This is a genomic window from Salmonella sp. 32031103-2018-00083-FB-01-SM-01 (genome assembly GCF_017571995.1).
In the GTDB taxonomy this organism is placed as follows: domain Bacteria; phylum Pseudomonadota; class Gammaproteobacteria; order Enterobacterales; family Enterobacteriaceae; genus Salmonella; species Salmonella enterica.
Genome location: NZ_JAGEQL010000005.1, coordinates 230,687 through 346,029, shown reverse-complemented (window position 1 = coordinate 346,029; position 115,343 = coordinate 230,687). Strand labels below are relative to the sequence as shown.

At 51.7% G+C, this 115,343-nt stretch carries 103 protein-coding genes, 1 tRNA gene and 2 pseudogenes (2 of these 106 running past the window's edge); 54 read left to right on the top strand and 52 right to left on the bottom strand.

What is annotated here, in order from left to right; translation table 11 throughout:
• From dagR to J4614_RS16535, 8 genes are all read left to right on the top strand, one after another.
• On the top strand, window positions 1-2,122 hold the 3' portion of the coding sequence (dagR, locus tag J4614_RS16570) for a transcriptional regulator DagR (protein WP_208293248.1). It extends 677 nt beyond the left edge of the window; 2,122 of the gene's 2,799 nt are visible here — the last part of the coding sequence; its start codon lies off the left edge, out of view; its stop codon occupies window positions 2,120-2,122.
• 218 nt (window positions 2,123-2,340) lie between these two features.
• On the top strand, window positions 2,341-2,766 hold the full coding sequence (locus J4614_RS16565) for a PTS sugar transporter subunit IIA (protein ID WP_000214106.1): 426 nt from the start codon (window positions 2,341-2,343) through the stop codon (window positions 2,764-2,766).
• A 10-nt stretch (window positions 2,767-2,776) separates the two neighbouring features.
• Entirely contained in the window at window positions 2,777-3,262 is a 486-nt protein-coding gene (locus J4614_RS16560; protein ID WP_001284295.1) for a PTS system mannose/fructose/N-acetylgalactosamine-transporter subunit IIB, read from the top strand.
• Window positions 3,263-3,407: 145 nt separating this feature from the next.
• Entirely contained in the window at window positions 3,408-4,157 is a 750-nt protein-coding gene (locus J4614_RS16555; RefSeq protein WP_000380259.1) for a PTS sugar transporter subunit IIC, read from the top strand.
• Entirely contained in the window at window positions 4,154-5,014 is an 861-nt protein-coding gene (locus J4614_RS16550) for a PTS system mannose/fructose/sorbose family transporter subunit IID (protein WP_001526325.1), read from the top strand. The genes J4614_RS16555 and J4614_RS16550 overlap by 4 nt, the downstream gene beginning before the upstream one ends.
• A 3-nt stretch (window positions 5,015-5,017) precedes the next feature.
• Complete coding sequence (gene dgaE / locus J4614_RS16545) at window positions 5,018-6,127, top strand: D-glucosaminate-6-phosphate ammonia lyase (RefSeq protein WP_208293247.1); 1,110 nt, start codon at window positions 5,018-5,020, stop codon at window positions 6,125-6,127.
• Window positions 6,114-6,857, top strand: coding sequence for a 2-dehydro-3-deoxy-phosphogluconate aldolase (locus J4614_RS16540; protein WP_001186150.1), 744 nt, complete (start codon window positions 6,114-6,116; stop codon window positions 6,855-6,857). The genes dgaE and J4614_RS16540 overlap by 14 nt, the downstream gene beginning before the upstream one ends.
• Before the next feature lie 235 nt (window positions 6,858-7,092).
• The gene (locus J4614_RS16535; protein WP_000749540.1) at window positions 7,093-8,034 is read left to right on the top strand and encodes an Rpn family recombination-promoting nuclease/putative transposase; all 942 of its coding nucleotides are present in this window, start codon (window positions 7,093-7,095) and stop codon (window positions 8,032-8,034) included.
• Window positions 8,035-8,076: 42 nt separating this feature from the next.
• Here J4614_RS16535 and J4614_RS16530 read toward each other — a convergent pair whose 3' ends face one another.
• Window positions 8,077-8,979, bottom strand: a complete 903-nt coding sequence (locus J4614_RS16530) for an EamA family transporter (RefSeq protein ID WP_000535970.1) — start codon at window positions 8,977-8,979, stop codon at window positions 8,077-8,079.
• A 505-nt stretch (window positions 8,980-9,484) separates the two neighbouring features.
• Here J4614_RS16530 and J4614_RS16525 point away from each other — a divergent pair.
• From J4614_RS16525 to cigR, 5 genes are all read left to right on the top strand, one after another.
• Window positions 9,485-10,180 (top strand): MgtC family protein, encoded by a 696-nt coding sequence (locus tag J4614_RS16525; protein ID WP_000392700.1) that lies wholly within the window; start codon window positions 9,485-9,487, stop codon window positions 10,178-10,180.
• A 218-nt stretch (window positions 10,181-10,398) separates the two neighbouring features.
• Window positions 10,399-13,125, top strand: a complete 2,727-nt coding sequence (mgtA, locus tag J4614_RS16520) for a magnesium-translocating P-type ATPase (protein ID WP_000131296.1) — start codon at window positions 10,399-10,401, stop codon at window positions 13,123-13,125.
• A gap of 21 nt (window positions 13,126-13,146) precedes the next feature.
• On the top strand, window positions 13,147-13,239 hold the full coding sequence (gene mgtR, locus J4614_RS16515) for a protein MgtR (RefSeq protein ID WP_001082118.1): 93 nt from the start codon (window positions 13,147-13,149) through the stop codon (window positions 13,237-13,239).
• A gap of 12 nt (window positions 13,240-13,251) precedes the next feature.
• The gene (mgtU, locus tag J4614_RS22270) at window positions 13,252-13,338 is read left to right on the top strand and encodes a magnesium transporter protection protein MgtU (RefSeq protein WP_252515021.1); all 87 of its coding nucleotides are present in this window, start codon (window positions 13,252-13,254) and stop codon (window positions 13,336-13,338) included.
• Window positions 13,339-13,439: 101 nt separating this feature from the next.
• Complete coding sequence (cigR, locus tag J4614_RS16510; RefSeq protein ID WP_001065324.1) at window positions 13,440-13,919, top strand: anti-virulence regulatory inner membrane protein CigR; 480 nt, start codon at window positions 13,440-13,442, stop codon at window positions 13,917-13,919.
• 228 nt (window positions 13,920-14,147) lie between these two features.
• Here cigR and J4614_RS16505 read toward each other — a convergent pair whose 3' ends face one another.
• Entirely contained in the window at window positions 14,148-14,828 is a 681-nt protein-coding gene (locus tag J4614_RS16505; RefSeq protein WP_000106461.1) for an isochorismatase family protein, read from the bottom strand.
• A gap of 785 nt (window positions 14,829-15,613) precedes the next feature.
• Between J4614_RS16505 and J4614_RS16495 the strand changes: the two genes are divergently transcribed.
• Window positions 15,614-16,471: a transcriptional regulator gene (locus tag J4614_RS16495; RefSeq protein ID WP_023136629.1), complete on the top strand. Its 858-nt coding sequence runs from the start codon at window positions 15,614-15,616 to the stop codon at window positions 16,469-16,471.
• A gap of 10 nt (window positions 16,472-16,481) precedes the next feature.
• The gene (locus tag J4614_RS16490; protein WP_001521985.1) at window positions 16,482-16,946 is read left to right on the top strand and encodes a hypothetical protein; all 465 of its coding nucleotides are present in this window, start codon (window positions 16,482-16,484) and stop codon (window positions 16,944-16,946) included.
• Between the two features lie 94 nt (window positions 16,947-17,040).
• Here J4614_RS16490 and misL read toward each other — a convergent pair whose 3' ends face one another.
• The 3 genes and pseudogenes from misL to J4614_RS22175 all read right to left on the bottom strand — a co-directional run.
• Entirely contained in the window at window positions 17,041-19,908 is a 2,868-nt protein-coding gene (gene misL, locus J4614_RS16485; protein WP_023262790.1) for an intestinal colonization autotransporter adhesin MisL, read from the bottom strand.
• Window positions 19,909-19,982: 74 nt separating this feature from the next.
• The gene (locus J4614_RS16480; protein ID WP_000984812.1) at window positions 19,983-20,600 is read right to left on the bottom strand and encodes a helix-turn-helix transcriptional regulator; all 618 of its coding nucleotides are present in this window, start codon (window positions 20,598-20,600) and stop codon (window positions 19,983-19,985) included.
• Between the two features lie 756 nt (window positions 20,601-21,356).
• Window positions 21,357-21,467, bottom strand: a pseudogene (locus J4614_RS22175) (transposase); the annotation flags it as partial.
• A 409-nt stretch (window positions 21,468-21,876) separates the two neighbouring features.
• On the opposite strand from J4614_RS22175, the pseudogene J4614_RS16475 reads away from it, so the two are divergent.
• Window positions 21,877-22,217: pseudogene (locus tag J4614_RS16475) on the top strand (transposase); the annotation flags it as partial.
• A 35-nt stretch (window positions 22,218-22,252) separates the two neighbouring features.
• Here J4614_RS16475 and J4614_RS16470 read toward each other — a convergent pair.
• A tRNA-Sec gene (locus J4614_RS16470) sits at window positions 22,253-22,347 on the bottom strand.
• Between the two features lie 287 nt (window positions 22,348-22,634).
• On the opposite strand from J4614_RS16470, the gene J4614_RS16465 reads away from it, so the two are divergent.
• Window positions 22,635-24,017 (top strand): glycoside-pentoside-hexuronide family transporter, encoded by a 1,383-nt coding sequence (locus J4614_RS16465; RefSeq protein ID WP_000834258.1) that lies wholly within the window; start codon window positions 22,635-22,637, stop codon window positions 24,015-24,017.
• 11 nt (window positions 24,018-24,028) lie between these two features.
• Window positions 24,029-26,347: an alpha-xylosidase gene (yicI, locus tag J4614_RS16460; protein ID WP_000703011.1), complete on the top strand. Its 2,319-nt coding sequence runs from the start codon at window positions 24,029-24,031 to the stop codon at window positions 26,345-26,347.
• A 102-nt stretch (window positions 26,348-26,449) separates the two neighbouring features.
• Here yicI and J4614_RS16455 read toward each other — a convergent pair whose 3' ends face one another.
• Window positions 26,450-28,159: an AsmA family protein gene (locus J4614_RS16455; protein WP_000766647.1), complete on the bottom strand. Its 1,710-nt coding sequence runs from the start codon at window positions 28,157-28,159 to the stop codon at window positions 26,450-26,452.
• Window positions 28,160-28,279: 120 nt separating this feature from the next.
• The gene (gene xanP / locus J4614_RS16450) at window positions 28,280-29,671 is read right to left on the bottom strand and encodes a xanthine/proton symporter XanP (protein ID WP_000115428.1); all 1,392 of its coding nucleotides are present in this window, start codon (window positions 29,669-29,671) and stop codon (window positions 28,280-28,282) included.
• Window positions 29,672-29,898: 227 nt separating this feature from the next.
• Here xanP and gltS point away from each other — a divergent pair, with 227 nt between their 5' ends.
• Complete coding sequence (gene gltS, locus J4614_RS16445; protein ID WP_000462249.1) at window positions 29,899-31,104, top strand: sodium/glutamate symporter; 1,206 nt, start codon at window positions 29,899-29,901, stop codon at window positions 31,102-31,104.
• 35 nt (window positions 31,105-31,139) lie between these two features.
• Here the strand turns inward: gltS and recG are convergent, their stop codons facing one another.
• Genes recG through gmk form a run of 5 tightly spaced genes read right to left on the bottom strand, consistent with a single transcriptional unit; the run spans window position 31,140 to window position 37,004 of the window.
• The gene (gene recG, locus J4614_RS16440) at window positions 31,140-33,221 is read right to left on the bottom strand and encodes an ATP-dependent DNA helicase RecG (RefSeq protein WP_001646750.1); all 2,082 of its coding nucleotides are present in this window, start codon (window positions 33,219-33,221) and stop codon (window positions 31,140-31,142) included.
• 5 nt (window positions 33,222-33,226) lie between these two features.
• Window positions 33,227-33,916, bottom strand: a complete 690-nt coding sequence (gene trmH, locus J4614_RS16435) for a tRNA (guanosine(18)-2'-O)-methyltransferase TrmH (RefSeq protein ID WP_001068433.1) — start codon at window positions 33,914-33,916, stop codon at window positions 33,227-33,229.
• A 4-nt stretch (window positions 33,917-33,920) separates the two neighbouring features.
• Window positions 33,921-36,032, bottom strand: a complete 2,112-nt coding sequence (spoT, locus tag J4614_RS16430) for a bifunctional GTP diphosphokinase/guanosine-3',5'-bis pyrophosphate 3'-pyrophosphohydrolase (protein WP_000280467.1) — start codon at window positions 36,030-36,032, stop codon at window positions 33,921-33,923.
• An 18-nt stretch (window positions 36,033-36,050) separates the two neighbouring features.
• Window positions 36,051-36,326 carry a DNA-directed RNA polymerase subunit omega gene (gene rpoZ, locus J4614_RS16425; RefSeq protein ID WP_000135058.1) on the bottom strand — a complete coding sequence of 92 codons (276 nt, stop codon included), beginning with the start codon at window positions 36,324-36,326 and terminating at the stop codon, window positions 36,051-36,053.
• Window positions 36,327-36,380: 54 nt separating this feature from the next.
• Window positions 36,381-37,004 (bottom strand): guanylate kinase, encoded by a 624-nt coding sequence (gene gmk / locus J4614_RS16420; protein ID WP_000046966.1) that lies wholly within the window; start codon window positions 37,002-37,004, stop codon window positions 36,381-36,383.
• Between the two features lie 256 nt (window positions 37,005-37,260).
• Here gmk and ligB point away from each other — a divergent pair, with 256 nt between their 5' ends.
• Complete coding sequence (gene ligB / locus J4614_RS16415; RefSeq protein WP_208293246.1) at window positions 37,261-38,946, top strand: NAD-dependent DNA ligase LigB; 1,686 nt, start codon at window positions 37,261-37,263, stop codon at window positions 38,944-38,946.
• Here the strand turns inward: ligB and J4614_RS16410 are convergent.
• Window positions 38,943-39,560 (bottom strand): trimeric intracellular cation channel family protein, encoded by a 618-nt coding sequence (locus tag J4614_RS16410; protein ID WP_000924334.1) that lies wholly within the window; start codon window positions 39,558-39,560, stop codon window positions 38,943-38,945. The two genes, ligB and J4614_RS16410, sit on opposite strands and share 4 nt — an antisense overlap.
• 250 nt (window positions 39,561-39,810) lie before the next feature.
• A complete protein-coding gene (locus J4614_RS16405; RefSeq protein ID WP_001631316.1) occupies window positions 39,811-40,692 on the bottom strand; it encodes an HARLDQ motif MBL-fold protein in 882 nt (293 codons plus the stop codon).
• A 73-nt stretch (window positions 40,693-40,765) separates the two neighbouring features.
• On the opposite strand from J4614_RS16405, the gene J4614_RS16400 reads away from it, so the two are divergent.
• Window positions 40,766-41,668 carry a LysR family transcriptional regulator gene (locus tag J4614_RS16400; RefSeq protein ID WP_023213958.1) on the top strand — a complete coding sequence of 301 codons (903 nt, stop codon included), beginning with the start codon at window positions 40,766-40,768 and terminating at the stop codon, window positions 41,666-41,668.
• 49 nt (window positions 41,669-41,717) lie between these two features.
• Here the strand turns inward: J4614_RS16400 and J4614_RS16395 are convergent, their stop codons facing one another.
• The gene (locus J4614_RS16395; protein WP_000621347.1) at window positions 41,718-42,581 is read right to left on the bottom strand and encodes a YicC/YloC family endoribonuclease; all 864 of its coding nucleotides are present in this window, start codon (window positions 42,579-42,581) and stop codon (window positions 41,718-41,720) included.
• A gap of 125 nt (window positions 42,582-42,706) precedes the next feature.
• Here J4614_RS16395 and rph point away from each other — a divergent pair, with 125 nt between their 5' ends.
• Window positions 42,707-43,423 carry a ribonuclease PH gene (gene rph / locus J4614_RS16390; RefSeq protein ID WP_001247078.1) on the top strand — a complete coding sequence of 239 codons (717 nt, stop codon included), beginning with the start codon at window positions 42,707-42,709 and terminating at the stop codon, window positions 43,421-43,423.
• Between the two features lie 78 nt (window positions 43,424-43,501).
• Window positions 43,502-44,143, top strand: a complete 642-nt coding sequence (gene pyrE, locus J4614_RS16385) for an orotate phosphoribosyltransferase (RefSeq protein ID WP_000806167.1) — start codon at window positions 43,502-43,504, stop codon at window positions 44,141-44,143.
• A 77-nt stretch (window positions 44,144-44,220) separates the two neighbouring features.
• Here pyrE and slmA read toward each other — a convergent pair whose 3' ends face one another.
• From slmA to coaBC, 3 genes are all read right to left on the bottom strand, one after another.
• Window positions 44,221-44,817 carry a nucleoid occlusion factor SlmA gene (gene slmA / locus J4614_RS16380; protein WP_000818607.1) on the bottom strand — a complete coding sequence of 199 codons (597 nt, stop codon included), beginning with the start codon at window positions 44,815-44,817 and terminating at the stop codon, window positions 44,221-44,223.
• Window positions 44,818-44,924: 107 nt separating this feature from the next.
• On the bottom strand, window positions 44,925-45,383 hold the full coding sequence (gene dut, locus J4614_RS16375) for a dUTP diphosphatase (protein WP_000976078.1): 459 nt from the start codon (window positions 45,381-45,383) through the stop codon (window positions 44,925-44,927).
• On the bottom strand, window positions 45,361-46,581 hold the full coding sequence (gene coaBC / locus J4614_RS16370) for a bifunctional phosphopantothenoylcysteine decarboxylase/phosphopantothenate--cysteine ligase CoaBC (protein ID WP_023207694.1): 1,221 nt from the start codon (window positions 46,579-46,581) through the stop codon (window positions 45,361-45,363). The genes dut and coaBC overlap by 23 nt, the downstream gene beginning before the upstream one ends.
• Window positions 46,582-46,756: 175 nt before the next feature.
• Here coaBC and radC point away from each other — a divergent pair, with 175 nt between their 5' ends.
• The 4 genes from radC to mutM all read left to right on the top strand — a co-directional run bounded on the left by radC (window position 46,757) and on the right by mutM (window position 48,971).
• Complete coding sequence (gene radC / locus J4614_RS16365) at window positions 46,757-47,422, top strand: DNA repair protein RadC (RefSeq protein ID WP_000380129.1); 666 nt, start codon at window positions 46,757-46,759, stop codon at window positions 47,420-47,422.
• 217 nt (window positions 47,423-47,639) lie between these two features.
• A complete protein-coding gene (rpmB, locus tag J4614_RS16360; protein ID WP_001519051.1) occupies window positions 47,640-47,876 on the top strand; it encodes a 50S ribosomal protein L28 in 237 nt (78 codons plus the stop codon).
• Window positions 47,877-47,896: 20 nt separating this feature from the next.
• Complete coding sequence (gene rpmG / locus J4614_RS16355; protein ID WP_001051798.1) at window positions 47,897-48,064, top strand: 50S ribosomal protein L33; 168 nt, start codon at window positions 47,897-47,899, stop codon at window positions 48,062-48,064.
• Window positions 48,065-48,161: 97 nt separating this feature from the next.
• Window positions 48,162-48,971, top strand: a complete 810-nt coding sequence (mutM, locus tag J4614_RS16350; RefSeq protein ID WP_001114515.1) for a bifunctional DNA-formamidopyrimidine glycosylase/DNA-(apurinic or apyrimidinic site) lyase — start codon at window positions 48,162-48,164, stop codon at window positions 48,969-48,971.
• A gap of 27 nt (window positions 48,972-48,998) precedes the next feature.
• On the opposite strand, the gene coaD is transcribed toward mutM, so the two are convergent.
• Both coaD and waaA read right to left on the bottom strand, forming a co-directional pair.
• Window positions 48,999-49,478, bottom strand: coding sequence for a pantetheine-phosphate adenylyltransferase (gene coaD, locus J4614_RS16345; protein WP_001171884.1), 480 nt, complete (start codon window positions 49,476-49,478; stop codon window positions 48,999-49,001).
• 8 nt (window positions 49,479-49,486) lie between these two features.
• Complete coding sequence (gene waaA, locus J4614_RS16340) at window positions 49,487-50,764, bottom strand: lipid IV(A) 3-deoxy-D-manno-octulosonic acid transferase (protein ID WP_000891580.1); 1,278 nt, start codon at window positions 50,762-50,764, stop codon at window positions 49,487-49,489.
• A 408-nt stretch (window positions 50,765-51,172) separates the two neighbouring features.
• Here waaA and rfaQ point away from each other — a divergent pair, with 408 nt between their 5' ends.
• The 10 genes from rfaQ to J4614_RS16290 all read left to right on the top strand — a co-directional run bounded on the left by rfaQ (window position 51,173) and on the right by J4614_RS16290 (window position 61,258).
• On the top strand, window positions 51,173-52,243 hold the full coding sequence (gene rfaQ / locus J4614_RS16335) for a lipopolysaccharide core heptosyltransferase RfaQ (RefSeq protein ID WP_001526672.1): 1,071 nt from the start codon (window positions 51,173-51,175) through the stop codon (window positions 52,241-52,243).
• A complete protein-coding gene (locus tag J4614_RS16330; protein WP_001261579.1) occupies window positions 52,240-53,364 on the top strand; it encodes a glycosyltransferase family 4 protein in 1,125 nt (374 codons plus the stop codon). The genes rfaQ and J4614_RS16330 overlap by 4 nt, the downstream gene beginning before the upstream one ends.
• Window positions 53,357-54,154 carry a lipopolysaccharide core heptose(I) kinase RfaP gene (gene rfaP, locus J4614_RS16325; RefSeq protein ID WP_000229825.1) on the top strand — a complete coding sequence of 266 codons (798 nt, stop codon included), beginning with the start codon at window positions 53,357-53,359 and terminating at the stop codon, window positions 54,152-54,154. The genes J4614_RS16330 and rfaP overlap by 8 nt, the downstream gene beginning before the upstream one ends.
• A 55-nt stretch (window positions 54,155-54,209) precedes the next feature.
• Window positions 54,210-55,190 carry a glycosyltransferase family 8 protein gene (locus tag J4614_RS16320; RefSeq protein WP_208293245.1) on the top strand — a complete coding sequence of 327 codons (981 nt, stop codon included), beginning with the start codon at window positions 54,210-54,212 and terminating at the stop codon, window positions 55,188-55,190.
• 13 nt (window positions 55,191-55,203) lie between these two features.
• Entirely contained in the window at window positions 55,204-56,283 is a 1,080-nt protein-coding gene (gene waaB / locus J4614_RS16315) for a lipopolysaccharide 1,6-galactosyltransferase (protein WP_000683988.1), read from the top strand.
• 5 nt (window positions 56,284-56,288) lie between these two features.
• Window positions 56,289-57,302, top strand: a complete 1,014-nt coding sequence (gene waaO, locus J4614_RS16310) for a lipopolysaccharide 3-alpha-galactosyltransferase (protein WP_208293244.1) — start codon at window positions 56,289-56,291, stop codon at window positions 57,300-57,302.
• 17 nt (window positions 57,303-57,319) lie between these two features.
• A complete protein-coding gene (gene rfaJ, locus J4614_RS16305; RefSeq protein ID WP_061377048.1) occupies window positions 57,320-58,333 on the top strand; it encodes a lipopolysaccharide 1,2-glucosyltransferase RfaJ in 1,014 nt (337 codons plus the stop codon).
• Window positions 58,334-58,355: 22 nt separating this feature from the next.
• Window positions 58,356-59,054 (top strand): lipopolysaccharide core heptose(II) kinase RfaY, encoded by a 699-nt coding sequence (gene rfaY, locus J4614_RS16300; RefSeq protein WP_000582809.1) that lies wholly within the window; start codon window positions 58,356-58,358, stop codon window positions 59,052-59,054.
• A 149-nt stretch (window positions 59,055-59,203) separates the two neighbouring features.
• Window positions 59,204-60,013, top strand: coding sequence for a 3-deoxy-D-manno-oct-2-ulosonate III transferase WaaZ (waaZ, locus tag J4614_RS16295; RefSeq protein ID WP_000536020.1), 810 nt, complete (start codon window positions 59,204-59,206; stop codon window positions 60,011-60,013).
• Window positions 60,014-60,112: 99 nt separating this feature from the next.
• Window positions 60,113-61,258: a lipopolysaccharide N-acetylglucosaminyltransferase gene (locus J4614_RS16290; protein WP_000591827.1), complete on the top strand. Its 1,146-nt coding sequence runs from the start codon at window positions 60,113-60,115 to the stop codon at window positions 61,256-61,258.
• Window positions 61,259-61,314: 56 nt separating this feature from the next.
• On the opposite strand, the gene rfaL is transcribed toward J4614_RS16290, so the two are convergent.
• The 4 genes from rfaL to rfaD are packed head-to-tail and all read right to left on the bottom strand — an operon-like array spanning window position 61,315 to window position 65,503.
• Window positions 61,315-62,529 carry an O-antigen ligase RfaL gene (rfaL, locus tag J4614_RS16285; protein ID WP_000958472.1) on the bottom strand — a complete coding sequence of 405 codons (1,215 nt, stop codon included), beginning with the start codon at window positions 62,527-62,529 and terminating at the stop codon, window positions 61,315-61,317.
• 39 nt (window positions 62,530-62,568) lie between these two features.
• On the bottom strand, window positions 62,569-63,522 hold the full coding sequence (rfaC, locus tag J4614_RS16280) for a lipopolysaccharide heptosyltransferase RfaC (RefSeq protein WP_001264622.1): 954 nt from the start codon (window positions 63,520-63,522) through the stop codon (window positions 62,569-62,571).
• Entirely contained in the window at window positions 63,522-64,568 is a 1,047-nt protein-coding gene (gene rfaF, locus J4614_RS16275; protein ID WP_000699196.1) for an ADP-heptose--LPS heptosyltransferase RfaF, read from the bottom strand. Before rfaF ends, rfaC begins: the two co-directional genes overlap by 1 nt.
• Window positions 64,569-64,570: 2 nt before the next feature.
• Window positions 64,571-65,503: an ADP-glyceromanno-heptose 6-epimerase gene (gene rfaD, locus J4614_RS16270; RefSeq protein WP_000587771.1), complete on the bottom strand. Its 933-nt coding sequence runs from the start codon at window positions 65,501-65,503 to the stop codon at window positions 64,571-64,573.
• A gap of 202 nt (window positions 65,504-65,705) precedes the next feature.
• Between rfaD and kbl the strand changes: the two genes are divergently transcribed.
• The 3 genes from kbl to J4614_RS16255 all read left to right on the top strand — a co-directional run bounded on the left by kbl (window position 65,706) and on the right by J4614_RS16255 (window position 69,264).
• Window positions 65,706-66,902 carry a glycine C-acetyltransferase gene (gene kbl / locus J4614_RS16265; protein WP_001213790.1) on the top strand — a complete coding sequence of 399 codons (1,197 nt, stop codon included), beginning with the start codon at window positions 65,706-65,708 and terminating at the stop codon, window positions 66,900-66,902.
• Window positions 66,903-66,911: 9 nt separating this feature from the next.
• Complete coding sequence (gene tdh, locus J4614_RS16260) at window positions 66,912-67,937, top strand: L-threonine 3-dehydrogenase (protein ID WP_000645990.1); 1,026 nt, start codon at window positions 66,912-66,914, stop codon at window positions 67,935-67,937.
• A gap of 292 nt (window positions 67,938-68,229) precedes the next feature.
• Window positions 68,230-69,264 carry a glycosyltransferase gene (locus J4614_RS16255; protein WP_000798199.1) on the top strand — a complete coding sequence of 345 codons (1,035 nt, stop codon included), beginning with the start codon at window positions 68,230-68,232 and terminating at the stop codon, window positions 69,262-69,264.
• Here the strand turns inward: J4614_RS16255 and J4614_RS16250 are convergent.
• From J4614_RS16250 to gpmM, 3 genes are read right to left on the bottom strand one after another with little or no spacing between them, the layout of a single operon-like run.
• On the bottom strand, window positions 69,251-70,213 hold the full coding sequence (locus J4614_RS16250; protein ID WP_058214774.1) for a divergent polysaccharide deacetylase family protein: 963 nt from the start codon (window positions 70,211-70,213) through the stop codon (window positions 69,251-69,253). The genes J4614_RS16255 and J4614_RS16250 overlap by 14 nt on opposite strands.
• A 3-nt stretch (window positions 70,214-70,216) precedes the next feature.
• Window positions 70,217-71,476, bottom strand: a complete 1,260-nt coding sequence (gene envC / locus J4614_RS16245) for a murein hydrolase activator EnvC (RefSeq protein WP_058814511.1) — start codon at window positions 71,474-71,476, stop codon at window positions 70,217-70,219.
• A 33-nt stretch (window positions 71,477-71,509) separates the two neighbouring features.
• A complete protein-coding gene (gene gpmM / locus J4614_RS16240; protein WP_000116587.1) occupies window positions 71,510-73,054 on the bottom strand; it encodes a 2,3-bisphosphoglycerate-independent phosphoglycerate mutase in 1,545 nt (514 codons plus the stop codon).
• A 247-nt stretch (window positions 73,055-73,301) separates the two neighbouring features.
• On the opposite strand from gpmM, the gene J4614_RS16235 reads away from it, so the two are divergent.
• The 5 genes from J4614_RS16235 to cysE all read left to right on the top strand — a co-directional run bounded on the left by J4614_RS16235 (window position 73,302) and on the right by cysE (window position 76,499).
• A complete protein-coding gene (locus J4614_RS16235; protein ID WP_001156179.1) occupies window positions 73,302-73,733 on the top strand; it encodes a rhodanese-like domain-containing protein in 432 nt (143 codons plus the stop codon).
• An 85-nt stretch (window positions 73,734-73,818) separates the two neighbouring features.
• The gene (gene grxC / locus J4614_RS16230) at window positions 73,819-74,070 is read left to right on the top strand and encodes a glutaredoxin 3 (RefSeq protein WP_001273795.1); all 252 of its coding nucleotides are present in this window, start codon (window positions 73,819-73,821) and stop codon (window positions 74,068-74,070) included.
• Window positions 74,071-74,113: 43 nt separating this feature from the next.
• Window positions 74,114-74,581, top strand: coding sequence for a protein-export chaperone SecB (gene secB, locus J4614_RS16225; protein WP_000003370.1), 468 nt, complete (start codon window positions 74,114-74,116; stop codon window positions 74,579-74,581).
• Window positions 74,581-75,600 carry an NAD(P)H-dependent glycerol-3-phosphate dehydrogenase gene (gene gpsA, locus J4614_RS16220; protein ID WP_001076597.1) on the top strand — a complete coding sequence of 340 codons (1,020 nt, stop codon included), beginning with the start codon at window positions 74,581-74,583 and terminating at the stop codon, window positions 75,598-75,600. The genes secB and gpsA overlap by 1 nt, the downstream gene beginning before the upstream one ends.
• A gap of 77 nt (window positions 75,601-75,677) precedes the next feature.
• Window positions 75,678-76,499 (top strand): serine O-acetyltransferase, encoded by an 822-nt coding sequence (gene cysE, locus J4614_RS16215; protein ID WP_001112114.1) that lies wholly within the window; start codon window positions 75,678-75,680, stop codon window positions 76,497-76,499.
• Between the two features lie 182 nt (window positions 76,500-76,681).
• Here cysE and trmL read toward each other — a convergent pair whose 3' ends face one another.
• The 7 genes from trmL to J4614_RS16180 all read right to left on the bottom strand — a co-directional run bounded on the left by trmL (window position 76,682) and on the right by J4614_RS16180 (window position 87,051).
• Complete coding sequence (gene trmL / locus J4614_RS16210) at window positions 76,682-77,155, bottom strand: tRNA (uridine(34)/cytosine(34)/5-carboxymethylaminomethyluridine(34)-2'-O)-methyltransferase TrmL (RefSeq protein ID WP_000932335.1); 474 nt, start codon at window positions 77,153-77,155, stop codon at window positions 76,682-76,684.
• Between the two features lie 64 nt (window positions 77,156-77,219).
• Window positions 77,220-78,410: an FMN-dependent L-lactate dehydrogenase LldD gene (gene lldD, locus J4614_RS16205; RefSeq protein WP_000586996.1), complete on the bottom strand. Its 1,191-nt coding sequence runs from the start codon at window positions 78,408-78,410 to the stop codon at window positions 77,220-77,222.
• A complete protein-coding gene (gene lldR / locus J4614_RS16200) occupies window positions 78,407-79,183 on the bottom strand; it encodes a transcriptional regulator LldR (protein WP_000636700.1) in 777 nt (258 codons plus the stop codon). Before lldR ends, lldD begins: the two co-directional genes overlap by 4 nt.
• Window positions 79,180-80,835: an L-lactate permease gene (lldP, locus tag J4614_RS16195; RefSeq protein ID WP_001055308.1), complete on the bottom strand. Its 1,656-nt coding sequence runs from the start codon at window positions 80,833-80,835 to the stop codon at window positions 79,180-79,182. The genes lldR and lldP overlap by 4 nt, the downstream gene beginning before the upstream one ends.
• Window positions 80,836-81,133: 298 nt before the next feature.
• Window positions 81,134-85,474, bottom strand: a complete 4,341-nt coding sequence (sadA, locus tag J4614_RS16190) for a trimeric autotransporter adhesin SadA (protein ID WP_208293243.1) — start codon at window positions 85,472-85,474, stop codon at window positions 81,134-81,136.
• A gap of 43 nt (window positions 85,475-85,517) precedes the next feature.
• A complete protein-coding gene (locus J4614_RS16185) occupies window positions 85,518-86,201 on the bottom strand; it encodes a DUF3251 domain-containing protein (protein ID WP_000549447.1) in 684 nt (227 codons plus the stop codon).
• Between the two features lie 487 nt (window positions 86,202-86,688).
• Window positions 86,689-87,051, bottom strand: a complete 363-nt coding sequence (locus J4614_RS16180) for a YibL family ribosome-associated protein (protein ID WP_000665687.1) — start codon at window positions 87,049-87,051, stop codon at window positions 86,689-86,691.
• A gap of 290 nt (window positions 87,052-87,341) precedes the next feature.
• Here J4614_RS16180 and J4614_RS16175 point away from each other — a divergent pair, with 290 nt between their 5' ends.
• Window positions 87,342-87,551, top strand: a complete 210-nt coding sequence (locus tag J4614_RS16175; RefSeq protein WP_001062558.1) for a hypothetical protein — start codon at window positions 87,342-87,344, stop codon at window positions 87,549-87,551.
• A 9-nt stretch (window positions 87,552-87,560) separates the two neighbouring features.
• On the opposite strand, the gene mtlR is transcribed toward J4614_RS16175, so the two are convergent.
• From mtlR to mtlA, 3 genes are all read right to left on the bottom strand, one after another.
• On the bottom strand, window positions 87,561-88,151 hold the full coding sequence (mtlR, locus tag J4614_RS16170; RefSeq protein ID WP_000193201.1) for a mannitol operon repressor MtlR: 591 nt from the start codon (window positions 88,149-88,151) through the stop codon (window positions 87,561-87,563).
• Window positions 88,148-89,296: a mannitol-1-phosphate 5-dehydrogenase gene (gene mtlD, locus J4614_RS16165; protein WP_023215199.1), complete on the bottom strand. Its 1,149-nt coding sequence runs from the start codon at window positions 89,294-89,296 to the stop codon at window positions 88,148-88,150. The genes mtlR and mtlD overlap by 4 nt, the downstream gene beginning before the upstream one ends.
• 138 nt (window positions 89,297-89,434) lie before the next feature.
• A complete protein-coding gene (mtlA, locus tag J4614_RS16160; protein ID WP_000093291.1) occupies window positions 89,435-91,348 on the bottom strand; it encodes a PTS mannitol transporter subunit IICBA in 1,914 nt (637 codons plus the stop codon).
• A 475-nt stretch (window positions 91,349-91,823) separates the two neighbouring features.
• Between mtlA and J4614_RS16155 the strand changes: the two genes are divergently transcribed.
• The 4 genes from J4614_RS16155 to yiaY all read left to right on the top strand — a co-directional run bounded on the left by J4614_RS16155 (window position 91,824) and on the right by yiaY (window position 97,106).
• Window positions 91,824-92,432, top strand: coding sequence for a glutathione S-transferase (locus J4614_RS16155; protein ID WP_000766675.1), 609 nt, complete (start codon window positions 91,824-91,826; stop codon window positions 92,430-92,432).
• A 98-nt stretch (window positions 92,433-92,530) separates the two neighbouring features.
• Window positions 92,531-93,922 (top strand): L-seryl-tRNA(Sec) selenium transferase, encoded by a 1,392-nt coding sequence (gene selA / locus J4614_RS16150; protein WP_000200188.1) that lies wholly within the window; start codon window positions 92,531-92,533, stop codon window positions 93,920-93,922.
• Window positions 93,919-95,769, top strand: a complete 1,851-nt coding sequence (selB, locus tag J4614_RS16145; protein ID WP_208293242.1) for a selenocysteine-specific translation elongation factor — start codon at window positions 93,919-93,921, stop codon at window positions 95,767-95,769. The genes selA and selB overlap by 4 nt, the downstream gene beginning before the upstream one ends.
• Window positions 95,770-95,954: 185 nt before the next feature.
• A complete protein-coding gene (yiaY, locus tag J4614_RS16140; protein WP_000741491.1) occupies window positions 95,955-97,106 on the top strand; it encodes an L-threonine dehydrogenase in 1,152 nt (383 codons plus the stop codon).
• Window positions 97,107-97,177: 71 nt separating this feature from the next.
• Here yiaY and J4614_RS16135 read toward each other — a convergent pair whose 3' ends face one another.
• Window positions 97,178-98,059 carry an ROK family protein gene (locus J4614_RS16135; protein WP_001188272.1) on the bottom strand — a complete coding sequence of 294 codons (882 nt, stop codon included), beginning with the start codon at window positions 98,057-98,059 and terminating at the stop codon, window positions 97,178-97,180.
• 168 nt (window positions 98,060-98,227) lie between these two features.
• Here J4614_RS16135 and aldB point away from each other — a divergent pair, with 168 nt between their 5' ends.
• Window positions 98,228-99,766, top strand: a complete 1,539-nt coding sequence (gene aldB / locus J4614_RS16130; protein WP_000183988.1) for an aldehyde dehydrogenase AldB — start codon at window positions 98,228-98,230, stop codon at window positions 99,764-99,766.
• Window positions 99,767-99,883: 117 nt separating this feature from the next.
• On the opposite strand, the gene J4614_RS16125 is transcribed toward aldB, so the two are convergent.
• Window positions 99,884-101,839 carry a glycoside hydrolase family 127 protein gene (locus J4614_RS16125; protein ID WP_001101498.1) on the bottom strand — a complete coding sequence of 652 codons (1,956 nt, stop codon included), beginning with the start codon at window positions 101,837-101,839 and terminating at the stop codon, window positions 99,884-99,886.
• Window positions 101,840-102,102: 263 nt separating this feature from the next.
• Here J4614_RS16125 and J4614_RS16120 point away from each other — a divergent pair, with 263 nt between their 5' ends.
• Complete coding sequence (locus J4614_RS16120; protein WP_000891808.1) at window positions 102,103-102,918, top strand: helix-turn-helix domain-containing protein; 816 nt, start codon at window positions 102,103-102,105, stop codon at window positions 102,916-102,918.
• A 148-nt stretch (window positions 102,919-103,066) separates the two neighbouring features.
• On the opposite strand, the gene araD is transcribed toward J4614_RS16120, so the two are convergent.
• The 10 genes from araD to yiaK form a co-directional block, all read right to left on the bottom strand.
• A complete protein-coding gene (gene araD / locus J4614_RS16115) occupies window positions 103,067-103,762 on the bottom strand; it encodes an L-ribulose-5-phosphate 4-epimerase (RefSeq protein WP_000893175.1) in 696 nt (231 codons plus the stop codon).
• Complete coding sequence (locus tag J4614_RS16110; RefSeq protein WP_208293241.1) at window positions 103,756-104,616, bottom strand: L-ribulose-5-phosphate 3-epimerase; 861 nt, start codon at window positions 104,614-104,616, stop codon at window positions 103,756-103,758. The genes araD and J4614_RS16110 overlap by 7 nt, the downstream gene beginning before the upstream one ends.
• Entirely contained in the window at window positions 104,609-105,271 is a 663-nt protein-coding gene (gene ulaD / locus J4614_RS16105; protein ID WP_079846395.1) for a 3-keto-L-gulonate-6-phosphate decarboxylase UlaD, read from the bottom strand. Before ulaD ends, J4614_RS16110 begins: the two co-directional genes overlap by 8 nt.
• Window positions 105,268-106,764: an FGGY-family carbohydrate kinase gene (locus J4614_RS16100; RefSeq protein WP_079846394.1), complete on the bottom strand. Its 1,497-nt coding sequence runs from the start codon at window positions 106,762-106,764 to the stop codon at window positions 105,268-105,270. The genes ulaD and J4614_RS16100 overlap by 4 nt, the downstream gene beginning before the upstream one ends.
• A 3-nt stretch (window positions 106,765-106,767) precedes the next feature.
• Window positions 106,768-107,754 (bottom strand): 2,3-diketo-L-gulonate TRAP transporter substrate-binding protein YiaO, encoded by a 987-nt coding sequence (yiaO, locus tag J4614_RS16095; protein WP_000766337.1) that lies wholly within the window; start codon window positions 107,752-107,754, stop codon window positions 106,768-106,770.
• An 11-nt stretch (window positions 107,755-107,765) separates the two neighbouring features.
• Window positions 107,766-109,043: a 2,3-diketo-L-gulonate TRAP transporter large permease YiaN gene (gene yiaN, locus J4614_RS16090; RefSeq protein ID WP_000301822.1), complete on the bottom strand. Its 1,278-nt coding sequence runs from the start codon at window positions 109,041-109,043 to the stop codon at window positions 107,766-107,768.
• 2 nt (window positions 109,044-109,045) lie between these two features.
• Window positions 109,046-109,519, bottom strand: coding sequence for a 2,3-diketo-L-gulonate TRAP transporter small permease YiaM (gene yiaM, locus J4614_RS16085; RefSeq protein ID WP_000832313.1), 474 nt, complete (start codon window positions 109,517-109,519; stop codon window positions 109,046-109,048).
• Between the two features lie 138 nt (window positions 109,520-109,657).
• On the bottom strand, window positions 109,658-110,590 hold the full coding sequence (locus J4614_RS16080; protein ID WP_058214783.1) for a DUF4862 family protein: 933 nt from the start codon (window positions 110,588-110,590) through the stop codon (window positions 109,658-109,660).
• Between the two features lie 23 nt (window positions 110,591-110,613).
• Window positions 110,614-111,078, bottom strand: a complete 465-nt coding sequence (locus J4614_RS16075) for a YhcH/YjgK/YiaL family protein (protein ID WP_000576104.1) — start codon at window positions 111,076-111,078, stop codon at window positions 110,614-110,616.
• A gap of 11 nt (window positions 111,079-111,089) precedes the next feature.
• Complete coding sequence (gene yiaK, locus J4614_RS16070; protein WP_000869008.1) at window positions 111,090-112,088, bottom strand: 3-dehydro-L-gulonate 2-dehydrogenase; 999 nt, start codon at window positions 112,086-112,088, stop codon at window positions 111,090-111,092.
• A gap of 229 nt (window positions 112,089-112,317) precedes the next feature.
• On the opposite strand from yiaK, the gene yiaJ reads away from it, so the two are divergent.
• Both yiaJ and J4614_RS16060 read left to right on the top strand, forming a co-directional pair.
• Window positions 112,318-113,118 (top strand): IclR family transcriptional regulator YiaJ, encoded by an 801-nt coding sequence (yiaJ, locus tag J4614_RS16065; RefSeq protein ID WP_115395764.1) that lies wholly within the window; start codon window positions 112,318-112,320, stop codon window positions 113,116-113,118.
• A gap of 116 nt (window positions 113,119-113,234) precedes the next feature.
• Window positions 113,235-113,708 (top strand): 4Fe-4S dicluster domain-containing protein, encoded by a 474-nt coding sequence (locus J4614_RS16060; RefSeq protein WP_208293240.1) that lies wholly within the window; start codon window positions 113,235-113,237, stop codon window positions 113,706-113,708.
• Window positions 113,709-113,744: 36 nt separating this feature from the next.
• Here the strand turns inward: J4614_RS16060 and avtA are convergent, their stop codons facing one another.
• Both avtA and J4614_RS16050 read right to left on the bottom strand, forming a co-directional pair.
• Window positions 113,745-114,995 (bottom strand): valine--pyruvate transaminase, encoded by a 1,251-nt coding sequence (gene avtA, locus J4614_RS16055; protein ID WP_000144381.1) that lies wholly within the window; start codon window positions 114,993-114,995, stop codon window positions 113,745-113,747.
• 173 nt (window positions 114,996-115,168) lie between these two features.
• Window positions 115,169-115,343, bottom strand: partial view of an alpha-amylase gene (locus tag J4614_RS16050; RefSeq protein WP_061377058.1) — the end only. The gene runs 1,853 nt beyond the window's last position; the window shows 175 of its 2,028 coding nt (coding positions 1,854-2,028); its start codon lies beyond the right edge, outside the window; its stop codon occupies window positions 115,169-115,171.

The window sequence follows — 115,343 nt, the reverse complement described above, 5'->3', positions numbered from 1 at the left end:
AGGGCAGGAAAAGCTGTTCTCTATTCTGGATAAAGGCGAGTACCGTCCGCTTGGCGTGAGCAGCCAGCCGCGATCAATTTCGGTACGCCTGATTTGCGCCACTACCGAGCCGGTCGGGTCGGCGCTGTTACGTACTTTCCAGCGGCGTATTCAGGTATGCATTGATTTGCCGGGTATTCGCCAGCGCTCCGTTGAAGAACAGATCGAACTGATCGTGGGGTTCTTACAACGGGAAAGCCGCAAAATAGAACGCACGGTCAGCATTGATAAACCGTTGTTGCTCTGGTTGCTGAATAAACCCCTTGAAGGCAATATCGGTCAGCTAAAAAGCGATATTCAGTTTCTCTGCGCTCAGGCGTGGGCATCGGGAATGACCGAGCATAACGACACGCTACAGCTGGATAAGCGGCTGGCGGAGATGTCGATTAACCCGACGCCGGAACAGCGTCTATTGGTGGATACTCTGTTTGAGGGTAAAGCGCGGCTAAACATAGACGCGCGCACGCTGCCCGCATTGAAGACGTCGCTGGCGACCGGGGCGGAAATTGAAGAGAGCGACCTCTTTTACAGCTTCCTGACGCGCGAGTATGTTAATTTGCGCAACAGTAACGTCCCCCCGGCGGAGACGCTGGCGATCCTGAAAAATAAACTCAGCTCGATTTTTGAATACGGTCTCTACAGCCGCGACAGCGTGGCGCATCCGCCGCGCTATGGCGACCAGATTGAAGAGCGCGTGACGCTGCTGATAGGCTGCGTAGAGCAGGTGTTGGGTTTTTCGCTGCCGGAAAATCTGGTTAACCCACTGCGTAAACACTTCCTGGCGCTGATAGGCTACGTGCAGCGCGGCCTGATCCCGCAGCTTTACTCTTCCAGTTTGATCCTGGATCGCTGCAAAGACGAATATGACAACGCCACGCTGCTGTGTCGGAAAATCAACGAACTGCTGCATATTCAGTGTCCGGCGACGGAAGTGGTCTGGCTATGCCTGTTCCTGAAAGAGTGCCGCCATTATCGTCAGCGTATCGATGCCAGCCCCGACTGCGGGGTCATTTTGATCGCCCACGGCGCGACCACCGCCACCAGTCAGGCGCAATATGTCAACCGCGTGCTGGAGCGCGAGTTGTTCAGCGCCATCGACATGCCGTTTGAACAGTCGGTGCATGACACGCTGGAAACGCTGACCCAAATGATTCAAACCCGCCAATATCGGCGGCTTATCCTGTTGGTGGACATCGGTTCATTGATCCATTTCGGCAGCACCATCAGTAAATTATTCCAGATAGATGTTTTGCTCATGCCGAACATCACGCTGACCAGTCTACTGGAAGTCGGGCTGGATTTAAGCTATGAAACCAGCGACTTACCACAGTTGACGGCGCTCCTGCAGAGTAAAAATATCCCCTGCCAGCTTTGTACGCCGCAGCAGGAGAACGGCGGCAAAGTGCTGGTCATCTCCTGTATTACCGGCATGGGAACGGCGGAAAAAATCAAAAAGGTGCTGGAGGAGAGCTTTGGCGAACTGATGTCGCAAGATACCAGGATGGTGATCCTTGATTATAACGAGGTACGAAGTCTGGAGCGCGTTCAGCAGGCATTGAATGCCAGCGAGCGGCTGGCGGGGATTGTCGGCACTTTCCAGCCGGGGCTGCCGGATATTCCGTTTATTTCGCTGGAAGAGCTTTTCTCCGAACAAGGGCCGGAACTGGTGTTGAGCCTGTTAACGCCCGATCTGTCCAACGCTGAACGCCGTCTGGAGATGGAGCGCTGCGCCATGCGCTTTATCAGCGCGCTAACGATGGAGAGCATCATCAATCATATTTCCGTGCTTAACCCGCAGCGTATTCTGAAAGAGATGGAGGGCGTTTTTAACCATCTGACGTCTTCGCTTTCCCTGAAACCAAGCCGCCAGGTGACACTACGCTTCCTGATCCACTGCTGCTGTATGGTAGAGCGTATTGTGATTAACCGAAAACCGTTACAGATGGCGCTGGAAAGTCAGCCGAATCTGGACGCGCGCGCGTTTAGTGTCATCAAATCCGCTTTTCTGCCGATCGAAGATGCCTACGCCATCCGTTTATCAGATGCGGAATATTTTTATATCTACGAACTGCTCTATAGCTAATCCTTTTACTGGCGGGGCTTCGCGCCTCGCCAGACCTTTCTTCTTCCTCGCGTGACACAAATTCTGGCACAACCTTTGCTCTTCTGATGATGCGTTATGCCGGATAGCGGCGTAAACGCCTTATCCGGCCTACCGGGAGTGTCCTGTAGGCCCGGTAAGCGCAGTGCCACCGGGCAATATATGCCGGTGTCCTCATGTAATTGCGCCAGGAGGCCATTTTGACTACCACACAACCGTTGCCCCACATCCTGCTGCTGACGCATGGCGGCTGGGGACAACCGCTTTGCAACAGCCTGCGTATGGTCACGGGCGAAATTAAAGGCGTGACGGAAATCGCGCTAATGCCTGTCGATACGCTGGGCGAGTTTTATCAACGCGTCGAGGCCGTGGTGAAAACGCTGCCGGAAGGCTCGCTGATCCTGACGGATTTTGTCGGCGGCACGACGTCCAACGTCGCGGCGCGACTAAGCGCCGATTATCCGGTGGCGGTGATTGCCGGATTGAATGCGTCGCTACTGCTGGAGGCGCTGGACAGGCGCGAACAAGGGATGCTAACCGCCTGCGTGGATGAGTTAGTTGAGGCCGGGCGCAGTAGCTGCCTGGATGTGGTCGCCCATGTACGTCAGCTACAACAATCACTCTAAGGAAAACATCATGGCCAATATCGTTTTATGCCGCATCGACAGCCGTCTCATTCATGGGCAGGTTGTCACGAAGTGGGTCGGACAATCTCAGGCGAACCGGATAGCCGTTGTGAGTGATGAACTGGATGCCGATCCGTTTATGAAAAATATCTACCTGATGGCCGCGCCGCCAAATATCAAAGTGGATTGCTTCGGCAACCAGAGTTTTGCCGCCGCATGGAAAGAAAATCAGCTTGGCGACGGTAACGTGCTGGTGCTTTTTCCCTCACTGGCGGCGGTGCAGGACGCCATACAACTGGGCTTTGACGTTACCCGCATTCAGGTTGGCGGTCTCGGCGGCGGGCCAAACCGCAAGGCGGTTTTTCAGAATATTACGCTGGATGAAAAAGACGTCGGCATTCTTAACGACCTGAAAAACCGTGGCGTTCAGGTATTTTTCCAGACCATTCCGGAAGATAAGCCGCAGCCGCTCGACGATATCCTGAAAAAATTCTAACCCTTTAATAGACACAAAATCATTCTGGATGCATCGAGGCGGCAACTGAGTGAATCCCCTGGAGCTTACTAAAGTAAGTGACTGGGGTGAGCGAAGGCAGCCAACAAAGAGGCAGCCTGAAGGATGAAGTGTATAGGATAACACTATGGATACCTTACTCTTTGCAAGCCTGATGGGGTTGTATTACTGGTTTGCCCGTTTACGCCTCGGCTACACCTTCTCCGCGATGCTGTTACAACCGGTGGTGATCGCGGTATTTGTCGGGCTTTTGCTTGGCAATATGCAGACTGCGATGATTATCGGCGCAGGGATGCAGCTCGTTTATTTGGGCGTGACCTCAACGCCGGGCGGCAACGTGCCGTCGGACCCGGCGCTGGCGGCCTGTATCTCCATTCCTATCGCGGTGAAGGCCGGTATGGACCCAAACCTGGCGATCGCGCTGGCAATCCCGTTTGGCGTGATTGGCGTGTTTCTCGATCAGCTTAGGCGCACGCTGAACGCCGCCTGGGTGCATATGGCGGATAAACACGCGGAAACGGCAAACATGGCGGGCATCATGCGTTGCGCCTTTCTTTACCCGGCATTGCTGGGGTTGGTACTGCGCTTCCCGGTGGTCTTTGCCGCTAACTACTTTGGCCAGGATGTGGTGGAAAGTTTCCTTAAACTGATGCCGCACTGGTTAACCCACTCCTTTGAAATCATGGGCGGCATTCTGCCGGCGCTGGGCTTTGCCATCACCATTATGGTGATCGGTAAAAAGAGCCTGTTGCCGTGGTTTATCGGCGGGTTCTTCGCGGTGTTGTACCTCAAGGTCGACATCATGGCGATGGCCATCTTCGGCACCTGTGTCGCCTTCCTGATTAAAGGCCTGGCGAAAAATGAAGGAGCAGCATGATGAGCAGTGACGTAATGCAACATGAACTGGTTGAGCGCGCGCGGGAAAGCGGGGCGCTGACCAAAGCAGATATCACCAAAGCCTGGTTTATCTACTGGCTGGGCGCCGAGGTTTCCAGCTCCTATGAGCGCTTACAAAGCCTGATTTTCTGCGCCTCGATGACGCCGATCATCAAAAAACTCTACCCGCAAAAAGAGGAGCAGGTAGAAGCGCTAAAACGCCACCTTAACTTCTTTAACTCCGAGCAGACCTTCGGCGCGGTGATTCAGGGCATCTCTATTGCCATGGAAGAACAAAAAACGCGCGGCGAGCCGATTAACGACTCGTCTATCACCGGCATTAAAACTGGCCTGATGGGGCCGCTTGCCGGGATGGGCGACTCGATTATCTGGGCGGCGGTGATGCCGCTGTTGATAGCGATCTTTATTCCGTTCGCGGCAAATGGCAGCGCGATGGGCGGTATTATCCCGCTGATTCTCTACCCGGCGATCACCCTGGCGATCAGCTACGGCATGGTCCACAAGGGGTATACGCTGGGGCGTGATTCGATTATCGGCCTGCTGCAAGGGGGGCGAATCAAAGAACTGATCTACGGGGCCAACGTGCTGGGTTTGATCATGATGGGCGCGCTTTCCGCCAGCTACGTCAAAATCACCACGCCGTTAAAAATTAGCGCCTTGAAAGGATCTGAAGTGGTGGTTCAGCAGATCCTCGACTCTATCGCGCCGGGCTTACTGCCACTGGCGGCGGTATTCGCCATCTACTTCTATCTGGTAAAAAAAGGGCCGCGCTACACCACCATTTTACTGTCGATTGTCGCACTGAGCATAGTCTGTTCGTTGTTGGGAGTGCTGTAAATCATGACGCCGAATATCTATCAACAACTGGGGTTGAAAAAGGTCATTAACGCCTGCGGCAAAATGACCATTCTGGGCGTCTCAAGCGTCGCGCCGGAGGTCATGCAGGCCACCGCGCGCGCGGCTTCCGCTTTCGTCGAGATTGACGCGCTGGTGGAAAAAACCGGCGAACTGGTATCACGCTATACGGGTGCTGAAGATAGCTATATCACCTCGTGCGCCTCGGCGGGTATTGCCATTGCCGTCGCTGCCGCTATCACCCACGGCGATCGGGCGCGCGTCGCCCTGATGCCGGACAGTAGCGGTATGGCCAATGAGGTAGTGATGCTGCGCGGGCATAATGTGGACTATGGCGCGCCAGTCACCAGCGCCATTCGTCTTGGCGGCGGGCGCATAGTGGAAGTGGGGTCGAGCAATCTGACGGCCCGCTGGCAACTGGAAAGCGCCATTAACGAAAAGACCGCCGCGCTACTGTATGTGAAATCACACCATTGCGTACAGAAAGGCATGTTGAGCATTGACGATTTTGTACAGGTGGCGCAGGCCAACCACCTGCCGTTGATTGTCGATGCCGCGGCGGAAGAGGATTTGCGCGGCTGGGTGGCGAGCGGCGCGGATATGGTTATCTATAGCGGCGCGAAAGCCTTTAATGCGCCAACCTCTGGCTTTATCACTGGTAGGAAAACGTGGATTGCCGCCTGCAAAGCGCAGCACCAGGGGATTGCCAGGGCGATGAAAATTGGCAAGGAAAACATGGTTGGGCTGGTGTATGCGCTGGAGAATTACCACCAGGGCCAGACGACCGTGACCGCAGCACAGTTACAGCCGGTCGCGGAAGCGATTTCCGCCATCCATGGTCTTTATGCCGATATCGAACAGGATGAAGCCGGGCGTGCAATCTGGCGTATTCGTGTGCGGGTGAACGCATCTGAATTGGGGCTGAATGCGCAGGACGTCGAAGCGCAGTTGCGCGGCGGTGAGATAGCGATTTACGCCCGCAAATATCAGCTTCATCAGGGGGTTTTTAGCCTCGATCCACGCACGGTAGCCGAAGGGGAAATGGCATTGATTGTGGCGCGACTCAGGGAGATTGCAGAACATGCAGCAGATTAATTTTTATCGTCAGCGGGTAGCGATTAACGTGCTGGCAAAGGATATCGCCAACGCGAAGGCTATCTATGAAGCCGCCGAAGGCCATGCGGTCATTGGCGTACTTTCCGCGCAGTTCGCTACGGTAGAAGAGGGCGTGCCGGAGGTGAAACGCTGGATGGCGGAGGTGCCGTCAATCTCAGTGGGTCTGGGCGCAGGCGACCCGGCGCAGTACTACAAAGCGGCGATGATTGCCGCCCATACTCACCCGGCCCACGTCAACCAGACTTTTACCGGCAGCGGCTTCGCAGCGGGCGCACTGGCGGCGACAGGCGGCGAGCAAACACATATTAACGCCCTGGTCAGCCCGACGGGAACGCCTGGCGAGGTGGTGATTTCTACCGGCGTCAGCAGCAGCCAGGGAACGCCAGCCCGCGTTTCCTGTGAAGCGGCGGTACGCATGATGCAGGATATGGGCGCACATGCGGCGAAGTTTTTCCCGATGGGCGGCGAGAAGTCGTTACCGGAACTCTATGCGCTGGCGACAACCGCCGCCCGCCAAGGCATGACGCTCATCGAGCCGACCGGCGGTATCTCACTGGATAATTTCGGTATTATCCTGCAAACCTGCCTGGAGGCAGGCGTGCCGCGCGTCATGCCGCATGTTTACAGCTCGATTATCGATCCGCAAACCGGCAATACGCGCCCCGAAGACGTCATTCGGTTGATGGAGATAGTTAAAGCGCTGGTGTGAGATTTATCGCCGAAGAGCGCTGCGTTTACCTGGCCTACAGATGACGTGTATTTGTAGGCCCGGTTAGCGTTACGCTACCGGGCGATAATGCGTAGCAGGCCGGGCAAAAATGTACGTATTGCAGCCGTCAGTGATTCCCTTTCGGGCCTCCTCGCAGGGTTAAATTTTCCTGAATGCTGCCTGTATTTTTGGCGAGTACAGTGGCGTCATCTTATTCCTCAGGTGACGGATCGCCATGAAAAAAAGCCCCACGTCCACGCCCCATGATGCGGTATTCAAAACGTTTTTACGCCATCCGGATACCGCGCGGGATTTTCTCAATATTCATCTTCCCCATTCGCTAAGAATACGTTGCGATCTGACGACGTTGAAACTGGCGCCGGACAGTTTTATCGAGAAAAATTTACGCGCGTTTTATTCCGATGTCCTTTGGTCGCTAAAAACGTGTGAAGGCGACGGTTATATCTATGTCGTTATAGAGCATCAGAGTACGCCGGACGCGCATATGGCGTTCCGGTTAATGCGTTACGCGACTGCCGCGATGCAGCGCCATCTGGATGCTGGCCATAAAACGTTACCGCTGGTGATTCCCATGCTGTTTTACCATGGCGCGAAAAGCCCGTATCCCTTTTCGCTGTGCTGGCTGGATGAGTTTGACGATCCTGCACTGGCGCGTCAGCTTTATGCGACGGCATTTCCACTGGTAGACATTACGGTGGTGCCGGATAACGAGATTATGCAGCATCGACGTATCGCGATGCTGGAGCTGGTACAAAAGCATATACGTCAGCGCGACCTGATGGGATTGGTCGAGCGCTTAGCGGTACTTCTGATTACGGGAAACGCTAATGACAGTCAGCTAAAAGCGCTGTTTAATTATTTGCTAATACAGCATGGCAGCACGCCTCGTTTTGGCAAGTTTATCCGCGAGGTGGCGCGTCGTGTTCCCCAACACAAGGAGAGATTAATGACGATCGTAGACAGAATACGTGAATCGGGGCGCAGAAAAGGTAAGCGTGAAGGCGTGCAACAAGGCATACAGCAAGGTATACATCAAGGTAAGCAGGAGGAAGCCTTGCGTATTGCGCATACGATGCTGGAACAGGGGATCGAGCGAGAGATGGTGCTGATGATTACCGGGCTTTCTGACGAAGAGATTAAGGCAAAGCGCCATTAAACTTTTCCCTCTTCCGCCCGGTCATCGTGATTATCAACGGCGTTAAGCGGCCCGCGCGCGTCGACGGGAATCGAGGGAGATCAGAATCACTGACGAGAGAATGAGCAGCGTGCCCAGCCAGTCCGGCAAGGTAAAACTAATCCCCAACAGCAGCAGCGACAGCAGGGCGCTGCTTAACGGTTCCGCGCAGCTTAAAATGCTGGCCTTGGGGCCACCAATCAGTTGCGCGCCTTTCAAATACAGGCTGAACGTCAGCGACGTACCGATCACCACAAGGTAGAAAAAGGCCAGAATCAGACTGCCGCTCACCGCAAAGTGCGTTCCTTCTTTAGCGTAGAAGGGCAGCAGAATAAGGCCGCCAAAGGACATACTCCAGCCGACCACTGGCAGTGTGCCGTATTGGGCGATTAGCCTGGAAGGCCAGGTCGTATAAAAGGCGGCGGCAAATGCGGAGGCGATACCCCAGAACAGCGCGCCTGAAGAGATCGACAGCGATGTTGGATTGCCGTGAGTGACCAGTAAAAAGGTGCCGATAAGCGATGTAAGAATGGCGGTTAAGACCAGAATGCCTGGTCGTGTTCTTCGCGCTAATGCAAACCACGCTACAATAATGGTCGGCGATAAAAATTGCAGCACTGTCGCGGTGGCAGCATTGGATTTTTCAATCGTGAGCAGGAAGGTTAGCTGAACGGTGAGCGCGCCCACCACGGAGAAAATCAGCAGACTCAGTGCATCTTTGCGGTTTTTAAGAATTGAAAATATCTTATCGCCGTGCATAAAGGAGAAGGTCACCAGTATCAGCCCGGCGAATAACAAACGTATCATCGTCAGGAACTGTGACGACATACGGCTTTGCTCCATGATGTACTGCGCGCAAACGCCTGAACTCCCCCACAATACGGCGGCAATCAGGACGTTTAGCATCCCTTTTCTGGTGGAACCCATTTTTTCCTCGTCATGTTGTTTTATTTTTTTACGTGCAGGCATCATAACAGAGCTATCGCCGGCATTAAGCAGGAATTTATTGTTTAATGATTTCAGACGAGCCTGTTATTGACATAATATTGTCATTTTTTTGTCATAGAAAATATCAAACAAACTTAAACAAATCGTCACTATCCCCGCCTTTGCACTTTACAGAACATATTGACTGACTATAATAAGCGCAAATTCATGCAGGAGTAATATGTTGGACAGTCACTTTTACGTAAATCATCTGGCAAGTTAACGCACGCTATTCCTGCGCTGCTTGCCGAACCGGTGGGCAGCAATCTCCCCTTGTGACGATTGTCATCCCAATAATGTTACAACACGCGCATTGTCGCGAGGTAATCGTCATGTTCATGTTTAAACACGCTTTATTTCCTCCGCCGTTAACACGACGCTAATTGCCTCAGGGCAGAGATTTGTCGTGTGCTAAATATAGCACGTACTTATTCTTCCAGAAAAAATGGAGGAACGTATGTTAATGTTTCCTTATATTTTGAATTTACTGGCCGCTATGCTGTTGGGCGCGCTGATTGGCGCGGAAAGACAATGGCGTCAACGTATGGCGGGATTACGCACTAATGCGCTGGTGGCGACAGGCGCCGCCGTTTTTATTCTGAGCTCCATGACGACATCGCCAGACAGCCCCGGGAGAATTGCGGCGCAGATTGTCTCTGGTATTGGCTTTCTGGGGGCGGGCGTCATCATGCGCGAAGGGATGAATGTGCGCGGGCTGAACACTGCGGCAACGCTATGGTGTTCGGCGGGCATCGGCGTGTTATGCGGCTTAGGGCAGTTCAAAAATGCGCTGGCGGCGACGATCATTATTCTTTGTGCCAATATTTTACTGCGTGAAGCGGCGCAGCGTATAAATCAACTCCCGGTATCCGCCGAGGGAGAAAAACGTTATATCCTGAAAGTAACCTGTAATAAAGAAGATGAGAGCGAGGTTCGTCAGTGGTTACTGAATATCGTAAAAGAGGCCGCGATCTGTTTACAAGGGTTAGGTTCGGTCCCCGCTCAGGAACAGGGCTATAAAGAAATCCGTGCCGAGCTCGTGGGTCATGCTGATTATCGTAAAACGCGAGAACTGATTATATCCAGAATAGGTGATAACGATAATATCACCGCAATTCACTGGAGCATTGATAGTCAATAATAGTTTTTATTCAATTGCAACATTACGCCAGGCGTATAAGGAGGGAATGATGGATATTCCCGAGTCGATAAAATAAAACCCACTCAAAATAGTGAGTAAGCAATAACCTTTTTTATGCATAGATAATTCTCCCGGGGCATTCACCTTCAAATCGTGAGTTTGCTATTCCCTGGGCGTGATATGCAGGAAACACTACACCTTAATTTTGGGGATTCATCATGACTGACATGAACATTGAAAACCGGAAACTCAATCGCCCGGCGTCAGAAAATGATAAGCAGCATAAAAAAGTATTTCCGATCGAAGCGGAAGCTTTTCATAGCCCGGAGGAGACACTGGCGCGGCTGAACAGCCATCGTCAGGGCCTCACGATAGAAGAGGCCAGCGAACGGTTGAAAGTGTATGGGCGCAATGAAGTGGCGCATGAGCAAGTTCCTCCGGTGCTGGTTCAGCTTCTGCAGGCATTCAATAACCCGTTTATTTACGTTCTGATCGCACTGGCAGGGGTCAGTTTTATCACGGATTACTGGCTCCCGTTACGCCGTGGCGAAGAGACCGATCTCACCGGCGTGCTGATTATTCTGACGATGGTCAGTTTGAGCGGGTTATTGCGTTTCTGGCAGGAGTTTCGCACTAACAGAGCAGCACAGGCGCTGAAAAAGATGGTTCGCACCACCGCCACGGTGTTGCGTCGTGGGCCGGGCAATATAGGCGCGGTGCAGGAAGAGATTCCCATTGAAGAACTGGTGCCGGGCGATGTGGTTTTTCTGGCCGCAGGCGATCTGGTGCCCGCCGACGTCCGGCTGCTGGCGTCGCGCGATCTCTTTATCAGCCAGTCAATTCTTAGTGGTGAATCATTACCCGTAGAAAAATACGATGTTATGGCTGATGTGGCAGGTAAAGACAGCGAGCAATTGCCTGACAAAGATAAAAGCCTGTTAGATTTGGGCAATATCTGTCTGATGGGAACCAATGTAACCAGCGGCAGAGCGCAAGCGGTCGTGGTTGCGACGGGAAGCCGTACCTGGTTCGGCTCGCTGGCGAAATCCATTGTGGGTACGCGTACCCAGACGGCTTTCGATCGTGGAGTCAACAGCGTGAGCTGGCTGTTGATACGCTTTATGCTGATCATGGTGCCGGTTGTCCTGCTGATCAATGGGTTCAGTAAGGGAGACTGGGTAGAGGCTTCGCTGTTCGCGCTGGCGGTTGCGGTGGGGTTGACGCCGGAAATGTTGCCCATGATTGTCAGTTCCAACCTGGCAAAAGGCGCGATTGCGATGTCGCGGCGCAAAGTGATCGTCAAGCGCCTGAACGCTATTCAAAACTTCGGCGCGATGGATGTGTTGTGTACAGATAAAACCGGCACCTTAACCCAGGACAATATTTTTCTGGAGCATCATCTGGATGTGAGCGGTGTAAAAAGCAGCCGGGTATTGATGCTGGCCTGGCTGAATAGTAGCAGCCAGAGCGGCGCCCGGAATGTGATGGATCGCGCCATACTGCGTTTTGGCGAGGGTCGCATCGCGCCATCGACAAAAGCGCGCTTCGTTAAACGCGATGAACTGCCATTCGACTTTGTACGTCGCCGGGTATCGGTCCTGGTGGAGGATACGCAGCATGGAGACAGATGCCTGATCTGCAAAGGCGCTGTTGAAGAGATGATGATGGTAGCCACCCATCTTCGCGAAGGCGATCGTGTGGTGGCGCTGACGGAAACACGCCGCGAGCTGCTGCTGGCGAAAACCGAAGATTACAATGCGCAGGGATTCCGTGTATTGCTGATAGCGACACGTAAGCTGGATGGTTCCGGGAACAATCCGACATTAAGTGTGGAGGATGAGACCGAACTTACCATCGAAGGGATGCTCACTTTTCTCGATCCGCCGAAAGAGAGCGCCGGAAAAGCGATTGCCGCGTTGCGGGATAACGGCGTGGCGGTCAAAGTCCTCACCGGCGATAATCCGGTCGTGACGGCGCGTATCTGTCTGGAAGTGGGTATTGATACGCACGATATCCTGACCGGAACCCAGGTTGAGGCGATGTCAGATGCCGAACTGGCGTCTGAAGTGGAGAAACGCGCAGTATTCGCCCGGCTGACGCCGTTACAAAAAACGCGTATTTTGCAAGCGCTACAGAAAAATGGTCATACCGTTGGTTTTCTTGGGGATGGGATCAACGACGCGCCCGCGCTTCGTGATGCGGATGTGGGGATTTCCGTCGATAGCGCCGCCGATATTGCTAAAGAGTCATCAGATATTATTCTGCTGGAAAAAGATCTCATGGTGCTTGAGGAAGGCGTCATCAAAGGGCGGGAAACCTTTGGCAATATCATTAAATACCTGAATATGACCGCCAGCTCTAATTTCGGCAATGTTTTTTCGGTACTGGTAGCCAGCGCGTTTATTCCGTTTCTGCCGATGCTGGCGATTCATCTGTTGATCCAGAATTTGATGTACGATATTTCGCAGTTGTCGTTGCCGTGGGACAAAATGGATAAAGAGTTCCTGCGTAAGCCGCGGAAATGGGACGCGAAAAATATTGGTCGTTTTATGCTATGGATTGGCCCAACGTCTTCTATTTTCGATATCACAACCTTTGCGTTGATGTGGTACGTCTTTGCGGCTAATAACGTAGAGGCGCAGGCGCTCTTTCAGTCCGGCTGGTTTATTGAGGGTCTGCTCTCGCAGACACTGGTCGTGCATATGCTAAGGACGCAGAAAATACCGTTTATCCAAAGTCGGGCGACGTTGCCGGTATTATTGACGACCGGCTTGATTATGGCGATAGGCATTTATATTCCATTCTCACCTTTGGGTGCGATGGTTGGACTGGAGCCGCTGCCGCTGAGCTACTTCCCGTGGTTGGTGGCGACATTATTGAGCTACTGTCTGGTGGCGCAAGGCATGAAGCGCTTTTATATCAAACGCTTTGGCCAGTGGTTTTAATGATGTTTGAGGATCGCCCAGATGAATCGCTCACCCGATAAAATCATCGCGCTGATATTTTTACTGATTAGCCTGTTGGTGTTGTGTTTAGCCCTCTGGCAAATCGTTTTATAACGAGGTGACGCCATGCAAAAAAGAGGGTTGGACAAAATTTTTTATCAGGTTGTCCTGATAGCAATCATCCTGATTTTACTGACTATCTGGATACGATAAGCTGCTGTTGGCGAGCCCCGCTTAAAATAAGAATCGATGTAGTTGTTCTTTTTATGGCGGGGCGCTATTTTCATGGTATCCCACATCAGAAGGGCAATATCATGAATAATCGTCGTGGTTTAACCGCCGTCCTGGCGACGTTGATTACGTTTTCCCTGAGCGCTACGCCTGTGCTGGCGAATCCGGGAAATGGCAATGGCGGCGGACATGGTAATAACGCGGCTAATCAGGGTAATAACGGTAACGGACATAAAGGAAATGCCGGGCAAAAAACGGAACACCGTAAAAATGGCGGTAAACCGGATCACGTCGAGTCGGACATTAGCTATGCTGTCGCCAGGCAACTGGCAGTGAATTTAGGGCTGACGGGTTATCAGTCTTTACCTCCGGGGATTGCGAAAAATCTGGCGAGAGGAAAACCGCTGCCGCCGGGAATCGCTAAAAAAACGGTGCCGGCGTCTATGCTAGGACAATTACCTTATTATCCGGGCTATGAGTGGAAAATCGTTGGGGATAATCTGGTGCTGATCGCGCTCAGTACCGCGGTGGTCACGGCGATTATTAATGGCGTATTTGATTAAGAGCCTATCCCACCAGGCGTTATTGGCGCAGCCAGTTTGGACACGGACAGCGCGCAAAAACCGGAGCGTACACGTAGTACGTGAGGTTTGACTCGCTACGCTCGCCCTTCGGGCCGCCGCAAGCGGCGTTCAAAACGCTAACGCGTTTTGGCGAGCACTGCCCAGGACCAAAATGGCAAGTAAAATAGCCCCATTAAATGGGGCTATTTAGCCGCTTCAGGGCGTTATTTATGCGCGCTGAGAATCCAGCAGTTCATTATTTTTTACTACTTCCTGCGCTTTGGTATAACTTTCAATCAGTAGCTGATAGGCCGGGAATATTTTGGTATATACATCCGCCCATTCTGCGGCATCTTCCCTATTCCAGGTACGTTGCAGCTCAGAGGCTACCGCCGCGGTATCCATTGGTACTACGCCCGCCTGCACCACGCGGGCCATCGTAATTTCCTGCGCCATTTTACTGTACGTACCGGAGGCATCAATTACCGCAAATACCTTGTAACCTTCCGCGACGGCGCTGATGGCTGGAAAAGCCATGCAGACACTGGTAATAGTACCGGCGATGATCAGCGTTTTACGGCCTGTCGCTTTTACCGCTTGTACAAAATCGGCATTATCCCAGGCATTAATTTCCCCTTTACGCGCGACATATTGCGCGTGTGGCGCATTGGCATGGATTTCCGGAATCAGCGGACCATTCGGTCCCTGTGGTACGGATGCGGTAGTAATGACCGGCATATTGCATAAGGTAGCGATCTTAGCCAGCGCCGCGGCGCGCGCGCGTAATTCCGGCATCGGCATGTCGCCGACGGTCTGAAACAGGCCACTTTGGTGGTCAATCAGCAGCATTACTGCGTCGTTAGCATCAATGGCAGGGCGTTGACCGTTAAAATTCGCGGGTGTAGACATAATTCATTCCTTGTTGTTGCCTTTCACTGATAATCACTATCAGTGTTAAAGTCATTAATCGCCGGGGCGATTTCCGTTTTTAAGCTGATGACAGTAATCCGTTGCCGATTTTGGATTACCCTGTTGAGTTCTTTCTGAAGGAATATTCATCGGCATCACCTTCAGTCGATTTACTTTCACGCGAATCTGTTATCACAACAATATTCATATTATGAATAAATGTTTCTATTTTACATGTCAGAGAGGATTATTGATTGAAAAAACAGGCAATATCCCTACAAATTGTTTCTGATAGATAGTTTTAAACTTATTTAGTATAAATTTGAAATAGTTCAATTTAAGGATTAACTTATTTATATTTAAATAATATAAAGCGTAGCTTAAATATTAAGTGGGAAGCGTGCTGACATTAAGTATGGCTACTGTAACTCTTAATAACTTGAAAACTATCCCTACATGACGAGTGCTGCTTTTTTGGATATTACAAGCCATTATAGAGAACACGTTCAATAAAACCCTGTCTTTCATATGATATAGATTGTCAGGATATATTTTTTCATGATTTATATATGAGATATTAAAGCGTAGCGGCACAGTAAATTTGGCCACCTGATTAAAGGTGATATTCTCACCTCAATACAAAACAGGTGACTTAACGAACAAGAAAACCAAACGTACTTTCACCCCTGAGTCTGCTATAATGAGAAAAGCGGTGTCTACGCTTACCTGTTAATGTCTTATGCCTCTCGCTCTTCTATATGATCGGTATGTGCAGGGGACAATCCATGTCCTGCTACGCAGCCACAGCATCAGACTATACTCAGTGGTGTCTATTAACCCTCTCCAACTACGTTATGTTTTGGCATGGTAACAATGCGATGTTATGGATAATTAACGATAATATTGAATTTAATCCAGAAATGAATCGCCTGGCGTCATTATCGAGGCCAGATCTCAACATTATTCTGACAACGCCCGCCAGCCGCTGCTTGCGCCTTCTGCTGGAAAACGCCCCCTCCGTCGTCTCACAACAAACATTCTTTCAAAAAGTGTGGGAAGAAGACGGCATGGTGGTGTCGGCAAATACGCTTTATCAGAATATCTCCATTATTCGCCGCGGATTACGTACCGTTGGCGAAAATGAAGATACGCTGATAATCACGGTTCCGCGTAGAGGCTTTCAGATTGAGCCTGGTGTGAGCATCATGACCATCCGCAAAGACTTCGCTCAGACAATAGAAAAAAAGGGTGAGACGCCGCCGCGTATGTCAGAGCGTTGGTTTAAACATTATGTACCTGTACTTTGGATGACCGGGACATTTGCTGTCGGTATTTTGCTTGGCACTATCAGCTGGCAAACCGTTCCTGATAAGGATTTTTATGATCGCTACACGCTGGTTGAAACAACCCAGGGTTGTCATTTTTTCTCGCGGAATGAAGATATCGAAAGCGGTAGCCGCTTTGCAAGCTATAAGTCAATGATTCTAAAAACCGGTATGGATTGTCAGAAATACCCATGGGTCTATTTCCCTTCCAGCAGTCGCACCCCAGCGGTTACGGCATTGATTTGTCAGCAACCTTATAAAACGCGCGGTGATACAGGCTGCGTGACGCTTTTTTTCCGCGGGGTGGCTCATGGGTAAAAAGGCACTGATGTTAGCCTGCCTGACGCTACTGTTTCTGGGAGTAGGGCTTGGGCATCTTTTTCATTTATATACGGAAAAGAACCGGGATCCAGAGAAATGTACGGCGCCTGTGATTGTGTTTTATAACAACACTCAGGCTAACCTGACGCTGGACTTTATGTATTCGCTGAAAAAACGCACTGGGGTGGTTTCCATCAGCGGAACGTATTACGTCGATAATAAAATGAGCGGCGTGATCCGCCGTGATGTTTCCTATGTATGGAGTGAAAATAAAGACAGCACCCATTTTATATCGACGGATATCAACAAAGTCACGCGTGACGAAACACTGTCCGATGCGGTTATCGAGACGGTTTTACCCGATTTTTATGTCTATCCAGGGAAAAGTATCAGTTACACCATCCTGACTCAGGGCCATCGTGGCTTTATGTTCACCATCGGGAAACGCCCGATATTTTTCTGTACACATTAAGCGGTTTTGGGAGCCGTTCATGGAACGTATCAGCCAAATGAAAGCGCTTCCGGGTAAAAGCCGCTGAAGATCAGCGGCTCTGTTGTTACCTGAATCAGAAACTGTATTTAACCCCCAGTAGGCCTTGGGTATTACTATAGCCCTGGTCACCTACCTGTTGCGCCACGTTACCCCATACGTTCAGGCGCGGGGTAATTTGTCCTTCAATACCCACTTTCAGTTCACCAATATTTTTTGTACCACGCATATCGCTGCTGACATCGTCCATTTTCACGCTGGCAGGCTGCGTATTATGGATCCAGTTCGCCTCCACGAACGGCTGGAACTCTCGAGATTTATCGTCATCAATAGCGTTGTGGCCGTTAATATAGGCTTTTACGCCCATGCGGGTTAGCAGATTACCGGCGGTATCATCCTTCACGAGAGTACCGTTGGCTTCGCGATGGTCGTCAGCCTGCACGCCCATCCATACCACCTGCGCTTTGGGCTGCAACCAGTAGCTTTGATGCGCGCTTTCACCTAACCTGAAGCTGTAACCGGCTTCAACCGAGGCGGTAATTCCTTTGGATTTATATTTCTCAGCGGCCTGATCCTGACCCATGACCTTGTTATCAAACCAGTTGTACAGCATCCAGGTATCCACATAAGCCCCAGACCGATCGATATTGTTAGCATACCAGGTGCCGTAAAGGCCGACGCTGTAACCGGTGACTTGACCACGGGAATGATAGTCACTCACGGACGACTGCGTGCGGTTCTGGCTGTTGGCATAACCTGCCATTGCACCAATATGCCAACGGTCAAGACCGTCAGTGCTCCACTGTGCCAGATCGCCTCCCACTTGTAACACATAGCTGTTGATGCGGGTTTTTAGCTGCCCGCTGCCATCGTTGAAGCGAGTATGGGCGCCGACGTTACGCATCCACAGGCTGGTGACCTTCTTCTCACCCGTCAGCATGTCGGTGTACTGGGTTTCACCCAGACGGTCATGGAGACGCGTCATGAACAGCGTATTTGCCGCATAGTTGTTGGCAAGATAGCTGCCCACTTCCGGACGGAACTGATGTTCTGTTATCGGCGGTGTGTCAGATTGCCCTATGTCAGGAATGACCGGATCAGGGATGACCGGGTCTACTGGCTCAGGGTCTACAGGATCAGGGTCCACCGGATCGGGAATAACAGGGTCAGGGATGACCGGGTCTACTGGATCAGGGTCCACCGGATCGGGAATGACAGGGTCAGGGATAACAGGGTCTACTGGATCAGGAATAATCGGTTCGTCCGGCTCAATGTAGCTGGTCAGATACCAGTTTTTACCTTTCTGCACCACGTTGTAGTCATAGGCTCCGGCAACAATACGGCTTGCTTTTTCGAAAGTACCGTTGGAATTGCCAGCAACGTTAACAATTTCAATACCTTCAATGGTTTGCGCCCCGGCTCCTCCAATATTATTTACTGCAACAAATGTGTTACCTGAAGTATTGCCGAGAACCTGCAGCCTGTCCGTTTCGGAATCATCATCGTTGAGCACAGTATTAAAGACCAGCTTACCGCCGTTGCCTACATAATCTTCATTGATGGTGAGCGTTTGCCATGGCTCGCCATCTTCATGGCTGAAGTTAATGATTGCGCCACTATTCAGCGTCAGGTCAGTGAGCGTTGAGCTGCTGGTCATATTCCAGGTCGCATCGCTCATTTGTACAGAGATAACGCCTGTGCCCGCCGTAGCGCTGGTGATGTACGACGCCCCGTCCCACCGCGAGTTGTCCGTCATATTGAGCTTAATCGTACTGTTCTGCTGCGGTAGCGTACCGCTGGCAGCGGTGGCGCCAGCAGCACGAATATCACCGTCGATGACGAAACGTCCTCCTGAAGAACCGTCAACAATGCCGCCAGTCTCCGTGCTGATGGCGTAACTTTCGCTACTGTTATCGCCCGCCATAGTAATAGCCGCACCGCCTGCCAGATTAATGGCGCCTCGGGAGAGGGCGTATAAACCGGCAGGGGCTTTACTATAGGATGCAGCCTTACTGGCGCTGTTGACGCTAATAGTGGCATTATCTCCCAAATTAACGGTAGCGTTAGTTGCATATACCGCGTGTGCGCTGGCACCGTTCACCGTAATAGTAGCGTTGTTGCCAAGCTCGGTTCTGGAGGAGGATGCTGCGTAAATCCCCGTTGAGGATGCGCCGGAGGTTTCGATGGTTGCATCGTCACCCAGACGAATCAACGAACCGCTTTGTCCGGTACGTAGCCCCTCCGAACTGTCGCCGGTAGTAACAATATGTGCACGATTGCCGACGACAATCGTATTTTTGGCACGTGACGCATCCCGCATGGCGTTAGCTGTAATTCCACGTCCCTGGCTACCTGTTGTTTTGATATACAGATCGTCGCCGACGTAAATATTGGCCGATCCGGTCCAACCCTGGCCCAGTGAGTTATATCCGGCGTTAATACCGTCACCATCCTGACCATCCACGTAGATGCGGGTACGGTCACCGGTAATAATAAATACCGGGTTATCCGGAGTATTCGCGCCGTGAGTACGGATGCCATCGACGTCTCTACCATTATTCGCGGCATTCGCCGACTGCGTCCGAATGGTCAGGTCGTTGCCAAAAATCACGCCCGGACTTCCCGTCCCGCTGTTTTGAATAACCGTGACTGTGTGTTCAAACGCCTCCGCGCCCGGCCCATTAAGCGTGAGTCCATTGCCATAAACCGGGATGGTGCCGGTGTTCCACTGATAAACGTAGTTGGGCATGGTACCGACTTTGGTGAAACCGGTACTGGCCTGAGCGGGAATAATAGCCTGTAATTCCGGCGGCAACTGGCTGACCAGCCCACTGGATGGCAGACTATCAACGTCGACCCAGGCCGCCTGGGAGGGAAATACCATAGAGGCTAATGCTGCTGATACCGCTATGGCGATGAATGAGTAATTTTGGGGAGTTGGCATTCTGCCTCCTGCATTATGGCGTAAAGCGTCTTCCACATCGCAATAATATGGAAATAATAAAAATGGAAACGGATCTATAAAATATTTGATATTATTTTATGAATGCTATGCCCTAGCTTATTTTCAAGCCGCAGCTTATGCACATAAAGTTTCTTAATATCAATATTGTCAATATTTACAATCTGCTGAATACTTATTCCTGATACAAAGCGCTTCAGTAATATAAATTCCGTATAGTTAAGCGTTCGTCCACGTTTACTGTTGGCGAGCCGACCGGTAAACAAGCGGTGCATCTTTTGCTGTTGCACAATATCATCGTCATCGGAATAAATAATTCCTTGTATTTTATTGCTTTTCAAAATCCAGTAATTGGCCAGCGGAGTTAAACTTCTGTCAGAAATCAGGACAATATGCATACCACTGTTTGCCAGACTGTCAGCCCATTGTAAATCGGTAAATCGTCGAAGATTCGGGAAAGAAAAATCAACAAAGATAAAACCGCTGGATAAATGGTTGTGTCTATCAAGCAATAACTTTTCAATAAACCCTTTTTTCAGGAAAGCATTACCATCTGGCCAGATGGAAAATGCCGCATTATGACAGTATTGCACCCGTACTGCGCTGTCAGGGAATAATTGACAGGATAAATCGCAACTAATGCAATGGACAATTTGTGAAGGCTTTCTCATCATCCTGAACGACTCCCGTCGATGTTTCTATTAATATTTCATTGGTAAATAAATGTGTCAATCCAGATAATATACAGTGCTACGGCTGTCAAAAGTCGCGAATTATTGTCAGTGTCATAAACTCCTGGAAAGACCTAAAGTACAGCTTTAAGGAACCATGACAGATCCGACAGTCGTAATACATCATTTCGGATTCGTATTTCACCCATTGGGATTTTTATACAGTATCTCCAATATCAGAAAAAATCTTAAAACAGCACTATTTGCTAAATCATGAGAGTGATAAATAACGGTTCTCAATACCATCTGTCTGCTGCCTTCGTCACTATCGGGGTGATGTGATGAAATATAAAAGTAATTCCTGTAAACCTGTAATGAATTCTTATTATTAAAACCTAATTTAAGATTTTTTCTTTTATTGCATTGTTATTCAATGACTTAATGGTGACATTTGTGCTCTCATCAACTTCTTATATACAAATTTAAGACTATTTTATAGAGACGCATGTAAACTTTAAGGGGGTGTAATGCTAATGCCATGAGAAAATCTTGTAACTTAATGCCGGGGGTTATACCTTGCCAATAAGTTGATCTGACTTAATTCTGATCGTGACAGTCTGAGCAACCGACAGACTTATCGGTCGAAGCAACTTCAGCTTCTGGCTTCTCTTTTCAATTGCTCATTTGATGAAAACTCTTTCCCGGAGCACATTAGTGAGAAACAGAATGTGGTCAAACCTAATGTCCATAGATGTCGTCAGTCACTTCACAAATATCCGCCTCCTGGCAGATATCTTTAACCGCTCGTCCAGCTTCGACCAACTTAATTACGGCGATGTTCTGATGCTCAGTGAGACGGGCTTTATGCATAGAGATTCCTTCGTCAGCAGTTCGATGACGTGATCTCTAAATGTGAATAGCACGATTATGTGGGATACGTACAAAAAATTAAACTAACTGCCAGTAATATGAGTACCTGGTATAAGAATGTATACGGATATTTTACTACTGAAATATAATAATGGGGGGGGGTAAGAATAAACAGGACGTATGGGAGAACAAGGGTATAAAGATGAAATGCTTGCAGTATCTAATAGATAATAATGAAAAATCAGGTAACTGAGAAACTATTCAGTGTTTAGGTTGATGTGTTATTAAGTCGTTCAGCCGCTACAGCACATTATCAGGATAATTTTGTCTGGATAAAACGGAGGAGTGAATCGCCACAGGTTTAACAGACACCGCTGAGTCATTTAAGATGACTTAAAGAGAAGAGCCCATGAGCGGTAAATGTTATCCCGAAGCGTTTAAAATTAAAGCGGTAAAACAGATTATTGAGCGCGGCCATTCTGTTTCCAGCGTCGCAACACGTCTTGATATTACTACCCATAGTCTTTACGCCTGGATAAAGCCGCCACATTCACGACGGCATCATGTTGACCTGAATCTGACGGGGTATATCAGGCAGTTCTGGCTGGAATCGGGCTGTGTTTATGGCTATCGCAAGATCTGTATCGATCTGCGGGATATCGGGAACAATGTGGTGTAAACAAAGCCTGGTGGTTGATGCAACGTGTGGGGATAAAGGCTCAGGTCGGATACCGAAGTCCACGGGCGCGTGGCGATTCATTTTATTGAGGTCAGAAGAGGTTAATTGGCGGAAGATCACAGGAGTCGAACCTGCCCGGGACCGCTGGCGGCCCCAACTGGATTTGAAGTCCAGCCGCCTCACCGGAGACGACGATCTTCCGCGCCTCGATTGCTACATGGAGGCGCGCGCATTATAGCTACTTCCTGGCGTTTCCACATCCCCTCCCGTGCTTTTTTAACTTCCCTTTCCTTCTGCCATGATCGGTTTCATGTAAATCCCCATAAAATCCATTAGTTACATTTCATCACACTTTTTGACGCTACCCTGATCACAGAAAACAAGAATCGTAATTTGATAACTAAATAACGGAATATTCACGCTCGCAGGGAAGGTTTACAAAAACTGTAACCGGTATCAGTGGGCGTTGTGAGCGTTAAGGATGCGTAATGAAAAGTGAGATTCTCTCCGTTAAGGAGAAGATTGGCTATGGTATGGGCGATGCCGCCAGCCACATCATCTTTGATAACGTCATGTTATATATGATGTTCTTCTATACCGATATTTTCGGCATTCCTGCTGGTTTTGTCGGCACCATGTTTTTACTGGCGCGTGCGCTTGATGCCATCTCCGACCCTTGCATGGGCCTGCTGGCCGACCGCACCCGCTCTCGCTGGGGCAAATTCCGACCCTGGGTGCTGTTTGGCGCGTTGCCGTTTGGTATCGTTTGTGTGCTGGCTTATAGCACGCCGGATCTCAGTCTGAACGGCAAAATGATTTATGCCGCCATCACCTACACGTTGCTCACCCTTCTGTACACTGTGGTCAACATCCCTTACTGCGCGTTGGGGGGTGTAATAACCAATGACCCAACGCAGCGTATCTCCCTGCAATCCTGGCGCTTTGTGCTGGCAACGGCGGGCGGAATGCTCTCTACCGTACTGATGATGCCTCTGGTGAAACTGATTGGCGGCGAGAATAAGGCGCTGGGCTTCCAGGGGGGTATCGCGGCGCTCTCGGTGGTGGCGTTCCTGATGCTGGCGTTCTGCTTCTTTACCACCAAAGAGCGCGTTGAAGCGCCTGCCACCCATACCTCCATGCGTGAAGACCTGCGTGATATCTGGCACAACGACCAGTGGCGCATAGTCGGCCTGCTCACCATCCTGAATATTCTGGCGGTATGCGTGCGCGGCGGGGCGATGATGTATTACGTCACCTGGATATTGGGCAAGCCGGGCGTGTTTGTCGCCTTCCTCACTACCTATTGCGTCGGCAACCTGATTGGCTCGGCGCTGGCAAAACCGTTGACCGACTGGAAATGCAAAGTGAGCGTTTTCTGGTGGACCAACGCTTTACTCGCAGTAATCAGCGTGGCGATGTTCTTCGTACCGATGCACGCCACGATCGCTATGTTCGTCTTTATCTTCGTGATTGGCGTGTTGCACCAGTTAGTCACGCCTATCCAGTGGGTGATGATGTCTGACACCGTCGACTATGGCGAATGGTGTAACGGCAAACGCCTGACGGGGATCAGTTTTGCCGGCACGTTGTTCGTGCTGAAACTGGGTCTTGCCCTCGGCGGGGCGCTGATTGGCTGGATGTTGGCAGGCGGCGGTTACGACGCGGCGGCGAAAACGCAAAACAGCGCCACGATCAGCATCATTATCGCTCTGTTCACTATCGTCCCGGCCATCTGTTATCTGCTGAGCGCCGCGATCGCTAAACGCTACTACACCCTGAAAAGCCCGTTCCTGAAAACCATTCTGGAACAACTGGCGCAGGGCGCACACCGCAACGAACAAGAATTTCCCCATAAAGAATTGCAGAACTAAAGGAACAGACTATGAAAATTAGCGACGGAAACTGGCTGATCCAGCCTGGCCTTAATTTGATTCACCCGGTTCAGGTGTTCGACGTTGAACAGCAGGGGAATGAGATGGTGGTCTATGCCGCGCCGCGCGATGTCCGCGAACGAACCTGGCAACTGGATACCCCGTTGTTTACCTTGCGCTTTTTCTCGCCGCAGGAAGGAGTGATAGGTGTACGGATGGAACACTTCCAGGGCGCTTTGGATAACGGCCCACATTATCCACTCAATGTCTTGCAAGATATCAACGTAGAGATGCAGAACAACGCCGAATTTGCCGAACTCAAGAGCGGCAGCCTGAGCGTGCGCGTCACCAAAGGCGAGCTCTGGTCTCTGGATTTTCTGCGCAACGGTGTACGTATCACCGGTAGTCAGTTGAAAAATAACGGCTATGTGCAGGACACCAATAGCGGGCGCAACTACATGTTCGAGCGCCTGGATCTCGGCGTGGGCGAAACCGTCTACGGGCTGGGCGAGCGCTTTACCGCGCTGGTGCGTAACGGTCAGACGGTGGAGACCTGGAACCGCGACGGCGGTACCAGCACCGAGCAGTCTTACAAGAACATCCCGCTCTATATCACCAACCGTGGCTACGGTGTGCTGGTAAACCATCCGCAGTGCGTGTCGTTTGAAATTGGCTCCGAGAAAGTCTCCAAAGTCCAGTTCAGCGTTGAGAGCGAGTATCTGGAATACTTCGTCATCGACGGCCCGACCCCGAAAGACGTGCTGAACCGCTATACCCAATTTACGGGTCGTCCGGCGCTGCCGCCCGCCTGGTCGTTTGGCCTGTGGCTGACCACCTCATTTACCACCAACTACGACGAAGCGACCGTTAACAGCTTTATCGACGGTATGGCCGAGCGCAATCTACCGCTGCATGTCTTCCACTTCGACTGTTTCTGGATGAAGGCCTTCCAGTGGTGCGATTTTGAATGGGACCCGGTGACTTTCCCCGATCCGAAAGGGATGATTCGCCGCCTGAAAGCGAAAGGGCTGAAAGTCTGCGTGTGGATTAACCCCTACATCGGCCAGAAATCCCCGGTCTTCCAGGAGCTGAAAGAGAAAGGATATTTGCTAAAACGCCCGGACGGCTCCTTGTGGCAGTGGGATAAATGGCAGCCGGGACTGGCGATTTACGACTTCACCAACCCGCAAGCCTGCGAATGGTATGCCGACAAGCTGAAGGGCCTGGTGGAGATGGGAGTGGACTGCTTCAAAACTGACTTCGGCGAACGCATTCCAACGGATGTGCAGTGGTTTGATGGTTCAGATCCACAGAAAATGCACAACCATTATGCCTACATCTACAACGAACTGGTGTGGAACGTGCTGAAAGAGACCGTCGGCGTTGAAGAGGCGGTGCTGTTCGCCCGTTCCGCCTCGGTGGGCGCGCAACAGTTCCCGGTGCACTGGGGCGGCGACTGTTACGCCAACTACGAATCGATGGCGGAAAGCCTGCGCGGCGGGCTTTCCATTGGCCTGTCAGGATTTGGCTTCTGGAGCCATGATATTGGCGGATTCGAGAATACCGCGCCGGCGCATGTCTACAAGCGTTGGTGCGCATTCGGCTTGCTCTCCAGCCACAGTCGCCTGCACGGTAGCAAATCCTACCGGGTTCCGTGGGCCTATGACGACGAGTCCTGTGACGTGGTGCGCTTCTTCACCGAACAGAAGTGCCGGATGATGCCGTATCTGTATCGGGAAGCGGCGCGCGCCAACGAAGCCGGTACGCCAATGATGCGGGCGATGATGCTGGAGTTCCCGGACGATCCGGCGTGTGATTATCTTGATCGCCAGTACATGCTGGGAGATGCGGTCATGGTAGCGCCGGTATTTAGTGAAGCGGGCGACGTGGAGTTCTACCTGCCAGAAGGCCGCTGGACGCACCTGTGGCGCAACGATGAAGTGCAGGGCAGCCGCTGGCATAAACAGCAGCATGACTTCCTGAGCCTGCCAGTGTACGTGCGTGACAATACACTACTGGCGCTGGGCAACAATAGCCAGAAGCCCGATTACGCCTGGCATGAGGGTACGGCCTTCCAGTTATTCCATCTGGATGACGGCTGCGAAGCGGTCTGCGAAGTCCCTGCTACGGATGGTTCGACTATCTTTACGCTGCAGGCGAAACGCACTGGCAATACCATTACGGTGAGCGGCGAAGGCGAGGCGCGCAACTGGACGCTGTGTCTGCGTAATATTACGCAGATTAGCGGTACTAAATGCGGCTCATATGCGGGAAGTGAACTGGGCGTAGTGGTCACCCCGCAGGGAAATGAAGTGGTGATTACGCTTTAAATCTGAATCGCCGGATGGCGCTGTGAGCTGCGCTTATCCGGCCTAAAAATGAGCAAGAACCGTAAGCCCGGTAAGCGCCACCGCCACCGGGCAAGCCCTCAATTACAGCGCTGGCTCCGTTGACGTAACTTCCCCGCCGGACACCACGCCCGCTTGCATCGTCTGCGTTATCTGCTGCTTTTGTGCGTTGACCGCGTGTAATTGCCCATTTACCGTCGGTTTCAACGGCGCATCGGCCTGAATATTGCCGCTGGCCGTGAGCTGAATATTGCCATCGCCAGCAATCGGTAATGTCGGCCAGCCCCACTGCTGTAGCACATCCATTGGTACGCCGCGTCCGTTCAGGCTGATTTGCGTCTGACGCTGCGGCAGTTGCGATACGCTGGCAGTGGCTTCCAGTATCCCTTTTCCAGTAAACGCGCTCAGATCGCTGATGTTGACTGTGCTGGCATTAGCCGTCAACGACAGCGACGGGCGGCGCACATCCACACGGTTAAAGGTTGCCGCTGCGGCGTTGAGGGTCGCATTGCCGCTCCAGACGCCCCATTGATGATGTTGTACCAGCTCCAGGTTTGCGCCGTAGCCGTCCAGAGCGGTGATTTGCCACGGGAAGGCTGGGTCGATATCAATCACCAGGTTGCGGCTGGCGCTGAATTTTTTCAGCGTCAGGCTGTTCAACCAGTCGGGCAACGGCTTCATCCATAACTGCTTCCAGTTTTCCGGCAGCGTGTACTCCAGCCCGGCGATAGCGGTATCGTCCAGAATAAGCGCTTTGCCTTCGCGTAACCAGGCGCCGGAAGTTCTGACCATACCGCCTTCCCAGCGGGTGGTGAACTGGCGTAGCGCAACGCCCTGTGGTGAAAATTCGGCGTTCAGGATTGGATCGAGCAAGTGCAGCGAGCCGTAAATAAACTCGCTGGCGTTCATCGATAATTTACCTTCCTGACTTTGCCAGTCTTCTTTGCGCAGAGTCAGATTGCGCAAACTCAGGTCAAGATCGGTGACTGCCCAGTCTGGTCCTTGCAGGCTGGAGTCCGTCACTTCAAGACGACCAATCTGCAAAGATGGAACCGTAGTAAGCGGCGCGAAAAACTCGCTCAGGGATTTATCGCTTTGTAACCGAATATCATTCAGCCGCAGATTTTCAACGACCCAACTACCGTCAGCGTTACGCCGGGCGACGCCGGTTAACGCTCCGCGCGCCATATCGGCGCCGACGGTGTTTAACATCACCTGATTATGGTCGATACTGCCTTCAATAAGCACATTCGTGGCGGGAACGTCGTTTAACGTCAGCGAACCAGCGCTCAGTTGGATCTGGGCTTTATTGCCCAATACCCGACCGGCTTCGGGGCGCCAGGGCATAACGCCGCCGTTAACGCGCTGGGCGCTCAACCGCCATTCGCTGCCGGGACTATTGAGCGCCATATTGCGAAGTTGCAGGCGGTCGGCCTCAAACGGGAAAGGGGCGGTTTGCACTGAAATATTCAGCGTGCCGTCCTGTAACAGAATCGTGTCGACATGCAGCGGCGCGGTTAACTGGCGAATGCTCAGACCGATATCTACGGTTTTCGCGACCAGGGTAGCAGGCTGACCATCACGACCAAAGGTCACATTCTCCAGTAAAAGATGGGATGGGGCGGAAAAACGATGATCCATCACGTCGAATGTGAGGTGATAACCGCTGTTCTCTGATACCCAGTTGCTGATGTGATCTGCGCCCCAGCGCGTTTGCAGCAGAAAATAAAAGCCGAAAATCACCACTAAACAGGCGATCAGCACATAGAGAAGCAACCTCCCAATCAATTTCATGGTCTTCCATCCCGTGAAATGCACATAGGGGATTTATGCACGATTTGCGTGCAATCCTCAAGACAGGAATGGTGAAAGAGCGTTACAGCAGCGGCGAATCGCGTCGCCGCCGCAGGGTTTTTACGGTTTTTCCGGCGGGAGAATCAGGTTCAACACGATAGCCGTGATGCCGCCAGCGGCAATTCCGGATGAGAGCAGATTTTTCACCCATTCCGGCGCGAACTGCAGGATCTGCGGCTGTTGCGAGACGCCAAGACCCACGGCCAGCGACAGGGCGATAATCAGAATCGCGCGGCGGTTCAGCGGCTCACGCGAGACAATACGCACCCCGGAGGCGGCAATGGTGCCGAACATCACTAACGTGGCGCCGCCGAGCACCGGTTCCGGGATATGCTGCACAAAACCGCTTACCGCCGGGAACAGGCCGAGCACAATCAGCATCAGCGCGACGACAAATCCCACATAGCGACTGGCGACGCCGGTCAACTGAATTACGCCGTTGTTCTGACCGAAACAGGAATTCGGGAACGTATTAAATACCGCTGAAACAAATGAGTTCAGGCCGTTAGCCAGTACGCCGCCCTTTAGCCGTTTCATGTACAAGGGGCCGGATACCGGCTGCTCGGAGACATCAGAGGTGGCGGTGATGTCGCCGATGGTCTCCAGCGACGTAATCATAAAGACCAGCATCAACGGCAGTAACAGGTTCCAGTCAATGCCCAGACCATAATACAGCGGGGTCGGCACCATCAGGATGTCCTGTGAGACCGGCGCGTTATTCTCAGGTAACATGCCCATAAACCAGGCCAAAAGATAGCCAGCCGCCATAGCAATAACCAAAGAAGCCACGCGCAGGTAGGGATTACGCTGCCGATTCAGCAGGATAATAATGGCCAGGACGACGCCGGCCAGCAGCAGGTTTTTCGGTGCGCCAAAGGTGTTGTCGCTCATGGCGGCATAGCCGCCGCCGATGGAGGTTAGCCCCACCTGAATCAGCGACAGGCCAATAATCATCACCACGACGCCGGAGACTAACGGCGTGATAATCCGGCGCGCCAGATGTAGAATGCGAGAAAGCACCATCTCGGTGCAGCTTGCCAGCATCAGCGTGCCGAACAGCGCCGCCATCATCGTCGGGACGTCCGCGCCGCCGGTTTTCAGCGCGGTACCGCCCATAATCAGTGGAGCGACAAAGTTAAAACTGGTTCCCTGGATGGATAACAGCCCCGATCCTACCGGCCCCCACGCTTTAATTTGAATAATAGAGGCTACGCCGGAGGCGAACAGCGACATGCTGATAATGTGCTGCGTATCCTGCGCCGGTAAACCCAACGCCTGGCAGATTAATAGCGCTGGCGTGATTACCGCGACAAACATGGCCAGCAGATGCTGACAAGCGGCAAAAAGGGTTTGAGGGAGCGGCGGGCGATCTTCAAGGCGGTAAATTAATTCGCTGTTTTGCGTCTGCGCAACCGGTTGCGCATCTGCCGGCTCGATGGCGTTAACGGACATCAGGGACATTCTCGTGGTGGAAAAGCGGTGATTTTATCTGACCAGGTGGTAAAAGCAAACGATTGCGAGCGAATATTCTTAATATTTAAAAAAGATAAATGCACCTTTTTATATAACTTTTTGCCTTTTTCTGCTTAAAATCCATGCCGAAGACTCGCAAAGAGCTAAAAAACTGACTCAGGAAATGATTTGTGCGCACATGTCACAGCGCACTACAGGAGCTTTAAATGTTTGAACTCGATACCTTATCGACCCTTGTCGCCGCCACGCTGGTGCTGCTACTGGGTCGCAAGCTGGTCCAGTCTGTCTCCTTACTGAAGAAATATACGATTCCGGAACCGGTGGCGGGGGGGTTACTGGTCGCGGTTGCGCTGCTGGTGCTGAAAAAAAGCGTCGGTTGGGAGGTCAACTTTGATATGACCCTGCGCGATCCGTTGATGCTGGCGTTTTTCGCGACGATCGGCCTTAACGCTAACCTTGCCAGCCTGCGCAAGGGGGGACGCGTTGTTGGCGTCTTCCTGGTAGTCGTGGTCGGATTACTGCTGATGCAGAATGCCATCGGTATCGGCATGGCGAGTCTGTTGGGGCTGGACCCGTTAATGGGGCTGATTGCCGGGTCAATTACGCTGTCCGGCGGACACGGTACCGGCGCGGCGTGGAGTAAACTGTTTGTCGAACGTTATGGTTTTGCCAATGCCACCGAAGTTGCGATGGCATGTGCAACCTTTGGCCTGGTGCTGGGCGGGTTGATTGGCGGCCCGGTAGCGCGTTATCTGGTGAAACACTCCACCACGCCGGATGGAATGCCTGATGATCAGGCCGTGCCGACAGCCTTTGAAAAGCCGGATGTGGGCCGTATGATCACCTCTCTGGTGCTAATCGAAACTATCGCCCTGATTGCTATCTGTCTGACCGTGGGCAAGATCGTAGCGCAGCTACTGGCGGGAACGGTGCTTGAACTGCCGGTCTTCGTTTGTGTGCTATTTGTTGGGGTGATCCTCAGCAATGGCCTGGCGCTGGTGGGTTTTTATCGCGTATTTGAGCGTGCTGTTTCGGTGCTGGGGAACGTGAGTTTGTCACTGTTCCTGGCAATGGCGCTGATGAGCCTGAAGCTGTGGGAACTGGCGTCGCTGGCGCTGCCGATGCTGGCGATTCTGGTGGTACAGACCATCTTCATGGCGCTGTACGCGATCTTCGTCACCTGGCGCATGATGGGGAAAAACTACGATGCAGCGGTGTTGGCGGCGGGTCACTGCGGTTTTGGCCTGGGCGCAACGCCGACCGCCATTGCTAATATGCAGGCGATTACCGACCGTTTTGGCCCCTCGCATATGGCGTTCCTGGTGGTGCCGATGGTCGGCGCGTTCTTTATCGATATCGTCAATGCGTTGGTAATCAAGCTGTACCTGCTGTTACCGATTTTCGCGCAATAATAGTTTGTACGGCGGCATTAAAGCCGCCGTGCTCACTAGGCGTTGGAATAACGTTCGGTTTCCGGCATCCAGCGCTCAATCAGCGCTTGTGCCTGCTGCGGATAACGTTCGTGAATATGACGGGCAATACGCTGAACTTCGGGGATCATGCCTTGATCGCGCAGCAAATCAGCTACTTTAAATTCGGCGTTACCCGTCTGGCGCGTGCCCAGTAATTCCCCCGGGCCGCGAATCTCTAAATCTTTTTGCGCAATCACAAAGCCGTCATTGCTGTCGCGCAATACCTGTAAACGCTTCTGCGCCGTTTTCGACAACGGCGATTTATAGAGCAGCACGCAGTGCGATGCGACCGCGCCACGGCCAACGCGCCCTCTGAGCTGGTGCAGCTGCGCCAGGCCCAGTCGCTCCGGGTTTTCAATAATCATCAGGCTGGCGTTAGGAACATCGACCCCCACCTCAATCACCGTAGTGGCGACCAGCAAATGCAGTTCACCCTGCTTAAAGGCCTGCATCACCGCCTGTTTTTCGGCGGGCTTCATGCGGCCGTGTACCAGGCCGATATTCAACTCCGGTAACGCCAGCTTGAGTTCCTCCCAGGTGGCTTCCGCCGCCTGCGCTTCCAGCAGGTCGGACTCTTCAATCAGCGTACAGACCCAGTAGGCCTGACGGCCTTCGGTTGTGCAGGCATTGCGCACACGATCAATGATTTCATGGCGACGGGTATCCGGAATCGCAACGGTAGTGACAGGGGTACGGCCCGGCGGTAGCTCGTCAATCACCGAGGTATCGAGATCGGCGTAGGCAGTCATCGCCAGGGTGCGCGGAATAGGCGTTGCGGTCATAATCAACTGATGCGGATGAAAGCCCTGCTGCTGGCCTTTTTCCCACAATGCCAGACGCTGGTGGACGCCAAAGCGGTGCTGCTCATCGATAATGACCAGCGCCAGCCCGTTGAACTGCACCTGTTCCTGAAAGATAGCGTGGGTGCCGACAATCATCTGCACCTGACCGCTGGCAATAGCCTCTTGCTGCGCCTGACGCGCTTTACCTTTTTGCTTACCCGCCAGCCAACCCACTTCAACGCCCAACGGTTCGAACCAGTTGCGGAAATTATTTGCGTGCTGTTCGGCGAGCAGTTCGGTCGGCGCCATCAACGCGACCTGCTTACCGTGGGCAATAGCGCGCAAGGCGGCAAGCGCTGCAACCAACGTTTTCCCTGAGCCGACGTCGCCCTGAACCAGACGCATCATCGGCACATCGAGCGCCATATCGTGTTCGATCTCTGCCACCACCCGCGCCTGCGCGCTGGTGGGTTTAAACGGCAACGACGCCAGCAGATTGTCTTTCAATATGTTGTTGGTACTTAGTGGCTGAGCGTGATAGCGCTGCGCGCCTGCGCGAAGCGCCAGCATACTGAGATTATGCGCCAGTAGCTCTTCAAGAATAAGCCGCCGCTGCGCCGGGTGTTTGCCGGTTTCTAAATCGGCGAGCTGGAGCGTCGGCGGCGGGCGATGCAAGGTACGTAGCGCCTCCGGCAGGCTCATCATACCCTGCGCCAGTTCCGGCGGCAGTAGTTCGGCAATGGCGCAGGTGTCGAGCAACTCCAGCGCCTGATCGGTAAGCTTGCGCAGTGTCGCTTGCTTCACGCCCTCGGTGGTCGGATAGACGGGGGTGAGCGTTTCCTGAAGTTCCGGCGTGCTGAGATCGCCCTGCAGGCGATATTCCGGATGGATCATCTCTGCGCCATACTTGCCGCGCTTCGCTTCCCCGTAGGCCAGCACACGTCGCCCCGTCGCCAGGCTGTTTTTCATCGCCGCGTTAAAATTGAAAAAGCGCATGGTAAGAATGCCGGAACCGTCGCTAATCTGGCAGGTCATCATCCGACGACCGCCGAAAGTGATATTGCAGTTCAGCACTTCACCTTCAACGGTGGCGTAGATGCCAGGCAGCAGTTCGCCAATGGGGTAGAGATGGGTACGGTCTTCGTAACGCAGAGGAAGATGTAATAGCAAATCCTGGACGGTATGCAGGCCAATTTTCGCCAGTTTACTGCTTTGCGCTGCGCCGACACCTGTCAGGGAATTGAGCGGAACAGCGTCTAACAAGCGGCCTGACATGGTGATTACCCTGCCGCCTGCATCGTCGCCCACCAGTCAGCATCGGCGTCGATTTCGCCCTGCTGATTGACGCGAGGATAAGGCAGACCTTTACGTTTAGCGACTTTCGCCAGCACCGGATAACCGCCCTCAAACAGCAGGCGCTGCTGTTCATCTTCCGGCAACATGCTATTTTCACGCAGATACATGCCCGCGTTCTGACGCTGACGCTGGGCTTCATAAAGAATGAGCGCGGAGGCGACGGAAACGTTCAGCGACTGTACCATGCCGATCATCGGAATGATGATATCCCGATCCGCCAGGGCTAATGCTTCCTGAGTAATACCGGTTTTCTCCTGACCCATCAGAATACAGGTCGGGCGCGTGTAATCAATCTCGCGAAAGTCTACGGCCTTATCAGAAAGATGGGTTGCCAGAATCTGCATTCCCCGTCCTTTCAAATGGGCTACCGCATCGCCAATGGTACGGTGAGTTTTCACCTGTACCCAACTGTTGCTGCCCGCCGCCGCGGAAGCCATGGTGCGCATCCGGCTACCAGGCCAGATGGCATGGACTTCATGGACACCAACGGCATCTGCGGTACGAATGATTGCAGAAACGTTATGAGGTTTGTGGACTTGCTCCATGCAGACCGTGAGATCAGGCTGACGCCTGGCGAGCATTTCGCATATACGCGCATAACGTTTTGGATTCATAGCGCTAGTTTCGGTTACGGGTGACTTTAATAACGTCTGGCATCACGCGGATTTTGCGCATGATATTCGCCAGATGTACGCGATCGCGTGCGGTAAGGCGAATAAAGGTACTATAGACGCGACCATCTTTCTCTTCAGTATTCAGGCTTTGAATATTGGAGGTGGTGGTATTAATCGCCGCCGTCAGGTTAGCCAGCGCGCCCTGATGGTTAAACATTTCCACCTTGATTTCGGTAATGAATTCCTGCTCCGTCTCTTTGTCCCATTCGACCGCCATAAATTTCTCTGGCTCTTTCTGGTATCCACGGATATTACGGCAGGATTCATGGTGGATCACCAGTCCTTTACCTGGGCTGACGTGAGCGATGATCGGGTCGCCTGGGATCGGACGACAACACTTCGCAAAGGTGATAAGCACGCCATCCGCGCCTTTAATCGGCAGGTGGCCGTGATTCGATTGCGCAACGGTCGGCACCACGGCTTCGCCTTGCTGCAGATTTTTCGCGACCACTACGCTCATCGCGTTGCCGAGACCGATCTCCGCCAGCAGATCGTCAAGCGTTGCCAGCTTCATACGATCCAGTTCGCGCTGAATATTTTCCTGCGGAATTTCCGCCAGCTTACGGCTACCGCCTAAAGCATGGTTAAGCAGACGACGGCCCAGGCTTACGGAGTCATCACGTTTGAGGTTTTTCAGCAACTGACGAATTTTAGCGCGCGCTTTAGAGCTGACGACAAAGTTCAGCCAGGCGGCGTTAGGACGTGCGCCCGGCGCGGTAATAATTTCGACGGTCTGACCGCTGCTAAGCGGCTGCGACAGCGGATAAGGCTGGCGGTCGACACGCGCGCCGACGCAGGCGTGGCCGATGTCGGTATGCACTGCATAGGCAAAATCCACCGGCGTAGCGCCAGCGGGCAGTTCGACAATGCGTCCTTCCGGGGTGAAAACGTAAATCTCATCCGGGAAGAGATCGGATTTTACGCTTTCGATAAATTCAAACGAACTACCGGCGCTCTGTTGTAGCTCCAGCAGGCTCTGCATCCAGCGCTGGGCGCGGATCTGCGCCGTGGTGCTGGTCTCACCGTGTTCTTTATACGCCCAGTGCGCCGCGACCCCCATTTCCGCCATCTGATCCATATCTTCGGTACGGATCTGGACTTCAACAGGAACGCCGTGCGGGCCGATCATCGAGGTGTGCAAAGACTGATAGCCGTTCGCTTTGGGAATGGCAATATAGTCTTTTACCCGTCCCGGACGCGGCTTATAGAGACTGTGCATCTGGCCGAGTACGCGATAGCAGGTATCGGAGTCATGAACGATCACGCGGAAAGCGTAAATATCCATGATCGAGTGAAAACGCTGCTCTTTGAGCACCATTTTGCAGTAGATCGAGTAAAGATGTTTTTCGCGACCGCTAACGCGACACGGAATTCCCGCCTCTTGCAAACGTCCTTCGATTTCAGAGAGGATTTTTTGGATCATCTCTTTACGGTTGCCGCGCGCCGCTTTTACCACTTCTTTAATGACGCGATAACGGTTGGGATACAGCGCTTCAAAACCCAGCTCTTCAAGCTCGGTCTTGATGTGATGGATACCTAAACGGTGTGCCAGCGGGCTGTAAATTTCGAGGGTTTCACGGGCGATGCGGCGACGTTTGTCCGGGCGTAACGAGCCCAGCGTGCGCATGTTATGGGTACGGTCAGCAAGCTTAATGAGGATGACGCGGATATCCTGCACCATCGCCATAATCATTTTGCGAAAGTTTTCGGCCTGCGCCTCTTTCTTATCGCGGAACTTGAGCTTATCAAGTTTCGACACCCCCTCTACCAGCTCGGCAACGCTTTTACCGAAAAGCTGTTCCATGTCCTGATAGGTGGCGGGGGTATCTTCAATCACGTCATGCAGCAGAGCGGCCATCAGCGTTTCGTAGTCGAGTTTCATCTCGGCCAGAATACAGGCCACCGCTACCGGGTGCGTGATATAGGGTTCACCGCTTGAACGTGTCTGGCCCTCGTGAGCGTCACGTGCAACGAGATACGCCTGCCGAAGACGCTTAATCTGGTCTTCCGGCAGGTAGTTTTGAATCAGTTGATTCAGGCTTTCAAACAGATACAAGGGCGACCCGCTTTGTGATTAACGACGACCTTCAGCAATAGCGGTAACGGCTTGTAATTCAGCGGCTTCCTGCTCTTGCTGTTCCTGGCGCTCGCGGACGTCGAGGATCTGGTTGTTAATCAGACCTTCTTCGATTTCGCGCAGCGCGATAACGGTAGTTTTATCGTTTTCTTCCGGTACCAGCGGATCCTTTCCGCCTACCTGCATCTGACGAGCGCGACGCGCGGCGACCAGTACCAGGTCAAAACGGTTACCAATTTTCTCTACAGCGTCCTGAACAGTTACGCGTGCCATACTTAAAATGCTCCACAGGTGAAGAAATGACTGGGCATGATACTGAAAGTGGGTTCAGTCTGCCAACAATTTGCTGATTAAAGCGTCATGACGCTGCTTTTGGCGGCTCATACGCAGACGTTCAGCGCGAATGATGGTTTTCAAGTCGCTTAACGCGGTATCAAAGTCGTCATTCACAATAAGATAATCATATTCGGCGTAATGGCTCATTTCTGCAACCGCTTGCGCCATTCGTTTGGCAATGACTTCTTCGCTATCTTGCCCGCGACCGCGTAAACGGCGATCCAATTCGATCTTTGACGGAGGCAAAATAAAAATGCTGCGTGCTTGCGGCATCTTTTCGCGAATTTGCTGGGCGCCCTGCCAGTCGATATCCAGAAAAACATCAACGCCGGTTGCCAGCACTTGCTCAATGGTTTCGCGCGAAGTGCCGTAGTAATTGCCAAACACTTCCGCGTGCTCCAGAAACGCCTCCCTGCCAATCATGGTTTTAAACTCATCATGATTTACAAAGAAATAGTGCTCACCGTGCACTTCACCCGGACGCGGCGCGCGCGTGGTATGTGAAACGGAAACCTGAGTGTCATACAACGGTTGGGTTTTTAATAAAGCCTGAATCAGGCTGGATTTACCCGCGCCACTGGGGGCAGAAACAATATAAAGCGTACCTTGAGCCATGAGTATCTTACGTCTGTGATTATCGAAATAGAGCCTTGATACGGGCTTATTATACACATCGCCGTTATGCGACGTAGTCTTTGTCACACTTTTTGCGCCAGATTATTGCATTTTGCGTCCCTTTTTCCGCTTTTATCGCGTCGTTGCAGCAACCCACCAAAAAATCTGGAAAGCGGCTCGGATGATGCATTTTTACCTGTCGGTTTTTATTCACTAAAGCGCTATACCTGCCGGGCAATGTGCGCAGGAGGTCGTGATGAGATTATGGAAAAGTATGGCGTGGGGAATTTTATTGTGGCATTCGCAGAGTGGGGCGCTTTGCCCGGCCTGGCCGCCAGCAAGGGCCGCTGAAGAAATCGCCCGTTTACAGCAACAGCTCGCTGACTGGAATGACATTTACTGGAAACAAGGCGTTAGCGCGGTTGACGATAGTGTGTACGACCAACTCAGCGCAAGGCTGGTTCAGTGGCAACGCTGTGTTGGTCAGGATGTTTCATCTACTCCGGTTTCACCGCCGTTAAACGGTACAACAATGCATCCTGTTGCGCATACGGGCGTACGTAAACTCGCGGACCGGCAGGCGGTAGAACAGTGGATGCGCGGGCGCAGCGAGCTTTGGGTACAACCAAAAGTGGATGGCGTAGCGGTAACGCTGGTTTATCAAAACGGTAAACTGGCCAGGGCTATCAGCCGAGGTAACGGACTACAAGGCGAGGACTGGACGCCAAAAATTCGCCTGATCCCCTCTATACCGCAGACAATACAAGGCGCGCTTGCTAACGCGGTGTTGCAGGGCGAAATCTTTCTACAGCGCGAGGGGCATATCCAGCAACGGATGGGCGGGATGAATGCGCGCTCGAAAGTCGCAGGAATGTTAATGCGCCAGGATAACGCCTCCGCGCTAAATTCGTTGGGTATTTTTATTTGGGCGTGGCCGGACGGTCCGGCAAATATGCCCGAAAGATTAAGCCAACTTGCTAAGGCTGGATTCAGTCTGACGAAGAAATATACCCTGGCGGTAAAAGATGCCAGCGAGGTCGAGCGGGCGCGCCAGTCATGGCTGACGTCAGCGTTGCCCTTTGTGACGGATGGCGTAGTGATACGCATGGCTAAAGAGCCCGCGGCACAATACTGGCGACCCGGGCAGGGCGACTGGCTGGCAGCATGGAAATATCCGCCAGTAGCGCAGGTCGCGCAAGTGAGCGCTATTCAGTTCTCGGTGGGGAAAAGCGGCAAAATTACCGTAGTAGCGTCGCTTGTCCCCGTTATATTGGATGATAAGCGGGTTCAGCGGGTCAATATCGGTTCTGTGAAACGTTGGGAAACGTGGGATATCGCGCCGGGCGATCAGATCCTGGTGAGTTTGGCTGGGCAAGGCATTCCCCGGCTTGATGAGGTCGTCTGGCGGAGTCGTGAGCGGAGTAAGCCTGTACCGCCTGATAGCCATTTCAACTCGCTGACTTGCTTTTACGCGTCGGCAACGTGTCAGGAACAGTTTATCTCCAGACTGGTATGGTTGGGGTCACGGTCGGCGTTGGGTCTGGACGGAATGGGCGAAGCCAGCTGGCGGGCCTTGCATCAGACGCATCGCTTTGAGCATATCTTCTCCTGGCTTGCCCTGACGTCAGCGCAAATAGCCAACACGCCAGGCTTTGCTAAAGGAAAAAGCGAGCAGATATGGCGGCAATTTAACCTGGCGCGCCGGCAGTCGTTTACCCGCTGGATCATGGCGATGGATATCCCCTTAACGCAGGCCGCATTACAGGCCAGCGGCGATCGTTCATGGGAGCAGTTATTAATGCGAACAGAGCAACACTGGCGGCAGTTGCCAGCGACGGGCGAGCGCCGTGCCGGGAGAGTTATCGACTGGCGGGATAATCCGCAGATCAAAGCGCTGAGCAGATGGCTGTCTGCTCAGCATATTCCCGGATTTGGGTCTTAGTGTCCTTCATGGCGGTAATAAAATACCGGCAGGCCAAGTTTAAGACGTAGCGCTAATAACCTTGCTGTAAAGCCAAACAGTAACGTAGAGATAACGACGACATCCGGATTCATGACGTAATGTTGTAGCGCAATATAGAGCACCGCCGAGGCGAACGAAATGCCGGCATATAGCTCTTTTTGAAACACCAGTGGAATGCGTTTGCAGAACATATCGCGGAGCACGCCGCCAAAGACGCCGGTAGTGACGGCGGCTACCACGGCGATAATTGGCCCTTCGCCCATATCAAGGGCTATCTGAGCGCCAATAATAGAGAAAACCACCAACCCCAGCGCGTCAAGTACCAGGAAAAGCTTGCGTAAATAGGGCATGACGGGGGCAACAATGGTGGTCAATACAGCGGCAGTCGCCACAATAATGACATATTCGGGATGCTTCACCCAACCCAGCGGATAGTGACCGAGCAGAATGTCGCGAACCGAGCCTCCACCAATGGCGGTGGCGGTAGCAATAATAATTACACCGAATGTATCCATGCGACGACGACCCGCAGCGAGTGCGCCCGTCATGGCCTCGGCAGTAATGCCAATTAAATAAAGAACGTGCAACAGCATGATTTCCCCCTAATTTACTGGGGGCGAAGATTAACGATTTGTGCGCTGTATCACGATTGAGATTTTCTAAGGCATTACACGATTAATAAATTTTAGTAATGATTTTAAATTTATGATTAATAATTATTTATTATAAATATCAATAAATTGAACGTCATTTTTGTGGTTTATTGTATGCGAGGTTTTTCTGTTTTGACTTAGATAAATTACCTGAACGGCGCCCTGGACGCGCCGCCGGTGAGTCATTTCATTATGGCTGCTGTGCGGTAAGTTGTGTGATGAAGCGCTGACGTGAGCGTTCCACATACTGTTGCAAGCCATTGGAATCAAAGAATGCCTGTGTATCGCCGTTGCGAAGTTGCTGTCGTTTCTCCAGTAGCCCGAAGCGGTCACCTTTGTTGGCAATAAAGATATCAACATGCTGGGCGGCCAGTGTCTTAAAGCTACTCTGAATATCAGTAACCAGGTCAGGGTAGTTTTTGTTGTTAATCAGCAGATAGTCGGGCGTGGCGAGACTATCTGCGTAAATTAGCGTCTTGCCGTTGCGGAGCGTTACGCGCCAGGAGGTTGAGCCGGGCAGATGTCCGGGCGTGAATAGTGCTGTCACGGTTATCCCTCCGAGGCTGATGCTTTCCTGGTTGTGGATAATTTTATCAGTGGTGACGGGCGGGAAGGGGAGCGCATCGCCAAGCGCAAAATCCTCTCGTCCACCCCTCGCCATCTGATCGGCGTTGGGTTGGCTGGCGACCAATTGTGCGCCGCTCCACGCTTTCAAACGTGCCATGCCCCCCGCTTGATCCAGCCGCGCATGGCTGTTCAATAGATAGCGTATGTCTGTGAGGCGGAATCCTGCCGCTTCAATATTCGCTTTAATTTGCGGTGCGCTTTCATCCAACCCCGCATCAATAAGAATATGCCCTGCCGGAGTGGTCAGCAGAATAGAAGAGAGATTTTCCGTGCCGACATACCACACGCCTTCTGTGATTTGAAACGGCTTTATAGGCTTAGCCCACGCTTTAAACAGTGATAACGGAGGCGCGGGTGATAACGGTTGTGAAGGATCTAATGCCGCCATGGCAGGAAGTGCTGATGTTGAAAATATACATACAAAGAATAATGCATAGCGATTCATAATGTTCTCCTGATTGAAGCGCCCGCAGTATACCTGGCAGTAATTTAGCCAGGTTCAATAAGAGAGACGTTTAATGAACTTGCTGCAAATGGATATGAACCTGTTAAAAGTACTGTATGTGCTGCTGGAGACGAGCTCTACGGGGAAAACGGCGCAAAAGCTGGCTTTGTCGCCTTCTGCGGTAAGTCATGCGTTAATGAGATTGCGCGATGTGCTAAACGACCCGTTGTTTCGACGGGAAGGGAACCGCCAGATTCCTACGCCTTATGCGCAGGCGCTGCGTGACAAATTGGCGCCTGTGTTTGTTTCGCTTAATGAGGAGCTGTTTGGCGATAAAGAGAACGGCTCCCGTTGTTTCCGGGTGGTACTTCCTCCCGCATTGAACGCGCTGCTTACGCCCGTTCTCGCAGAGAAAGGTCATCTTCATCAGGCGGTGATCGAGTGCCTTCCTTTTGCCCGCCGACCCTGGCGTGATGAACTGTTGGATAGCTCGGTTGATTTGGTGCTGGCAATTGGCGACCATCAAAAGCAGGTCAGCGCTCTGCATTACGAGCGGGTGGGGACTACGCGTTTGATTGCGGTTTATGGCGCGCCATTGCGTTCACGTCTGGAGAATGCCGCAGAGTTGAATTTTGCTGATCTACAGCATTATCAGCACATTTACTGTTTGCCGTGGACAAAAGAGAACAACGAACTGGACAGGCAGCAGGCTCGTGCCGGGTTTGAACGTCCGCTGGCGTTTGTTTGTCATGATTACAGTCAACTTGCGCCTGCTGTCCAGTCGGCGCCGCTAATGGCGATTGTACCGCGCCCCTGGTATGAAAATTTATCCGATAAGCGCGGTCTTTTTGTCCTGCCGCTTGCCGGGGAGCAGGCGGAAGGCGCTATTTTTATGCAGTATCGGGCTTCAACGGTAGAGTGGAAGCGGCGCCTTATCGACGCTATTCGCCGGAAATTAAAAACGTACTACCGATAAACGCGAGAGCCCGCATAAGGCGGGCTCTGTGACATATTGAGCGCCAGAATTATTCAATATTCTGGATTTGCTCGCGCATTTGCTCGATCAACACTTTTAATTCAATAGCGGAGTTAGTTACATCAGCGTTGATGGATTTGGAGGCCAGGGTGTTCGACTCACGGTTAAATTCTTGCATCATGAAGTCCAGACGGCGACCTACCGCCTCTTTTTTCTTCAGAATGTTGTAAGTCTCTTTGACGTGCGCTTCCAGACGATCCAGCTCTTCCGCCACATCAATGCGCTGCGCCATCATCACCAGCTCTTGCTCCAGACGGTTGTTTTCCAACTGAACCTGAGCATCTTCCAGCTTCGCGACCAGACGTTCACGCTGCCATTGCAGGATTTCCGGCATATGCGCGCGGACTTTCGCTACTTCGGCGCTGACGCCCTCCAGCCGTTGTTCAATCAGCGCTTTCAGCGCCTGGCCTTCCGTTTCGCGCGCGATGATAAAGTCATCCAGCGTACCGTCCAGCGCGGCTAGAATTTCTGCGGCAATCGCGTCCAGATCCTGCTCTTGCGCTGCCATGACACCTGGCCAGCGCAAAATATCAACCGGATTGATTTCCCCTTCGTCGCTCTGCATTTTGACCCAGTTTGCGGCGCTAACTAATTGTTTCGCGAGCTTTTCATTCAGAATAAGCTCGCCTTGCGCGCTGGCATCGGGTTCAAAACGCAGCATACATTCGACTTTGCCACGCGTCAGGCGTGTACGAATGCGTTCGCGCACGACGGGTTCAAGACTACGGAACTGTTCCGGCAGACGAAAGTAAGTTTCCAGATAACGCTGGTTTACCGAGCGCATTTCCCAGGTCGCGCTACCCCATTCACCCTTGATTTCACGCCGGGCGTAGGCGGTCATACTGCGGATCATAGATGTTCCCGTTTTTAAAGGAGAGATGAGGGGATTATAGCTATCCAGGCCTTGTCAGGATAGGAATAACCATCGGAAGTCCGTATAATGCGCAGCCACATTCGTTTTAAGCCGGAGATCTCAATATGCGTCCAGCAGGCCGTAGCGCTAATCAGGTGCGTCCCGTAACCCTGACCCGTAACTATACAAAACACGCTGAAGGCTCGGTACTGGTCGAATTTGGAGATACCAAAGTGTTGTGCACCGCCTCCATTGAAGAAGGCGTCCCACGTTTTCTGAAAGGACAAGGACAGGGGTGGATCACCGCAGAGTATGGCATGTTGCCTCGCGCTACCCATACCCGTAATGCGCGTGAAGCAGCAAAGGGTAAGCAGGGCGGTCGTACTATGGAAATTCAGCGTTTGATCGCGCGTGCGCTGCGTGCGGCGGTCGATCTGAAAACGCTCGGCGAATTTACCATTACGCTGGACTGCGATGTAATCCAGGCCGATGGCGGTACGCGTACAGCGTCTATTACCGGTGCCTGCGTGGCGTTGGCGGATGCGCTGAATAAATTGGTTGCCAACGGTAAGCTGAAAACCAACCCGATGAAAGGCATGGTGGCGGCGGTTTCCGTAGGCATCGTTAACGGCGAAGCGATCTGCGATCTGGAATATGTTGAAGATTCCGCCGCAGAAACCGACATGAACGTCGTGATGACTGAAGACGGCCGCATTATTGAAGTACAGGGTACCGCGGAAGGCGAGCCGTTCAGCCATGAAGAACTTCTCACTTTGTTGGCGCTGGCCCGAGGGGGAATTGAATCCATTGTGGCGACGCAGAAGGCGGCGTTAGAAAATTGATTTTAAGGCGACTGAAAAGTCGCCTTTTTTTTGTCCGTAAATTTCGTAAATGATGAAAGTAAGAAAAGGAGCGAATCCATGAAACCGTATCAGCGCCAGTTTATTGAGTTTGCGCTTAACAAGCAGGTACTAAAGTTTGGCGAGTTTACGCTGAAATCCGGGCGCAAAAGCCCCTATTTCTTCAACGCCGGGCTGTTTAATACCGGGCGCGACCTGGCGTTGTTAGGCCGTTTTTATGCCGAAGCGCTGGTGGATTCCGGTATTGAATTTGATCTGCTGTTTGGCCCCGCATACAAAGGTATTCCGATCGCGACGACGACGGCGGTTGCGCTGGCGGAACATCACGATAAAGACCTGCCGTACTGCTTTAACCGCAAAGAGGCAAAAGATCATGGCGAAGGCGGGAGTCTGGTGGGCAGCGCGCTACAGGGCCGCGTGATGCTGGTGGATGACGTGATTACCGCAGGTACGGCGATTCGAGAGTCGATGGAGATTATTCAGGCGCACGGGGCTACACTGGCTGGCGTACTGATTTCGCTGGATCGTCAGGAACGTGGCCGCGGCGAGATTTCCGCGATTCAGGAAGTGGAGCGCGACTATGGTTGTAAGGTTATCTCCATCATTACGCTGAAAGACCTGATTGCCTATCTGGAAGAAAAACCTGATATGGCTGAGCATCTGGCGGCTGTGCGAGCATACCGGGAAGAATTTGGCGTGTAAGCGAATTGCCCGGTGGCGCTTTACCGGGCCTATGTTTCTGTCGCCTGGATAAGGCGTGAGCCACTATCCAGTCAGCGTTACTGTAGCTGAGCGGCAATGAGCGGCCAGCGGGCGTCGAAATCGTCCGTTGGGCGGTATTTAAATTCGCTACGCACGAACCGTGAAAGCATACCTTCACAGAAGGCTAACAGTTGGCTTGCCAGCAGATTTTCATCCGTCGTGTAGCCTTCGCCTTCACGCATTCTTTTTTCTCGTAGCACCTGGCGGAGCTGCGCTTCGATGCGTTCAAAAAGCTGATTAATGCGCCCCTGCAGGCGATCCTGTTCAAACATCAGCGCGTGCCCGGTAAGAATGCGCGTCAGGCCAGGGTTGCGTTCGCCAAAACCCAGAATCAGCAACACAATCAGGCGCAAACGCGTGCTGGTGTTTTTTTCATCTTTTAAAATCAGATTGATACGGGTAATCAGACTATCTTCGATAAACTCAATCAGGCTATCGAACATGCGGGTCTTGCTGGGAAAATGGCGGTATAGCGCCGCTTCGGAAACGCCGACCGAGGCCGCCAGTTTTGCCGTCGTGATGCGTTGGCTTCCATCGCTGGATTCAAGCATCAGCGCCAGTGACTGAAGTATTTCTTCGCGACGATTCCTTTTCGCAGTTTGTTTTTCTGCCATGTTACAAAATACCCCTGAAAATAAGCACTTGCCAGGCGAGCACCCACGCTATAACCGCAAACTCAGCGCTTGCGGCAGTATTATGACGTTATGGGGATGCGTAAAATTTACTTACGGCCAGAATGACCGAAGCCGCCCTCGCCACGTTCGGTGGCGTCAAATGCTTCCACCAGATTAAATTCGGCCTGAACGACCGGAACAAACACCATTTGCGCGATACGTTCGCCCGGTTCAATGGTAAAACTGTCCTGACCACGGTTCCAGATCGAAACCATCAGCTGCCCCTGATAATCGGAATCAATCAGCCCGACCAGGTTACCCAGCACGATACCATGTTTATGGCCCAGGCCCGAACGCGGCAACATGACTGCCGCCAGTGATGGATCGGCGATATGAATGGCCAGTCCGGTAGGCACCAACGTTGTTGCGCCAGGCGCCAGTTCTACGGCGTCGTCGAGACAGGCGCGCAGGTCAAGCCCGGCAGAACCAGAAGTAGCATAAGTCGGCAGCGGAAACTGCTGACCAACACGCGGGTCCAGAATCTTAACGTCGATTTTTTTCATCATAACGGGTCACGATCTCGTCGAGTAATAATTGGCCCAGGAGTTCTTTTCGCTCAAGCGGTAAGACTTTATCTCCATCCTGCCAGAAAAGGTGTAAAGCGTTTTTATCGCTATTAAATCCCTGATTTAAAAGAGAAACATCATTTGCACAAATCAGGTCAAGGTTCTTACGGATACGTTTTTGCCGGGCGTATTCTTCCACATTATTCGTTTCCGCGGCAAACCCAACAACGTAGGGTCGATTGTCACTGAGTGCGGCCACCCCGGCGACAACGTCCGGGTTTTTGACCATTTTTATTAGTAATTCATCACCTTGCGCCGCCTGTTTTTTGATTTTTTCACTGGCGATAGTCTCTGCGCGATAGTCAGCCACGGCGGCGCAGCTAATGAAAATGTGCTGCTGTTGAACGGCGGCCTGAACAGCGGCTTCCATGTCCAGCGCGGTTATGACATCAACCCGTTTTACAAAAGGCGGCGTTGGTAACGAAACGGGACCGGAGACCAGCGTGACATTTGCGCCGCGACGCGCTGCGGCCGCCGCAATAGCGAAGCCCATTTTACCTGAGCTGTGGTTGGAAATATAACGCACAGGGTCGAGCGGTTCGCGCGTCGGGCCTGCCGTAATCATGATATTAAGATGTCGCAGATCGTTGACGGCAGCGAAATGCGCGGCGGCCTTATCAACGATAACTAATGGGTCCAGCATTCGGCCTGGGCCTACATCGCCGCACGCCTGACTGCCGCTATCCGGCCCCCAAATGAACAGGCCGCGAGAGGCGAGCACCTCCAGATTATGTTGCGTGGCAGCAGCGCGGTACATCTGTTGGTTCATGGCCGGAAGAACGGCCACCGGGGCTGGCGTCGCCAGGCAGATGGTGGAGACTAAATCATTAGCCATACCCGATGCTACACGGGCGATCAGGTCGGCGGTCGCGGGGGCAAGAATCACCAGGTCGGCCCATTTCCCCAACTCGATATGCCCCATCGCGGCTTCAGCGGCAGGGTCAAGCAGACTGTCGGATACGGGATAGCCCGACACTGCCTGTAAGCTCAGGGGGGTAATAAAGGCTTTTGCCGCCTCGGTCATTGCCACGCGCACGTCAGCGCCGCGCTCACGTAAACGGCGCACCAGCTCCGGCGTTTTATACGCAGCGATACCGCCGCTAATGCCGAGAACAATTTTTTTACCGGCCAGGCTCATCATGTCTTTCCTGTTGGGTGACTTTGAAAGGCGGCTATTTTATCACAATCTCTACGGCGTCGTGTCGTTGCCTGCGCTCCACTTTGCGAGGCGCTACGCAAGAACAAAATCGGGGCGTCGATCTCTCCCAAAGGCTATGCCACTATGCCGCTTCCTTAAAAAAGGAGGTGCGCGTATGGATACGTTGGACGAATTATTACCGCGTGAAAAAATGCTCAGATCCGGCATTGCTTCCCTCAGCGACGTGGAGCTGCTGGCGCTTTTTTTACGTACCGGCACGCCGGGAAAAGATGTTATGACGTTGGCAAAAGAGATATTGCAGCACTTTGGGTCACTGTATGGCCTGCTGTCGGCGGACTTTGCGCAGTTTCGCGGCGTAAACGGCATCGGCCTGGCGAAATTCGCGCAGTTGAAAGGCATTGCTGAGCTGGCAAGGCGCTATTACAGCGTGCGCATGAATGAGGAAAGTGCGTTGCTGAGTCCGGAAATGACGCGGGAATTTCTGCAAAGCCAACTGACGGGTGAAGAGCGTGAGATCTTTCTGGTGATCTTCCTCGATGCCCAGCACCGGGTGCTTCAGCACAGCCGCCTGTTTTCCGGCACGCTTAACCACGTAGAGGTGCATCCGCGTGAGATTGTTCGGGAAGCGATTAAACTCAATGCTTCAGCGGTCATTCTGGCGCATAACCACCCTTCAGGCTGCGCAGAGCCAAGTAAAGCAGATAAACTTATCACTGAGCGCGTGATAAAGTGTTGCCAGTTTATGGATATCCGGGTGCTCGATCACCTGATAATTGGGCGCGGAGAGTACGTTTCTTTTGCCGAACGCGGCTGGATTTAAGATTCTTTGCGCGATCCATCGGGATCTTTGTCTGTTCGGGACTTGAGCATATCGCCGGGTCAGCGTATACTACGCCACCTTTGAGAATCTCGGGTTTGGCATTTGGGCCTGGCAATCGAGAGTTCAATAGAACTGCGCGATGACCAGGCTGTAAAGCCTGACGAGGCGCCGATACCCCATACGAAGCTCGAGCTAATTTGATTTTTGGAGAATAGACATGTCCCGAGTCTGCCAAGTTACTGGCAAGCGTCCGGTGACCGGTAACAACCGTTCCCACGCACTGAACGCGACTAAACGCCGTTTCCTGCCTAACCTGCACTCTCACCGTTTCTGGGTTGAGAGCGAGAAGCGTTTTGTCACCCTGCGTGTATCTGCTAAAGGTATGCGTATCATCGATAAAAAAGGCATCGAAACAGTTCTGTCTGAACTGCGTGCCCGTGGCGAAAAGTACTAAGTACTAAGAGGAAATAAGTCATGGCTAAAGGTATTCGTGAGAAAATCAAGCTGGTTTCTTCTGCTGGTACTGGTCACTTCTATACCACTACGAAGAACAAACGTACTAAACCGGAAAAACTGGAACTGAAAAAATTCGATCCAGTTGTCCGTCAGCACGTGATCTACAAAGAAGCGAAAATCAAATAATTCTCGCTTTGATGTAATAAAAACCTCGCTTCGGCGGGGTTTTTTGTTTTCTGGCCGTCCCCATATTAATGAGACCTGCCACACAGCCGGAGACGTTATGCCTGAATTACCCGAAGTTGAAACCAGCCGCCGGGGTATTGAACCCCATTTAGTTGGCGCTACTATCCTGCACGCCCATATCCGTAACGGCCGTCTGCGCTGGCCGGTTTCAGATGAAATTTATCGTCTGAGTGATACTCCCGTCCTTAGCGTTCAGCGTCGTGCTAAATATTTACTGCTGGAGCTGCCTGACGGCTGGATAATTATTCACCTGGGGATGTCGGGAAGCTTGCGGATACTGTCGGAAGCGCTGCCGGCGGAAAAGCACGACCATGTCGATTTGGTGATGAGCAACGGCAAAATTCTACGTTATACCGATCCTCGCCGCTTTGGCGCCTGGTTATGGACCAAAGAGCTGGAAGGGCATAACGTACTGGCGCATCTGGGACCGGAGCCGCTAAGCGATGAGTTTAATGGCGAATATTTGCAGCAGAAATGCGCGAAGAAGAAGACGGCGATTAAACCCTGGCTGATGGATAACAAGCTGGTGGTCGGCGTGGGGAATATCTACGCCAGCGAGTCGCTGTTTGCCGCTGGTATTCACCCTGACCGCCTGGCGTCGTCACTCTCGACAGAGGAGTGCGATCTGCTGGCACGGGTGATTAAAGCCGTTTTGCTGCGCTCTATTGAACAAGGCGGGACAACGCTGAAGGATTTTCTGCAAAGCGATGGGAAACCGGGCTATTTTGCGCAGGAGTTGCAGGTGTACGGGCGCAAAGGCGAGCCGTGTCGGGTATGCGGTACGCCGATAGTCGCAACGAAACACGCACAGCGTGCGACGTTCTATTGCCGTCACTGTCAGAAGTAAAATGCCAGGCCCGGCAAGGAAGGAAATTTATTTCAACTTATCCATTAGCGCCTGATGCACATTGTCCGGCAGAAAGTGGGTCACATCGCCCTGATGGCGCGCCACTTCTTTGACCAGCGACGATGAAATAAACGACCACTCTTTGGACGGCATCAGGAAAACGCTTTCCAGTTGCGGCATCAGATGGCGATTCATATGCGCCAACTGCATTTCATATTCAAAATCCGCCACCGCGCGCAGACCACGAATCAGGATATTCGCCTGTCTGTCGCGGGCGAAATTGGCCATCAGGTCGCTAAAGCCCACCACCTCTACGTTACCCAGGTGTGCGGTCGCTTTTTGCGCCAGCGCCACACGTTCGTCCAGGGTGAACATGGGTTTCTTACCGGGGCTGGCGGCGATGGCCAGAATGACATGGTCGAACATCTGCGTTGCGCGCGTCACAATATCGAGATGACCGTTAGTAATCGGATCAAACGTGCCTGGATAAATCGCCCGTTTTTGCATGACAGTCCTCAATGCGTTTTCGGTGGCAGATAAGGTTCCAGCAGTTGCAGCAGACGCTGGAGCGCGCCCTGATTTTGATACAGCACTTCAACTGCGTGACGTCCGTAGAAATTACGATAATCAGCGTCGGTCAGTAAAGAGGAAACTTCTTTTGCCAGCGTAGCCGCATCGGTAATCGTGATAAGTCCGCTCGCCTGATCCAGACGGGCGCAAATATCTTTAAAGTTAAAGGTATGCGGACCCATCAGTACCGGAATCGCATGAGCGGCGGCCTCCAGCGGGTTATGACCGCCGCGTTCAACCAGCGAACCACCAACAAAGGCGAGATCGGCAATGCCATAGAGCAACATTAATTCGCCCATAGTATCGCCTACCACGACCTGGGTGCTGGCGGACGGCACTTCGCCCGAAGAGCGAGTGATGTAGCTTAACCCTGCCTGACGCACAAGATTGATAGCATCCGGGAAACGCTCCGGATGGCGGGGCACCAGAATCAGTAATAAATTCGGGAATTGATGTAATAACGCTTGGTGAGCGGCGATAACGATACTCTCTTCGCCATCGTGGGTGCTGGTGGCAATCCAGACCGGACGGTGCGGCGCCCACTGGCGGCGTAGCGTAACGGCTTTAGCCGCCAGCTGCGGCGTAACTGAAATATCAAATTTCAGACTGCCGGTGACCGTGACCTGATTGTTCTTCGCGCCCAATGCCACAAAGCGTTCGCCATCTTCTTCGTTTTGCGCGGCAATCAGGGTGATACGGCGCAGGAGCGTACGGACAAACTTGCCAAGCTTCGCATAACCCGCGGCGGAGCGGGCGGAAAGCCGCGCATTAGCGATAACCAGCGGAATATGACGTTTGTGCAGCGCAGCAATCAGATTTGGCCAGAGCTCAGTCTCCATGATCAATACCAGCTTAGGATCAATCTCATTGAGGAAACGATTGAGCGCATCGGGCAAATCATAAGGCAAGTAAACGTGCTGAACATCGTTGCCAAAGGCGGACTGGACGCGCTCCGAGCCGGTCGGCGTCATGGTCGTTACGGTAATAGGCAGATCGGGATAGCGATGACGTAGAGCGCGGACCAATGGGATGGCCGCCAGAGTTTCGCCCACCGAGACGGAATGCAGCATGATTCCGCCCGGTTTCAACGGACGGCGGTAGAATCCGTAGCGTTCACCCCAACGTTTACGATAGGCCGGCGCTTTACGTCCACGCACCCAAAGCCGTATCCAGATCAGAGGCTGAATAAGGTAGAGAAGAGCGGTGTAAAGCAATTCGAGCATAGTAAATAGCTGACTTATGGATGTGCTGGGGATTCTATGTATTTAGCCTGGGCTTTACCATTACTTTTCCCATTTTTGCGCCAAATTGGCTCAGAAGCGAGGATTCCAGGCGCTGAACCCCATTATTTTTGCATTTTTACGCAATCCATTGAAATTTGCCGCCCTTGTCGCCCCAGACAATGGGAATGACCATTCACAAGAGAGGGATAAATTAATATCTCTTTGAATTTATGATTAAAAAAATGATTGTGTATAAAAATTATTCGTATCGGATTGCTGCGAAAGAAGTGTTACACTAGCGCATCTAAAATGAGTGCGGTATTAGCCATCGGGTTGCTGTGAAGCCTGGGGCGGTAGCGTGCTTTTTTCTGCTTATTTATCCGGACAATTTCAACCAAAGAGTCGCTTGTGGAAAAGCCATTTCGAAGAATTCTGATTATAAAAATGCGTTTTCATGGAGACATGTTACTTACCACCCCTGTCATCAGTACGCTGAAGCAGAATTATCCCGATGCAAAAATCGATGTGCTTCTTTACCAGAACACCATACCGATATTGTCGGAAAATCCGGAGATTAATGCACTCTACGGCATCAGTAACAAAGGCGCAGGAACAAAAGAGAAGATTAAAAACGCGCTATCGCTAATCAAAAAATTGCGTGCTAACTCGTATGATCTGGTCGTCAATCTCACCGATCAGTGGAGCGTGGCGCTTATTGTGCGTTTTTTAAACGCAAAAATAAAAATCTCGCAGGATTTCGGTAATCGTCAGTCTGCTTTATGGAAAAAGAGCTTTACGCATTTAGTACCTTATGCGGGAGAACATGCTGTTGAGCGCACATTATCCGCGCTAAAGCCGTTAGCGCTAAAACAGTATGTCACGGAAACCACCATGAGCTATCGCCCGGAACATTGGGAAAACATGCGACAACAGCTCAAACAACTTGGTGTGACCCGACAATATGTTGTTATTCAGCCTACGGCACGGCAGTTATTTAAGTGCTGGGATAATGATAAATTCTCGCAGGTTATTGATGCCGTGCAGCGCCGCGGTTATCAAGTTGTACTGACGTCAGGCCCGGCCGCAGACGAGATGGCCTGCGTGGATGCTATTGCACGCGGCTGTGAAACAAAACCGGTTACTGGTCTGGCGGGTAAAACTCGCTTTCCTGAATTGGGCGCGTTGATTGACCATGCGGATCTCTTTATCGGCGTTGATTCGGCCCCTGGTCATATTGCCGCAGCAGTCAAAACGCCGGTCATTTGCCTTTTCGGCGCGACGGATCATGTGTTCTGGCGTCCCTGGACCGACGACATCATTCAGTTTTGGGCAGGCAATTATCAGCCGATGCCTGAACGGCATGAGCTTGATCGTAATAAAAAATACCTTTCCGTGATTCCGGCTGAAGATGTTATCGCCGCGACGGAAAAAATGCTGCCGCATGAGGCACGCACCATAGATTTGGACAGCCTGCTATGAGAGTTGCCTTTTGCTTATATAAATATTTTCCTTTTGGCGGTCTGCAGCGTGATTTTATGCGCATTGCCCAAACCGTGGCGGCGCGAGGTCATCAGGTTCGTGTTTATACTCAGTCATGGGAAGGGGAATGCCCGGATAACTTTGAATTAATCCGCGTGCCGGTTAAATCCCGGACGAACCACGGTCGTAACGCAGAATATTATGCCTGGGTGCAACACCATTTGCGCGACCACCCTGTCGATCGGGTGGTTGGATTCAATAAGATGCCGGGCCTTGATGTGTATTACGCCGCAGACGTGTGTTATGCCGAAAAAGTCGCACAGGAAAAAGGTTTTTTCTATCGCCTGACATCACGCTATCGGCATTATGCTGCTTTTGAACGCGCCACGTTTGAACACGGCAAGCCGACGCAACTATTAATGCTGACGAATAAGCAGATTGCTGACTTCCAAAAACATTATCAGACTGAAGCGGAGCGTTTCCATATTCTTCCTCCGGGGATTTACCCGGACAGAAAATATAGCCAACAGATCCCAAACAGTCGTCAAATTTATCGTCAGAAAAATGGTATCTCAGAACAGCAAAAATTACTGTTGCAAGTAGGGTCTGACTTTACCCGTAAAGGTGTGGATCGCTCTATTGAAGCGCTGGCATCGCTACCCGAATCTTTACGGCAAAATACGGTGCTCTATGTTGTTGGGCAGGATAAGCCGAAGAAGTTTGCAGCGCTGGCTGAAAGAAGCGGCGTCGGCACGAATGTGCATTTTTTCTCCGGACGTAATGATATCGCGGAGTTAATGGCGGCAGCCGACCTTTTACTGCATCCAGCCTATCAGGAAGCTGCTGGTATTGTTTTGCTGGAAGCCATTACTGCTGGTTTGCCGGTGCTGACAACCGCGGTGTGCGGTTATGCACATTATATTGTGGATGCAAACTGTGGCGAAGCGATGACTGAACCATTCCGCCAGGATGCGCTAAATGAGGTTTTACTCAAAGCGCTGACACAGCCTTCCTTACGCAGCGCCTGGGCTGAAAATGCGCGGTATTATGCTGATACCCAGGATTTATACAGCTTACCGGAGAAGGCCGCAGATATTATTACAGGTGATTTAGATGGTTGAGCTGAAAGCGCCGTTAACCACACTATGGCGCGGTAAAGATGCTTTTGAGGAAGTGAAAACGTTACAGGGCGAAGTGTTCAGAGAGCTGGAGACGCGTCGAACATTGCGGTTTGAGCTGGACGGCAAAAGCTACTTCCTGAAGTGGCATAAAGGCACTTCGCTGAAAGAAATTGTGAAGAACCTGATTTCGTTACGTATGCCTGTTCTGGGCGCTGACAGAGAATGGCACGCCATTCATCGTCTACATGAGCTGGGCGTTGATACGATGCACGGCGTTGGTTTTGGTGAAAAAGGCGTAAATCCGTTAACCAGAACATCATTTATTATCACCGAAGATTTAACGCCCACGATTAGCCTTGAAGACTACTGTGCTGACTGGGCTGTTAATCCACCGGACGCGCAGGTGAAGTGGATGATTATTAAGCGTGTTGCGACTATGGTACGTAAAATGCACGCCGGGGGAATTAACCATCGTGACTGTTATATTTGCCACTTTCTTCTGCATTTACCTTTCACAGGTCGTGAAGAGGATTTAAAAATCTCCGTAATCGACCTGCATCGCGCGCAGATACGCCAGCACGTTCCCCTTCGCTGGCGTGACAAGGATTTAATTGGGCTTTATTTTTCTTCAATGAATATTGGCCTGACTCAGCGAGATATATTCCGGTTTATGCGTGAGTATTTCTCTCTCCCCCTGCGAGAGATTTTGCAAAAAGAATCGGGGTTGATTCATCAGGCGGATGTTAAAGCCGCTCGAATTAAAGAAAGAACAATAAGAAAAAATCTGTAATTATAATAATTATGCACTCAGTGAGTAATTTATGAGTGAGACAAGGATAGACAGAATGTCTGACATTAAAAGTTATATTTCAAACCAAAAAAACATAATTCAACATGATGATTTTTTTGGAAGAAGACTGGACATTGCTCTTTGCTTTGATCATGGTTTTATAATGCCAGCAGGTGTGGCAATATATTCCATTATCGAAAATAATAAAGATATTGACATGCATTTTCATTTATTGATATCGGGTGTGTCGGAGTATGATTTATTACCTTTTCTTGAATTGAAACAACCCAATGTATCAATTACAGCATATCATATTAACAATAATTTCGATATTAATCCGGAAACATTAATTCTGGGTATTCCATTATCTACATGTCTTCGTTTTTTAATTCCGGATGTTGTTAATAAAGGAATTTCAAAAATTTTATATTTGGATTGCGATATTATTTGTCATGGTTCATTATCTGAGTTAATTGATATTAATCTTGAAGGGGAAATCGCAGGAGTGATCTTAGACTCTCCGGATATGCAAAAAAGAGTAAAACAATTAGATTATGGGGTGGATTTTAATGGGTATTTCAATGCAGGCGTGATGTTAATTAATAACGATGAGTGGAGAAAAAATAACGTAACTCAAGAATCTTTGTCTATGATTAATAGTGGTAAGATTTTTAGATATGCCGATCAGGATGTTTTAAATATTTTACTCAATGGAAAGGTGAAGTATCTCCAAAGAAAATTTAACAATAAAACGACATTGTCGGTTAATTTTGATGCTGAAGCTAAAAATATAGATAATACTATTATTATGCATTATGTGACTCCAAATAAACCATGGTATAAGATATTTAAAGCAAGATATTTTGATCGATACTTTAATGCATCCCCATGGAAAAATAACAGGAGGTTTTTTGCACCATCCCCAAGTGAAATACGCCTTAAAGCAAAAAGAGAAATCTCAGGTAAAAATTACTCTATAGGAGTATATCACTATTTTTGCTATTTAATATCTAAAGTCTTTAGATTAAGGTTTTAACTCTGGGGTATATATGAAAATAGCATTTATAGGCGAAGCGGTATCTGGTTTTGGAGGGATGGAAACCGTTATTAGCAACGTTATCCATACGTTTGAAAATAGCTCTCCGAAAATCAACTGTGAAATGTTTTTCTTTTGTCGTAATGACAAAATGGATAAAGCATGGCTAAAAGAGATTAAATATGCGCAATCATTCTCAAATATAAAATTAAGTTTTCTTCGTCGAGCTAAGCATGTTTATAATTTTAGTCAGTGGCTGAAAGAAACGTCACCGGATATTGTGATATGTATTGATGTCATCTCATGTCTTTATGCCAATAAAGCACGAAAGAAAAGTGGTAAACAGTTTACTATTTTCTCGTGGCCGCATTTTTCGCTCGACCATAAAAAACATGCAGAATGTATAACGTACGCAGATTATCATCTGGCCATCAGTAGTGGTATTAAAGAACAGATGATGGCACGGGGTATCTCAGCGCAAAATATTAGCGTCGTTTATAATCCTGTCTCTATTAAAACAATCATTGTGCCGTCGCCTGAGCGCGATAAACCCGCTGTATTTCTCTATGTAGGGCGTCTTAAATTTGAAGGACAGAAAAGAGTTAAAGATTTATTTGATGGCTTAGCTCGTACGACAGGGGAATGGCAGCTACATATTATTGGTGATGGCTCAGATTTTGAAAAGTGCCAGGCCTATAGTCGGGAGCTTGGTATTGAGCAGCGTGTGATCTGGTATGGTTGGCAAAGCGAGCCGTGGCAAGTCGTACAGCAAAAAATAAAAAATGTCACCGCGTTACTACTTACCTCTGCATTTGAGGGATTTCCTATGACCCTGCTGGAAGCAATGTCATATGGAATTCCGTGTATTAGTTCTGATTGTATGTCTGGTCCGCGCGATATGATTAAACCCGGCTTGAATGGTGAGCTTTACACCCCGGGGGCTATAGATGATTTTGTAGGACACCTTAATCGCGTTATTTCTGGTGAAGTAAAATATCAGCATGATATTATTCCCGGCACGATTGAGAGATTTTATGATGTGCTATATTTTAAAAATTTTAATAATGCAATATTCTCGAAATTACAAAAGTGATCACTATGAGCAGAAAATATTTTGAAGAAGAAGTCATTCAACAGACTTTAGATTATAACTATGCACAACATAGTGATGCTGATAAATTTAATATAGCTTATGGGATTGATAAAAACTTTCTTTTTGGCTGTGGTGTCTCTATTGCATCGGTTCTCCTCGCTAACCCAGAGAAGGCGTCAGCTTTCCATGTTTTTACCGATTTCTTTGACTCTGAAGACCAGCAGCGATTTGAGGCATTAGCAAAACAGTACGCTACGCAGATTGTTGTTTACCTAATCGACTGTGAGCGCTTAAAATCGCTACCCAGTACCAAAAACTGGACCTATGCAACATACTTTAGATTCATTATCGCCGATTATTTTTCAGATAAAACAGATAGAGTACTTTATCTGGATGCAGATATTGCATGTAAGGGGAGTATTCAGGAGCTTATTGATCTTAACTTCGCTGAAAATGAGATTGCGGCTGTCGTTGCTGAAGGCGAGTTGGAATGGTGGACTAAGCGCTCGGTTAGCTTGGCAACGCCTGGGCTGGTTTCTGGCTATTTTAATGCCGGTTTTATTTTAATTAACATACCTCTTTGGACCGCAGAAAATATCTCTAAGAAAGCGATTGAAATGCTAAAAGATCCGGAGGTAGTACAGCGCATAACGCACCTTGATCAGGATGTATTAAATATATTGTTAGTGAATAAAGCACGTTTTGTTGATAAAAAATTTAATACACAATTTAGTCTTAACTATGAATTAAAAGATTCAGTTATTAATCCAATTGATGCTGAGACTGTATTTGTTCATTATATCGGACCAACGAAGCCCTGGCATAGTTGGGGGGCTTATCCTGTGTCACAATATTTTTTACAGGCTAAGAGCAACTCACCATGGTCTCATTGTGCACTTTTAAATCCAGTCACTAGTCATCAGTTACGTTATGCGGCAAAGCATATGTTTAATCAGAAGCATTATACTTCGGGTATAAATTATTATATAGCCTACTTTAAACGTAAACTTCTTGAATAAAACCCATAGGTGATGTAATGGATTCATTTCCTGAGATAGAAATAGCTGAATATAAAGTTTTTGATGAAAGTAATAATAATAATGATGATAACGTATTAAACATTTCTTATGGTGTTGATGAAAACTATCTTGATGGTGTGGGGGTATCAATTGCTTCAGTTGTATTAAATAATAATATCCCGCTCGCTTTCCATATTATTTGTGATTCATACTCCCCGTGTTTTGTAAAATATATAGAGCGTTTAGCCGTACAGCATCACATAAAAATTTCTCTTTATCTTATTAAAGTAGAAAGCCTTGAGGTATTGCCTCAAACTAAAGTATGGTCGAGAGCAATGTATTTTCGTTTATTTGCTTTCGATTATCTCAGCAAGAAGGTAAACACATTACTTTATTTGGATGCCGATGTTGTATGCAAAGGATCTTTGCAAGATCTTTTACAGCTTGATCTGACAGAGAAGATCGCTGCGGTCGTAAAAGATGTTGATTCCATCCAGAATAAGGTAAATGAGAGATTAAGAGCATTTAATTTACAAGGTGGTTATTTTAACTCCGGCGTGGTTTTTGTTAACCTGAAATTATGGAAAGAGAATGCCTTAACTGAAAAGGCATTTTTACTTCTGGCAGGTAAAGAGGCTGACTCTTTTAAATATCCCGATCAGGATGTTTTGAATATTCTCCTACAGGATAAAGTCATTTTTCTTCCGCGACCGTATAATACCATTTATACTATCAAAAGTGAGTTGAAAGATAAGTCACATAAAAAATATAGCAATATAATTAATGATAATACTATTTTAATTCATTATACGGGCGCTACAAAACCATGGCATGCCTGGGCAAATTATCCGTCAGTTATCTATTATAAAAATGCACGGTTGAATTCGCCCTGGAAAGATTCTCCTGCAAAAGATGCGCGTACCATAGTTGAATTTAAGAAGCGATATAAACATCTTCTCGTGCAGGGGCATTATTTTAAAGGCCTTCTGGCTGGAAGCGCATATCTTTATCGTAAACTTTTCCACAAATAATTCCCCTGCCTAAATCTCCATTATGATTATTGAAAAAAAGATTAAAAACTATACTGTCTTTGTCAAAAAAGACGGTGAAAAATACATTGAGATATTTAAAGATTTTCTATCTTATAATCATCAGGTTATTAAAGTCTTCCGTAATATAGAAGATACAAAAGTTGTATTGATTAATACAGACTACGGAAAATATATTCTCAAAGTATTTAGTCCAAAAGTAAAAAATACTGAACGCTTTTTCAAATCGTTAGTAAAAGGGGATTACTACGAAAAGCTTTTTCATCAGACAGATCGTGTGCGGCGTGAAGGGTTTGCGGCGCTTAATGATTTTTACCTGCTGGCGGAAATTAAAACATTACGCTATGTAAAAACATACGTGATGATAATTGAGTATATTGAAGGTATTGAACTTGTTGATATGCCAGAAATTTCTGACGAGGTGAGAGGGAAAATCAAACAGTCGATATATTCTCTGCATCAGCATGGTATGGTTTCGGGCGATCCCCATAAAGGTAACTTTATCCTGCAAGGCAATGAGATCAGAATTATCGATTTGTCCGGAAAAAGACCTTCCAGACAGCGAAAAGCAAAGGATCGTATTGATTTAGAAAGACATTATGGTATCAAAAATAATGTGAGAGATATCGGATTTTACTTATTGATTTATAAGAAAAAACTTCGAAATTTCCTTCGTCGTATTAAGGGTAAGGAAAAGCGCTGATCAATGTAGCACGTTTGGTTTAATTTAAGGGGCTGACTGACTTTTATTTGCTGCAGCGTTATGACATACTTGAGAGAATTTGAGATGTAATATTAGTTATTGAATATAACATTTATTTATAGGTTGCATGATAAACATACGAGTTTTTTATGGGCAGCGTTAACTTCATAACTCACGCCGATGTTCTGCAACTTATTGCGAAAAGAACGGCTGAAGATTGTATTATTTTTCTTTCTGGTCCTACGTCCAGAAAGACGCCGCTGTCCTTGTTACGAATGAAAGATGTCATTGCAGTCAATGGTTCTGTTCAATATTTGCTAAACAATAACGTCAAGCCATTTTTGTACCTTCTGACGGATGTTCGCTTCCTCCATCGTCGGCGCGAAGATTTTTATAACTTTAGCCGTAACAGTCAGTTTACTATCGTCAATCTTGATGTGTACGAACAGGCTTCAGTGGATGATCAAAAATATATTGAAGAAAACTGTTTAATTATTCGCTCCTTTTATCGCCGAGAAAAAGGGGGCTTTTTAAAGAAAATTAAATTTAATATCCTCAAGCGAGTTCATAAAGCATTACTTATTTCAGTTCCTCTTTCGAAAAGAGGACGACTGGCTGGATTTTGCAAGGATATCAGCATCGGCTATTGCTCTTGCCATACTATTGCTTATACCGCTATTCAGGTTGCCTATTCCCTCAAGTATAGCCGTATTATATGTTCTGGGCTTGACTTAACAGGCAGTTGCCCGCGTTTCTATGACGAATCTACCAGCCCTATGCCATCTGAGCTTAGTAAAGACCTGTTTAAAATACTGCCATTTTTTACTTTTATGAGAAAAAATGTGAGTGATTTAAATATCTTTAATTTATCAGATGATACTGCAATTCATTACGATATTATTCCATATATTACAGCCTCGGAACTTGAGGATGAAATATATTACGATAAAATTGTCTAGACACTAGATAAATCATTATTTTGCGTTGCTTTGGCACGCATTTCTTTTTCTATAACATTTCTTTTTCTATAAAGTTAACTATTCTGGATTATAGCTATTATGATTAAAAAAATCATATTTACTGTTACTCCTATATTTTCAATTCCTCCTCGTGGTGCGGCTGCGGTAGAAACCTGGATTTACCAGGTTGCAAAACGACTATCAATACCGAGTGCTATTGCTTGTATAAAGAATGCTGGCTATCCTGAATATAATAAAATAAACGATAACTGTGATATTCATTACATTGGGTTTAGTAAAGTTTATAAGCGTCTTTTTCAGAAATGGACTCGTCTCGACCCACTACCCTATTCCCAGCGCGTCCTTAATATTAGAGATAAAGTGACTACCCAGGAAGATAGCGTCATTGTTATTCATAATAGTATGAAACTGTATCGGCAGATCAGAGAGCGCAATCCGAATGCAAAACTGGTTATGCACATGCATAACGCATTTGAACCAGAACTTCCTGATAACGATGCAAAAATTATCGTGCCAAGTCAGTTTCTTAAAGCGTTTTATGAAGAAAGATTGCCCGCCGCTGCTGTTAGTATTGTGCCTAATGGTTTTTGTGCTGAGACTTATAAAAGAAACCCACAAGATAATCTTCGTCAGCAATTAAATATTGCGGAAGATGCCACCGTTCTCTTATATGCCGGGAGAATTTCGCCCGATAAAGGCATCCTGTTGCTTTTGCAGGCGTTCAAAAAATTACGTACCTTAAGAAGTAATATTAAACTTGTCGTTGTTGGCGACCCTTATGCAAGCCGCAAGGGTGAAAAAGCAGAGTATCAAAAGAAAGTACTGGACGCCGCAAAAGAGATTGGAACGGATTGTATTATGGCTGGGGGGCAATCTCCCGACCAGATGCATAACTTCTATCATATAGCCGATCTGGTTATTGTGCCATCTCAGGTTGAAGAAGCATTTTGCATGGTGGCTGTAGAAGCGATGGCAGCAGGAAAAGCGGTTCTTGCCAGCAAAAAAGGGGGAATTAGCGAATTTGTGTTAGATGGCATAACGGGCTATCACCTCGCAGAGCCTATGTCGAGCGACAGTATAATTAATGATATTAACCGTGCGCTTGCTGATAAGGAACGCCACCAGATTGCCGAAAAAGCAAAATCCCTGGTGTTTTCAAAATACAGTTGGGAAAATGTAGCGCAGCGTTTCGAGGAACAAATGAAAAGCTGGTTTGATAAGTGATTGAGTCCTGATGATGGAAAACGCGCTGATACCGTAATAAGTATCAGCGCGTTTTTTTATCTATTTCTTAGCGCCAGCAGAAAACCAGTAATGATACCAATTTGAGCAATATCGACCTGTTCAAAATTACCACGAACGATATAAAAACCAATGAAAGATAAAAATAGCAAAAGATGAGCATTGTAGGGGCTTATCTCTACTTTCCTGAAGGTAGAGCTGGCTGTTTCCCTGATGATAGCGCCGTATAAATAGACCAGGCTCGCCAGACCCAATATGCCAGCACTAAACCAGATGTACAGGATGGTATTATGCGGACCGATGGATTCTTTAAAGGTCCACGTTGGATAATCGACAACGCGTTTATTATAAACACTATCATACACATCATTACCATAGCCGTAGCCCTTGATCGGGTTTTCCTGAATCAGTATCCACGCGGTACCCTGGGTTCCATTAGTATAACGATATGAGCTATCTGTCTGCTGTAATTTATACAGTAGTCGTTCCTGATCCGGTTTATGGCTTTGCTGAGTGATAACTAAAACGCCAGCAATAACCAGGATAGCAGCGCCAATTCCCATTAGTTTCCACTGACGGTTCAAAATCGCCCATAAAACGCCCACCACTAAAACTGCCAGCCATGCTCCCCGCGACAAGGTGCCTAACATTAAGAATAAGTAGACGGCGCTCAGCGCAAAGAAAGCGAGTTTGAGCGATGTTTTTCTGAATAGCCAGATATTCAACAATGCCGGGAACAGAAATACCATTGAATCAGATATATGTCGATGGTCATAGTTTGTAAATGGCATCACCCCCCTGGAATAGTCCTGAATATAAAAGACAATTTCAACCAGTGAACGTAATCCTAAACTTGTTAAAAAGGAGAAAAGTACTATTTTCGCAACCGTTTCTTTTGTTTCATCTTTTAATAGTACGGGAATTAATAAAGTATATAATAAGAAACCCTCCAGTACCGTATTTTCAAATTCCTTGAAACTTTCTTTCATATCTGGCGATATGAGTATGGAATAAACAAGGATTAATGATAATACTGCTACGCTATAAAATACGCTATTTTTGAAAAGAGGAGAAAAACTTTTCGGTGAGCGCGAGACCTGATAAATCGCGGTGATAACCATAAGTATGATTATCAAATGTTTATAACGCGTAATACCATCCAGAAAATACGTGGCAACAAAAAGAAAAACTAGCGCTTTATTCCAGATCGGCTTCCATTTCTCTTTATTTAACGTTAATGATGTGGTTAGCATCTTTTCTCCACAATAGGTTTGGGATGAGACAGAGTCTCTTTAATGAATCTTTCCAAATACGCTTGTGGCATCTAAATTCGCCAGGTTCTGTTCTGGTGAGCAGCATGCCATTTGGTTCTTCCCATAACCTCCAATTAACCCAGGGTCCGTTGGGCCATAGAGCGTAATATTCGGTCTGTCGAGCGCGGCGGTGAGATGGCTCAGGCCGGTATCAACCGATACGACAAATTTTGCGCCAGCCAGCACTCTGGCGACCTCCTCCAGGCTCATCCGCGGTAACACATCCACATAGTCAAAGCCTTCGGCCAGTCGTTTAGCCCGGGCCTCCTCATGAGGCGCGCCCCAGGGAAGTTTTATCCGTAATCCGGTGTTGCCCACCAGGCCGATAAGCTCGCGCCAGTTTGCTTCCGGCCAGTGTTTATCATCGCGGGTCGTGGCATGTAAAAACACCGCATACGGATCGCTAACCGCCTGCTGGCAATGCAGGAAATGTTTTGCGATGGCATAATCGCCCTGCGATTGCGGTTTATCGTATCCCAGGCTTTTGGCGAACAGCTCGCGCGTCCGTTCAACCGCATGTTGTTGCTTTGCGATATGGTGTTTACGGTTATAGAACAGGCTGGCCAGCGGTTCGCGGGCGGTACTCCAGTCCATACCGTGCTTTATCCCATGCGCCAGACGCGTCACCAGCGCCGCGCTTTTTACCAGCCCCTGCGCATCAATCACAGCGTCGTATTGGTTTGCGCATACCGCCCGACGAAAGGCTGTGCGTTCCGCTTTGATGGGCGCGGAAAACCAGGCCTTGCGCCAACGGCGAATAGCGACGGGAATCACGCGATCGACAGCACTGTGCCAGGACGGAATTTGCGCAAACCCTTCTTCGACAACCCAATCAAATTGAATCCCTGGAATCGCCTGTTGCGCGTCGGTAAGCGCAGGCAGGGTATGCAATACGTCGCCCATCGATGATGTTTTAACGATCAAAACCCGCATTAAACACCCTCTTCCGACAACAGCGAATGAAGCTCTTCCAGAACCCGCTGCGGCGTGATATCTATCAGGCTCTGGTGATAGCCTTGCGCCGTATCGCCTTTACGCACTTTGTGATAACCCGTAATAAGACGAATCACCCGGGCCTTATGAGACAGCGGCGGCGTGAAATCCGGGCTACTTGGGCCATACAAGGCGACCAGCGGGCGGTCGAGCGCCGCCGCGACGTGCATTAGCCCGGAATCGTTGGTGACGATGGCTTTACAGGCGGCTATCAGAATGACGGCCTGTTCCAGCTGGGTTTCCCCCGCCAGGTTGCGACACCATGCCTGCTGCTCGCTATTCAGCGCCGCCAGGATCTCATTTCCGGCTTCATGGTCTTTTGCCGAGCCAAACAGTACGACCTGATACCCTTCGTTAATGAGCTGTTTTGCCAGTTCGGCGTAGTGATAGTGCGGCCAACGTTTTGCCGGGCCAAATTCCGCGCCGGGGCAAAAGCCAATCAGAGGACGTTCAGAAGATAGCGAAAAATCGCTGCACATCAGCGACTTTTCACCCTCGCTAACCTGGAGCTGCGGCCAGAGTAGCGGCTGCGGTAGATCTTTCGCCGTGCGCATCACGCCCTTGTCATAGGCCAGCGCCACGTAGCGCTCCACCATCAGCGGCCAGGCGTCTTTATCAAGGACGCGCGCATCGTTCAGCAGGCCATAGCGCATTTCGCCGCGCCAGCCGGTACGGTGCGGGATATTGGCAAAGAAAGGAATCAGCGCCGATTTAAACGAATTTGGCAGCACCCAGGCGCGATCGTAGCGCTTCTCACGCAGGCTATGGCCCAATCTACGGCGCTCGCCGATTTCCAGCGCGCCGTGGCCCAGCGGCATGGGTATCGCCTCGTTAACTTCCGGCATACGCGATAACAACGGACGGCACCAGGCTGGCGCCATCACGTCGATTATCGCCTGGGGATAGCGCGCTTTAAGCGTGCGATAGAGACTTTGCGACATCATCATGTCGCCCACCCAGGACGGGCCAATGACCAAAATTTTCATACTTACGCGTCGCGGTTCAGCCAGGCCATATACTCCGTGACGCCTTCGGCGACGGTCTTAAAGGGTTTGTCGTAGCCCGCGTTGCGCAGATTGGTTAAATCCGCCTGCGTAAACGCCTGATAGCGACCTTTCAGCTTATCCGGGAACGGAATGTATTCAATGCTACCTTTTTTATGGTATGCCAGCGTCGCGTCGGCGACGGCCTGGAAAGATTCCGCACGGCCTGTGCCCAGGTTAAAGATGCCGGACTTGCCGCTTTCCAGGAACCACAGGTTAACGGCGGCCACATCGCCCACGTAAACGAAGTCGCGCTTGAAGTTTTCGCTGCCTTCAAACAGTTTCGGGCTTTCGCCGTTGTTTAACTGTGTATTCAGATGAAATGCCACGCTTGCCATGCTGCCTTTATGGCCTTCACGTGGTCCATAGACGTTGAAATAGCGGAAACCGACAATCTGCGAGTTCGCTTCTGGCAGGATCTGGCGCACATATTCATCAAACAGAAATTTAGAATAGCCGTAAACGTTAAGCGGTTTTTCGTATTCGCGCGATTCGATGAAGTCAGACGTGCGACCGCCGTAGGTGGCGGCAGAAGAGGCGTAAAGGAACGGGATTTCGCGCTCAAGACAATAGTGCAGCAGCTCTTTGGAGTATTGATAGTTGTTATCCATCATATACTTGCCGTCCCACTCGGTGGTGGAAGAGCAGGCGCCTTCATGGAAAATAGCTTCGATATCGCCGAGCTCTTCTCCGGACATAATCTGGATCAGGAAATCTTCCTTATCCATATAGTCAGCAATGTTCAGATCCACCAGGTTTACAAACTTGGTGCCGTCTTTCAGGTTATCCACCACCAGAATATCGGTGATACCTTTATCATTCAGGGCTTTAACGATATTGCTGCCGATAAAGCCCGCGCCGCCGGTAACGATGATCATAACTGTAACCTTTGAATTATGGTGTCAGAGACTGTCTCAGACATGAATGCTCTTATCATAACACTATTCATCCATTCACTGATAACCCGTGAGGATACGCGTGATTTATGCTGCATTTTAAAGAAGTGATGACGCGTCATCTCGTATCAACGTATCGCTTTGGGTAATATGTGCTGAAATTTGCCCAGTCTGGAGAATCGCAATGCGTGGGGATTTTTACAAACAGTTAACCAACGATCTGGAAACCGCCCGGGCGGAAGGATTGTTTAAAGAAGAGCGCATTATTACGTCTGCGCAGCAGGCGGATATCACCGTGGCGGATGGAAGCCACGTTATTAACTTTTGCGCCAATAACTATCTCGGGCTGGCGAATCACCCTGAGCTGATTAATGCCGCAAAAGCGGGTATGGACAGCCACGGTTTCGGTATGGCGTCCGTGCGTTTTATCTGCGGCACCCAGGATAGCCACAAAGCGCTGGAGCAAAAGCTGGCAAGCTTCCTCGGCATGGAAGATGCGATTCTGTATTCCTCCTGTTTCGACGCTAACGGCGGCTTGTTTGAGACGTTGCTGGGCGCGGAAGACGCCATTATCTCCGACGCGCTGAACCACGCGTCTATCATTGACGGCGTGCGTTTGTGTAAAGCGAAGCGTTATCGCTATGCCAACAACGATATGGCTGAGCTGGAAGCGCGGCTGAAAGAGGCGCGTGAGGCCGGCGCGCGTCATGTCCTGATCGCCACCGACGGGGTGTTCTCAATGGATGGCGTCATCGCCAATCTGAAAGGCGTCTGTGATCTGGCCGATAAATACGATGCGCTGGTGATGGTTGATGATTCTCACGCGGTAGGCTTTGTCGGCGAAAACGGTCGTGGTTCCCATGAATACTGCGACGTAATGGGCCGCGTAGATATTATTACCGGTACGCTGGGCAAAGCGTTAGGCGGCGCATCCGGCGGCTATACCGCGGCGCGTAAAGAGGTCGTTGAGTGGTTGCGTCAGCGTTCCCGCCCATATCTGTTCTCCAACTCCCTGGCGCCGGCGATCGTGGCGGCTTCTATTAAAGTGTTAGAGATGGTGGAAGCGGGCGCAGAACTGCGCGATCGCTTGTGGGCGAACGCCCGGCAGTTCCGTGAGCAGATGTCTGCCGCGGGATTTACGCTGGCAGGCGCGGATCACGCCATCATCCCGGTAATGCTGGGAGATGCGGTTGTCGCGCAGAAATTTGCCCGCGAACTGCAAAAAGAGGGCATTTACGTTACCGGTTTCTTCTATCCGGTCGTACCAAAAGGTCAGGCGCGTATTCGTACCCAGATGTCTGCGGCGCATACGCCTGAGCAAATTACGCGTGCGGTAGACGCGTTCACGCGTATTGGTAAACAACTGGGCGTGATTGCCTGAGGATGTAAGATGAAAGCGTTATCCAAACTGAAAGCGGAAGAGGGCATCTGGATGACCGACGTTCCGGAACCGGAAGTCGGCCATAACGATTTGCTGATTAAAATCCGTAAAACAGCCATCTGCGGCACTGACGTTCACATCTATAACTGGGATGACTGGTCGCAAAAAACCATCCCGGTTCCGATGGTCGTGGGGCATGAATATGTCGGCGAAGTGGTCGGCATCGGTCAGGAAGTGAAAGGCTTTAAAATCGGCGATCGCGTCTCCGGCGAAGGTCACATCACCTGTGGTCATTGTCGCAACTGCCGTGGCGGTCGTACTCACCTGTGCCGCAACACCACCGGCGTAGGCGTTAATCGTCCCGGCTGCTTCGCGGAATACCTGGTCATCCCGGCATTCAATGCGTTTAAAATCCCGGATAACATTTCTGATGATTTAGCCTCTATTTTCGACCCGTTTGGTAATGCGGTGCATACGGCGCTGTCTTTCGATCTGGTCGGCGAAGATGTACTGGTATCGGGGGCGGGGCCAATCGGCGTAATGGCCGCCGCGGTGGCGAAACATGTTGGCGCGCGTCATGTGGTGATTACTGACGTCAATGAATACCGTCTGGAGCTGGCGCGCAAAATGGGCGTCACCCGCGCGGTCAACGTCGCGAAAGAGAGCCTGAACGACGTCATGGCGGAGCTGGGAATGACCGAAGGATTCGATGTGGGTCTGGAGATGTCCGGCGCGCCGCCGGCGTTTCGTACCATGCTGGACACCATGAATCACGGCGGTCGTATTGCGATGTTGGGGATTCCGCCATCAGATATGTCTATCGACTGGACAAAAGTTATCTTTAAGGGCTTGTTCATTAAAGGTATTTATGGTCGTGAGATGTTCGAAACGTGGTACAAAATGGCGGCGCTGATCCAGTCCGGTCTGGATCTGTCACCGATTATCACCCATCGTTTCTCTATTGATGATTTCCAGAAAGGTTTTGACGCCATGCGTTCAGGCCAGTCAGGAAAAGTTATTCTGAGCTGGGATTAATATGTATAGAGACCCGATAATTTTATCGGGTCTGATATACGTTTCATCGTAAAAGGTTGGTGTCATTCACCAACCTTTTTTGTTAGGGAAAATCTGGAAAGCCGTAAAGAATTGTCATAGACATCAAGCATTCGTAATTGCGCTTTACTCTTATTTTACTCGCTAACGTCACGCTCTACTCTGATTTTTGTGCTTGCTTTTTACTGTAAAAATTAATTATGGCGGCTTAATAGTTTCTTAATAGAGCCACAGTATAAAGGCAGGGTAAATTAAGGTTTTTCTGGTAATCGTTATGAAAAATAGTAAAACCAAAGTGAGTATCATTGTCCCGTTATATAATGCGGGAGCGGATTTTAATGCTTGCATGGCGTCATTAATCGCGCAAACGTGGTCGGCGCTGGAAATTATTATTGTGAATGATGGATCGACTGATCATTCCGTTGAGATAGCAAAACATTACGCGGAACATTACCCGCATGTTCGACTGCTTCATCAGGCCAATGCTGGCGCATCTGTCGCCCGTAATCTTGGCCTGCAAGCGGCGACCGGCGATTACGTCGCCTTTGTCGATGCGGATGACCTGGTCTACCCGAAGATGTATGAAACGCTGATGACCATGGCGCTTAACGATGATCTGGACGTTGCGCAGTGTAATGCGGACTGGTGCGTCCGAAAAACCGGGCACGCCTGGCAATCTATTCCGACCGATCGTCTGCGTTCCACCGGGGTATTAAGCGGACCGGATTGGTTGCGTATGGCGCTGGCCTCGCGGCGCTGGACGCATGTTGTCTGGATGGGCGTGTATCGACGTGCGTTAATTACCGATAACAATATTACTTTCGTTCCCGGACTACATCATCAGGACATATTATGGTCGACGGAAGTTATGTTTAATGCCACGCGCGTACGTTATACCGAACAATCATTATATAAATATTTCCTGCATGATAATTCGGTAAGCCGTTTGCAAAGACAAGGCAATAAAAATCTTAATTATCAGCGGCATTATATTAAAATTACGCGATTATTAGAAAAGCTCAATCGTGATTATGCCCACCGTATTCCGATTTACCCGGAATTTCGCCAGCAAATTACCTGGGAAGCGTTACGCGTTTGTCATGCGGTGCGTAAAGAACCTGATATTTTGACCCGCCAGCGTATGATTGCCGAAATTTTTACTTCTGGCATGTATAGACGGATGATGGCTAACGTCCGCAGCGCGAAAGCGGCTTATCAGACGCTGCTCTGGTCTTTCCGGCTGTGGCAATGGCGCGACAAAACCTTGTCGCACCGTCGTATGGCCCGTAAGGCGCTCAATCTGTCTTAGCGCTCACGTTTTTAGGCGCGGCGATTTTCCCCCAGCCTTGCCACTGGTGCTGAAACCAGACAACCACGGAACTTTGCGTAATGCTCTCGCCGATGACGCTGAAAAAGCGCGTAGCGTAGACCGGTTGCAGCGGTTTTTTCGGCTTGCACATCTTCACGCCGCGAAAGGGATTGCGCGGCGCGTCAATTTTCTGCGGCGTCAAACCAGGTCGGGACGTATCTACCTGCGGTTCGTTGAGCAGGCTGCCTGGACGTACCAGGGTGATATCCGCCGGCAGGCGATAAACCATCTGTTGCAGCACGCGAACCGTTGCGGGATGCGGATGACCAATCGCGATAGCGGAACCGTTGCGACGGGCCAGTTCGATAGCGCGATTAAACTGACGGCGGATATCCGCCTCGTTTTGCGTATCGTCGAGGAACACTTTGCGCTTGATCACTTTCACACCCGTACCGGATGCCGCGCGCATCGCCTGGCTATTGCCAATCGTCATGCTGTCGAGAAAATAGAGGTTGTAATGTTCCAGCGCCTGCATCACTTTTTGCATACCGAACAGGCTGGAAGTCATTGCGCTGCCCATGTGGTTATTAAGCCCGACGGCATACGGCACGTTGTTTACCGCCTCGCGGATAATGCGCTCGATCTCATCGCTGCTCATATCTGGTCGCAGCGTATTCTTCTCCAGCGGCTGTTTGCTTAGCGGCGCCATCGGCAGATGGATTAACACCTCATGCCCGCTATTGTGCGCTTTAGTTGCCATTTCGCGCGCGTGCGGCGCGTTGGGCAGCACGGCGACGGAGATGTTTGGCGGCAGCGCCAGAACCTGGTTTTCCGTGTGCGGGCGATAGCCAAAATCATCAATCACGATGGCGAGCTTGCCAGCGAAAACGGGATGTGCAAACGCCAGCAAAGTGGCCAGCGTGAGAATGGAGCGACGAAACTGAGGCAAAACTTATCTTCCCAACCACGGCTGTGGATTGACGGCCTGACCCTGGCGACGAATTTCGAAATAAAGCGAGGGTCTGCCCTGACCGCCGCTACTGCCCACAAGGGCGATAGGTTGTCCGGCGCGCACCTGCGCGCCTACGCTGACCAGCGCGCTCTGGTTATAGCCGTAAAGGCTCATATCGCCTTTACCATGCTCCACGACCACCACCAGGCCATAGCCTTGCAGCCAGTCCGCCAGAATCACCCTGCCGTCGGCGATGGCTTTGACCTCGGTGCCTTCCGACGCGCCGATCACCATCCCCTTCCAACGTAGCTCACCTTGCAGCCGTTCGCCATAGCGATGCAATATCGGGCCGCGTACCGGCCAGTATGCCTGACCGCGAGGCGCGCCCAGACCGCCGGTGCGGGACATTAGCGAACGCTCGCTTTCCGTCGGCTTATAGGTGCTGCCTTTACGCGAGGCTTCCTGCTGCTTATCGCGTACCGCCTGCGCTTCGCGGGCTTCACGCTCCGCTCGCGCTTTGGCCGCCGCTTCTGCCCGCGCGATACTGTTGCGTAGGCGTGATTCGTTGGCGCGTAGTTCGCTTAACTGTTGCTGGCCTTGCTGAATAGACGACTCCAGTCCGGCAAGCGTTTTCTTACGTTCATTACGCGCCTGCTCCAGCTTCGCCTGCTGGGCGCGTTGTTCATACAGCAACGTTTGTTGTTGGCTTTGCTTCTCTTCCAGCTCGGCTTTTTGCGTGGCGACCTGTTCGCGAGTCTGTTTCAGTTCGGCGATAGTCTCCTGGCGCGCCTGGTTCAGATAGCCGAAGTAGGCCTGCAGGCGTTGCCCACGCTGGCTTTCTTCTCCGCTAAGAATAAGCTGAATGCCGGTGTGTTCGCCCTGGCGGAAAGCGGCGTCCAACTGCGCGGCGAGATTACGCTCCTGGCTGGCTTTTTGCTGCTCCAGTTTGGCAATTGAGGCGTTCATCTCATCAATTTGCGCGTTTAACTGATCCAGAGTGCTTTGCGTTTCGCGCAGCTTACGCGCTGCGGCCGAGATGGCCTCTTCCTGGGCTTTCAGTTGTGCCAGGAGGCTGGCGCGCTGTTGCTGCTGCTGGCGTACGTCGCGTTCTTTCGCGGCGATATCGGCCTGAATAGATTTGAGTTGATCACGGTCATCCGCGTGGGCGGAAAAGGCGCACAACAATACGCCAGCGCTAAGTACGCTGGCGTAGAACAAAGGCCTGACTGAAAACGTTCTTGGTTTCACGGCCTGTTGAATGGTGTTAATCGCCTTTCCCCTCATGGGGAGGGATTATTCCACGATGAACAGCGGCTTACCAGTCATCTCTTGCGGGATTTCCATCCCCATCAGCGACAGCATGGTAGGCGCAATGTCTGAAAGTTTGCCGCCTTCAACCGCCTTCACGTTTTTCTCGCCGACATAAATCAGCGGCACCGGCAGGTTGGTGTGGGCGGTATGCGCCTGACCGGTCGCCGGATCGCGCATCTGCTCCGCGTTGCCGTGGTCCGCGGTAATCAACAGTTGTCCACCAACGGACTCAACCGCTTTTGTTACCTGGTCAATGCAGTTATCCAACGCTTCCACCGCTTTGATGGCGGCTTCCATCACGCCGGTATGACCGACCATATCGCCGTTTGGATAGTTACAAATGATGGTGTCGTACTTACCGCTTTCGATCGCCGCGACCAATTTTTCAGTCAATTCTGCAGAGCTCATTTCCGGTTGCAGGTCATAAGTGGCCACTTTCGGGGAGTTGATCAGAATGCGCTCTTCGCCAGCAAACGGTTCTTCTACGCCGCCGTTAAAGAAAAAGGTTACGTGCGCATATTTTTCCGTTTCGGAAATACGCAGCTGAGTTTTGTCGTTTTTCGCCATCCATTCGCCAAAGGTATTCGCCAGCGACGCTGGTGGGTAGGCAACGGCAGTTTTGATGTCGGCGGCGTATTCGGTCAGCATTACGAAGTTCAGATTAACCACTTTCTTACGCGCAAAGCCGTCGAAATCAGCGTTAACGAAAGCGCGGGTAATTTCGCGCGCGCGGTCAGCGCGGAAGTTCATGAAAATCAGCGTATCGCCGTCTTCCATCGCCGCATCAGCCTGGCCCTCGGCGTGGATAACGGTCGCTTTGACAAACTCATCGTTTTCATCACGAGCGTAAGCGGCCTGCAGGCCAGCCACAGCGGTATCCGCCTGGAATTCGCCCTGGGCCAGGGTCATCAGATCATACGCTTTTTCCACGCGATCCCAACGGTTGTCGCGGTCCATAGCGTAGTAACGACCGACGATAGACGCCACGCGGCCTTTGCCCAGCGCGGCGAATTTGTCTTCGAATTTTTTCAGCGAGGCTTCAGCGCTGCGCGGCGGCGTGTCGCGACCGTCGAGGAAGGCGTGCAGATAGATTTTTTCTGCGCCGCGCTCTGCGGCCAGTTCCACCATCGCCATAATGTGATCTTCGTGGCTGTGGACGCCGCCCGCGGACAGCAGACCCATAATATGAACCGCTTTACCGGCGTTTTTCGCCTGGTCTACCGCATTGGTCAGGACTGAGTTAGCAAAGAAAGTACGTTCTTTAATTTCAACGTCCAGACGCGTCAGATCCTGATAAACGATGCGGCCTGCGCCCAGGTTAACGTGGCCCACTTCGGAGTTGCCCATCTGGCGGTCAGGCAGACCCACTTCCAGACCGGATGCGTCGATCAGGGTATGCGGACGTTTTGCCCACAGAGCATCCATCACTGGGGTTTTGGCGTTTAAGATAGCGTTATCCTGCTGTTCTTCACGGTAGCCGTAGCCATCCAGAATCACCAGTACCATAGGTTTTTTAGAAACCGACATTGCGACAACCTCATACTCAATAGACAAAATAATTGCGTAATTTTACTACAGCTGAATCGATAAAATAGCCTCAGAAGATCAAAGAAAGGGATCGCGCTGGCGTGAGAAGGCAAGTAATAGCGTGATTTTTTTTCGTAGCGCCCCGCAAAAATGCATTCCAGTGCACGCTCTGGCTGTATTTGCGCCACTGCGCAGGTATACTCCTTTCCTGGTTTTTTAATCACTACGTCGGGAGTTGTTACCCCCCATGCAAGAAATTATGCAATTTGTTGGCCGTCATCCCATACTGAGTATCGCCTGGATTGCGTTACTGGTGGCGGTTTTATTTACCACGTTCAAAGGTCTGACTTCAAAAGTTAAGGTGATTACACGCGGCGAAGCCACGCGCCTTATCAACAAAGAGGACGCCGTTGTTGTGGATTTACGTCAACGTGATGATTTCCGTAAAGGCCATATCGCTGGCGCGACCAATTTGCTGCCGAGCGAAATCAAAGCCAACAATGTTGGCGAACTGGAAAAGCACAAAGACAAGCCGATTATCGTGGTCGACGGTTCTGGTATGCAGTGCCAGGAATCCGCTAACGCGCTGACAAAAGCCGGCTTTGAAAAGGTCTTTGTGTTGAAAGAAGGCGTAGCAGGCTGGAGCGGCGAGAATCTGCCTCTGGTGCGCGGTAAGTGATTACCCGTCGTTTTCATGACGTAAGGGGAATGACTTGCCCTTGCGTCGACATGAAATCCATCGGGTAAAAAACAGGAGCGAAGTCATGGCCAATATTGAAATCTACACCAAAGCAACCTGCCCGTTTTGCCATCGTGCAAAGGCGCTGTTAAACAGCAAGGGCGTGAGTTTCCAGGAAATTGCGATTGACGGCGACGCCGTGAAGCGTGAAGAGATGATCAAACGTAGTGGCCGAACGACGGTTCCGCAAATTTTTATTGATGCACAGCACATTGGCGGTTGTGACGACTTGTATGCGCTGGATGCGCGTGGTGGACTGGATCCGCTGTTGCGTTAAGGCGTACTCAAGTATTTAAGGACAACACTAAAGGGTTTTACACATGTCAGAACAAAATAACACTGAAATGGCTTTCCAGATCCAACGTATCTATACCAAGGATGTTTCTTTCGAAGCGCCAAACGCACCGCATGTTTTCCAGAAAGATTGGCAGCCAGAGGTTAAACTGGATCTTGATACGGCATCTTCCCAACTGGCGGATGACGTTTATGAAGTTGTGCTGCGTGTTACCGTAACGGCTTCCCTGGGGGAAGAAACCGCGTTCCTGTGCGAAGTTCAGCAGGCCGGTATTTTCTCCATCAGCGGTATTGAAGGTACTCAGATGGCGCATTGCCTGGGCGCATACTGCCCGAACATTCTGTTCCCGTATGCTCGCGAGTGCATCACCAGCCTGGTTTCACGCGGTACGTTCCCGCAACTGAACCTTGCGCCGGTCAATTTTGATGCGCTGTTCATGAACTATTTGCAGCAGCAGGCTGGCGAAGGTACTGAAGAACATCAGGATGCCTGATGAACCAAAGTAATGCGTCAATGACAGTCATCGGTGCCGGCTCGTACGGCACCGCCCTTGCCATCACTCTGGCGAGAAACGGCCACCAGGTTGTCCTGTGGGGCCACGACCCAAAACATATCGCGACCCTGGAGCACGATCGCTGCAACGTCGCGTTCCTTCCCGATGTGCCTTTTCCCGATACGTTACACCTGGAAAGCGACTTAGCAACCGCGCTGGCGGCCAGTCGTAACATTCTGGTGGTGGTGCCAAGCCATGTTTTCAGCGACGTGCTGCGGCAGATTAAACCGCTGATGCGTCCGGATGCGCGTCTGGTATGGGCGACCAAAGGCCTGGAAGCGGAAACGGGGCGCCTGTTGCAGGATGTCGCTCGCGAAGCGTTAGGCGATCAAATCCCGCTGGCGGTGATTTCCGGTCCGACGTTCGCTAAAGAGCTGGCGGCGGGTTTGCCGACGGCAATCTCGCTGGCCTCAACCGATGAGACCTTTGCCGACGATCTCCAGCAACTGTTGCACTGCGGAAAAAGTTTTCGCGTCTATATCAATTCGGATTTTATCGGCGTGCAGCTTGGCGGCGCGGTGAAAAACGTGATTGCGATTGGCGCGGGGATGTCTGACGGCATCGGCTTCGGCGCGAACGCCCGCACGGCGCTAATCACGCGTGGACTGACCGAAATGTCGCGGCTTGGCGCAGCGCTTGGCGCCGATCCCGCCACCTTTATGGGGATGGCGGGTTTAGGCGATCTGGTGCTGACCTGTACCGACAACCAGTCGCGCAACCGTCGTTTTGGCATGATGCTTGGCCAGGGCATGGACGTTAAAGGCGCGCAGGATAAGATTGGCCAGGTGGTCGAAGGCTATCGCAATACGAAAGAAGTTCGTGAATTGGCGCACCGTTTTGGTGTTGAAATGCCAATAACCGAGGAAATTTATCAAGTATTGTATTGCGGAAAAAACGCGCGCGAGGCAGCATTAACGTTATTAGGTCGCGCCCGCAAGGAAGAGCTGAGTCGCCACTAGCCGTAAGGAACTGTTTGCATAAACGACCCAACCCGCACAGAACGGGTTGGTCGTTTTCTGCCCGTCTGGAGTAAGCCATGCCGTGTGAAGAACTGGAAATCGTCTGGAAGAATATTAAAGCTGAAGCCCGCGCTTTAGCTGACTGTGAGCCTATGTTGGCCAGTTTTTATCACGCCACTCTACTCAAGCATGAAAATCTGGGCAGTGCGCTGAGCTATATGCTGGCAAATAAACTGGCTTCGCCCATCATGCCCGCTATCGCTATCCGTGAAGTAGTTGAAGAAGCCTATGCCGCCGACCCGGAAATGATCGCGTCGGCAGCCTGCGATATTCAGGCCGTGCGCACTCGCGATCCGGCGGTGGATAAATACTCCACGCCGTTGTTATATCTGAAAGGCTTTCATGCGCTACAGGCCTACCGCATTGGTCACTGGTTGTGGAATAAAGGTCGCCGCGCGCTGGCTATCTTCCTGCAAAATCAGGTTTCGGTCTCGTTTCAGGTGGATATTCACCCGGCAGCGAAAATTGGCCGCGGGATTATGCTCGACCATGCCACCGGTATTGTGGTGGGGGAGACGGCGGTTATTGAAGATGATGTGTCGATTCTGCAATCCGTCACCCTGGGCGGTACCGGGAAAACGAGCGGCGATCGCCATCCTAAAATCCGCGAAGGCGTGATGATTGGCGCGGGCGCGAAAATTCTCGGCAATATCGAGGTGGGGCGCGGCGCGAAAATTGGCGCAGGTTCCGTTGTTTTACAGCCTGTCCCGCCGCACACTACCGCTGCAGGCGTTCCGGCGCGTATTGTCGGCAAGCCGGGCAGCGATAAGCCGTCGATGGATATGGACCAGCATTTCAACGGGCTACACCATACGTTTGAGTATGGCGACGGCATCTGATTTCGAGCTATCTTACTTGCCATATTGAACCTGGGCTATGCTCGTCATCCTCTCGTATTGCGTGTACGCTCAGGTAGACAAGCGCAGTCCGTGTCCAATCTGGCTGCGCCGATAACGCTCGAAACGAATATTATCAATATTAATGTAGGCCGGATAAGGCGTCAGCCGCCATCCGGCACAAATCAACTGCGCAATACCGCGCCGGGATATCCTAACTGGCGCCACGCTTCATACACCACCACCGACACCGCATTCGACAGGTTCATGCTACGGCTATCCGGCATCATCGGAATGCGAATCTTCTGCTCTTTAGGCAACGCATCGAGAATGCTGGCGGGCAGGCCGCGCGTTTCCGGGCCAAACATCAAATAATCGCCATCCTGATAGCTTACGGCGCTATGGGCGGGCGTCCCCTTTGTCGTCAACGCAAACAGGCGCTGCGGATTTTCAGCGGCGACAAAGGCGGCATAATCGTGATGGCGCTGAACCGCGGCGAATTCGTGATAGTCCAGCCCTGCGCGGCGTAAGCGCTTATCATCCCAGGTAAACCCCATCGGTTCGATGATGTGCAGACGAAAGCCGGTATTGGCGCAAAGACGAATGATGTTGCCGGTATTCGGCGGGATTTCTGGTTCGAAGAGTACGATGTTAAGCATGATGCCCCCTTAAATGCGGGGGGCAGAATAGCAGAAATTTACCGGGCTCTCACGCGCCAGGCGTTCAGGCGGCATCGCCTTTGCTCATTGGCGCCAGCGCGGCGGGCAAACTTCTCCCCAGTTCCTGCACCAGTGAATCGCCACTGATTTCGCTAATGGATTTCGCGCCGGTCAGGGTCATGGCGACTTTCATCTCTTTCTCGAGCAGGTCCAGCAGGTTGGCGACACCCGCTTTTCCTGCCGTCGCCAGCGCGTAGAGATAGGCCCGACCCAGCAGTACGGTATCGGCCCCCAACGCAATCATACGCACGACATCCAGCCCGTTACGAATCCCGCTATCCGCCAGAATGGCGATATCACCTTTCACCGCATCGGCAATGGCGGGCAGGGCGCGGGCGGAAGAGAGCACGCCATCGAGCTGGCGGCCGCCGTGATTCGACACCACAATACCGTCAGCGCCGAAACGTACCGCATCGCGGGCATCTTCTGGATCGAGGATCCCTTTGATCACCATTGGGCCGTCCCAGAATTCGCGTATCCACTCCAGATCTTTCCAGGAGATGGACGGATCGAAGTTATTTGCCAGCCAGCCGATATAGTCCTCAAGGCCGGTCGGTTTACCCAGATAGGCGGAAATATTGCCTAAATCATGCGGGCGACCGTTCAGGCCGACATCCCACGCCCATTTAGGGTGCATCACCGCCTGCCAGTAACGGCGCATGGCCGCGTTTGGGCCGCTCATCCCGGAGTGGGCGTCACGGTAGCGCGCGCCCGGCGTCGGCATATCCACGGTAAAGACCAGCGTGGAGCAGCCCGCCGCTTTTGCTCGTTCCAGTGCATTACGCATAAAGCCCCGGTCACGCAGTACATAAAGCTGGAACCACATCGGGCGCTTAATGGTTGGTGCAACTTCTTCAATCGGACAGACGGAGACGGTGGAAAGGGTGAACGGAATGCCCTTTGCGTCTGCGGCGGCGGCGGCCTGTACTTCGCCGCGACGGGCGTACATGCCGCACAGGCCTACCGGCGCTAATGCCACCGGCATCGACAACGTTTCGTTAAACAGGGTCGTTTCCAGGCTTAAATCGGACATATTTTTCAGCACGCGCTGGCGCAGAGCGACTTGCGACAGGTCTTCCACATTTCGGCGCAGGGTATATTCCGCATACGCGCCGCCGTCGATGTAGTGGAAGAGGAAAGGAGGCAGTGTGCGCTGAGCTGCGGCGCGATAATCGCTGGCTGCTGAAATAATCATGATTTATTCTCCCTGGTCATCTCATTATGGTCGCCGGGCAGGCGGGTAATACGCGCCTGGCGGGCCTGGTCTTCATCAAATCGTTTAATCGTGGTGTGGACAAAACTGAGGTGCGCCATCATCGCTTTACGCGCGCCGTCGGCGTTACCGTCCAGAATGGCGTCCATCACCGCCTGGTGTTGTTCCGTCAGCTTTGAGAATACGGGCGGAACGAGATACATACGCTGGCGACTCTGTTTGACGGAGGATTGCAGGACGTCGAAGAAACCGCGCATGGTTTGCAACAGCACCACATTGTGCGAGGCTTCCGCGATCGCCAGATGAAAGCGCACGTCGGCCTGGGAGGCGAGATCCGGGTCTTCGCTGAGCGTCGCATCAAAGCAGAGTCTGATCTTCTCTTTGTCGGCGCTGGTGGCCCGCATGGCGGCGTGCCAGGCCGTACTGGCTTCAATGGCGTGGCGGGCTTCCAGAATGTCGAAGCTGTAATCAGGATCGTCCGCCAGCAGGGTTTTCAGCGGCTGAACGATATTCTGTTCAGACCAGGTTTCGTGTTGCCAGCGGACAAATGTCCCGCCGCCGCGACGACTCACCAGCACGCCTTCACTGACCAGCTTCGCCAGCGCTTCGCGTAAAGAGTTGCGTGATACGCCAAGCTGTAGAGCCAACTGGCGCTCGGCGGGCAATTTCATGCCCGCTTCCAGGTTTTGTTCTTCAATCAGCGCCCGCACGCGAGAGGCAATCTCGTCGGACAGGCGTTTTGGCATCACAATCACGGAATCATCCAGGTTAAGACATAGGCCTGCAGGGTGGTAATCACCCCCACCATGCAGGTGAAAATCAGGCTATGTTTCACGGTAAAGCGGAACAGATCAGACTCTTTCCCCACTAATCCCACTGCCGCACAGGCGATGGCGATAGATTGCGGCGAGATCATCTTGCCGGTCACGCCGCCGGTGGTATTTGCCGCCACCATCAGCACATCCGAAACGCCGATTTGCTGCGCCGCGGTAGCCTGTAGAGAGGCAAACAGCGCGTTAGATGAGGTATCCGAGCCGGTCAGGAATACCCCCAGCCAGCCGAGGAACGGCGAGAAGAACGTGAAGGCGCTGCCGGTGTGCGCCAGCGCTAACGCCAGCGTGGAGGAAAGCCCGGAATAGTTCGAGATAAACGCGAACGCCAGCACCATGCCGATGGAGTAAATCGGCAACGCCAGCTCTTTCAGCGTGCTGCCGAAGGTCTGGATTGCGGCTGAGGGTTTCATTTTCAGCCAGACGATAGACAACAGCGCGGCAAACAGGATCGCTGTGCCGGTGGCGGAGAACCAGTCAAATTTATACACCGCCGCGTAAGCGGTCGCTTCGTGTACGACTGGCGGCATACGGGCGACCAGTTTATCGAGATACGGTACCGGAACGTTAATTACCCAGTCATACAGCGCGCCGCCGGGGGCAAACAGCGCTTTGAACGGCGGTATGCTCCAGAGAGTGACCGTGGCGGTCAGGAACAGGAACGGCGACCAGGCGCGAACAATTTGTCCTGTCGTATAACGGGTACGGGCCAGCGTCTGATCGACCTGCGACGCGCCCATATCGCCGAAGCGGAAGATGCGTACCGGCTGCCAACGTTTGAGGAACAGCGTCAGACACACCAGAGATACCAGAGAAGAGATAATGTCCGGCAGTTCCGGCCCGATAAAGTTGGAGCTGAGATACTGGGCGATAGCAAATGAACCGCCAGAGACCATTACCGCAGGCCAGGTTTCTTTCACGCCGCGCCAGCCGTCCATAATCGCCATAATCCAGAACAGCACGATAATGGTCAGGAATGGCAACTGGCGGCCTACCATCTGACCGATTTCAAAGCTGTCCAGGCCCGTGACCTGTCCGGCAACCAGAATCGGAATACCCATCGCGCCAAAGGCGACCGGCGCGGTATTTACAATCAGACACAGCCCTGCCGCATACAGCGGATTAAAGCCCAGACCCACCAGCAGCGCGGCGGTTATCGCCACCGGCGCGCCGAAACCCGCCGCGCCTTCAAGAAACGCGCCGAAGCAGAAGCCGACAATCAGCATTTGCAGACGTTGATCGGGGGTAATCGACAGAATTGACGAGCGGATAATGTCAAACTGCCCGGTCTTTACCGAAATTTTATAGACGAAGACCGCGGCGATGATTATCCAGGCAATCGGCCATAGCCCATAGAAGAAGCCATACACGACTGATGCCAGCGCGTGATCGACCGGCATTTTATAGAACAGCAGCGCGACGGCGAGCGCGATAACCACCGTCCACGAAGCGGCAACGTAGCCTTTCAGCTTGAGTTTAATCAGGGCGAAAAAGAAGAACAGGATTGGGAGCGATGCGATCAGGCTGGAAAGCCAGATATTACCCGCCGGGTCATAGTTTTGTTGCCAGAGGTTCATTGCAGGTCTCCTGAGAACCACACGCATAATGGGATGAATCTTTGCTCATCTCGTTGGGGTCACATTATGTGTAAAAGTGGTCCTGCCAATATTGTTGTGTATGGATAATGACAATGAATAGTTAAACAGATGTTATTTATTGGCAACGATATTGTAGGGGTAATTTAATGAAATGTGAACATGTGGTCGCATTCAGCGGGAATTGGTAGGTCCAATTAAGGGGTGAGGACAACAAAGGGAAGTGAAAAGGCAATGGCATAATGCCATTGCCTTTGATGTCGGGAGTATTGTTATTCCATTACCACTGGAAGCCAGCGCCAATAGCTGCAGAGTAATCGCCCTGGCTGTTACTGGTTCCTTGCAATTTATACACCCAGCCCCCGCTTTCACTTACCATGGAGACACCAATAGCGACGGCACTTTCACCATTAAATGTACCGCCAGCAATCGAGGTCATGTTGGCACCTGGGGCGTAGGCTTGTGGCAGACCGGCCATGGCCATCGCTGAGGCGATACCGCCGCTCATCTTGTTTTCTACCCCTTTGATTTTGCTGTTCATTTCACCCATTTTCTGGTCGGTATAGGTGTTTGCTTCTTCGACGCTGCGTTTCAATTGCGCATAGTTAACCGCATCCGTATCGTTCACCGCCGCTGAAACATTGCCGATCCGAGTGGTACCGCCACTCCCGTCTCCCAGGTTGAGCACGCTATAGTTAACCGAACCATCTGCATTGGTTTCATAACGCACGGAGCCTGCTTCTGAAGCTTTCAGTTGCGCCACATTAACCGCGTCAGTGTTGTTCACCCCTGCGGCAACGTTGGTAATACGGCGTTGTTGGGTAGAAGAGCCGACAGACACAGTATTAGCTTCATCTGCGACTGAATTTGTGCCCAACGCTACGCTGTTTTCAGCGGCAGCAATAGAGCCAGATCCAATCGCGACGCTGTCCGCACCCTGGGCATTTGCATCTACGCCATCAGTGTTGGTCTTGAAGTACTTGGTGCTACCGGTAGTGACGATATCGCCAATGCCGTTTTCAATATTGGTGACGCGAGTATCAAGACTACTCACCTGCGTGTTCAGGTTATTAATGCTTTCGGTATTTGCGGCAACACGGCTGTCGGTGACTTTCAATTGACTAACGTTTACGGCATCGGTGTCTGCCGAACCCGCCGCGACGTTAGTGATCTGACGTTGACCGTCTTCACTGCCGACAGAGAACTCACCGACAGAGTTCTGCGGTGTGTCCATGTTGTAGGCGGTGTAGTCAGTCTGTGCGCCGCGAGTGGTCTGAGAACCATTACCCATTGCAATACTATTTGCATGGTTGGCGCGTGCGTTAGAACCGATAGCAATACCGTTGATGGCATCAGCCATCACCAGTGTATTCAGACCAATACCAATACCTGCATCAGCATTGACGATGGTTTTCGCACCCATTGCCAGTGAGTCAGTCCCGACAGCCAGTGAATCTTCTTCCGTTGAGTTTGCGTGGTAGTACTTGGTCGGTGTAGTGGCGACCGCACCAATGGCATTTTGTAACTGACGAACTGTTACCGCATCTTGCGCTTCAGAGCCGTCCGCAACGTTGGTAATTTGACGATAGCTTATTCCATCCGTCCCCAATGACAACGCGCCCAGCAACTCTCTGTCTGTTGTATTGTAGCCAATGACGACGCCATCGCTTGTTACGCTCGTTGCTCGTATACCTGATGAAATAGCGCGGTTAGAGGTGGAGCCACTGCCCAAAGCGATGCTGCCATCAATGCTGCTGCTGCTGTTCTCTCCAAGCGCCAGACTCGAAGCACCGGATGCGACGGCGTTGTAACCCACTGCCGTTGCGCCGTTACCCGTTGCGTATGCATCCTGGCCTTCAAGCCCGTTATCATTCGTACGGATGTATTTCACGCCGGTACCATTTTCCGTGATATAGGTTTCGCTGGTATCGCCGGCTAGTTGGCTAATAGATTCATTATACTGAGAAATCAGCATGTTAGTTTCATAAAGCTGAGAGCCATTAACAGCGTCAGTACTGTCACTGGCGATTTCACCTGCTGCCACATTGGTTATCTTATTGGTACCGCTGGTACCGTGGCTGGCGCTGAACGCACCCTCTTCGTCATCCCAGCTCAGTGCATCGGTACCAAGATTGGTGATGGACGTATTGATATCCGCGATAGCAGAGGTGTTTTGATCTACCTTCTGGTTGGTTTCATACAACTGTGAGCCGTTTACCGCGTCTGTACTGTCCTCAGAAAGCGCCCCGGCGGCGACATTGGTTATTTTACTGATGCTTCCACCGTGGTTTGCGCTGAAAGCGCCGATGTCTTCGTCCCATAACAGAGCGTTATCAGTGAGGCCGGTAATGGACGTATTAATGTCGGAGACAGAAGTATTCAGGTTCTCAATCGCGGTGCTGTTCTGAGTGATGTTGGTGGTATTGGCAGCGATATCGGTCGTGTTCTGATCCACTTTTTCATTGGTTTCGAACAGCTGCGATCCGTTAACGGCGTCGGTACTTCCTTCAGACAGCTCCCCGGCGGCAACGTTGGTGATTTTGTTTGTTGTACTACTTCCGTGGCTGGCAGAGAACGAACTCGTTGTCTCATTCCAGCTCAGGTTGTCAGAGCTAAGGTTAGTGATGGACGTATTAATATCTGCGATAGCAGAGGTGTTTTGATCCACCTTCTGGTTGGTTTCATACAACTGGGAGCCGTTCACCGCGTCTGTACTGTCTTCAGAAAGGTCACCGGCGGCGACATTAATGATTTTGCTGGCGTTTCCGTTGCGGTTAGCGTTGAATGCGCCAGAGGCTGCATCCCACAGCAGTGCATCGTCGGTGAGCGTGGTGACGGAGTTGCTCAGGTTGTTGATACTGGTGGTGTTGGTGGCGATATCAGTGGTGTTCTGGTTGATGCTGGTTGTATTGGCAGCGATATCCGTGGTGTTCTGCGACACATTTTCGTTGGTGGCAAACAGCTGGGAGCCGTTAACAGCATCGGTGCTGTCCGCGGCCAGGGTGCCCGCCGCCAGATTGGTGATCTTGCTGTTGCTTCCGTTGTGCTTAGCGCTGAATGCGCCAGAGGCTGCATCCCACAACAGGGCATCGTCGGTGAGCGTGGTGACGGAGTTGCTCAGACTGTTGATATTGGTGGTGTTGGTGGCAATATCAGTGGTGTTCTGGTTAATGCTGTCAGTATTGGCAGCGATATCCGTGGTGTTCTGAGACACATTTTCATTGGTGGCAAACAGCTGGGAGCCGTTAACGGCGTCGGTGCTGTCCGCGGCCAGGGTACCTGCCGCCAGATTGGTGATTTTGCTGTCGCTTCCGCTGTGGTTGGCGCTGAATGCGCTTGCGCTGCCATCCCACAACAGGGCATCGTCGGTGAGCGTGGTAACGGAATTGCTCAGGCTGTTGATATTGGTGGTGTTGGTGGCGATATCAGTGGTGTTCTGATTGATGCTGGCCGTATTGGCGGCGATATCGGTTGTGTTCTGGTTAATGCTGTCGGTATTGGTAGTGATATCAGCGGTGTTCTGATCCACTTTCTCATTTGTATCAAACAACTGGGAGCCGTTAACCGCATCAGTGCTGTCTGCGGCCAGGGTACCTGCCGCCAGATTGGTAATCTTGCTGTCGCTTCCGCTGTGGTTAGCGCTGAATGCGCTTGTGTTGCCATCCCACAACAGCGCGTCTTCGGCTAATCCTGCGACAGAGGCCTCTGTATTCGTGATAGAAGTGTTAAGTGCGCTTAACGCACTGCCTACGTTATTGTAGATGCCTGTGCCCACCTTGTAGAGGGGCGCATTCACTGTACCATCAGAATTAACGGAAGCCCCTCCGCCTAGTCGATCGGCGACGGATTGACTTAAAGAATAAATTTGCGCACCTGTAACGGCATCGGTACTGTTGGCATTGATGTCGCCTTTAGCAACGTAGGTGATCTGTCGCTGAGTGGTGCTGTTACCCACGGCGACCGAATTGTCTTCCAGAGCGGTAGAGCCCGCGCCAAGGGCAACTGAGTTGGTGCCTATCGCTTGTGCGCCATTACCAAATGCAGCGCTGTCGTCGCCGCTCGCAGTGGCTTGATAACCTAATGCAGCGGAAGTTGCTCCGCTTGCGACAGATTTATAACCTAATGCAACCGAGTTTGCGCCGCTCGAATCGGCATACACGCCCATTGCCATCGAATAACTCCCGCCAGCTGAGGATGAGGCCCCCATCGCAATAGCCCGGTCACCGGCTGAAACGGATTTTACGCCAAGCGCTAGCGAAGAGTTGCCGGTGGACTGGCTGTATGAACCAATGGCGGTACTCCATTTCCCCATCGCGGAGGCGTGATAACCCATTGCGGCGCTTGCGCCATCAACGTTGGTGTAAGTATTGGCTGTGGCATCGGTACCAATTGCAATCCACCCTGTTCCTGCAGTGGAGTCGGATGGAGTAACACCGCTGCCAGTATCTTTACCTGCATTGGCCAATACATCCGCAGAGACCATAATACTGCTAAGACTGATGAGTGCGGAAACCGCCAGCTTTCTGCGGCCGCTTTTTTTGCCGCGGCTTTTTGCGGTTTCGCTGGTGACAACAAATGTTCCCGTAGCGGCATTCCAGAGGACTTTAAATATTCTGTTCATGGATAAGTGCTTTCCTTTTCTAAAATAGTTGTATCAATGGCTATTATTTTTTTGGCTTCTTTTTCGTATCATTAATAGGTTGTATGCTGTCGAATATGACATTCTCCATGTTAATACCTATTTTTAGATACTTAAGATTATTGGGCGATACGCCTTTTAATGTTAGCGTGACGTTTGTCCATGTTCCCGGTAAAAGTTCGATTGTCGAATCCATTTTCGTGTTAAGCAGGAGTTGTTTCCAGCGAGGCAGATCTTTTGCCTCGGAAGGTTTTTTCGTACCCCATGTCATATTAAACGCAAGGTTTGATACGGGAATGCTGAGTAAGTTAACCAAATCAAGATGAATAACACTTCCATCATCTATTGGCTCAATAGATAGAATACGCCCGGCTAATCCGATATTGCCGTTGTTAATAATAAAATAGCGCGTTTGTGATGGATCCAGTTCTGTGTAGTCGAATAGCCGTTGTTTGCGTTCAACGCGGCCAACGACTTCGGCGACCTTTTGGGTCGTGTTGATAATCGTAGTTTGTTGTTTTTCTAACAGATTTATCTTTGCTTCTTGTTCTTTTTGTTGTTTTTCTAACAGATTTATCTTTGTTTCTTGTTCTTTTTGTTGTTTTTTCAGTTCTTCAACAAGGTGTTTATCTGCAAAGTAATCACAACCAGATAAAAAGAATGTGAATCCCAACGCAAGCAGGGGGATAAATTTTCCATTTTTGTGCATATAAAATATCCTTGTTAATAATTTATATAATATAAATAGTTAACCTGTTATTTATACAGCTAACTCATCATTTTGCGAGCATTGCCAATAGCCATTAATATATGGTTATAATTAAAACATTCATTGTTTCTATAGGAATGTGCAAATACCCGACGTTGTTTATCAATTATTCATAGCAATACTTTATAAAAATATAATTATAATATTTATGTATGAGCATTTTTTTTCATGGATGATAATGTTATTTAATTTTGCGGGTCAATCATATTCTGCGGGATATGAGAAAAGGGGATGAAAAAATTCATTGCATAAATACAAATAGGCATGATAGTGGAATTTTTCATCCCGAAAAAGCGGGGATTACCGTTAAAAATGAACTTGTATATAAGCGGTGTAAATACGTCTGGATAAAAATTCGGAATATAGCCCGATGCTCTCAAGACATCCTCCGTACACGGGTGTCCTGAGAGCCTGAGATGCGGAAGGTTTAGAACTCGCTCTTCGCGAACCCTGTCATCTCTTTGAGCCCCATTTCCCGGCCCAGCGCCGTCATCGGGTGCACCACGATCAGGCCGCGTACGCTTTTTTTGAGTTTGCCCATATCGGCCTGCTCTTTTTTAGTGATCGCGCGGCGAAACGGCAGGTTCATCAGCTTCTGCGCTTCTTTACTCAGTTTCTGGCTGTGTACTTCGCGCAGACGGATAATTTCTGCTTCCAGCGTCTCTTTTTCTTTTTCCAGCTCCGCGTATTTATCGGCGGATTCAACCAGAGAGAGACCTGCCTGCTGGTGGCGAATAGCGTCAAGACGATCGCTCAGGCGTTTAATTTCGTTTTTTTCAACTTCTTTCATGGGATTGCTTCTGATAGAAATGGGATAGATACCCTATAGTATGCGCGCAGTGAGTGATTCTTCACAACTCATGACGTAAAGATAATCAATTATGGCAAGTATTACACCGCTAATTATTTAGTTATCTCTTTGAGAATAAAATCTTTTTTTCGAAAGAAAAGATGAAGCGCCTTTTTTGCCGGCAAGAAAAGCGATTAAGCACATTTTCCTCAATGACAACGCTAAATTGATCCTAAACTCAAATAAGCGACCGCGGGAGTCAGACGCGGGTCACACATGGAGGATCTATCATGGCAAAAATAGGTGAGAACGTACCACTTCTTATTGATAAAGCCGTCGATTTTATGGCGTCCAGCCAGGCGTTCCGTGAATACCTGAATAAAACGCCGCCGCGTGATTATGTTCCTTCCGAGGTGCCGTCGGAGAGCGCGCCCATTTATTTGCAGCGTCTGGAATATTACCGGCGGCTGTACCGACCAAAAGAAGAAGAAAGAGGTTAACGGCGGGATTTACTTTTGAAAGGCCTTTTTTAAGCTGATTTTAGAAATCAGCTCGGTCAGGGAGAGAACCATCGTCGAACGCACCGCCTGCTGGTAGCGCTGAATTTGCATGGCGTAGAGCGCCGCGTCGGACGTATCAAAATGCGGCGGCGGCGGCAGCGCCATGACGCAGTGTAGTTCGCCAAACGGCCCGAGGATTTCATCGTCGGTAAAGGCGTACTCATTGCCGTCGTGATTCAGCTCTTCGCGCAGCGCCATTAACAGCTCCGCATCTTCATATTCGGTGCGGCTGAGTACGCCCAAGCCATAGATAAGTTTCAGACGTACCGAAAGATCGCCCAGCGGTCCGTCGCCGTCCAGCAACGGTTCCACAGCGTATTTCACCGCATAGTCGTCTTTGCGAAACACCTGGAGCACCAGAATATTCACCGCCTCGGTCAATAACTCGACGGCAGTAATCAGGAAGCTCCGTACGGTTTTGCCAGCATTCAGACGCTCAAGCACACGATTTTCAAAGGCCTGGGTTTGTTCCATTATTGCCTGCATATCTGACAATCTGTTATTTGGGCGCAGGCTAACCTGCGCCGGGTTCTGCGTCATTTGGTCGCGTTATAAGCGTTAACCGCCTCCGCCACCACATCGCTATTGGCATCCAGCCCGGAAATTTGCGCCAGAGCGGCCTGCGGGCCTTTTTCGTCAATCAGCGCGGCCAGTTCCTGTGCCTGCGGATCTTCTTCACTACGGAAATGCATCGCCGCCGCGATCCCTTTGACCAGATTCACATGCGGCAGACCATATTCCAGGGTGCCAAGCAGCGGTTTGATCAGACGGTCGCCCGCGCTGAGTTTGCGTAGCGGCTGACGTCCAACGCGCTCAACATCATCTTTCAGATACGGGTTTTCAAAACGACCGAGGATTTTCTGAATGTATGCCGCATGTTTGTCGGCGTCAAAACCGTAGCGTTTGATCAGCACCGCGCCGCTTTCTTCCATCGCGCCTTTCACCACCGAGCGAATACTCTCATCGAGAATGGCGTCGCGAATGGTTTGATGACCGGCTAATTTGCCGAGGTACGCGGTTATAGCATGACCTGTGTTCAGCGTGAAGAGTTTACGTTCGACAAATGCCATCAGGTTATCCGTTAACTCCATCCCCGGAATGGTCGGCAACGCGCCTTTAAACTGGGTTTTATCGACGATCCACTCGCTGAAGGTTTCTACCGTCACTTCCAGCGGGTCATGGGTGGCGGAAGCAGATGGCGGCACAATACGGTCAACGGCGGAATCCACAAAACCGACGTGCTGTTCAACCCAGGCTTTATCGCCACCCGCCAGCGCGTTCATTACATGGCCTTTGAGCTGTGTGGTGCCGCGCACCATGTTTTCACAGGCGATGATATTCAGCGGGGCATCCACGCCCTGCGCCTTACGTTTTACCAGCCCTTTAGCGATGGCCGGAGCGATACGCTCAAGCACAACCGGACCCACGGCAGTAGTGATTAAATCAACGTGGGCAATCAGGTCGACAACATCATCGCCGATGCTGCTGACAGCGTTGACGCCGGAAACGGTATCCACCTGCTCATTTTCACCCACAACATGAACCTGATAGCTATGACGGGCATTCAGGGCATCGAGTACGACCTGGTTTACATCCGCAAACGTCAGTTGTATCCCCGCGTCAGCCAGCAGTTTGCCGATAAAGCCACGACCGATATTACCTGCGCCAAAATGTAATGCTTTCATAGTATTAACCTTCATTAATGTTTTTACCCGAGAGGGCTGGGGTGAGGGACTGCATAGATTTCCCCTCAACCTAACCCTCTCCACAAGGGAGAGGATTTTGTAGGCCCGGTAAGCGTGAGCGCCACCGGGCAATAACGCTTACTTACGACCTGCCAGCAGTTCCAGCACTTCATCCACGCTGGTGGTGTGCGCCAGACGTTCGATCACGGATTCATCATCCAGCGCGTTGGTCAGACTAGTGATGACCTGGATGTGCTCATTGTTACGTGCGGCGATACCAATGACCAGACGGGCAATATCGTCTTCTTCTTCACCGAAGCGTACGCCTTCCGGATACTGGCAGAACACCACGCCGGTTTTCAGCACGCGGTCTTTCGCTTCTACCGTGCCGTGCGGTACTGCGATGGATTCACCGAGGTAAGTCGGCGTCAGCTTTTCGCGGTCCAGCATCGCCTCGACGTATTCCGGCTCAACATAGCCGCCTTTCACCAGTTGTTCACCGGCAAAGCGAATCGCCTCTTCTTTGTTAGCGGCTTTACGGCCCAGGAAGATATTCTCCGCGCCCAGCTTGAACAGGTTGTTATCACCCTCCTCAAAGCTGTCTTTCAGATGGTCGCGTACTTTCTCTTCATTAGTATTGTGGCGCTGTGCGGCAACCAGACGTTCGGTCAGGCTGGTGTACAGGCCGCTATCCAGGAAGTTGGTCAGCGAAATATGCTGCGCCTGCGGTACCTGACGCATCGCGCGCTCGGTAAGGTCACGGTGAGTAATGACCAGATCCACATCCGGCGGCAGATTGTTAATGGCGCTGTTGGTGACGGAGATCTGGCTCAGGCCCGCATCCTGTACTTTCTTACGCAGTACCCCTGCGCCCATCGCGCTGGAACCCATACCGGCATCGCAAGCCACGATGATTTTACGCACATGGCTCAGGTCGTTGGTCACGTCGCCAGCCGCCAGCGGAGAGGCGCCTTTAGATTCCGCTTTCATGTCCTGCATACGACGGGTGGCCGCTTCAATGTCATCTTCTTCTTTCACTTTGCTGGTTTTCAGCAGAATTGCAGACACCACGAAGGAAACCGCCATTGCCGCCACGATGGCAGCGATGTTAGCGAAGTAAGCGCCTTTTGGCGTCATCGCCAGTACCGCCAGAATGGAACCCGGAGATGCCGGAGAGACCAGACCGCCGTTCAGGATGGTCAGGGTGAATACGCCGGTCATACCGCCGAGAATCACCGCCAGAATCAGGCGTGGGTTCATCAGCACGTACGGGAAGTAGATCTCATGGATACCGCCCAGGAAGTGGATAATTGCCGCGCCGCCCGCAGACTGTTTAGCGCTGCCACGACCGAAGAACATGTACGCCAGCAGGACGCCCATCCCCGGACCCGGGTTAGCTTCAATCAGGAAGAAGATGGATTTACCCATCTCATGGGACTGCTGGATACCCAGCGGTGAGAAGATGCCGTGGTTAATCGCGTTATTGAGGAACAGGATTTTCGCCGGTTCAACAAAAATGGACGCCAGCGGCAGCATATCGTGCGCCACCATGAAGTTAACGCCCGCCGCCAGAATTTTGGACAGGACTTCAACCGCCGGACCAATACCGAGGAACGCCAGGATGGCGAGGATCATACCGATGATGCCAGCGGAGAAGTTGTTCACCAACATCTCAAAACCGGATTTGATCTTACCGTCTACCCAACTGTCGAATTTCTTAATGCAGTAGCCGCCTAATGGACCGGCGATCATCGAGCCGAGGAACATCGGCATATCCGCGCCGACAATAACGCCCATGGTAGTGATAGCGCCCACTACGCCGCCGCGTTCGCCGCCAACCAGACGACCGCCGGTATAACCGATGAGCAGCGGCAGCAGGTAGGTGATCATCGGACCAACCAGTTTCGCCAGCGTTTCGTTAGGCAACCACCCTGTTGGAATAAATAATGCGGTGATAATACCCCACGCGATAAACGCGCCGATATTAGGCATCACCATATTGCTGAGGAATCGACCAAAGCTTTGCACTTTGATCTTAATATCGGATGACATAAAAACACCCCTTCTTATGTTGCTGTCGCGCAGGCTGAAAGCCCGAGGTTTGTTAATGTAGCGGCAGAGGTAGCCGGACCCTGTAGTGTAGATACTGCGCAATCTGGCACTGAATCGTTCAACTGTCCAGACAGGGACAATTTATGTGATTTGTGTCACATAAATATAGGGGGTAGAGAGGTAATTGATGTGATATTGATCACAAAGTGGCTGTGTAAAAAAACAACGAATCTAATTTTTAGCTCTTAAAAGGCAATTTTATGTGAGATATTTCACATTTTTATTTTGGTGCTTTGTTGAATTTTTGTGATCTTCTTCACAAGAAATTTTAAGCCCGGGTAACGTCAATACGATCCGGCAAACATTTTGTCGCGAGCCTTCTCACGTTATGTCATTCAGCAACCTCTTTTTGCGTCTCTTTTCGTCTTATTTGAGCCATACTATGATTTTTACTGGTTGGCAAAAAGGACACGGCATGAAACTCATCGGTAGCTACACCAGCCCTTTTGTGCGCAAAATCTCTATTCTGCTGCTCGAAAAGGGCATTACCTTCGAATTTATTAATGAATTACCCTACGAGGCGGATAACGGCGTGGCGCAATACAACCCTCTGGGTAAGGTGCCAGCGCTGGTGACGGAGAAAGGGGAGTACTGGTTCGATTCGCCGATCATCGCGGAATATATTGAGCTGTTGGATATCGCGCCAGCGATGCTCCCGCGTGACCCGATGGCAGCGCTTAAAGTTCGCCAGCTCGAAGCGTTGGCTGACGGTATTATGGATGCAGCGTTGGTGTCTGTACGCGAACAGGCGCGCCCGGCGGCGCAACAATCGGAAACGGAACTGCTGCGCCAGCGGGAAAAAATCAACCGCAGCCTGGATATGCTCGAAAGTTATCTGAGCGACGGGACGCTAAAAACGGATACGGTCAATCTGGCGACTATCGCGATTGCCTGTGCGGTAGGCTATCTCAACTTCCGCCGGGTCGCGCCTGGCTGGTGCGTTAGCCGCCCCCACCTGGTCAAACTGGTCGAAACGCTTTTTCAACGCGAAAGCTTTGCCCGCACCGAAGCGCCAAAGGCTTGACGCGCATTATGTCCGCCTGAGCAAACTCACGTTACAATCCCCCTTATGTCGATATCCCTCTCCCGCCAGGAGAGGGCCACCAACAGCCAGGCATTTTCATGACAAGCGAAACGCGTACACTCTACAGCCAGCTTCCTGCTATCGATCGCTTATTGCACGATAGCGCTTTTCTTTCTCTGCGCGATCGGTATGGCCATACCCAGGTGGTTGATCTGCTTAGGCGGATGCTTGACGACGCGCGCGACGTCATCCGGAATACGCAAACACTTCCCGACTGGTACGCAGACTGGGCGCAAGAGGCGAAACTCCGGCTGGAAAATGCGGCGCAAAGCGCGCTGCGCCCGGTGATTAACCTGACGGGGACGGTGCTGCACACCAACCTTGGCCGCGCATTGCAGGCGCAAGAAGCGATTGAGGCGGTAACGCAGGCGATGCGCGCGCCGGTGACGCTGGAATATGATTTGGATGGCGCCGGGCGGGGGCATCGCGACCGGGCGCTGGCGACGCTGTTATGCCGTATCACCGGGGCGGAGGACGCCTGTATCGTCAATAACAATGCGGCGGCGGTATTGCTGATGCTGGCGGCGACCGCCAGCGGCAAAGAGGTGGTGGTTTCGCGTGGCGAGCTGGTCGAAATCGGCGGCGCGTTTCGTATTCCGGATGTTATGCGCCAGGCGGGCTGTACGCTGCATGAAGTAGGCACCACCAACCGGACGCACGCGAAAGATTACCGTCAGGCGGTAAATGAAAATACCGGGCTGTTGATGAAGGTGCATACCAGTAATTACAGCATTGAGGGCTTTACCAAAACGGTAGAGGAAGCGGAACTGGCGGAAATCGGGCGAGAGCTGGATATTCCGGTGGTGGCGGATCTGGGCAGCGGTTCGCTGGTGGATTTAAGTCAATATGGCTTACCCAAAGAGCCGATGCCGCAGCAGCTCATTGCCGCAGGCGTCAGCCTGGTAAGCTTCTCCGGCGATAAGTTGCTGGGCGGGCCGCAGGCCGGGATCATCGTCGGCAAAAAAGCGATGATTGCCCAACTGCAAAGCCATCCGCTGAAACGCGCTCTGCGCGCGGATAAAATGACGCTGGCGGCGCTGGAGGCCACGTTACGTCTGTATCTGCACCCGGAAGCGTTGGCGGAGAAATTACCCACCCTGCGTCTGTTAACCCGCAGTGAAGCGTCGATTCGCGAACAAGCGCAGCGGTTACAGGCGCGGCTGGCGGCACGTTACGGCGATGAATTTGCGCTGGAGGTTAAACCCTGCCTGTCGCAAATCGGTAGCGGTTCATTACCGGTAGACCGCCTTCCCAGCGCCGCCATGACCTTTACCCCGCACGACGGGCGCGGTAGCCGGCTGGAGGCGCTGGCGGCCCGCTGGCGCACGCTGCCTGTACCGGTCATTGGCCGAATTTATGATGGCCGTTTATGGCTGGATATGCGCTGTCTTGAAGACGAAAGCCGGTTTATGGAGATGATGCTGAAATGATTATTGCAACTGCCGGACACGTAGACCACGGTAAAACGACGTTGCTCCAGGCGATTACCGGAGTCAATGCCGATCGCCTGCCGGAAGAGAAAAAACGCGGGATGACTATCGATCTGGGCTACGCCTATTGGCCGCAGCCGGATGGTCGTGTGCTGGGCTTTATCGATGTGCCTGGGCATGAAAAATTCCTCTCTAACATGCTGGCGGGCGTAGGCGGTATCGATCACGCTTTGCTGGTGGTCGCCTGTGATGACGGCGTCATGGCGCAAACGCGCGAGCATTTACAGATCCTGCAACTGACGGGCAATCTCCAGCTCACCGTCGCGCTGACCAAAGCCGATCGCGTGGACGAGGCGCGTATCGGTGAAGTACGTGAAGAGGTACTGGCGGCGCTCGACAACTATGGCTTCGCCGATACCGTTTTATTTGTCACCGCCGCCAATGAAGGACGCGGTATTGCAGAACTTCGCGCTCATTTACAGCAGCTTCCTGCACGTTTGCACGCCGCGCAGCATCGTTTCCGTCTGGCTATCGACCGTGCGTTTACGGTGAAAGGGGCGGGACTGGTGGTGACCGGAACGGCGTTGAGCGGAGAGGTGAAGGTAGGTGATACGCTGTGGTTAACCGGAGTAAATAAACCGATGCGGGTGCGTAGCCTGCACGCACAAAATCAGCCTACCGACCATGCGCACGCTGGGCAACGTATTGCGCTCAATATTGCGGGCGATGCGGAGAAGGAACAGCTTAACCGCGGCGACTGGCTGCTTTCCGATGCGCCGGTGGGGGAAGCTTTTTCCCGGGTGATCGTTTCTCTGGCACTTCATGCGCCGCTTTCCCAATGGCAGCCGCTACATATTCACCATGCCGCCAGCCATGTGACCGGTCGCGTCTCTTTGCTGGAAGGCGGGCTGACCGAGCTGATCTTCGATACGCCGTTGTGGCTGGCCGATAACGACAGACTGGTGCTGCGTGATATTTCCGCACGCGCCACCCTTGCCGGCGCACGCGTGGTGACGCTTAAGGCGCCGCGTCGCGGTAAACGTAAGCCAGATTATTTGCACTGGCTTTCAACGCTTGCCGCCGCGCAGGACGATAGCGCGGCGTTGGCCATTCATCTGGAACGCGGCGCCGTCAACCTGCCGGATTTCGGTTGGGCGCGTCAGCTTAATCCTCTCGGTATGCGTCAGCTTATTGAGCAACATGGTTTTATCCAGGCCGGAGACAATCTGCTAAGCGCGCCCGTCGCCGCCCGCTGGCAGCGTAAGATTCTCGATACGCTGGCGACCTACCACGAACAGCACCGCGATGAACCGGGGCCGGGACGCGAGCGTTTACGCCGCATGGCCCTGCCAATGGAAGATGAAGCGCTGGTCCTGATGCTGATCGAGCGGATGCGCGACGACGGCCTGATTCATAGCCATCACGGTTGGTTGCATCTGCCGGATCATAAAGCGGGATTTAGCGATGAGCAGCAGGCCGTCTGGCAAAAAGTTGAACCGCTATTTGGCGATGAGCCCTGGTGGGTACGCGATCTGGCGAAAGAAACCGGAACGGAAGAACAATTGATGCGGCTGGTGCTGCGGCAGGCGGCACAGCAAGGCATCATTACCGCGATCGTAAAAGATCGGTACTATCGTAACGATCGGATTGTCGCTTTCGCCAATATGATCCGCGAGCTGGATCAAGAGAGAGGATCAACGTGTGCGGCGGATTTTCGCGACAGGCTGAATGTAGGGCGGAAACTGGCTATTCAGATCCTTGAATATTTTGACCGGATTGGATTTACACGGCGTCGTGGGAATGATCATTTATTACGTGATGCGTTATTATTTCCGCAAAAAGAATGAAATGGTTAAATTAAATCAGAAATGAATCAATACAATTATTGAGTTGATTTATAAAAGCACATCAGGAAATTAACCTAATGTGCTTTTTATTTTTCTGACTTCTTAAAATAGTCATCGTGATCATATTATTAGGATAATTTCACCCGTATTCTTCGCACCTTATTCTGGTAATTAAGGACAGTATAATGGCAGCTTCAACGTTTTTTATTCCTTCCGTGAATGTAATTGGTGCCGATTCATTAAAGAACGCAATGAATACGATGGCGGAATATGGTTTTCGCCGTACATTAATTGTTACGGATGCTATGCTGACAAAATTAGGGATGGCGGGTGATATTCAAAAAGCGCTACAGGAACGTGATATTTTTAGCGTGATTTATGATGGTACGCAGCCTAACCCTACCACCAGCAATGTGGCAGCTGGGTTGAAGCTTCTGAAAGAAAATGGCTGCGACAGCGTTATCTCGCTGGGCGGCGGTTCCCCGCACGACTGTGCGAAAGGTATCGCTCTGGTGGCGGCGAATGGCGGCGATATTCGTGACTATGAAGGCGTTGACCGCTCCGCGAAACCGCAGTTGCCGATGATTGCGATTAATACGACCGCCGGCACCGCGTCTGAAATGACCCGTTTTTGTATCATCACCGACGAAGAACGTCATATTAAAATGGCTATCGTCGATAAACACGTTACGCCGCTGCTCTCTGTCAACGACTCCTCTTTAATGGTTGGTATGCCGAAATCCCTGACGGCGGCAACCGGTATGGATGCGTTAACCCACGCGATTGAAGCTTATGTTTCCGTTGCGGCAACGCCTATTACCGATGCCTGCGCGTTGAAAGCGGTAACGATGATTGCGGAAAATCTGGTTGTTGCGGTTGAAGAGGGGAGCAATGTCCAGGCGCGTGAAGCGATGGCTTATGCTCAGTTTCTGGCGGGAATGGCGTTTAACAATGCGTCGCTGGGCTACGTTCATGCTATGGCGCACCAACTTGGCGGTTTCTACAACCTACCGCACGGCGTATGTAACGCGGTTCTGCTGCCGCATGTGCAGGTATTCAACAGCCAGGTAGCGGCGGCTCGCCTGCGTGATTGCGCAGCGGCGATGGGCGTCGATGTATCAGATATGAGCGAGGCGGAAGGCGCGCAGGCGTGTGTGGCGGCCATTCGCCAACTGTCGCAGAAAGTCAACATTCCGGCGGGACTGCGCGAGCTAAACGTGAAGGAAGAAGATATCCCGGTTCTGGCGACCAATGCTCTTAAAGATGCCTGTGGTCTGACGAACCCGATTCAGGCGACTCACGATGAGATTGTGGAAATTTATCGCGCGGCGATGTAACGCCTTTGCCCGGTGGCGCGGACGCTTACCGGGCCTGCGTAGACGATGCAGGCCGGATAAGGCGTAATACGTTAGCTTCGGTCGAGCTTTTGCTGCGCCAGCCAGACGGCGCCCAGCCTGCCCGCCTGATTTCCCAGTTGGCAGGGCTGAATCGGCACCTGGAGCGCCTCCCACATTTCAAACGTTTCAAGATGCCGCGTCAGGAGCGGGTAGAGCTTTTCCTGTTCGCTTATTCCTCCGCCGATCAGCACCACGCCCGGATCAAACATAGAGATCACGCTGTAAACGCCGCGTGACAGATAACGCGCCCAGTCATTGACCGCCTCACGCAGATGAACATCGGTCGCCATTCGTTCGAAGATCACATCCGCAGGCGGCATCTCTTCGGCAGGCTGCGCCAGCGCCTGGCGGCACGACGCCATTAATCCGCTGGTTGACGCGATTTTATGCATACTTTCGCCATTGTTCCCGACCGGCATGACGCCGAATTCACCGGCATGGAAATGTGCGCCGCGATACAGTTCTCGTCCGACGATAATACCGCCGCCAATGCCGGTTCCAATGGTGATACAGACCAGATTGTCATAATGCTGCCCGGCGCCTCGCCACATTTCGCCCAGCGCCGCGCAGTTCGCGTCGTTCTCCACGACCAGCGGCAGATCGGTCAGCCCGCTGAACAACTCCATCAGGTTGACGTCATCCAGGTAAGCCAGCGCGCCCGCTTTTGCCGCATGACCGTTATGGGGATTAATATGGCCGGGGAAACTGACCCCGATTGCCGCAATGTCATAGTCCTGTTGGCAACGCGCCACCACATCCTGCCATTTGCGGGTAAACGTGGAGGCGTCCTCTGGCGTATCGAATTGATGATGGGTTAATTCTTCGCCGTCACTGTTAATCACGCCATATTTGACGTGAGTTCCTCCCACATCAATGCCGATATATTGCTGCATAGTGTTCTCCGTACGTTAAACAGGCACCTGTTTAGTATGGCTAAAACCAGACGGAGAAACGTAAAGGAAAGTAATTCGTGATTGCTGTCGTAAAGCGGAAAACCATTGGCGAAAAATTCACCAGTACCGTCTACCCTTGTGGAGTACCTTTACAATAAGGAGTTGGTCATGACGAACAATCCCCCTTCAACACGTATTCAGCCAGGTGAATACGGGTACCCACTGAAATTAAAAGCCCGCTATGACAATTTTATTGGCGGTGACTGGGTTGCGCCCGCCGACGGCGAATATTATCAAAACCTGACGCCAGTGACCGGCCAGCCGCTATGTGAAGTCGCTTCCTCCGGTAAAAAAGATATCGATTTAGCGCTCGACGCCGCGCATAAGGCGAAAGATAAGTGGGCGCATACGTCAGTACAAGACCGTGCCGCTATCTTGTTTAAGATCGCCGATCGGATGGAACAAAACCTCGAACTGTTGGCGACAGCGGAAACCTGGGATAACGGTAAACCGATTCGTGAAACCAGCGCCGCCGACGTACCGCTGGCGATCGATCATTTCCGCTATTTCGCCTCCTGTATACGTGCGCAGGAGGGCGGGATCAGCGAAGTTGATAGCGAAACCGTGGCCTACCATTTTCACGAACCGCTTGGCGTCGTGGGGCAGATAATCCCGTGGAACTTTCCGTTGTTGATGGCAAGCTGGAAAATGGCGCCAGCGCTGGCGGCGGGTAACTGCGTGGTGCTTAAACCGGCACGCCTGACGCCGCTTTCCGTTCTGCTGTTAATGGAAGTCATTGGCGATCTGTTACCGCCGGGCGTCGTCAACGTCGTGAACGGCGCGGGCGGCGAGATCGGTGAATATCTGGCGACCTCGAAACGTATCGCGAAGGTGGCGTTTACCGGTTCGACGGAAGTGGGTCAACAGATCATGCAGTACGCCACGCAGAATATTATTCCGGTGACGCTGGAGTTAGGCGGTAAATCGCCAAATATCTTCTTTGCTGACGTGATGGATGAAGAAGATGCGTTCTTTGATAAAGCGCTGGAGGGTTTTGCCCTGTTTGCCTTTAACCAGGGCGAGGTGTGTACCTGTCCAAGCCGTGCGCTGGTCCAGGAGTCCATCTATGAGCGCTTTATGGAGCGCGCTATTCGCCGGGTAGAGAGCATTCGCAGTGGGAACCCGCTAGATAGCGGTACGCAAATGGGGGCGCAGGTCTCCCACGGCCAGCTTGAGACTATCCTCAATTATATCGATATCGGTAAAAAAGAGGGGGCCGATATTCTGACCGGTGGGCGACGCAAGGAGCTGGATGGCGAACTTAAAGAGGGCTATTACCTTGAGCCCACTATCCTGTTTGGTAAGAATAATATGCGCGTCTTTCAGGAGGAGATCTTTGGCCCGGTGCTGGCGGTAACCACCTTTAAAACCATGGAGGAGGCGCTGGAAATCGCTAACGATACGCAGTATGGCCTCGGCGCAGGCGTCTGGAGCCGCAACGGCAATCTGGCTTATAAGATGGGTCGCGGCATTCAGGCCGGGCGCGTATGGACCAACTGCTATCACGCCTATCCGGCACACGCGGCGTTTGGCGGCTATAAGCAGTCGGGCATCGGGCGCGAAACGCATAAGATGATGCTGGAACACTACCAGCAAACCAAGTGTCTGCTGGTGAGCTATTCCGATAAGCCGCTGGGGCTGTTCTGACGCAAGAGGTAATGCCCGATGGCGCTTCGCTTATCGGGCCTACAAAAATTCATCGCAATGTACTGATATTGCAAATCTTGTAGGCCGGATAAGGCGCAGCCGCCATCCGGCACAGTATTACCGCTCGTTGACCCAAATCCGCATTTCGCCCTCGCCGCGGTTGGCCCAGCTAAACCACGGAATGAACGTTAGCGTCTGCGGCTGGCGCGATGACGGCGCGTTATCGTAGTGCCACAACGCCTGATGCTGCGCATCTGGGGCGCTTTGCTTCTCGCCTTCAGCCTGAATCAGCATCTTATGCGCAAAAAGCCCTTTGCCCTCAAAGACCCGGAACTCACTCTCTTTCGGTAACCACAGATTATGCAGTTCTTCGCCGTTATCGGCCTGCTCAAGGCAATAGACCAGCGGCCCGCGCTGAATGGCGACCTTACCGGCGACGTGACGCGCCAGCGGATTGCCATACACGCGGCGAACCGGCATCGGCAGCGTCAGGGTTATCGTATCGCCCTCCTGCCAGGTTCGACGGATATGCAGATAACCTTTGCGAATATCCTGCTCCACTTCCAGCCCGTTGAGCGTCACTTTTGCCTCAGGGCACCAGTCCGGCAGACGTAGCGCCAGCGTGTGACGTACCGGCTGCACAGAGTCGATGGCGATCTTCACCTGCTCATGCCACGGGTAGTTCCCGCCAATCCGCAGTTTGAGCGCGCCATTTTCAACCGGTATTTCCACGCTGTTACCCACGTACATATTGATGTACAGCGCATCCGCACGCGGCGTGTAGATGTAGTGACCAAGGGAGGTGAGCACGCGGGCGATGTTCGGCGGGCAGCAGGCGCAGCCAAACCAGCGCTGGCGAATGGGCTTAACGTGATCGTAAATATGGTTGAATTTTAACGATTTTGGATGCACTTCCAGCGGGTTGACGTAGAAGAAATGCTTGCCATCCAGCGCCATACCGCCGAGGACGGTGTTGTACAGCGCGCGCTCCATCACGTCGGCGTACTGGCTATCGGCTTCCATTTCCAGCATCCGGCGGGCGAACATCATCAGGCCGATTGAAGCGCAGCTTTCCGCATAGACCGAATCATTCGGTAAATCGTAATCGCAGCTAAAGGCTTCGCCACTGCTCTGTGAACCGATGCCTCCGGTGATATACAGCTGACGTTGCGCCATATTTTTCCACAGGCGCAGGCAGTCCTGGCGTTTGCCTTCATCGTTGCTCAGGCGAGCGAGATGCGCCACGCCAGTCATCAGATAGACAAAACGTACCGCGTGGCCAATGGCCGTCTGCTGCTGCGAAATTGGCAGATGCGCCTGGCTGTAGGCTTTGTCTTTGACCATCCACGCCGGGCCGTAGGTGTGCCAGTAAGAGGTTTGGCCGCGTTTTTCGTACTCTTCGTCGTAGAAGTGCGGTTGGGCACCGCGCTGCCCGATAAAGTAGCTTGCCAGCGCCATATAGCGCGGCTGCTCTGTTACCTCATACAGACGCATCAGCGCCAGCTCAATTTCCGGGTGGCCCGGATAGCCGTGCAGCTGATTTTCGCCAGGGCCGAAAGTGCTGTCGATATGATCGGCCAGTCGACAAACGACGTCTAGCAGCCGACGCTTGCCGGTGGCCTGAAAGAAGGCGACGCCCGCTTCAATCAGATGCCCGGCGCAATAAAGCTCGTGGCACTCCGCCAGGTTGCTCCAGCGTTCTTGCGGGGCTTTTGCCGTAAAGTACGTATTGAGATAGCCATCGTCACACTGCGCGGCAGCCACCAGTTCAATCACCTCATCGGCGGTTTTCTCAAGCGCGGGATCGGGCTTCTGGCACAGTGACCAGGCAACCGCTTCCAGCCATTTCGCCACGTCGCTGTCCTGAAAGACCATGCCGTAAAAGTCGCCCGTCTGCTGTCCTGCGGCAATGCGGAAATTTTCAATGGCATGGCTGGGTTCAGCCTCTGGAATACGATCGTTTAACGCATCCCACTGGTAAGGAATAACCACATCGCGAACCAGTTGTTGATACTGTCCGAGGAACGGATCGCTGACCGTCAGTTTATGCAGATCGACTTCCAGTACGTTCATTTCGTGCTCCTTAAGGCTGTAGAGGTCATAGATATTCCTCGCTGACGGGGTATTTTATGGCAGTAATTTTTATTTTCGCGTTATGACCTGATTCATTTTGCCCAGATAGCGGTGAGCGACAAGGCGATAAAAGAGTAAAAAAAGATGACGATTCCGACCCGTATTTAAAAATGTGAGATGGATCGAGTGAAATGACTATTTTTAGTTAATAATCAAAGGTTAATATGAAATACGGTGCTGAATGAGCGGGAAATGACATATTAATGCTCGAATTATCCATAACATTACCGATTAAAGTCCAAAACGGCGGATTATTTATTTCTCGCGGCATTGGGCGTCATCCTGCCAGGCGTCTGCAATCGTGGGAAATTATATTTGTGGAAAAAGGCTGCCTGAAAATTCAGGAAGAAGAATGTGTTTTCTGTGTTGAAGCCGGGGAAAGCCTGTTGCTTTGGCCGCATCGCCGCCATATTGGCGTTGAGGAGTTTCCCGCCGATCTTAAATTTTACTGGCTCCATTTTGAGGTCAAAGCGCCGGACAGCGACCCGCGCTGGCTGACGCATCTTTCCGTGCCGCAGCATACCCAGGTTGCCGATCCGCAGGCGCTGATTGCGCTTTTTCGCCAGTTTATGAACGAGCAGGAAAAGCACCAGCGCAGCCCGGCGCTGGAGTTCATCGTGCTGCTGATTTTGCAGCAGCTTACCGTTGACGCCCGGCAGAATGAAAACGCCGAGGCCGCTGGCGTGTCGCTGGCCTGGAAAGTACAGCAGCTGATTCGAACGCACTATCACCTGCCGCTTTCCAGCTCGGTTCTGGCGAAAGAACTGCATTGCAATGTGGATTATCTGGGACGCGTTTATCGGCGGGTATTTCACCTTACGCTAACGGAAGCCATCCACCGCCAGCGGGTGCGCGAGGCGGAAAAGTTGCTGATTAGCGACGCGCGTTCGTTAAAAGAGGTGGCGGAGCGGTGCGGTTTTAATGACGTTGGTTACTTTCGCCAGATCTTCCGCAAGCACACCGGCCTGACGCCTACCGCCTGGAAGCGGCGCTACAGTAAGGAACACGTTAATTCTTGAGTATAATCTTTGGCCCTCTGACAACGCGGTTGCAAACTGAATGCCCGATGGCGCTTTGCTTATCGGGCCTACAAGAGTTCATCACAACGTATTGATATTGCAAGTCTTGTAGGTCGGATAAGGCGCAGCCGCCATCCGACATAGGCTGTTACTGCCCGTAATAGGCGTTCGCGCCGTGTTTACGCAGATAGTGTTTATTGAGCAGTTCAGGCTGCATATCCGGTAGCTGCGGGGCCAGCTGGCGCGAGAACAGCCCCATATAGGCACACTCCTCAAGCACCACGGCGTTGTGGACGGCATCGGCGGCGTTTTTACCCCAGGCAAACGGGCCGTGTGAATGAACCAATACCGCCGGGATTTGCGCCGGATCCAGACCGCGCTCTTCAAAGGTTTTAATAATCACCTCGCCGGTCTGATACTCGTACTCGCCGTTAATTTCCTCAACGGTCATCAGCCGGGTACAGGGGATCGCGCCATAGAAATAGTCGGCGTGGGTGGTGCCCCAGGCGGGCAGATCGAGCCCGGCCTGCGACCAGATCGTCGCATGGCGGGAATGGGTATGCACGATCCCGCCGATCTGCGGATAGCGCCGATAGAGCGCCAGATGGGTCGCGGTATCGGACGACGGTTTTTTGTTGCCTTCAACGACCTTACCGCTGGCGATCTCTACCACCACCATATCGTCGGCGGTCATTACCTCATATTCAACGCCGGAAGGCTTAATGACCATCAGTTTGCGCGTCTCATCGACCGCGCTGACGTTGCCCCAGGTAAAGGTGACCAGCCCGTGCGCCGGGAGGGCCAGGTTTGCCGCCAGCACCTCGGCTTTCAGTTGCTCTAACATGTGAAACCTCCTTCCTGCATCCGTGATTCAATCCAGCGTCGGGCCTGGATAATTTCCAGCACCGGCTCACTGGCTTTCTCTGTCCACATCTCAATCAGAAATGAACCGCGATAGTTCAGCTCATGCAGCGTTTTGAAAATGCCAACAAAATCAACGCACCCTTCGCCAAACGGCACGTCGCGGAACTGGCCGGGGCTGTCACCGGTCACTGGCAGCGTGTCTTTCAGGTGGATAGCGGCGATACGGTCGATACCCAGCTTCAGCTCGGCGGTCACGTCGTTCCCCCAGGCGCTGAGGTTGCCGACGTCTGGATAAACGGTGAACCACGGTGACGAAAGCATCTCGTCCCACTTTTTCCACTTGCTGATGGAGTTCATAAACGCGGTATCCATGATCTCCACCGCCAGCATGACCTGCGCCGCTGCGGCCTGTTCCACCGTCCACGCCAGCCCTTCGGCGAAACGTTGCTGGGTGCCTTCGTCGTGCTCTTCGTAATAGACGTCGTAACCTGCCAACTGGATGGTGCGGATCCCCAGGTCGCGCGCCAGGCGAATGGCTTTGGTCATGATTTCACGCGCCCGCTGGCGTACCGCTTCGTCGCGGCTGCCAAAAGGGAAACGGCGATGGGCGGAGAGACACATTGACGGGATAGCGACGCCGCTTTCCAGCATCGCGTTCACCAGCGATGCGCGTTGGGCTGGCGTCCACTCCAGGCGAGAAAGGCGTTCATCCGTTTCGTCCACCGACATCTCAACAAAATCAAAACCGCAGCTTTTTGCCAGCACCAGCCGCTCCGGCCAACTGAGGTCTTTCGCCAGCGCTTTCTCGTAAATACCTAATGGATGATTACGCATGCTTTTCTCCCCAAATGGCGTCAATTTGGGCGTGGAATTCGGCTGCGACCTGCGCCGGATGGGCGGCACCCGCCAGCGCACGTCCGGCGATAAATGCCTTAACGTTAATGTTGCGGAACAGCGGCAGATCCGCTGGGGTAATGCCGCCGGTAATTGACAGTTCAAGGCCGATGTCGGACAACGCCTTCATACGCGCCAGGTCCGCTTCTCCCCACTGCTGCCCGCTGGCCTGCGCATCGCGTCCGCGGTGGTAAATCGCCTGGCGAACCCCGACGCGATACCAGTCTCGGGCGTCGCCCAGCGTCCAGTTGCCGAACAGTTCCATTTGAATTTCACCGCCGCAGGACTGGGCAACGGCATGGCCTTTCTCGACCGTGGCGAGCGGCGCGGCGCAGATGATGGTCATCCAGTTAGCGCCAGCGCCAAAAGCCTGCTGCGCCAGGGTTTCACCGGCATCGGCCACTTTCCAGTCGGCGACGATGATTTTTTCCGGGCACTGCGCTCGCAGGGCTTTCACCGCGCTAAGACCTTCGGTTAAACAGAGGATGGTGCCAGCCTCAACGATATCGACATGATCCTGTAGCAGGGCGACATCGCGCTGGGCTGCTTCCAGATTGGTGTGGTCGAGTGCCAGTTGCAGTAGTGGTCGGCTCATAATGCGTGCTCCTTAATACGGGCGTGATAGCCCTGTAGTGCTTCAATCAAATGCTGGTATTGGCGGTATTTGCGCTGGTAGAGGGCGTGCGCGGCCATGTCCGGCAGCAGCGTGCGCACCGGGTGCCGGAGGTCGCGTTGGGCCTCGCGGAAATTGCGATATACGCCGGTGCCGACGCGGGCAGCCAGCGCCGCGCCGAAGCAGCCGGTCTCCTCCACCTGCGGCAGCTCAATGCGCAGGCCGCTGACGTCCGCCAGCATCTGCATCCAGACGTCGGAGTGGGCCGGTCCGCCGGTAACGCGCAGGGCGCAAACCTCGGTAAAACGTTCACGCATCCGGTTGAGGTGGGTCATATGGCTGAAGACCACGCCTTCATAAATCGCCTGCAGCAGGTGCGCGCGGGTGTGCAGCGCCTGCATACCGTAAAAACCGCAGGTCATCTCCAGTCCGGCATTGCTGCCGTAGAGAAACGGCAGAAAAAAGAGGTCGCTACCGGCTTTCGGCAGGCTGGCAACCGCCTGGTTGATCTCATCAAAAGAGAGGTCGCCCCACTGGGCGGTGAACCATTCAAGGTTGCCGGAAGAGGTCGGGCTGGCTTCGTGAACGATATACTGCCCGTCATTGACGTAGCGGCCATAGACGTAAGGATGGGCCTCATGGTCGCGCAGACCGTGAGCGATGCCGCTGGTGACGGCCCAGGTCCCCATCACCGCATTGAGCGTTGATTCATCCTCAATACCGGCGCAAAGGGCGGTGGAAACCACGTCAAACAGGCCGCCGACGACGGGGGTGCCCACCGCCAGACCGGTGATGGCGGCCGCCTGAGCGGTGATCTCCCCGCATATTTCGGCTGAACCCATCACGGGGGGCAGCGCGCTGTCGATTTCACTGATGCCCAGCCACTCGGTCAGGCGCGGGTCGTACTGGCCCGTCGCCATGTTGTAGAGGTTGGACTCGGAGATGTTGCTCTCCTCACAGCCTTTAACGCCGGTTAAGCACCAGCGCAGATAGTCATGCGTCATCATGACGCTGCCTATCTGCGCGTAGCGCTGCGGCTCATTCTCTTTTACCCAGCGTAAAAGGGAGACCGGATGCCCGGTCCACAGGGTTTGTCGGGTCAGAGGGTAGAGTTTTTGCGGAACCGCCTCTTTTTGCCAGCGCTGGACAATTTCCATGGCGCGACGGTCGGAAGAGAGTATCGCTTTACCTAATGGCCGATCGCTTTTATCTAACAGAAACAGGCCCTTACCCTGAGCGGAAATGCCCAGACCGCGGATTTGTGAGCCGCTCACCCCCGTGTGCGCCAGCAGTTTGTTGATGACCGAGCCGCACTGTTGCCACAGTTCGGTCATATCGCGTTCAACCCAGCCTGGCTGCGGGCTTAAAGCGTGTAGCGGCAGGCGTTGCACCGCTACTTCCCGGCCTGCGCCATCGTACAACCCGGCTTTTAGCCAACTCCCACCACAATCTAACCCCAGCCAGTAGTTGCTCATGACTTATTGCACCTCGTCCACGGCTTTCAGGAGATCGGCGCCCTGCGGGTTGTCTTTCAGGAACATATCGCGCACCTGGCTGCCCAGCGCATCGCTGAAGGCTTTACGGTCGATATCGGTCAGGACTTCAACTCCGGCTTCTTTCATGCCATCGATAATTTTTTGCTGATCTTCGGCGACCAGTTTGCGCTGATAGTCACCCGCTTCTTTGGCGGAACTCAGCAGTGCCTCCTGGAACTGCGGGCTTAAAGCGTCGAATTTGGCTTTATTGATCACCAGCAGCAGAGGCGAATAGGCGTGATGAGTGAGGGAGAGGTATTTCTGTACCTCATAGAATTTCGCTGACCACACGACGTTGATAGGGTGTTCCTGGGCATCAATCGTACGGGTTTCGAGGCCGGTATAGACTTCGGAGAACGGCATCGGAATAGGGTTCGCGCCGAAGATTTTAAAGGCCGCGATATTCATTGGGCTGTTGTTAGTGCGGATTTTTAAGCCTTTCAAATCGCCCGGCGTTTTTACCGGCGCGCGGGAGTTGGTGACGTCGCGCCAGCCGTTTTCCCAGTAGGCGAGGACTTTTAACCCTTTTGAATCGAGTGATTTTTTCAGTTCATCGCCGACTTTACCGTCGAGCGTTTTATGCGCATGCGCGGTATCGCGAAACAGGAAGGGGACATCAAGTAAGTTGAATACAGGGGCCAGGCCGGTGAAATTGTTCGAACCGGACATTTCCATATCAATGGTTCCGCCGCGCACCCCGCTGATCATTGCCTGGGCGTTACCTAATGTGCTGTCAGGAAAGAGTTTTAGCGTTAATTCGCCGTTGGTTTTTTCTTTTAATAATTCGTTAAATTTTTTCGCGGCAATATGTTGGGAGTCAGTTTGCGGTGTTTCATAACCAAAACGTAAAGATTGCGCCGCCAGAGACGACACGCTGAAAACCGTCAGACCAGCTATCAATAATGAACGAGCAATAACGTGTAATTTCATAATATTATCCTTTAATTAATCCATTTAAGCGGTGTGATAATTAGCTCGGGAATAAAAATAAATAAAACCAGCAACGACATCAGTACGACAACGTAAGGGAATACGCCTCTTACCGCGTCATCAAATTTCAATTTTGCTACCCCGGAAATAACGTTGAGGACGTTGCCAACGGGCGGTGTGATTAATCCAATAGAGCAGTTAATAATGAACATGACGCCGAAATAAATCGGGTCAATATTGGCTTCTTTAACTAATGGCAATAATACAGGGGTAAGAATTAACACCGTTGGCGTTAAGTCCATCACCATACCGACGACCATAATTGAGATCATAATGACGATAAATAAGAGTCGCGGAGAGTCGACCAGCGGCTGCAGCAAATCTGACACCATCATGGGTAATTCCGCGATCGTAATCAGCCAGGCGGATACCTGAGCTGCGGCCACCAGAAACATGACGACTGACGTCGTTTTGGCGGCATTGACCAGCACGTGGTAGAGACTGGAAAACGTTAATTCCCGATAGATAACCACGGCGACAAAGAGGGCGTAAAACGCGGCAACCGCTCCTGCTTCCGTTGGCGTGAAAAGTCCGGAACGGAAGCCGCCGATAATAATCACCGGTAAAAACAGCGCCCAGATACCTGAAACCAATGATTGCCAGATTTCACGCGGTGTTGCTTTAGGCTGAGAAGGGAGATTTAATCGCCCGGCCTGCCACCACCAGGTGAGCATAAGCGCCGCGCCCATCATGATGCCCGGTGCGATCCCGGCCATAAACAGCTTGCTGATCGACAAGCCGCTGGAAACGCCGAAGATAATAAAAGGAATCGAGGGCGGAATAATTGGCGCAATGATCCCGCCGGAAGCGATTAACCCAACGGAGCGGTTGATCGGATAGTTTGCGGAGCGCATCATCGGCACCAGCAGCGCGGCGACCGCAGCGGTATCTGCTACCGCAGAGCCGGAAAGGCTGGCCATAATCATTGCCGCAATAACGCCCACGTAGCCCAGGCCGCCGGGCTTATGGCCGACCAGCTTCATCGGCAGGTCGACGATTCGCTTTGACAGGCCGCCCGCGTTCATGATTTCACCGGCCAAAACAAAAAAGGGAATGGCCAGCAGGGAGAAGCTGTCCGCGCCGTTAACCAAAGTTTGCGCCATAATCTGCACGTCAAACATATCCAGGTATGCCATCAGAGCAGCGCCGCAAAGCAGCAGCGACCAGGCGATGGGTAAACCTATCGCGATCCCGCCGAGCAGGCAGCAGAGAAATATCACCACGGCCATGATTAGGCTCCTTGCTGTGGTTGTTGAAAGGAATCGTTACGCGTTATTAAGTGATAAAGCCGACGCAGCTCGATTAACGCGATGGCAACGCTTGTGGGCAGACAGGCGATATACATCAGACCGATTGGTAAACCGAGGATTGGCGAGTGATCGCTCCAGTCCTGCAGTGCTTTTTGTAGGCTGCCCCAGCCTAATGCGATGCATAACAATAAAATCAGTGAATGCGTCAGCAGCGAGAGACGACGCTGATTCGCTGGCGAAAGTTTTTCCACCACAAAAGTGACCTGAACGTGAGCGTTATCCATAAATGCAACGATGGCGCCAATAAACGTCAGCCATACAAATAGATAACGTGATAGTTCATCTACCGACAAAATACTGCTTTCAAAACCGTAACGTAAAATAACGTTAATAAATACAATGCAGGAAAGTACGGCAATTAATACCGCAAGTATGCCCTCAAGTACCCGCTTCATAACGACTCCATCAGGTTATGGAAACTTATTTCTTTCGATGCTGAATAGTGGAACTTAATTTCTTATGTTTGGTTTATATTAGGTCGGCGCAACGTTGAGTTGCAGGCCGAGAATTAAGGTGATTATGTTTAATTCAGGTTAGCTGCGTGTGGCCTTTTTCATCATGTTAATACCATCGCGTAATATATTTATGCGGTGATTAATATCGGCGCTGGCATTGATTTCCAACAATTTAATGCCGGTAAACTGCAACAGTTCGGGAGCTGCGGCGGTAATGAGTTCTTGAACATGTTTCTCCGTCATCAGGCTTTGTGGACAGAAAGGTACAAACGGAGCATGGAGGTCCTGCCATTCGCCGTATTCTCCATCCAGCGTTGTACCGGAGAACATCAGCGCCCCGAGTTTTCCAGCCTGTTTGGCCTGCTGCGTGTGGATCAGCGGTAGAGAGGTATCCCGCCCTTCAATAGCGGAGCGCGCCCAGTTAATGCAGACGCTTATGTCATAGTCGGCAATAGTTTCCAGTACGTTTACTAACGGTAAGAATCCTTTGCGCGGTGCGGGGCCGGTCATCGCGTCGCAGTGTTCAAGCACCAGGTCGCAGGACCAGTCCCAGTTGGCAATCTCTTTTAATGAGCGCGCAAAGGCGTCGGTTGCCTGCGCCACGTTCGGATTGCCCGCCAGTGGGGCGGCATGAAGCTCAAGGGCTATGACTTTGCCGGGGGTTTTCGCATTGAGTTTATTTATCTTCTGATAAAGATGACGGTAGTATTCCACGCAGGCTTTACGCTGCTCCTCGTCACTGGACGCTAATCCAAAACCACCGTTTTCGCTACGGCGGCGCATGGTTTCCATTATCGCGGTGACCACGATTTGCCAGTTTCCCGGTGTATGGCGCAATAACCACTCGTCGCCGAGCGGGTGAAGATGTTCAAGACAAGGCTGCTCCAGCCCCCGGATATCCGGAGTACCAGAGAGTTGCCGCCAGAATTCCGTCTCTTCCTCTTCACTCTTCTGGTGAAATGAGGGTGCACAAGGGTACGCACCGATAATATAACCGGTATTATTTTTCATTTTGTGCTCCAGTAAACTCTATTTTATAAAACGTCTATGGCGACTTTTACGACTATTTTCCGTATCGGCGTAGCAATGTTTTTATTACAACCTGGACGATGAACATCCTGCGGGAAAAACAGGGCATAACTTCCCGGTATCATTTCAATGAATGATTCATGTTCACTGTCGTGATAAAAAATAATATCGCGCTGTTCTAATAATGACTCGCTGATTTGATTATTACCGGTATCAATGGCAACCCCAATTTTCTCTTCACCCCATGCCAGAAACTGAATATCCAGATAGCGGCGATGAACCTCCGGACGATTTTCAGCAGCATCGCGGGTGGTCATATCGATTATCTGCGCGAAGATATTTTGGCCGTCGATTTCCACTACGCCGGGTTCCAGCGTGCGAAAGTCCGTATTGCGCAGGAAATCGAGCGCCTGCTCTATGGCCGACGGTAACCGGCACGGATTAGGCTGCGCGATATGTCCAAAAATCATGATGTGGCTCCTTACAGCGCCTGAATTTTGGCCCAGACGCTGTCGTCAATGGTGATACCGTGACGGCGGTTGTCATCCAGCAATTTGGTAAATTCGTGGCCAGGCAGCCGAATCGCGACGTTGTCGTCAGCACGTTCAGCAGTGGTGATGAAATCCATAATCCGCTGCAGTTTGGCATCGCGGGTTGCGCCATCGATCAGCTTATCCACTTCTATGGCGATGAAGATCTGCGAAACGCCATACTCATCGCTGTTTTCCTGGGTCACTTCGGCAACGGAAGAACCGTTGGAAAGCAGGGTGGCAATCATGTCCAGCACAATCGACAGACCAGAGCCTTTCCAGTAACCCATTGGTAAAATGCGGCGATTTTTCTCGATAACGCCCGGTTCTTTGGTCAACTGACCGTTATCGTCGAAACCGCCGTCCACCGGCAGTTCGCGGCCCGCCAGACGGTTAACTTCTAACATCCCGTAGGAGAACATCGACATCGACATATCTACCATCGTGATCGGCGTAGACGGGATGGCGACGATCAGCGGATTGGTACCGATACGGCACTCTTTCGCGCCCCACGGGGGCATGACGGCGATGGAGTTGGTCCAGCAAATGCCGATATAGCCTTTTTCCGCCGCCTGCCAGCCGTAGCTGCCGCCGCGCATCCAGTGGTTAGCATTACGTAACGCCACCAGGCCAATACCATGATCGGAAGCCAGCTCGATGGCCCGGTCCATCATCTTTTTCGCCGTCAGGTTGCCGATAGCGCGCTGAGCATCCCACTGTTCGATGGCGCCGAGGCTGGTAACTCGCTGCGGTTTAGCATCAGGAATAATGTCGCCGTTATCCAGTTGCTGGATGAAGCGAGGAAAACGGTTCACGCCGTGGGAATAGACACCGGACTCGGTGGTGCGAGCGAACATTTCCGCGCAGGCGTCGGCGGTATCTTCCGCAATATTCCGCGACCGCAAGACGCGGTAGAAGGCCCCTTTTAACTCTTCGAAAGTTACTTTCATCCCTGTTCTCCTGGTCGATTGTTAGAAATTTTAGTATGTTTTTTTGTCGATAAATTTCATAATACGAAATGTAGTTCCAAATATATAGATCAAAAATTGACATGGCAACGCCAGAGAAGGTTTTTAAAAACGATTAAAATCATCGGGTTATGTTTTTTATGCTGATATCGTGAACTGCAACACACTTTGAGCTACCATCTGATCGCCCAAGAAAGGAGAGAGTTTTCTGATGAGCCAGAACAACGATAAAGAGAAGCCTGCGGGGAGTCAGAGCCTGTTTCGTGGCCTGATGTTGATAGAAATTTTGAGTAACTACCCGAACGGTTGCCCACTGGCGCACCTGTCGGAGCTGGCGGGGTTGAACAAGAGCACCGTCCATCGTTTGTTGCAGGGGCTTCAATCCTGCGGATACGTGACGCCAGCGCCGGCGGCCGGGAGCTACCGTCTGACGACAAAGTTTATTGCCGTCGGCCAAAAAGCCCTGTCATCGCTGAATATCATCCACGTTGCGGCACCGCACCTTGAGGCGCTCAACCTGACCACCGGCGAGACGGTGAATTTTTCCAGCCGTGAAGATGATCACGCTATCCTGATTTATAAGCTGGAACCGACCACCGGTATGCTGCGCACGCGTGCCTACATTGGCCAGCATATGCCGCTGTACTGCTCGGCGATGGGGAAAATTTATATGGCGTTTGGTCTGCCGGATTATGTGGCGTCTTACTGGGAAAGCCATAAAGATCAGATCCAGCCGCTGACTCGTAATACCATTACCGATTTACCAGCAATGTACGATGAGCTGGCGCAAATTCGTGAAACCAGCATGGCAATGGATCGCGAAGAAAATGAACTGGGCGTTTCCTGTATTGCTGTGCCTGTGTTTGATATTCACCATCGGGTGCCTTACGCCATTTCTATTTCACTGTCGACGTCACGGCTAAAACAGATCGGCGAGAAAAATCTGCTCAAACCGTTGCGTGAAACCGCACAGGCTATCTCTAATGAGCTGGGATTTACCGTTCGCGAATAAGACAGCTCACCAGGTTTTATCAGGCATCTGACAAAATTTGTCCGTTTGCGTAGTGGGATCAAAGCGGCGGGGAATGGCTCTCTGGCATTCTGGCGTTTTAACGCAGGGGGAGAACAATGAACCGGTTTATTATGGCGGATGCGTCGGCGTGTATCGGGTGTCGTACCTGCGAGGTCGCCTGCGTGGTGTCGCACCAGGAACAGCAGAATAGCGCGGCGGTGACGACGGCGGACTTTGTGCCGCGTATCCGGGTGATAAAAGAGGATAGCTTCACCACGGCCACGGTCTGCCATCAGTGTGAGGACGCGCCGTGCGCGAATGTCTGCCCGGTACGGGCGATTCGCCGTGATCGGGGGCATATCTTCGTGACGCCATCGCGCTGCATTGGTTGTAAAAGCTGTATGCTGGCTTGCCCGTTTGGTGCGATGACCGTGGTGGCGTCCGCGTCAGGCGCGCAGGCGATTAAATGCGATCTTTGCTGGCATCGGGAAGCGGGGCCGGCGTGCGTGGAAGCCTGCCCGACCAGTGCGTTACAGTGCGTTGACGCAGCACACGTGCAGCGCCAGCGCCTCTATTCTCAACCTTTCTGAATGTCGTTCCGGCCTGCATGATGGCCGGAATAGCCGTCAGCCTTCACGCCAGGCGCGTTCTATCTCTTCTGCCAGAATTTTTACGCCCGCCTCGATTTTGTCCGGTTCAGGCACGTAGTTCATCCGCATACACTGGTGTGTGTGCGGCCAGGGTTTATCCAGCCCGGGAAAGAAATAGTGGCCCGGCACCATCAGCACGCCGCGCGCTTTCAAGCGTTGATAGAGTAGCTCGGTGGTAATCGGCAGATCTTTAAACCACAGCCACAAAAATATTGCGCCTTCCGGTTTATGAATCAGGCAGCGTTCTTCGGATAAATAGCGACGAATGATCGCGATCGTCTGTTGAACGCGCTGATAGTAGAAAGGTTTGATAACCGTTTCCGACAGCCGCAGCAGATCGTTACGCTTAATCATTTCGCACATCATCGCCGGACCCATGCCGCCGGGCGCAAGGCTGATGATGCCGTTCATGTTGGCAATGGCGGTAATCGTCTTATCATTGGCGATGATAATCCCGCAGCGGGAACCGGGCAGTCCCAGCTTTGAGAGGCTCATGCATAGGATAATATTGGGGTTCCACAGCGGGCGCGCCTCGCTAAAGATAATGCCCGGAAACGGTACGCCATAAGCGTTATCAATCACCAGTGGGATGTTGTGCTGGTTCGCCAGTCTGTCCAGCTTCATCAGCTCTTCGTCGGTGATAACGTTACCGGTTGGGTTGGTCGGGCGCGAGACGCAAATCATCCCCGTTTCTTCGCCGATGTGCAGATGCTCAAAATCGACGTGATACTTAAACTGGCCTTCCGGCAGCAGTTCAATATTCGGGCGCGCCGAAACGAAGAGGTCGTCTTCCAGACCGGAATCCGCATAGCCGATGTATTCCGGCGCAAGCGGGAATAGTACCTTTTTCGTACTGCCGTCGGCGCGACGTCCGGCGAAGAGATTAAATAAGTAGAAAAACGCGCTCTGACTGCCATTTGTCAGCGCAATATTCTGTGGTTCGATATCCCATCCCAGCGTTTCACGTAGCAGTACGGCCAGTGCATTCAGTAGCGCCGTTTTTCCCTGGGGACCGTCATAATTACAAAGCGCATCAGCGGCTTTGCCGCTTTCTACCATATCTGTCAGTAGCGTCTGGAAATAATCCTGCATTGCAGGGATGTGTGCCGGGTTACCGCCGCCAAGCATGATGGCGCCTGGCGTGCGTAAGCCGTCGTTGAGATCCTCCATCAGGCGGGTAATGCCTGAATGGCGGGTAAATTTATCGCCGAAAAGTGAAAATGTCATAACGGGTGATCTATCGAACTGTCTGTCAAAGTGGATAACCATAACGCTACAAATGGCGGGGCGCAAATGGGGGTCAGGCGGTAGTGTTGATGTTTTATGCTACAAATTTTTATCAGGTTAGTTTTTTATTTTGAAGGGGCTACCGGTACGCGAGGGGACCGGTAGCGCCATGATTAGCGGCGGCCTGCCCAGACGACCATCACCGTATCGTCGCCGTACTGGCGTACAAAACCGTACCCGTGTTTTAGCGTCAGCGTGGTTTGTTGGCCTGCGCCGATGGCGGGATGTCTGGCGCGGAACTGGCTAATACGCTGCCAGTGCGCGACGGCTGCGGCTGACTTTCCGCTC

Coding starts and splice junctions, on each gene's coding strand:
- J4614_RS16560 (WP_001284295.1), top strand. CDS start 2,777: ATGGCCAATATCGTTTTATGCCGCATCGACAGCCGTCTCATTCATGGG.
- J4614_RS16555 (WP_000380259.1), top strand. CDS start 3,408: ATGGATACCTTACTCTTTGCAAGCCTGATGGGGTTGTATTACTGGTTT.
- J4614_RS16550 (WP_001526325.1), top strand. CDS start 4,154: ATGATGAGCAGTGACGTAATGCAACATGAACTGGTTGAGCGCGCGCGG.
- dgaE (WP_208293247.1), top strand. CDS start 5,018: ATGACGCCGAATATCTATCAACAACTGGGGTTGAAAAAGGTCATTAAC.
- J4614_RS16540 (WP_001186150.1), top strand. CDS start 6,114: ATGCAGCAGATTAATTTTTATCGTCAGCGGGTAGCGATTAACGTGCTG.
- J4614_RS16535 (WP_000749540.1), top strand. CDS start 7,093: ATGAAAAAAAGCCCCACGTCCACGCCCCATGATGCGGTATTCAAAACG.
- J4614_RS16530 (WP_000535970.1), bottom strand. CDS start 8,979: ATGGGTTCCACCAGAAAAGGGATGCTAAACGTCCTGATTGCCGCCGTA.
- J4614_RS16525 (WP_000392700.1), top strand. CDS start 9,485: ATGGAGGAACGTATGTTAATGTTTCCTTATATTTTGAATTTACTGGCC.
- mgtA (WP_000131296.1), top strand. CDS start 10,399: ATGACTGACATGAACATTGAAAACCGGAAACTCAATCGCCCGGCGTCA.
- mgtR (WP_001082118.1), top strand. CDS start 13,147: ATGAATCGCTCACCCGATAAAATCATCGCGCTGATATTTTTACTGATT.
- mgtU (WP_252515021.1), top strand. CDS start 13,252: ATGCAAAAAAGAGGGTTGGACAAAATTTTTTATCAGGTTGTCCTGATA.
- cigR (WP_001065324.1), top strand. CDS start 13,440: ATGAATAATCGTCGTGGTTTAACCGCCGTCCTGGCGACGTTGATTACG.
- J4614_RS16505 (WP_000106461.1), bottom strand. CDS start 14,828: ATGTCTACACCCGCGAATTTTAACGGTCAACGCCCTGCCATTGATGCT.
- J4614_RS16495 (WP_023136629.1), top strand. CDS start 15,614: ATGTCCTGCTACGCAGCCACAGCATCAGACTATACTCAGTGGTGTCTA.
- J4614_RS16490 (WP_001521985.1), top strand. CDS start 16,482: ATGTTAGCCTGCCTGACGCTACTGTTTCTGGGAGTAGGGCTTGGGCAT.
- misL (WP_023262790.1), bottom strand. CDS start 19,908: ATGCCAACTCCCCAAAATTACTCATTCATCGCCATAGCGGTATCAGCA.
- J4614_RS16480 (WP_000984812.1), bottom strand. CDS start 20,600: ATGATGAGAAAGCCTTCACAAATTGTCCATTGCATTAGTTGCGATTTA.
- J4614_RS16465 (WP_000834258.1), top strand. CDS start 22,635: ATGAAAAGTGAGATTCTCTCCGTTAAGGAGAAGATTGGCTATGGTATG.
- yicI (WP_000703011.1), top strand. CDS start 24,029: ATGAAAATTAGCGACGGAAACTGGCTGATCCAGCCTGGCCTTAATTTG.
- J4614_RS16455 (WP_000766647.1), bottom strand. CDS start 28,159: ATGAAATTGATTGGGAGGTTGCTTCTCTATGTGCTGATCGCCTGTTTA.
- xanP (WP_000115428.1), bottom strand. CDS start 29,671: ATGTCCGTTAACGCCATCGAGCCGGCAGATGCGCAACCGGTTGCGCAG.
- gltS (WP_000462249.1), top strand. CDS start 29,899: ATGTTTGAACTCGATACCTTATCGACCCTTGTCGCCGCCACGCTGGTG.
- recG (WP_001646750.1), bottom strand. CDS start 33,221: ATGTCAGGCCGCTTGTTAGACGCTGTTCCGCTCAATTCCCTGACAGGT.
- trmH (WP_001068433.1), bottom strand. CDS start 33,916: ATGAATCCAAAACGTTATGCGCGTATATGCGAAATGCTCGCCAGGCGT.
- rpoZ (WP_000135058.1), bottom strand. CDS start 36,326: ATGGCACGCGTAACTGTTCAGGACGCTGTAGAGAAAATTGGTAACCGT.
- gmk (WP_000046966.1), bottom strand. CDS start 37,004: ATGGCTCAAGGTACGCTTTATATTGTTTCTGCCCCCAGTGGCGCGGGT.
- ligB (WP_208293246.1), top strand. CDS start 37,261: ATGAGATTATGGAAAAGTATGGCGTGGGGAATTTTATTGTGGCATTCG.
- J4614_RS16410 (WP_000924334.1), bottom strand. CDS start 39,560: ATGCTGTTGCACGTTCTTTATTTAATTGGCATTACTGCCGAGGCCATG.
- J4614_RS16405 (WP_001631316.1), bottom strand. CDS start 40,692: ATGAATCGCTATGCATTATTCTTTGTATGTATATTTTCAACATCAGCA.
- J4614_RS16400 (WP_023213958.1), top strand. CDS start 40,766: ATGAACTTGCTGCAAATGGATATGAACCTGTTAAAAGTACTGTATGTG.
- J4614_RS16395 (WP_000621347.1), bottom strand. CDS start 42,581: ATGATCCGCAGTATGACCGCCTACGCCCGGCGTGAAATCAAGGGTGAA.
- rph (WP_001247078.1), top strand. CDS start 42,707: ATGCGTCCAGCAGGCCGTAGCGCTAATCAGGTGCGTCCCGTAACCCTG.
- pyrE (WP_000806167.1), top strand. CDS start 43,502: ATGAAACCGTATCAGCGCCAGTTTATTGAGTTTGCGCTTAACAAGCAG.
- slmA (WP_000818607.1), bottom strand. CDS start 44,817: ATGGCAGAAAAACAAACTGCGAAAAGGAATCGTCGCGAAGAAATACTT.
- dut (WP_000976078.1), bottom strand. CDS start 45,383: ATGATGAAAAAAATCGACGTTAAGATTCTGGACCCGCGTGTTGGTCAG.
- coaBC (WP_023207694.1), bottom strand. CDS start 46,581: ATGAGCCTGGCCGGTAAAAAAATTGTTCTCGGCATTAGCGGCGGTATC.
- radC (WP_000380129.1), top strand. CDS start 46,757: ATGGATACGTTGGACGAATTATTACCGCGTGAAAAAATGCTCAGATCC.
- rpmB (WP_001519051.1), top strand. CDS start 47,640: ATGTCCCGAGTCTGCCAAGTTACTGGCAAGCGTCCGGTGACCGGTAAC.
- rpmG (WP_001051798.1), top strand. CDS start 47,897: ATGGCTAAAGGTATTCGTGAGAAAATCAAGCTGGTTTCTTCTGCTGGT.
- mutM (WP_001114515.1), top strand. CDS start 48,162: ATGCCTGAATTACCCGAAGTTGAAACCAGCCGCCGGGGTATTGAACCC.
- coaD (WP_001171884.1), bottom strand. CDS start 49,478: ATGCAAAAACGGGCGATTTATCCAGGCACGTTTGATCCGATTACTAAC.
- waaA (WP_000891580.1), bottom strand. CDS start 50,764: ATGCTCGAATTGCTTTACACCGCTCTTCTCTACCTTATTCAGCCTCTG.
- J4614_RS16330 (WP_001261579.1), top strand. CDS start 52,240: ATGAGAGTTGCCTTTTGCTTATATAAATATTTTCCTTTTGGCGGTCTG.
- rfaP (WP_000229825.1), top strand. CDS start 53,357: ATGGTTGAGCTGAAAGCGCCGTTAACCACACTATGGCGCGGTAAAGAT.
- J4614_RS16320 (WP_208293245.1), top strand. CDS start 54,210: ATGTCTGACATTAAAAGTTATATTTCAAACCAAAAAAACATAATTCAA.
- waaB (WP_000683988.1), top strand. CDS start 55,204: ATGAAAATAGCATTTATAGGCGAAGCGGTATCTGGTTTTGGAGGGATG.
- waaO (WP_208293244.1), top strand. CDS start 56,289: ATGAGCAGAAAATATTTTGAAGAAGAAGTCATTCAACAGACTTTAGAT.
- rfaJ (WP_061377048.1), top strand. CDS start 57,320: ATGGATTCATTTCCTGAGATAGAAATAGCTGAATATAAAGTTTTTGAT.
- rfaY (WP_000582809.1), top strand. CDS start 58,356: ATGATTATTGAAAAAAAGATTAAAAACTATACTGTCTTTGTCAAAAAA.
- waaZ (WP_000536020.1), top strand. CDS start 59,204: ATGGGCAGCGTTAACTTCATAACTCACGCCGATGTTCTGCAACTTATT.
- J4614_RS16290 (WP_000591827.1), top strand. CDS start 60,113: ATGATTAAAAAAATCATATTTACTGTTACTCCTATATTTTCAATTCCT.
- rfaL (WP_000958472.1), bottom strand. CDS start 62,529: ATGCTAACCACATCATTAACGTTAAATAAAGAGAAATGGAAGCCGATC.
- rfaC (WP_001264622.1), bottom strand. CDS start 63,522: ATGCGGGTTTTGATCGTTAAAACATCATCGATGGGCGACGTATTGCAT.
- rfaF (WP_000699196.1), bottom strand. CDS start 64,568: ATGAAAATTTTGGTCATTGGCCCGTCCTGGGTGGGCGACATGATGATG.
- rfaD (WP_000587771.1), bottom strand. CDS start 65,503: ATGATCATCGTTACCGGCGGCGCGGGCTTTATCGGCAGCAATATCGTT.
- kbl (WP_001213790.1), top strand. CDS start 65,706: ATGCGTGGGGATTTTTACAAACAGTTAACCAACGATCTGGAAACCGCC.
- tdh (WP_000645990.1), top strand. CDS start 66,912: ATGAAAGCGTTATCCAAACTGAAAGCGGAAGAGGGCATCTGGATGACC.
- J4614_RS16255 (WP_000798199.1), top strand. CDS start 68,230: ATGAAAAATAGTAAAACCAAAGTGAGTATCATTGTCCCGTTATATAAT.
- gpmM (WP_000116587.1), bottom strand. CDS start 73,054: ATGTCGGTTTCTAAAAAACCTATGGTACTGGTGATTCTGGATGGCTAC.
- J4614_RS16235 (WP_001156179.1), top strand. CDS start 73,302: ATGCAAGAAATTATGCAATTTGTTGGCCGTCATCCCATACTGAGTATC.
- grxC (WP_001273795.1), top strand. CDS start 73,819: ATGGCCAATATTGAAATCTACACCAAAGCAACCTGCCCGTTTTGCCAT.
- secB (WP_000003370.1), top strand. CDS start 74,114: ATGTCAGAACAAAATAACACTGAAATGGCTTTCCAGATCCAACGTATC.
- gpsA (WP_001076597.1), top strand. CDS start 74,581: ATGAACCAAAGTAATGCGTCAATGACAGTCATCGGTGCCGGCTCGTAC.
- cysE (WP_001112114.1), top strand. CDS start 75,678: ATGCCGTGTGAAGAACTGGAAATCGTCTGGAAGAATATTAAAGCTGAA.
- trmL (WP_000932335.1), bottom strand. CDS start 77,155: ATGCTTAACATCGTACTCTTCGAACCAGAAATCCCGCCGAATACCGGC.
- lldD (WP_000586996.1), bottom strand. CDS start 78,410: ATGATTATTTCAGCAGCCAGCGATTATCGCGCCGCAGCTCAGCGCACA.
- lldP (WP_001055308.1), bottom strand. CDS start 80,835: ATGAACCTCTGGCAACAAAACTATGACCCGGCGGGTAATATCTGGCTT.
- sadA (WP_208293243.1), bottom strand. CDS start 85,474: ATGAACAGAATATTTAAAGTCCTCTGGAATGCCGCTACGGGAACATTT.
- J4614_RS16185 (WP_000549447.1), bottom strand. CDS start 86,201: ATGCACAAAAATGGAAAATTTATCCCCCTGCTTGCGTTGGGATTCACA.
- J4614_RS16180 (WP_000665687.1), bottom strand. CDS start 87,051: ATGAAAGAAGTTGAAAAAAACGAAATTAAACGCCTGAGCGATCGTCTT.
- J4614_RS16175 (WP_001062558.1), top strand. CDS start 87,342: ATGGCAAAAATAGGTGAGAACGTACCACTTCTTATTGATAAAGCCGTC.
- mtlR (WP_000193201.1), bottom strand. CDS start 88,151: ATGACGCAGAACCCGGCGCAGGTTAGCCTGCGCCCAAATAACAGATTG.
- mtlD (WP_023215199.1), bottom strand. CDS start 89,296: ATGAAAGCATTACATTTTGGCGCAGGTAATATCGGTCGTGGCTTTATC.
- mtlA (WP_000093291.1), bottom strand. CDS start 91,348: ATGTCATCCGATATTAAGATCAAAGTGCAAAGCTTTGGTCGATTCCTC.
- J4614_RS16155 (WP_000766675.1), top strand. CDS start 91,824: ATGAAACTCATCGGTAGCTACACCAGCCCTTTTGTGCGCAAAATCTCT.
- selA (WP_000200188.1), top strand. CDS start 92,531: ATGACAAGCGAAACGCGTACACTCTACAGCCAGCTTCCTGCTATCGAT.
- selB (WP_208293242.1), top strand. CDS start 93,919: ATGATTATTGCAACTGCCGGACACGTAGACCACGGTAAAACGACGTTG.
- yiaY (WP_000741491.1), top strand. CDS start 95,955: ATGGCAGCTTCAACGTTTTTTATTCCTTCCGTGAATGTAATTGGTGCC.
- J4614_RS16135 (WP_001188272.1), bottom strand. CDS start 98,059: ATGCAGCAATATATCGGCATTGATGTGGGAGGAACTCACGTCAAATAT.
- aldB (WP_000183988.1), top strand. CDS start 98,228: ATGACGAACAATCCCCCTTCAACACGTATTCAGCCAGGTGAATACGGG.
- J4614_RS16125 (WP_001101498.1), bottom strand. CDS start 101,839: ATGAACGTACTGGAAGTCGATCTGCATAAACTGACGGTCAGCGATCCG.
- J4614_RS16120 (WP_000891808.1), top strand. CDS start 102,103: ATGCTCGAATTATCCATAACATTACCGATTAAAGTCCAAAACGGCGGA.
- araD (WP_000893175.1), bottom strand. CDS start 103,762: ATGTTAGAGCAACTGAAAGCCGAGGTGCTGGCGGCAAACCTGGCCCTC.
- J4614_RS16110 (WP_208293241.1), bottom strand. CDS start 104,616: ATGCGTAATCATCCATTAGGTATTTACGAGAAAGCGCTGGCGAAAGAC.
- ulaD (WP_079846395.1), bottom strand. CDS start 105,271: ATGAGCCGACCACTACTGCAACTGGCACTCGACCACACCAATCTGGAA.
- J4614_RS16100 (WP_079846394.1), bottom strand. CDS start 106,764: ATGAGCAACTACTGGCTGGGGTTAGATTGTGGTGGGAGTTGGCTAAAA.
- yiaO (WP_000766337.1), bottom strand. CDS start 107,754: ATGAAATTACACGTTATTGCTCGTTCATTATTGATAGCTGGTCTGACG.
- yiaN (WP_000301822.1), bottom strand. CDS start 109,043: ATGGCCGTGGTGATATTTCTCTGCTGCCTGCTCGGCGGGATCGCGATA.
- yiaM (WP_000832313.1), bottom strand. CDS start 109,519: ATGAAGCGGGTACTTGAGGGCATACTTGCGGTATTAATTGCCGTACTT.
- J4614_RS16080 (WP_058214783.1), bottom strand. CDS start 110,590: ATGAAAAATAATACCGGTTATATTATCGGTGCGTACCCTTGTGCACCC.
- J4614_RS16075 (WP_000576104.1), bottom strand. CDS start 111,078: ATGATTTTTGGACATATCGCGCAGCCTAATCCGTGCCGGTTACCGTCG.
- yiaK (WP_000869008.1), bottom strand. CDS start 112,088: ATGAAAGTAACTTTCGAAGAGTTAAAAGGGGCCTTCTACCGCGTCTTG.
- yiaJ (WP_115395764.1), top strand. CDS start 112,318: ATGAGCCAGAACAACGATAAAGAGAAGCCTGCGGGGAGTCAGAGCCTG.
- J4614_RS16060 (WP_208293240.1), top strand. CDS start 113,235: ATGAACCGGTTTATTATGGCGGATGCGTCGGCGTGTATCGGGTGTCGT.
- avtA (WP_000144381.1), bottom strand. CDS start 114,995: ATGACATTTTCACTTTTCGGCGATAAATTTACCCGCCATTCAGGCATT.